General features: G+C 46.0%; 98 protein-coding genes, 1 riboswitch and 1 other annotated feature. Of the genes, 53 read left to right on the top strand and 45 right to left on the bottom strand.

Features of this window, described 5'->3' with window-relative positions; genetic code table 11:
- Nucleotides 1-213: 213 nt before the first annotated feature.
- Entirely contained in the window at nt 214-1,281 is a 1,068-nt protein-coding gene (gene queA, locus CUS_RS00580; protein ID WP_002846879.1) for a tRNA preQ1(34) S-adenosylmethionine ribosyltransferase-isomerase QueA, read from the bottom strand.
- 190 nt (nt 1,282-1,471) lie between these two features.
- Nucleotides 1,472-1,661, top strand: a riboswitch (Lysine riboswitch).
- 162 nt (nt 1,662-1,823) lie between these two features.
- Here queA and asd point away from each other — a divergent pair.
- From asd to CUS_RS00525, 11 genes are all read left to right on the top strand, one after another.
- Entirely contained in the window at nt 1,824-2,909 is a 1,086-nt protein-coding gene (gene asd / locus CUS_RS00575; RefSeq protein ID WP_002846771.1) for an aspartate-semialdehyde dehydrogenase, read from the top strand.
- Nucleotides 2,910-2,931: 22 nt separating this feature from the next.
- Nucleotides 2,932-3,504 carry a metallophosphoesterase gene (locus tag CUS_RS00570; protein WP_002846810.1) on the top strand — a complete coding sequence of 191 codons (573 nt, stop codon included), beginning with the start codon at nt 2,932-2,934 and terminating at the stop codon, nt 3,502-3,504.
- 2 nt (nt 3,505-3,506) lie between these two features.
- Nucleotides 3,507-4,403 (top strand): 4-hydroxy-tetrahydrodipicolinate synthase, encoded by an 897-nt coding sequence (gene dapA, locus CUS_RS00565; RefSeq protein ID WP_002846794.1) that lies wholly within the window; start codon nt 3,507-3,509, stop codon nt 4,401-4,403.
- A 75-nt stretch (nt 4,404-4,478) separates the two neighbouring features.
- Nucleotides 4,479-5,237 carry a 4-hydroxy-tetrahydrodipicolinate reductase gene (gene dapB, locus CUS_RS00560; RefSeq protein WP_037275839.1) on the top strand — a complete coding sequence of 253 codons (759 nt, stop codon included), beginning with the start codon at nt 4,479-4,481 and terminating at the stop codon, nt 5,235-5,237.
- A gap of 124 nt (nt 5,238-5,361) precedes the next feature.
- Complete coding sequence (locus tag CUS_RS00555) at nt 5,362-7,032, top strand: formate--tetrahydrofolate ligase (protein ID WP_037275823.1); 1,671 nt, start codon at nt 5,362-5,364, stop codon at nt 7,030-7,032.
- 21 nt (nt 7,033-7,053) lie between these two features.
- A complete protein-coding gene (locus CUS_RS00550; protein ID WP_002846821.1) occupies nt 7,054-8,250 on the top strand; it encodes a DUF3810 domain-containing protein in 1,197 nt (398 codons plus the stop codon).
- A gap of 15 nt (nt 8,251-8,265) precedes the next feature.
- The gene (gene tsaE, locus CUS_RS00545; RefSeq protein ID WP_002846803.1) at nt 8,266-8,727 is read left to right on the top strand and encodes a tRNA (adenosine(37)-N6)-threonylcarbamoyltransferase complex ATPase subunit type 1 TsaE; all 462 of its coding nucleotides are present in this window, start codon (nt 8,266-8,268) and stop codon (nt 8,725-8,727) included.
- Nucleotides 8,708-9,397, top strand: a complete 690-nt coding sequence (tsaB, locus tag CUS_RS00540; RefSeq protein ID WP_002846811.1) for a tRNA (adenosine(37)-N6)-threonylcarbamoyltransferase complex dimerization subunit type 1 TsaB — start codon at nt 8,708-8,710, stop codon at nt 9,395-9,397. The genes tsaE and tsaB overlap by 20 nt, the downstream gene beginning before the upstream one ends.
- Before the next feature lie 30 nt (nt 9,398-9,427).
- Nucleotides 9,428-9,868 carry a ribose 5-phosphate isomerase B gene (gene rpiB / locus CUS_RS00535; protein WP_002846852.1) on the top strand — a complete coding sequence of 147 codons (441 nt, stop codon included), beginning with the start codon at nt 9,428-9,430 and terminating at the stop codon, nt 9,866-9,868.
- A gap of 208 nt (nt 9,869-10,076) precedes the next feature.
- Nucleotides 10,077-12,317 (top strand): GH25 family lysozyme, encoded by a 2,241-nt coding sequence (locus tag CUS_RS00530; RefSeq protein ID WP_002846768.1) that lies wholly within the window; start codon nt 10,077-10,079, stop codon nt 12,315-12,317.
- A 199-nt stretch (nt 12,318-12,516) separates the two neighbouring features.
- Nucleotides 12,517-13,053 carry an HD domain-containing protein gene (locus tag CUS_RS00525; RefSeq protein WP_002846853.1) on the top strand — a complete coding sequence of 179 codons (537 nt, stop codon included), beginning with the start codon at nt 12,517-12,519 and terminating at the stop codon, nt 13,051-13,053.
- Between the two features lie 58 nt (nt 13,054-13,111).
- Here CUS_RS00525 and CUS_RS00520 read toward each other — a convergent pair whose 3' ends face one another.
- From CUS_RS00520 to CUS_RS00505, 4 genes are all read right to left on the bottom strand, one after another.
- Nucleotides 13,112-13,870 carry a YdcF family protein gene (locus CUS_RS00520; protein ID WP_002846782.1) on the bottom strand — a complete coding sequence of 253 codons (759 nt, stop codon included), beginning with the start codon at nt 13,868-13,870 and terminating at the stop codon, nt 13,112-13,114.
- A 17-nt stretch (nt 13,871-13,887) separates the two neighbouring features.
- On the bottom strand, nt 13,888-14,403 hold the full coding sequence (locus CUS_RS00515) for a hypothetical protein (RefSeq protein WP_002846876.1): 516 nt from the start codon (nt 14,401-14,403) through the stop codon (nt 13,888-13,890).
- A 140-nt stretch (nt 14,404-14,543) separates the two neighbouring features.
- Complete coding sequence (locus CUS_RS20590; protein ID WP_278244425.1) at nt 14,544-14,948, bottom strand: CPBP family intramembrane glutamic endopeptidase; 405 nt, start codon at nt 14,946-14,948, stop codon at nt 14,544-14,546.
- A gap of 532 nt (nt 14,949-15,480) precedes the next feature.
- Nucleotides 15,481-15,711 (bottom strand): HPr family phosphocarrier protein, encoded by a 231-nt coding sequence (locus tag CUS_RS00505; RefSeq protein ID WP_002846863.1) that lies wholly within the window; start codon nt 15,709-15,711, stop codon nt 15,481-15,483.
- Nucleotides 15,712-15,954: 243 nt separating this feature from the next.
- On the opposite strand from CUS_RS00505, the gene mtaB reads away from it, so the two are divergent.
- The 3 genes from mtaB to CUS_RS00490 all read left to right on the top strand — a co-directional run bounded on the left by mtaB (nt 15,955) and on the right by CUS_RS00490 (nt 19,350).
- A complete protein-coding gene (mtaB, locus tag CUS_RS00500) occupies nt 15,955-17,259 on the top strand; it encodes a tRNA (N(6)-L-threonylcarbamoyladenosine(37)-C(2))-methylthiotransferase MtaB (RefSeq protein WP_002846769.1) in 1,305 nt (434 codons plus the stop codon).
- Between the two features lie 341 nt (nt 17,260-17,600).
- Entirely contained in the window at nt 17,601-18,710 is a 1,110-nt protein-coding gene (locus tag CUS_RS00495; protein ID WP_002846783.1) for an SGNH/GDSL hydrolase family protein, read from the top strand.
- A gap of 103 nt (nt 18,711-18,813) precedes the next feature.
- The gene (locus CUS_RS00490) at nt 18,814-19,350 is read left to right on the top strand and encodes a zinc-ribbon domain-containing protein (RefSeq protein WP_002846867.1); all 537 of its coding nucleotides are present in this window, start codon (nt 18,814-18,816) and stop codon (nt 19,348-19,350) included.
- A 137-nt stretch (nt 19,351-19,487) separates the two neighbouring features.
- On the opposite strand, the gene CUS_RS00485 is transcribed toward CUS_RS00490, so the two are convergent.
- Genes CUS_RS00485 through CUS_RS00475 form a run of 3 tightly spaced genes read right to left on the bottom strand, consistent with a single transcriptional unit; the run spans nt 19,488 to nt 23,358 of the window.
- On the bottom strand, nt 19,488-21,152 hold the full coding sequence (locus CUS_RS00485; RefSeq protein ID WP_002846846.1) for a 2-isopropylmalate synthase: 1,665 nt from the start codon (nt 21,150-21,152) through the stop codon (nt 19,488-19,490).
- A 41-nt stretch (nt 21,153-21,193) separates the two neighbouring features.
- On the bottom strand, nt 21,194-22,318 hold the full coding sequence (locus tag CUS_RS00480; protein WP_002846822.1) for a hypothetical protein: 1,125 nt from the start codon (nt 22,316-22,318) through the stop codon (nt 21,194-21,196).
- The gene (locus tag CUS_RS00475; protein WP_002846880.1) at nt 22,315-23,358 is read right to left on the bottom strand and encodes a S66 family peptidase; all 1,044 of its coding nucleotides are present in this window, start codon (nt 23,356-23,358) and stop codon (nt 22,315-22,317) included. The genes CUS_RS00480 and CUS_RS00475 overlap by 4 nt, the downstream gene beginning before the upstream one ends.
- A 172-nt stretch (nt 23,359-23,530) precedes the next feature.
- Nucleotides 23,531-23,777 (bottom strand) — a binding site (T-box leader).
- Between the two features lie 197 nt (nt 23,778-23,974).
- Between CUS_RS00475 and galT the strand changes: the two genes are divergently transcribed.
- Nucleotides 23,975-25,471, top strand: coding sequence for a UDP-glucose--hexose-1-phosphate uridylyltransferase (galT, locus tag CUS_RS00470; protein WP_002846870.1), 1,497 nt, complete (start codon nt 23,975-23,977; stop codon nt 25,469-25,471).
- Between the two features lie 49 nt (nt 25,472-25,520).
- Here the strand turns inward: galT and CUS_RS18390 are convergent, their stop codons facing one another.
- Together CUS_RS18390 and CUS_RS18385 are read right to left on the bottom strand one after the other, a co-directional pair.
- On the bottom strand, nt 25,521-25,826 hold the full coding sequence (locus tag CUS_RS18390) for a TetR-like C-terminal domain-containing protein (protein ID WP_002846875.1): 306 nt from the start codon (nt 25,824-25,826) through the stop codon (nt 25,521-25,523).
- A 15-nt stretch (nt 25,827-25,841) separates the two neighbouring features.
- Nucleotides 25,842-26,081 carry a TetR family transcriptional regulator gene (locus CUS_RS18385; RefSeq protein ID WP_002846865.1) on the bottom strand — a complete coding sequence of 80 codons (240 nt, stop codon included), beginning with the start codon at nt 26,079-26,081 and terminating at the stop codon, nt 25,842-25,844.
- Between the two features lie 103 nt (nt 26,082-26,184).
- On the opposite strand from CUS_RS18385, the gene glgB reads away from it, so the two are divergent.
- Nucleotides 26,185-27,963, top strand: coding sequence for a 1,4-alpha-glucan branching protein GlgB (gene glgB, locus CUS_RS00460; protein WP_002846789.1), 1,779 nt, complete (start codon nt 26,185-26,187; stop codon nt 27,961-27,963).
- A gap of 42 nt (nt 27,964-28,005) precedes the next feature.
- Here glgB and CUS_RS00455 read toward each other — a convergent pair whose 3' ends face one another.
- The 14 genes from CUS_RS00455 to CUS_RS00395 form a co-directional block, all read right to left on the bottom strand.
- Nucleotides 28,006-28,623 carry a hypothetical protein gene (locus CUS_RS00455; RefSeq protein WP_002846773.1) on the bottom strand — a complete coding sequence of 206 codons (618 nt, stop codon included), beginning with the start codon at nt 28,621-28,623 and terminating at the stop codon, nt 28,006-28,008.
- Nucleotides 28,624-28,698: 75 nt separating this feature from the next.
- Nucleotides 28,699-28,941 (bottom strand): hypothetical protein, encoded by a 243-nt coding sequence (locus CUS_RS00450; RefSeq protein WP_002846780.1) that lies wholly within the window; start codon nt 28,939-28,941, stop codon nt 28,699-28,701.
- A gap of 3 nt (nt 28,942-28,944) precedes the next feature.
- On the bottom strand, nt 28,945-30,114 hold the full coding sequence (locus tag CUS_RS00445; protein WP_002846849.1) for a phosphodiester glycosidase family protein: 1,170 nt from the start codon (nt 30,112-30,114) through the stop codon (nt 28,945-28,947).
- Nucleotides 30,104-31,147, bottom strand: coding sequence for a bifunctional glycosyltransferase family 2/GtrA family protein (locus CUS_RS00440; protein WP_002846774.1), 1,044 nt, complete (start codon nt 31,145-31,147; stop codon nt 30,104-30,106). The genes CUS_RS00445 and CUS_RS00440 overlap by 11 nt, the downstream gene beginning before the upstream one ends.
- 82 nt (nt 31,148-31,229) lie before the next feature.
- Complete coding sequence (locus tag CUS_RS20270) at nt 31,230-31,376, bottom strand: hypothetical protein (protein WP_002846831.1); 147 nt, start codon at nt 31,374-31,376, stop codon at nt 31,230-31,232.
- A gap of 8 nt (nt 31,377-31,384) precedes the next feature.
- On the bottom strand, nt 31,385-31,603 hold the full coding sequence (locus CUS_RS20265) for a hypothetical protein (protein ID WP_002846874.1): 219 nt from the start codon (nt 31,601-31,603) through the stop codon (nt 31,385-31,387).
- Nucleotides 31,600-33,279: a spermidine synthase gene (locus CUS_RS00430; RefSeq protein ID WP_002846832.1), complete on the bottom strand. Its 1,680-nt coding sequence runs from the start codon at nt 33,277-33,279 to the stop codon at nt 31,600-31,602. The genes CUS_RS20265 and CUS_RS00430 overlap by 4 nt, the downstream gene beginning before the upstream one ends.
- A 192-nt stretch (nt 33,280-33,471) precedes the next feature.
- Nucleotides 33,472-33,669 (bottom strand): DUF6472 family protein, encoded by a 198-nt coding sequence (locus CUS_RS00425; RefSeq protein ID WP_002846842.1) that lies wholly within the window; start codon nt 33,667-33,669, stop codon nt 33,472-33,474.
- Nucleotides 33,666-34,112, bottom strand: coding sequence for a MarR family transcriptional regulator (locus tag CUS_RS00420; RefSeq protein ID WP_002846804.1), 447 nt, complete (start codon nt 34,110-34,112; stop codon nt 33,666-33,668). The genes CUS_RS00425 and CUS_RS00420 overlap by 4 nt, the downstream gene beginning before the upstream one ends.
- Nucleotides 34,113-34,266: 154 nt before the next feature.
- On the bottom strand, nt 34,267-34,434 hold the full coding sequence (locus CUS_RS00415; RefSeq protein ID WP_002846797.1) for a hypothetical protein: 168 nt from the start codon (nt 34,432-34,434) through the stop codon (nt 34,267-34,269).
- Nucleotides 34,435-34,466: 32 nt separating this feature from the next.
- Nucleotides 34,467-36,116 (bottom strand): vWA domain-containing protein, encoded by a 1,650-nt coding sequence (locus tag CUS_RS00410; RefSeq protein WP_002846787.1) that lies wholly within the window; start codon nt 36,114-36,116, stop codon nt 34,467-34,469.
- A gap of 25 nt (nt 36,117-36,141) precedes the next feature.
- The gene (locus CUS_RS00405; protein WP_002846866.1) at nt 36,142-37,185 is read right to left on the bottom strand and encodes a hypothetical protein; all 1,044 of its coding nucleotides are present in this window, start codon (nt 37,183-37,185) and stop codon (nt 36,142-36,144) included.
- A gap of 17 nt (nt 37,186-37,202) precedes the next feature.
- Complete coding sequence (locus tag CUS_RS00400) at nt 37,203-38,153, bottom strand: hypothetical protein (RefSeq protein ID WP_002846856.1); 951 nt, start codon at nt 38,151-38,153, stop codon at nt 37,203-37,205.
- Nucleotides 38,146-38,709 carry an RNA polymerase sigma factor gene (locus CUS_RS00395; protein WP_037275814.1) on the bottom strand — a complete coding sequence of 188 codons (564 nt, stop codon included), beginning with the start codon at nt 38,707-38,709 and terminating at the stop codon, nt 38,146-38,148. Before CUS_RS00395 ends, CUS_RS00400 begins: the two co-directional genes overlap by 8 nt.
- A gap of 288 nt (nt 38,710-38,997) precedes the next feature.
- On the opposite strand from CUS_RS00395, the gene CUS_RS00390 reads away from it, so the two are divergent.
- The 8 genes from CUS_RS00390 to CUS_RS00355 all read left to right on the top strand — a co-directional run bounded on the left by CUS_RS00390 (nt 38,998) and on the right by CUS_RS00355 (nt 46,418).
- Entirely contained in the window at nt 38,998-39,816 is an 819-nt protein-coding gene (locus CUS_RS00390) for an Mrp/NBP35 family ATP-binding protein (RefSeq protein ID WP_002846770.1), read from the top strand.
- 218 nt (nt 39,817-40,034) lie between these two features.
- A complete protein-coding gene (gene rpmE, locus CUS_RS00385) occupies nt 40,035-40,235 on the top strand; it encodes a 50S ribosomal protein L31 (protein ID WP_002846767.1) in 201 nt (66 codons plus the stop codon).
- A 67-nt stretch (nt 40,236-40,302) separates the two neighbouring features.
- Nucleotides 40,303-40,923 (top strand): YigZ family protein, encoded by a 621-nt coding sequence (locus tag CUS_RS00380; RefSeq protein WP_002846815.1) that lies wholly within the window; start codon nt 40,303-40,305, stop codon nt 40,921-40,923.
- A gap of 119 nt (nt 40,924-41,042) precedes the next feature.
- Nucleotides 41,043-42,068 (top strand): deoxyguanosinetriphosphate triphosphohydrolase, encoded by a 1,026-nt coding sequence (locus CUS_RS00375; protein ID WP_002846784.1) that lies wholly within the window; start codon nt 41,043-41,045, stop codon nt 42,066-42,068.
- A 15-nt stretch (nt 42,069-42,083) separates the two neighbouring features.
- Complete coding sequence (dnaG, locus tag CUS_RS00370; RefSeq protein WP_002846826.1) at nt 42,084-43,883, top strand: DNA primase; 1,800 nt, start codon at nt 42,084-42,086, stop codon at nt 43,881-43,883.
- A gap of 38 nt (nt 43,884-43,921) precedes the next feature.
- Nucleotides 43,922-45,022 (top strand): RNA polymerase sigma factor RpoD, encoded by a 1,101-nt coding sequence (gene rpoD / locus CUS_RS00365; RefSeq protein WP_002846775.1) that lies wholly within the window; start codon nt 43,922-43,924, stop codon nt 45,020-45,022.
- A gap of 12 nt (nt 45,023-45,034) precedes the next feature.
- On the top strand, nt 45,035-45,472 hold the full coding sequence (locus tag CUS_RS00360; RefSeq protein WP_002846833.1) for an RrF2 family transcriptional regulator: 438 nt from the start codon (nt 45,035-45,037) through the stop codon (nt 45,470-45,472).
- Nucleotides 45,447-46,418, top strand: a complete 972-nt coding sequence (locus CUS_RS00355; protein WP_002846840.1) for a glycoside hydrolase family 25 protein — start codon at nt 45,447-45,449, stop codon at nt 46,416-46,418. Before CUS_RS00360 ends, CUS_RS00355 begins: the two co-directional genes overlap by 26 nt.
- Before the next feature lie 92 nt (nt 46,419-46,510).
- On the opposite strand, the gene CUS_RS00350 is transcribed toward CUS_RS00355, so the two are convergent.
- Nucleotides 46,511-46,756, bottom strand: coding sequence for an AbrB/MazE/SpoVT family DNA-binding domain-containing protein (locus CUS_RS00350; protein WP_002846805.1), 246 nt, complete (start codon nt 46,754-46,756; stop codon nt 46,511-46,513).
- 295 nt (nt 46,757-47,051) lie between these two features.
- On the opposite strand from CUS_RS00350, the gene CUS_RS00345 reads away from it, so the two are divergent.
- Both CUS_RS00345 and CUS_RS00340 read left to right on the top strand, forming a co-directional pair.
- A complete protein-coding gene (locus tag CUS_RS00345; protein WP_002846799.1) occupies nt 47,052-47,627 on the top strand; it encodes a nucleoside recognition domain-containing protein in 576 nt (191 codons plus the stop codon).
- Complete coding sequence (locus CUS_RS00340) at nt 47,614-48,135, top strand: nucleoside recognition domain-containing protein (RefSeq protein WP_002846861.1); 522 nt, start codon at nt 47,614-47,616, stop codon at nt 48,133-48,135. The genes CUS_RS00345 and CUS_RS00340 overlap by 14 nt, the downstream gene beginning before the upstream one ends.
- Here CUS_RS00340 and CUS_RS00335 read toward each other — a convergent pair.
- Genes CUS_RS00335 through CUS_RS00325 form a run of 3 tightly spaced genes read right to left on the bottom strand, consistent with a single transcriptional unit; the run spans nt 48,122 to nt 52,608 of the window.
- Entirely contained in the window at nt 48,122-50,905 is a 2,784-nt protein-coding gene (locus CUS_RS00335) for an AAA family ATPase (RefSeq protein WP_002846798.1), read from the bottom strand. The two genes, CUS_RS00340 and CUS_RS00335, sit on opposite strands and share 14 nt — an antisense overlap.
- Nucleotides 50,902-52,035, bottom strand: coding sequence for an exonuclease SbcCD subunit D (locus tag CUS_RS00330; protein WP_002846802.1), 1,134 nt, complete (start codon nt 52,033-52,035; stop codon nt 50,902-50,904). Before CUS_RS00330 ends, CUS_RS00335 begins: the two co-directional genes overlap by 4 nt.
- A gap of 27 nt (nt 52,036-52,062) precedes the next feature.
- Nucleotides 52,063-52,608, bottom strand: a complete 546-nt coding sequence (locus CUS_RS00325) for a hypothetical protein (protein WP_002846843.1) — start codon at nt 52,606-52,608, stop codon at nt 52,063-52,065.
- Nucleotides 52,609-52,801: 193 nt separating this feature from the next.
- On the opposite strand from CUS_RS00325, the gene CUS_RS19680 reads away from it, so the two are divergent.
- The gene (locus CUS_RS19680; RefSeq protein WP_002846855.1) at nt 52,802-52,951 is read left to right on the top strand and encodes a hypothetical protein; all 150 of its coding nucleotides are present in this window, start codon (nt 52,802-52,804) and stop codon (nt 52,949-52,951) included.
- Nucleotides 52,952-53,041: 90 nt separating this feature from the next.
- Nucleotides 53,042-53,782 carry an elongation factor P 5-aminopentanone reductase gene (gene ymfI / locus CUS_RS00320; protein ID WP_037275811.1) on the top strand — a complete coding sequence of 247 codons (741 nt, stop codon included), beginning with the start codon at nt 53,042-53,044 and terminating at the stop codon, nt 53,780-53,782.
- On the opposite strand, the gene sfsA is transcribed toward ymfI, so the two are convergent.
- Nucleotides 53,779-54,465, bottom strand: coding sequence for a DNA/RNA nuclease SfsA (sfsA, locus tag CUS_RS00315; protein WP_002846785.1), 687 nt, complete (start codon nt 54,463-54,465; stop codon nt 53,779-53,781). The two genes, ymfI and sfsA, sit on opposite strands and share 4 nt — an antisense overlap.
- 161 nt (nt 54,466-54,626) lie before the next feature.
- On the opposite strand from sfsA, the gene CUS_RS00310 reads away from it, so the two are divergent.
- Together CUS_RS00310 and CUS_RS00305 are read left to right on the top strand one after the other, a co-directional pair.
- Nucleotides 54,627-55,685: a GGDEF domain-containing protein gene (locus CUS_RS00310; RefSeq protein ID WP_002846848.1), complete on the top strand. Its 1,059-nt coding sequence runs from the start codon at nt 54,627-54,629 to the stop codon at nt 55,683-55,685.
- A 224-nt stretch (nt 55,686-55,909) separates the two neighbouring features.
- Entirely contained in the window at nt 55,910-56,746 is an 837-nt protein-coding gene (locus CUS_RS00305; protein WP_002846841.1) for a hypothetical protein, read from the top strand.
- 103 nt (nt 56,747-56,849) lie between these two features.
- On the opposite strand, the gene CUS_RS00300 is transcribed toward CUS_RS00305, so the two are convergent.
- Genes CUS_RS00300 through CUS_RS00285 form a run of 4 tightly spaced genes read right to left on the bottom strand, consistent with a single transcriptional unit; the run spans nt 56,850 to nt 59,792 of the window.
- Nucleotides 56,850-58,460: a DUF4153 domain-containing protein gene (locus CUS_RS00300; protein WP_002846781.1), complete on the bottom strand. Its 1,611-nt coding sequence runs from the start codon at nt 58,458-58,460 to the stop codon at nt 56,850-56,852.
- Nucleotides 58,447-59,136, bottom strand: a complete 690-nt coding sequence (locus CUS_RS00295; protein ID WP_157769476.1) for a hypothetical protein — start codon at nt 59,134-59,136, stop codon at nt 58,447-58,449. Before CUS_RS00295 ends, CUS_RS00300 begins: the two co-directional genes overlap by 14 nt.
- Complete coding sequence (locus CUS_RS00290) at nt 59,103-59,303, bottom strand: helix-turn-helix domain-containing protein (protein ID WP_002846791.1); 201 nt, start codon at nt 59,301-59,303, stop codon at nt 59,103-59,105. Before CUS_RS00290 ends, CUS_RS00295 begins: the two co-directional genes overlap by 34 nt.
- Nucleotides 59,304-59,315: 12 nt before the next feature.
- Nucleotides 59,316-59,792 (bottom strand): DUF2975 domain-containing protein, encoded by a 477-nt coding sequence (locus CUS_RS00285; protein WP_002846808.1) that lies wholly within the window; start codon nt 59,790-59,792, stop codon nt 59,316-59,318.
- Nucleotides 59,793-60,209: 417 nt separating this feature from the next.
- Between CUS_RS00285 and CUS_RS00280 the strand changes: the two genes are divergently transcribed.
- The 6 genes from CUS_RS00280 to CUS_RS18375 all read left to right on the top strand — a co-directional run bounded on the left by CUS_RS00280 (nt 60,210) and on the right by CUS_RS18375 (nt 66,418).
- The gene (locus tag CUS_RS00280) at nt 60,210-62,012 is read left to right on the top strand and encodes an L-fucose isomerase (protein ID WP_002846851.1); all 1,803 of its coding nucleotides are present in this window, start codon (nt 60,210-60,212) and stop codon (nt 62,010-62,012) included.
- Between the two features lie 94 nt (nt 62,013-62,106).
- A complete protein-coding gene (locus CUS_RS00275; RefSeq protein ID WP_002846819.1) occupies nt 62,107-63,579 on the top strand; it encodes a rhamnulokinase in 1,473 nt (490 codons plus the stop codon).
- Nucleotides 63,579-64,013, top strand: coding sequence for an RbsD/FucU family protein (locus tag CUS_RS00270; protein WP_002846837.1), 435 nt, complete (start codon nt 63,579-63,581; stop codon nt 64,011-64,013). Before CUS_RS00275 ends, CUS_RS00270 begins: the two co-directional genes overlap by 1 nt.
- A 26-nt stretch (nt 64,014-64,039) precedes the next feature.
- Nucleotides 64,040-64,603, top strand: a complete 564-nt coding sequence (locus CUS_RS00265; protein ID WP_002846792.1) for an RNA 2'-phosphotransferase — start codon at nt 64,040-64,042, stop codon at nt 64,601-64,603.
- A 33-nt stretch (nt 64,604-64,636) separates the two neighbouring features.
- Entirely contained in the window at nt 64,637-65,326 is a 690-nt protein-coding gene (locus tag CUS_RS00260; RefSeq protein ID WP_037275807.1) for a class II aldolase/adducin family protein, read from the top strand.
- 291 nt (nt 65,327-65,617) lie between these two features.
- On the top strand, nt 65,618-66,418 hold the full coding sequence (locus tag CUS_RS18375) for a CPBP family intramembrane glutamic endopeptidase (RefSeq protein WP_157769475.1): 801 nt from the start codon (nt 65,618-65,620) through the stop codon (nt 66,416-66,418).
- A gap of 403 nt (nt 66,419-66,821) precedes the next feature.
- Here the strand turns inward: CUS_RS18375 and CUS_RS00250 are convergent, their stop codons facing one another.
- Nucleotides 66,822-68,159 (bottom strand): MATE family efflux transporter, encoded by a 1,338-nt coding sequence (locus CUS_RS00250; protein WP_002846793.1) that lies wholly within the window; start codon nt 68,157-68,159, stop codon nt 66,822-66,824.
- A gap of 558 nt (nt 68,160-68,717) precedes the next feature.
- On the opposite strand from CUS_RS00250, the gene CUS_RS00245 reads away from it, so the two are divergent.
- The 3 genes from CUS_RS00245 to CUS_RS00240 all read left to right on the top strand — a co-directional run bounded on the left by CUS_RS00245 (nt 68,718) and on the right by CUS_RS00240 (nt 70,753).
- A complete protein-coding gene (locus tag CUS_RS00245) occupies nt 68,718-69,722 on the top strand; it encodes a hypothetical protein (protein WP_002846812.1) in 1,005 nt (334 codons plus the stop codon).
- Between the two features lie 254 nt (nt 69,723-69,976).
- The gene (locus CUS_RS19675) at nt 69,977-70,141 is read left to right on the top strand and encodes a hypothetical protein (protein WP_157769474.1); all 165 of its coding nucleotides are present in this window, start codon (nt 69,977-69,979) and stop codon (nt 70,139-70,141) included.
- A 69-nt stretch (nt 70,142-70,210) separates the two neighbouring features.
- Nucleotides 70,211-70,753, top strand: coding sequence for an NAD(P)H-dependent oxidoreductase (locus tag CUS_RS00240; protein WP_002846868.1), 543 nt, complete (start codon nt 70,211-70,213; stop codon nt 70,751-70,753).
- A gap of 289 nt (nt 70,754-71,042) precedes the next feature.
- Here the strand turns inward: CUS_RS00240 and CUS_RS00235 are convergent, their stop codons facing one another.
- The 7 genes from CUS_RS00235 to CUS_RS00205 all read right to left on the bottom strand — a co-directional run bounded on the left by CUS_RS00235 (nt 71,043) and on the right by CUS_RS00205 (nt 80,162).
- Nucleotides 71,043-71,903: a carbohydrate ABC transporter permease gene (locus CUS_RS00235; protein WP_002846836.1), complete on the bottom strand. Its 861-nt coding sequence runs from the start codon at nt 71,901-71,903 to the stop codon at nt 71,043-71,045.
- Nucleotides 71,900-72,865 (bottom strand): carbohydrate ABC transporter permease, encoded by a 966-nt coding sequence (locus CUS_RS00230; protein WP_002846820.1) that lies wholly within the window; start codon nt 72,863-72,865, stop codon nt 71,900-71,902. Before CUS_RS00230 ends, CUS_RS00235 begins: the two co-directional genes overlap by 4 nt.
- Before the next feature lie 80 nt (nt 72,866-72,945).
- Entirely contained in the window at nt 72,946-74,286 is a 1,341-nt protein-coding gene (locus tag CUS_RS00225; protein ID WP_002846871.1) for an ABC transporter substrate-binding protein, read from the bottom strand.
- Between the two features lie 265 nt (nt 74,287-74,551).
- Nucleotides 74,552-75,565: a LacI family DNA-binding transcriptional regulator gene (locus CUS_RS00220; protein ID WP_002846786.1), complete on the bottom strand. Its 1,014-nt coding sequence runs from the start codon at nt 75,563-75,565 to the stop codon at nt 74,552-74,554.
- Nucleotides 75,566-75,745: 180 nt separating this feature from the next.
- Complete coding sequence (locus CUS_RS00215) at nt 75,746-77,221, bottom strand: cellulase family glycosylhydrolase (protein ID WP_002846860.1); 1,476 nt, start codon at nt 77,219-77,221, stop codon at nt 75,746-75,748.
- A gap of 284 nt (nt 77,222-77,505) precedes the next feature.
- Complete coding sequence (locus CUS_RS00210; protein WP_002846872.1) at nt 77,506-78,615, bottom strand: helix-turn-helix domain-containing protein; 1,110 nt, start codon at nt 78,613-78,615, stop codon at nt 77,506-77,508.
- A gap of 188 nt (nt 78,616-78,803) precedes the next feature.
- Nucleotides 78,804-80,162 carry an MATE family efflux transporter gene (locus CUS_RS00205; RefSeq protein ID WP_002846825.1) on the bottom strand — a complete coding sequence of 453 codons (1,359 nt, stop codon included), beginning with the start codon at nt 80,160-80,162 and terminating at the stop codon, nt 78,804-78,806.
- 429 nt (nt 80,163-80,591) lie between these two features.
- Here CUS_RS00205 and CUS_RS00200 point away from each other — a divergent pair, with 429 nt between their 5' ends.
- The 9 genes from CUS_RS00200 (at nt 80,592) to CUS_RS00160 (ending at nt 95,558) form a co-directional block, all read left to right on the top strand.
- Complete coding sequence (locus CUS_RS00200) at nt 80,592-81,158, top strand: flavodoxin family protein (RefSeq protein WP_002846858.1); 567 nt, start codon at nt 80,592-80,594, stop codon at nt 81,156-81,158.
- Nucleotides 81,159-81,553: 395 nt separating this feature from the next.
- Nucleotides 81,554-85,249 carry a non-ribosomal peptide synthetase gene (locus tag CUS_RS00195; RefSeq protein ID WP_002846809.1) on the top strand — a complete coding sequence of 1,232 codons (3,696 nt, stop codon included), beginning with the start codon at nt 81,554-81,556 and terminating at the stop codon, nt 85,247-85,249.
- A gap of 29 nt (nt 85,250-85,278) precedes the next feature.
- On the top strand, nt 85,279-85,836 hold the full coding sequence (locus CUS_RS20260; protein WP_037275799.1) for a hypothetical protein: 558 nt from the start codon (nt 85,279-85,281) through the stop codon (nt 85,834-85,836).
- A 664-nt stretch (nt 85,837-86,500) separates the two neighbouring features.
- Nucleotides 86,501-89,500 (top strand): glycoside hydrolase family 9 protein, encoded by a 3,000-nt coding sequence (locus tag CUS_RS00185; protein WP_002846823.1) that lies wholly within the window; start codon nt 86,501-86,503, stop codon nt 89,498-89,500.
- 248 nt (nt 89,501-89,748) lie between these two features.
- Nucleotides 89,749-90,051, top strand: a complete 303-nt coding sequence (locus CUS_RS00180) for a hypothetical protein (RefSeq protein ID WP_037275797.1) — start codon at nt 89,749-89,751, stop codon at nt 90,049-90,051.
- A 595-nt stretch (nt 90,052-90,646) separates the two neighbouring features.
- On the top strand, nt 90,647-91,711 hold the full coding sequence (locus CUS_RS00175; protein WP_002846776.1) for an ABC transporter substrate-binding protein: 1,065 nt from the start codon (nt 90,647-90,649) through the stop codon (nt 91,709-91,711).
- A gap of 203 nt (nt 91,712-91,914) precedes the next feature.
- On the top strand, nt 91,915-92,628 hold the full coding sequence (locus CUS_RS00170) for an ABC transporter permease (protein WP_227945222.1): 714 nt from the start codon (nt 91,915-91,917) through the stop codon (nt 92,626-92,628).
- 24 nt (nt 92,629-92,652) lie between these two features.
- Nucleotides 92,653-94,221, top strand: a complete 1,569-nt coding sequence (locus CUS_RS00165; protein WP_002846864.1) for a nitrogenase component 1 — start codon at nt 92,653-92,655, stop codon at nt 94,219-94,221.
- Nucleotides 94,221-95,558 carry a nitrogenase component 1 gene (locus CUS_RS00160; protein ID WP_002846877.1) on the top strand — a complete coding sequence of 446 codons (1,338 nt, stop codon included), beginning with the start codon at nt 94,221-94,223 and terminating at the stop codon, nt 95,556-95,558. The genes CUS_RS00165 and CUS_RS00160 overlap by 1 nt, the downstream gene beginning before the upstream one ends.
- Nucleotides 95,559-95,613: 55 nt before the next feature.
- Here the strand turns inward: CUS_RS00160 and CUS_RS00155 are convergent, their stop codons facing one another.
- On the bottom strand, nt 95,614-96,534 hold the full coding sequence (locus CUS_RS00155; RefSeq protein ID WP_037275793.1) for a LysR family transcriptional regulator: 921 nt from the start codon (nt 96,532-96,534) through the stop codon (nt 95,614-95,616).
- Between the two features lie 111 nt (nt 96,535-96,645).
- The gene (locus tag CUS_RS00150) at nt 96,646-96,837 is read right to left on the bottom strand and encodes a hypothetical protein (RefSeq protein ID WP_037275791.1); all 192 of its coding nucleotides are present in this window, start codon (nt 96,835-96,837) and stop codon (nt 96,646-96,648) included.
- 42 nt (nt 96,838-96,879) lie between these two features.
- Here CUS_RS00150 and sigK point away from each other — a divergent pair, with 42 nt between their 5' ends.
- A complete protein-coding gene (gene sigK, locus CUS_RS00145) occupies nt 96,880-97,575 on the top strand; it encodes an RNA polymerase sporulation sigma factor SigK (protein WP_002846838.1) in 696 nt (231 codons plus the stop codon).
- A 238-nt stretch (nt 97,576-97,813) separates the two neighbouring features.
- Complete coding sequence (locus tag CUS_RS20255) at nt 97,814-99,754, top strand: ubiquitin-like protein (protein ID WP_002846857.1); 1,941 nt, start codon at nt 97,814-97,816, stop codon at nt 99,752-99,754.
- Nucleotides 99,755-99,842: 88 nt separating this feature from the next.
- Here the strand turns inward: CUS_RS20255 and CUS_RS00135 are convergent, their stop codons facing one another.
- On the bottom strand, nt 99,843-101,231 hold the full coding sequence (locus CUS_RS00135) for an MATE family efflux transporter (RefSeq protein ID WP_002846873.1): 1,389 nt from the start codon (nt 101,229-101,231) through the stop codon (nt 99,843-99,845).
- A 714-nt stretch (nt 101,232-101,945) separates the two neighbouring features.
- Between CUS_RS00135 and CUS_RS00125 the strand changes: the two genes are divergently transcribed.
- The 3 genes from CUS_RS00125 to CUS_RS00115 all read left to right on the top strand — a co-directional run bounded on the left by CUS_RS00125 (nt 101,946) and on the right by CUS_RS00115 (nt 104,551).
- On the top strand, nt 101,946-102,491 hold the full coding sequence (locus CUS_RS00125; protein WP_002846835.1) for an RNA polymerase sigma factor: 546 nt from the start codon (nt 101,946-101,948) through the stop codon (nt 102,489-102,491).
- Nucleotides 102,454-104,232 carry a hypothetical protein gene (locus tag CUS_RS00120; RefSeq protein ID WP_002846859.1) on the top strand — a complete coding sequence of 593 codons (1,779 nt, stop codon included), beginning with the start codon at nt 102,454-102,456 and terminating at the stop codon, nt 104,230-104,232. The genes CUS_RS00125 and CUS_RS00120 overlap by 38 nt, the downstream gene beginning before the upstream one ends.
- A 91-nt stretch (nt 104,233-104,323) precedes the next feature.
- Nucleotides 104,324-104,551, top strand: a complete 228-nt coding sequence (locus CUS_RS00115; protein ID WP_037275785.1) for a hypothetical protein — start codon at nt 104,324-104,326, stop codon at nt 104,549-104,551.
- A gap of 64 nt (nt 104,552-104,615) precedes the next feature.
- On the opposite strand, the gene sleB is transcribed toward CUS_RS00115, so the two are convergent.
- Entirely contained in the window at nt 104,616-105,293 is a 678-nt protein-coding gene (sleB, locus tag CUS_RS00110; RefSeq protein WP_002846845.1) for a spore cortex-lytic enzyme, read from the bottom strand.
- Between the last annotated feature and the right edge of the window lie 530 nt (nt 105,294-105,823).

The following is a 105,823-nucleotide window of genomic DNA, read 5'->3' as shown; positions in this document are numbered from 1 at the left end:
ACTTTGCCTGCACACTTTTTATTTATTATTTCTGTCCCGCTGACATGCCGCGCTGTATAGCTTTTCAGCGTGCGTTGACAATAGTTTGCAGTAAAATTTTTCGTGGTTATCCCGCTGACACACCACAAAAACGGCGGTTTTACAGAACTTAAGGTGGTTGGCGTATATCTTTCCCCCGCCACAGGCGGGAGAGTGACACGACCTTATCGGAATCTATTTTTTGTTTGCATCAGGTGCTATGAACATGGAGTCACCGAAAGAGAAAAACCTGTATTTTTCTTCAACGGCGATCTTGTAGGCGTTCATCGTGTTGTCGTAGCCCGCAAATGCCGAAACAAGCATTATCAGCGTGCTTTCGGGCAGATGGAAATTAGTTATAAGACCGTCCAGCACCTTGAACTCAAATCCCGGATAAATGAATATCTCGGTAAAGCCATCGCATGGGCGAATGTCACCGTAAAGCGCCGCCACGCTCTCCAATGTGCGGCAGGAGGTCGTTCCCACTGCGATGACGCGCCCGCCCTCAGATTTTGTCTTGTTGATGAGTTCGGCTGTTCTTGCGGGAAGTTCATAATGCTCACGGTGCATCTTGTGGTCAAGCACCCTGTCCTCCTTGACGGGTCGGAAAGTCCCCAGACCCACATGCAGTGTAACGTATGCGATATTGACACCCATAGCTTCGATGTCAGCCAGCTGTTCTTTTGTAAAGTGCAGACCCGCAGTTGGCGCGGCAGAAGAACCTATCTCGTTGGAGTAGACTGTCTGATAGCGCTCTTTGTCTTTGAGTTTTTCGGTGATGTACGGCGGCAGCGGCATCTGACCTATCTCGTCCAGCGCCGCAAAGAGATTTGTGCTGTCATCACACTCAAATCTTGCGATGCGGTTGCCGTCTTCCAGCACTTCGGTTATCTCGGCTCTCAAAAGACCGCCCCCGAATACAAAGCGCCTGCCCACACGCGCCTTTTTGCCCGGTCTGCAAAGTATCTCCCATTCAAGGTTGCCCCTCTGTTCCACCAGCAGGAACTCAATGAACGAGTGTGTGTCCTCAGTTTCACCGTAGATACGCGCAGGCAGAACACGCGAGTCGTTCAGCACCAGCAGGTCACCTTTTCTGAGGTGGTCGCATAGATTGTAGAAGTGGTCATGTCCCACCTCTCCCGTGTACCTGTCAAGGCACAGCATGCGCGAAGCGTTGCGCGGCTCGATGGGGGTCTGTGCGATAAGTTCCTGCGGCAGGTCGTAGTAAAAGTCTGACTTCTTCATGTCGTTGATGTCCAGCATTTCAATTCTCCTTAATGATTTAAACTTTTTACCCTAATTTTCAGATGTTCCCGCAAGACGGTCAGATGTCCGCAAAGGGCGGAAAACTCAGGTTTTGCAGGCGGTAATTTACAAAAAATTCATAAAAATATCGCTTTGTAGCGTGATATGTCTATTGACAAGCAGGCGAAAGTGTGTTATCCTATGGTTTAGAACAGATAGAGGTGCAGTTGAAAAGAGTAACACGGTCTGACCCCGAAAGGTCAAAGCAGCCCATGCCTACAGACCGATGTGAAAGGTAAAACTGCCGAAGCCTGCGGCGCGGGAACCCGCTTGCTGACTGATGGTTCAACAGATCATCGGTTGTCATCATGACTTTATGATGGAGTGCTATCGGCGGAAAGTTATCTTGCCAACATTCTAATTATATTGTATGATGCGCCGGTTTTCAACCGGTTTTTTTATTATTCTACAATTTTTTATGTTTTGCGCAAAAATATCGCATATACTGTTTGTCTGTTTGGTTGATATGACGAGTGCGCAAGAGAAAAGGAGTTTTTGTTATGGAAAAGAAGTTCAAGGTAGGTATCATCGGTGCAACAGGTATGGTTGGTCAGAGATTTTCTCTGATACTCGACAAGCACCCATGGTTCGATGTTGTTTGTCTGGCAGCTTCCCCAAGAAGTGCAGGCAAGACTTATAAGGAAGCAGCAGGCAGCAAGTGGAAGCTGGCTGACCCGATGCCTAAGTCTATGGAAGATATGGTAATAATGAACGCAGAGGAAGATGTTGAGAAGATAGCTTCTATGGTAGATTTCGTTTTCTGCGCTGTTGATATGAAGAAGGACGAGATCAGAGCACTGGAAGAGAAGTACGCTAAGGCTGAGTGCCCTGTAGTTTCCAACAACTCCGCTCACAGACATACTGATGATGTTCCTATGGTCATCCCTGAGATCAACCCCGATCACATCGAGATCATCGCTTCCCAGAGAAAAAGACTGGGCACCAAGCGCGGCTTCATCGCAGTTAAGTCCAACTGCTCACTGCAGAGCTATGTTCCCGCTCTGGCACCTCTGCACACCAAGTACAAGGTAACTAAGGCTCTGGCTTGCACCTATCAGGCAATTTCCGGCGCAGGCAGAACTTTTGAAACATGGCCTGAGATACTCGACAATGTTATCCCTTACATCGGCGGCGAGGAAGAGAAGAGTGAGCAGGAGCCTATGAAGATCTGGGGTCACATCGAAGGTGACAAGATCGTTGACGCTACTGAGCCCGCTATCACAGCACAGTGCCTGAGAGTTCCTGTTTCTGACGGTCACACCGCTGCTGTATTTGTCAGCTTCGAGAAGAAGCCTACTAAGGAAGAGATCCTTCAGGCTTGGAAGGAATTTGCAGGCGTTCCTCAGGAAATGCAGCTGCCTTCCGCTCCCAAGCAGTTCCTTAACTACTTCGAGGAGAACGACAGACCTCAGGCTAAGCTGGACAGAAACCTTGAGGGCGGCATGGCTGTTTCCATCGGCAGACTGAGAGAAGATACTCAGTATGATTACAAGTTCGTTTGCCTGTCCCACAACACCCTGAGAGGTGCAGCAGGCGGCGCTGTTCTGCTGGCTGAACTGCTGGCTGCAAAAGGCTATTTTGACTGATCTGTTAACTAGATAAAGCAGCATGGACTACTTTATTTCAGATATGCACTTTGGTCATGAGGACAGAGTGAAGTGGGACGCCAGACCTTTCAAAGACGCAGCCGAGATGTTCTCGGTCATGCGTGAAAGGTGGAACGCAAGGGTCAGGGAAGATGACGATGTGTGGATAGTCGGTGACTTTACTTATTACGGTGAGACCGATGATGAGAACATACGTCATTATGCGCTGAACCTTAACGGCAGGAAGCACCTTATATACGGCAATCATGATGACCGTATAAAAAATTCTCCCGCACTTCAGCATCTGTTCTGTGAATGTGTATACGAGAAATATATCGAGCGTGACGGCAGGAAGTTTTTCCTTGCACACTACCCGATGGTAGAATGGTATCGCAGACCTCAGGGCTGTGTGCTTATCTACGGTCATATCCATGGCAGCTGTGATGACGGCTATGATTTCATGGCAGCGCACCGTAAAGATGAGGCATTCAATGCGGGCTGCATGATAAACGGCTATGTTCCCGTAACTTTTGAAGAACTAGCTCTGAACAACGAGTCATTCCGTCAACAATATATATCCGATAAGGAGAAATGATCATGAAGAAGACTATTTTTACAGGCGCAGGCGTGGCTATCGTCACACCTATGAACGCCGACGGTTCTATTAATTTCGATAAGCTGGGCGAACTGATCGACTGGCAGATCGCAGAGGGCACAGATGCTATAATCATCTGCGGTACAACAGGCGAAAGCTCTACCATGACTGATGAAGAGCATATCGATACCATCAAGTTCGCTGTTGACAGGGTAAACCACAGGATCCCCGTTATCGCAGGCACAGGTTCCAACCACACCGATTATGCGGTGGGTCTTTCAAAGAAGGCTGAGGAAGTCGGTGCTGACGCTATCCTGCTGGTAACACCTTACTATAACAAGACCTCTCAGAAGGGTCTGATAGTTCATTATACAACTATCGCTAATGCTGTGAATATCCCGATAATCCTGTATAATGTTCCATCAAGAACAGGCGTGAACATCACCCCTGAAACTCTTAAGGAACTGTCTAAGGTGAAGAATATCGCGGCTGTCAAGGAAGCAAGCGGCAACATCTCGCAGATAGCAAGAGTTGCGGCACTCTGCGGTGATGACTTGGATATCTATTCGGGCAACGATGACCAGATCGTTCCTATAATGGCTATAGGCGGCAAGGGCGTTATCTCGGTGCTGTCAAACGTTATGCCTAAGGAAACTCACGAGATCACACAGCTGTGTCTTGAAAACAAGTATCCTGAGGCTCAGACTAAGATGAACAAGGTGCTGGAATTTGCAAATTCCAACGGTCTGTTCTGCGATGTCAATCCAATTCCTGTCAAGGAAGCCCTCAACCTGATGGGCTGGGAGGTAGGCGAGTGCCGTCTGCCGCTGGTAAAGATGGAAGAGGCTAAGATCGAAAAGCTGAGAGCTAAGATGGCTGAGCTGGATCTTGTAAAGTAAAAAGTAAACTGCGAGGGCGGAGCGGTGAACGCTCTGCCCTTATGTTTTAACGTAAAAATGAAAGGACTGATAAAAATGACAAACATAGTTATCTGCGGCGCTAACGGTCATATGGGCAGAGTTATCGCTGATGTTATAAGCGGACGTGAAGACTGTAAAGTCATTGCGGGTATCGACAAGTTCACCACCGCGTATGCTGATTTTCCCATAGTTGCATCAGCAGGTGAGCTGACTGAAAAGCCCGATGTCATCATCGACTTTTCTCACCCCTCTACCCTCGATGAGCTGCTGAATTACTGCCTGTCCAACGGCACAGCACTGGTCATCGGCTCAACAGGCTATAACGAGGAGCAGACTGCTAAGATCAAAAAGGCGGCTGAACAGATCCCGCTGTTCTTCACATTCAATATGTCGCTGGGCATCAACCTGCTGGCTGACCTCGCTAAAAGGGCTACAAAAATACTGGGCGACCAGTTCGATATCGAGATAGTCGAAAAGCACCATAACCAGAAGTTAGACGCTCCTTCGGGCACAGCTATCATGCTGGCAAATGCTATCAATGAAGAACTTGACAACAGGTGCAGCTATACCTATGACAGACATTCTGTCCGCGCAAAGAGGACAAAGAACGAGATCGGTATGCACTCGATACGCGGCGGCACGATAGTCGGTGAGCATGAGATAATCTTTGCAGGCCGTGACGAAGTCGTAAGCCTTAAGCACGAAGCCCACTCGAAGTCGGTATTCGGCGTAGGCGCTGTTAATGCGGCTGTTTTCCTCAGCGGCAAACCTGCGGGTCTGTACGCTATGGGCGATATGCTGAAAGAAGCATAATAAATGATCGGGCGGTCATCGGCTGCCCGATTTTTTTGTAAGTGTAAATTTACCTATTGCAATTTGCGGCGCTGTGTGTTATAATTAAAATGTATTATTTTTGAGCAGAAAGGAACTGAAAAATATGCTTTCAGATATTGAGATAGCCAAGCAGGCTAAAATGCTGAAGATCTCCGAGATCGCAAAGAAACTGGGTATTTCCGAGGAGGAGTATGAGCCATACGGTCACTATAAGGCTAAACTCTCCGAGAGTCTTTATGAGAAGACTAAGGATAAGCCTGATGGCAAGCTGATACTCGTCACAGCTATCAACCCCACCCCCGCAGGTGAGGGCAAGACCACTATTTCGGTAGGTCTGCATGAAGCGATGCACGTTATCGGCAAAAACTCCATTCTCGCCCTGAGAGAGCCTTCTCTCGGACCTGTTTTCGGTATCAAGGGCGGCGCAGCAGGCGGCGGATACGCACAGGTAGTCCCGATGGAGGACATAAATCTCCATTTTACAGGCGACATGCACGCTATAACTGCGGCGAACAACCTGCTCTGTGCGCTTATCGACAACAGCATGCAGCAGGGCAATCCCCTGCACATCGACCAGCGCCGTATAATGTTCAAGCGCTGCCTTGATATGAACGACCGCGCACTGAGAGATATCGTAATCGGTCTGGGTTCAAAGGTCAACGGCATACCCCGTGAGGACTCTTTCCAGATAACTGTTGCTTCCGAGATAATGGCGATACTCTGTCTGGCGGCTGATCTTGATGACCTGAAAAAGCGCATCGAGCGTATTCTGGTAGCTTACACCACCGACGGCAAGCCTGTTTTTGCTAAGGATATCGGCGGCTGCGGCGCTATGGTCGCTCTGCTCAAAGATGCTCTTAAGCCAAACCTTGTGCAGACATTGGAGAATAACCCCGCTCTTATTCACGGCGGTCCTTTCGCAAATATTGCACATGGCTGCAACTCGGTACGTGCAACAAAGCTTGCGCTGAAACTGGCTGACTATACCATCACAGAGGCAGGCTTCGGCTCAGATCTGGGCGCTGAAAAATTCTTTGATATCAAGTGCCGCTTTGCAGGACTCAAGCCCAGCTGCGTAGTTCTGGTGGCAACTATCCGCGCACTGAAATACAACGGCGGCGTGCCGCGTGCAGAACTCACCGAAGAGAATGTTCCCGCACTTGAAAAGGGCATCGTGAACCTTAAGACACATATCGAGAATATGCGCAAATTCGGCGTTCCTGTCGTTGTTGCCATCAATCGTTTCGGCACCGATACCGATGCAGAGATAGAGGTCATCAAGAAGACCTGTGCTGAAATGGGCGTTGAAGTTTCGCTGGCTGAGATCTTCGCTAAGGGCGGCGCAGGCGGAACTGATCTGGCGCAAAAAGTGGTCAGCACTATAGACAACTATAAGAGCGATTTCAAGCCTATCTATGATGAAAAGCTGCCTATCAAGGAAAAGCTGAACATCATCGCTAAGGAGATCTACCGCGCTGACGGCGTTATTTTCACCGCACAGGCTGAAAAGGCGCTGAAAGAGATCAACGAACTGGGCTACGGCGACATTCCGGTCTGCGTTGCAAAGACCCAGTATTCGCTGTCTGATGATCCTACCAAGCTGGGCAAGCCCGAAAACTTCGAGATAACCGTCCGTGACCTGAGAGTTTCGGCAGGTGCAGGCTTCGTTGTAGCTTATACAGGCGATATAATGACCATGCCGGGTCTGCCTAAGGTTCCTGCTGCTAATAACATCGACTGCGACAATCAGGGTAATATTTACGGGCTGTTCTGATAAACTGAACTGAGGTGCAAAATGAAAACCAAAGCCATGCCCGCAAGGGCGACAGCTGAGGATATTGACACAAACCGGTCTGTTAAAACGGACAAAAGGCATAAAAATAAACAATTGAAATGGCTGATCGGCAGTACGGTGTTTTTCCTGCTGCTGAACGGCATTTCGCTGATCAGCACACCTTTTTGCGACTTCTACCAGCATTGGGTATACCCCGTCTGGGGGCAGACCTACGGGCGGCTGACTTCGCTGCTGCCGTTCTCTTTCGGTGAATTGCTGATCGCAGCGGCAGTATTCGGCATACCGCTCTCGCTGATCGTGATGGCGGTGCTGCTGATCTTCAAAAAAAGCAGCCGCAGGAAGACAGCTAGGATATTCGGCTTTGTTTACAGCTGGATAGCTGTGTTCATACTTGGTACAGAAACGCTGAACTGCTTTGTGCTGTACCACACTTCAACATTTGAACAGCAGAATTCCATCAGCACATCGCAGCATACCGATAATGAACTAGAAGCGCTTGCGTTCAGATTAGTCGAACAGATAAACGTTCTTGCAAAAGAAGTAGAGCGCGATGATAAAGGAAAATTTCTGCTTACATCGGATGTCACTGAGGTATCGCGTAAGGCTGTCGCGGATCTTGATGATGAGTTCAAGAACTTTGGCGGATATTACGTGCGTCCGAAAAGCATCTATTGCTCTTTTTTCATGAGCCAGATGGATCTGATGGGAATTTATTTTCCCTTTTCGATGGAAGCAAACTACAACAACGAAATGTATAAGGCGAAGCTGCCATGTACTGCTTGTCACGAACTTGCCCACACTAAGGGCTTCATGCGCGAAGAAGAAGCTAATTTCATAGCTTTTGTCGCATGTGACAGGTGCAGCAATGTTGAGTTCAGATATTCTGGATATCTTTCTGCACTGACTTATGTGCGCAATAAGATATTCGAGTATGCTGACGAGAACACAAAGATAAAACTTGACAGCGCCATATGTGACGAAGTCTGGACTGATATAGACGCTAACCGTGAGTTCTGGAGATCGGTCGAAGAAGCCGAAGATACTGTGTTTGACAGCAGGACAGTCAGCGAAGTGAGCGACAAGGCTATGGAAGCATCGCTGCACGCAAATGGTGTCAAAGACGGTAAAAAAAGTTACGGCAGAATGGTCGATCTTATGTTGAATTACTACGGCGAGCACAGCTTTTACAGCGAATAGAATGGTTGTGATAAATTGAACTTTACATATAAAACCAACTCGGCAGAGGAAACTATCGTGCTTGGCCGTGAGATAGGCAGAAGGCTTCGCGGCGGTGAGATCATTGCATATCGCGGGGGACTCGGTGCAGGAAAAACTACGATCACTCGCGGAATCTCAGAGGGAATGGGGCTTGGTGACGAGGTCACCTCACCTACCTTTGCTTTGGTCAATGAGTACCGAAAAAAGGATAGCAAACTGAGTCTTATCCACTTCGACATGTATCGCATTACATCTGGTCAAGACCTGGAAACTACGGGCTTCTTTGACTATATGGACGATGATTCGGTGCTTGCGGTCGAGTGGTCTGAGAACATCGATGATGATCTTCCCGATGACTGCATAAAAATTACTATCAACAGGCTTTCAGATGACGAGCGTGAAGTTGTCATCGAAACCTGTGACGGAGATGATAGATTTGAAAATATTGGCAATTGATACCAGCGGTAAGATAGCTTCGGTGGCTGTAAGCGATGGTAAACTTCTTTGGGAGAAGACGGTTTTTACAAAACTTACCCACTCGCAGGTGATCCTACCGATGGTAACACAGGCACTTGAAGAAACAGGGTTTGATTATTCTGAACTTGACTGCATCGCTGTAGCCAACGGACCCGGTTCCTATACGGGGCTTCGCATCGGTATAGGGGCGGTCAAAGGCATCTGTCTGGGGGCGACGAATATCAAGGCGGCAGGTGTTTCGACTCTGCTTGCGCTGGCGTACAACTGCCGCTCTTTTGAGGGCAGGATAGCCGCTGTGATGCGGGCGCGTCCCAAGATAATATATGGTGCGGTATTTGAGTGTTCATGCGGTGAGATCACTCGTGTCACTGAGGATAAGGTCTGCGGTGAGGACGAATTTTTTGCTCTTTTTGACCCATGTGACAACATTATGTTGGTGGGTGACTGCGCTGAAGAAATGAAAATGTCCCGATTTGCGGACAGCAATAATGTCAGATGTGCGCCGGAAAACTGCGTTTTGCAGAGGGCTTCTTCCATCTGTGAAGCCGTTGAAGATGATCCTTCGCTCTTGTGCAGTGCTGATGATCTTGCAGTTTCATATTTGCAGGCAACTAAGGCTGAGAAAGACAAGGCTCACCGTGACAATTAAGAAAAACTGAATTTTATGGAGGGTATTTAAATGAAGATAGCTATAGGCTGTGACCACGCAGGTCCCGAACTTAAGGCTGAGGTGCTTCAGTATCTCGATGAAAAGGGCATAGAATATGTTGATCTGGGCGTTCAGAAAGGCGAAAAATGCGACTATCCCGATAAGGCAAAGGAAGTCTGCGAAAAGGTAACGAGCGGCGAGTGTGACTGCGCTGTGCTTTTCTGCGGTACAGGCATCGGTATGTCGATGGCAGCTAATAAGGTCAAGGGCATCAGGGCTGCCTGCTGTTCGGACTATTTTTCTGCTAAGTTCACCCGTGCACACAATGATGCGAATGTGCTGTGTATCGGCGCAAGGGTCGTAGGCGCAGGACTTGCCTGTGAACTGATACAGGTGTTCCTTGATACTCCTTTCGAGGGTGGCAGACACCAGCGCAGGGTCGATAAGATACACGATATCGAAAATAACTGATGTACAAATTTGATTAAATATTACATTAACTTTTGTGTAAAATGATAATAAAACTCTCCGAAAAAGGCTGTTTTCTTCTTGAAATTGTCTTTTCAGAGAGTTTTTTCATTTTTTGGTAAATTGTTTCTATTGACAATTTGATGAAAATCTTGTATAATAAACAAGATAAAATGTAACCTTTGTGTAATATTTTATGGAGGGTATAAAAATGAATTTTATTAAAGCGGCAGCAAGCGCTGCAATTGCGGCGGTAATTTGTTCGTGTGCAGCAATTTCGGCAACGGCTGACACTTTCGGTGAGATCATCGGTACTGATGGTCAGGGCTTTGAGTTCACCACCGTTGATGCTTCTCAGGACGCCGAATATCTTAAATACAGACATGAGCTTTTCCTGCAGGCAGCATCAAGCAATTCGCCCGCAGGCAGGATCAAGTCGGATTTCCCCGAACTCTGCGCATATGGAAGTTACCTCACCCATGACAGTCGTTTTGACGGCATGGACAGGGATTTCTGCATCGATGTTTCCCAGTGGCAGTCTTACATAGACTGGAAAGCGGTCAAGGCTTCGGGCATCGATAACTGCATAATCAGACTGGGCGTGCGCGGCTACGGCTCGGCAGGCACACTGATGATCGATGACCGATATTTTGAGAATATCAGGAATGCTAAGGCGGCAGGTATGAATGTGGGTGTTTATTTCTACACTCAGGCTATCAGCGAGGCTGAGGCGCGTGAAGAAGCTGACTACTGTGCGGCTGCCCTGAAAGACTATTCGCTGGAACTGCCCGTTTACTACGATATCGAAAGCGTTGACTATGATTACGGCAGACTTGACCATGCAGGGCTCAGCTATAAACAGAAAACTGCACTTTGCAGCGCTTTCTGTGACAGGATAGAGTCATACGGCTACCAATCGGGCGTTTATGCAAACCTCTACTGGCTCACCAGCCTTATAGATGGTCCGTCGCTGGGCATGAATTACAAGACATGGGTCGCTGCATATCTGTCATCTATCAACTACGGCGGCATTTATGATATGTGGCAGTATTCCAGTCAGGCATCTATTGATGGTATCTACGGCAATGTTGATATCAGTGTTATGTACGATGTTGACTACTCGCCCACGACTGCGCTTAAAGCCGAACTTGACGGCAAAAAACTCAGCTGGAACAAAGCGAACGGCGCTGACGGCTATACTGTTTACGGCAGCAATGACGGCAGCAGCTTTACAGCGGCAGGTGACGCTGAGGGCTGCAGCTTTGATATCACAGGCAGCAATTACAGTTTCTATCGTGTAGCGGCGTACAACTATTTTGCAGGTAAAAGACATTATGGTCACAATTCCAATAATGTTGCTGTTAAGACCTATTCTGAGATGACTGAGGGGCTTTCAGTAAAGCGTTCGGGCATCGACAGGGTAATGCTGAGTTGGCAGCCGACTGACGGCGCGGCAAGCTATGAAGTATACACTACCGATGGCAGCAGCACAAATCTTGTGGGCAATACCGCTGAAACATCTTTTGAGATAAGCGGCAAAAACTTGCAGGAATTCAGGGCTTATGTCAGACCATATAACGCTGACGGCATCGGCGGCAAGGTGTCTGAGGAGATAGAACTTCCTGCCAATACACCTTCAGGTATCCCAAGTCTTGAACGTGTGGGCACAAAACTTGTATGGACTAATGTAGAAGATGCTGACGGCTACATCGTTACTTTCAGCGGCATATCAGGTGTCGGAGAAACCCGCGTTGACGGCAACAGCTTCTATATGGACGAAGAACGCGACGGCACATACTACGTGCAGGCATATATCATGCTTGAAGGCAGAAAATTCCGCTCAGAGGCTTCCAACACTATCGAATTCAAGGGCATCAGCTATCCGCCAAAGGGCGAATTAGTTCTCGATGCAGGTGACGGTGAACTTGTGTGGAACAAGATAGATGATGCACAGGGCTATGTGGTATACGAGATCTCCGCCGATGGTGAAGAGATAGCGGTCGCTGTAGTGAATGGGTGCCGTTACGCCACCGATAAGCTGACAGGTACAGTTTATTCCGTAAGGGCGTATAACTCAAAGGACGGTAAGGATTTCTACACCGAAATGTCCAACAAAGTAGTTGTATCTCTGCCTGAGGTCACCGAAGCAAAGCTGGAAAGTTTCTCAGGTGATACCGCAATAATATCGTGGGACGGTATCGAAGATTGCGATGAGTACAGAGTATATGTCGATCTCGGCAAGGGATATAAGCTGTACACTTCCGTCAAGGGTACAATGGCAGTCATTGCAGGTCTTAAGGACGCAGAATTTGCCAGCGTAAGAGTAAAGGGCTACTCCTGCAAAGATGATGTGGTAAGTTATGGTGCATTTTCCAACCAGCTTTACATGATCGGCACAGAGGACAGCAGACCTCAGCAGGAAGTTTTCAGTTTTGAAGATCTTTTGAAGTAAAATTTGTAAATTAAGCAGTCCTGCACAGCGCAGGGCTGCTTTTTTTGAAAAAATGTGTGGAAAATTAATCGATTTGTAATAGCTAACCCTTGACAAACAGATAGAAATGCTGTATAATGACAATAGGAACTATGAATTGGTTCCTTTCACAAAACAAACATATAACTGTCATTTTTGTATAAGAAAAGAGGTCATGCCAATGTCTAAAGCAATGGGTTCAAGATACTCTGTTGAAAGTTCTAAGGAGAGCAGAGAGTATTTTGAGTTCGTCAAGGATCTCCTCGAACATGAGGTGGTTTCCGAGATGAAAAAATACAGGCACCATTACAGCACTACCTGTTATCAGCATTGTCTGAACGTTTCTTACTATAACTACATCGTCTGCAAAAAGCTGGGCTTGAATGCAAAGGCTGCCGCGAGAGCAGGCATGCTCCACGACCTGTTTCTGTATGACTGGCGGGACGAGCCCCGTAAAAAAGGTGAGCTTCCTCACGGTTTCACTCACCCGAAGATAGCCCTTGAAAATGCCAAAGAGCATTTTGAACTGGACAAGCTGGAGGAAGACATAATCGTCAAGCACATGTGGCCGCTTACCATAAAGCTGCCGCGCTATGCCGAAAGCTACGTTATAGTTATGATAGATAAGTATGCCGCTATGCTGGAGTTCGGTGTACACTGCAAAAACAAGCTGTCACACACCGTACATTCCATGCACAGGCACAAAAAGTCAGCGTAAGACGAAACTGATAAGCAAGACCTCCTGCGGCTCATTCCCGCAGGAGGTCTTTTTGATGTTATTTACCGAATATCCAAAAATATGTCAGTCCCAGCCATTCACGCACCCAGAAAGTCAGCAAATAGCGCGGCTCGGTGTGCGCGGAGTATGCGGTTATCCTGCCCGCACCCTCCTGCTTTGCTATGAGGCTGGCGCGGTATTGGTGAAAGCCGTCAGTCACTATGGTGATGTCCCGCCCATAGCCCAGCTTGTCAGTCATCTCAAAGGTGAATTTTATGTTCTCAAAAGTCGAGGTGGACTTGTCCTCCATCAATATGCGGCTCTCATCAGCACCCTTGCTGATAAGATAGTCGTGCATCGCCTTTGCTTCCGATATCTTCTCGCCGTACCCCTGACCGCCCGATACCACACAGACTGCATCGGGGTGCTTCTCCATCGCTTCAAGCGCCACATCAAGCCTGCGCCTCAGCATTCTCGATGGTCTTGTGCCTTTGACCTGACAGCCCAGCACTACTATCAGTTCGGTATCATCAGGGACATTCTCCTGCGCCCGATACATCTTGAAAGAAAGTATGCCCGCATAGATGAATCCCGCCGCCAGAAACACCGCCGCAGTGATCACAAGCACCCGCGTGGGTACTTTCCCCCACAGTTTGCTGATAAGCCTGCAAAATGATCCAAACTTGGCAGTGACAGCTATCAACAGTGCGCATAAGACAATTCCTGCCGAATTTCCCTCGTTGATAATGGGTATAGGTATTATGAACAACAGCAGAAAAAATATCTCCACCGCCAGTATTACATGTCTTATGGTCATTTTAGCTTTCCTCTCGCTCAGTTCATACCGAATGAAACACCGTTGTTTTCGTCGTTCAGCGGTTTCTCGGCAGATATGTCGTCCTTGTGCCTGAAACCCATCTCGTCAATATAGGTGTACCAGCCGCTGTAGTTTACCACATTCTTCTCAGTGTCAGCATCTATGTCTATCTCAAATTCAGTGACGTTCCACCAGTTGGGCTGAAAGCATCTTACGCCCACAGTTTTTTCGTTCAGCTGACCCGAAGTTATGCTGAATTTGTAAGCGCCGTAATTCCCGCCGTGTATGGCGATATCAGCGCTGCCGTCATCGTTTGGGGTGACAGCCGCTTCTTTGGTGAAATCGATGTTCTTGCGTGATATGATGTTGTCATCATTCAGCGCACAGCTTTCACCATTGACATTAAGTACGACCCTGCCTGTTATCCTGTCCATCGGGTAGTTTCTGAACCATACCACCCGCCCCGCAGGAATAAGCACCATAGCCGCGCAAAGCGAAGTTACTGAAACTATGATCTTCTTTTTCTTTGTCATATTTAGTTCCTCCCGTTTAATATCTTTTGTATCTGACAATATTATAACATATTTGAGAGGAACCGTCAACTTAAAAATTCCTTAGTTTTTGCTTAATGAAAAAAAGTATTTTACATAAGATTTTTGTAACCTGAAATCTTTCAAGCAAACACAAAACACAGAATATCCCAGTACGCATGTAAAATGACAGGTACAACAATACACCGACTTCTGGCAAATGTGCAGCTAAAGATCAGACTCAGCACCATTACCTGTATGAATGAAAAAACGGTCATATATGTCGCAAATACGCCCTCACGCAGCCATATAGGGAAATGTATCATAAGAAACATAAGTGCATTGCCAAAAAATGCTATGCGGCGGTCGTGTTCTTTCATGGCTGTATTCAGAAGCATACCGCGAAACACCATTTCTTCTGTTATGCCTGCAAATACAGCTGTCAGTATATATTCTGTGCGAAAAGATGGACTTAAAACTATCTTGCCGCTGCGATAAAGATCGGGTATAAGATGAAAAGCCGAAAACAGCAGTATAAAAACATACATCGGAATAAATGAAAAAGCTTTTTTCGCATTTCCCAAGATCTCGCTTTTATCTATAAACATATGATCACCGTACTTCCTTATGATAAAAAAAGCAGGAACAGACCACAACAGTATTTTTAATACTACCTCCTTAATGATCTCCAATGAAGCGGAAGATATACTCGCACCAAGCTGAGGTACGATCACACATTCTAAGACTGCCCACAAAATATACAGCACAATGTAATAGGTCAGGGTAATGATGCGTATTTTTTGTTATTCTCAATTTCTAAGTCCTCCTGAATGATAATGTACAATATGATCTTTCTTTTATACATAATGAAAAAAGCCGCTATAACGGCAAAAAATTACGGCGTTCAGCGAGAAAACACGCCGCGTGCTGCTTATCAAATGTCAACTATGAAATATCAATAGAAAACGCCATAGTACTTCTGACCTTGCATCAAAAATACTATGGCGTAAAGCTTCTATATCAGTGCAGCATTTATGGACTGCCGCATGTGTTATTCACCTGATAAAAAGTTCACACAAATTATTCAACGATGAACTTCTTTATCTCACTGAAGAACTTGTCAGCATCATCAGTGTGTGCTGTCAGCTGGATAGGGTTGGACAGGTCAAGGCTGAAAATACCCATGATGGACTTTGCATCAACAGCATATCTGCCGCTGGTCAGGTCAACATCAAAATCATACATCATAACGATGCTTACGAAGTCCTTAACTGCCTGAATGGAATCTAAAGATATCTTTACCTTTTTCATATAAATTTCCTCCTAACAAAATTCTCACTTATAAATTGCTTTCTCTCTTGCAGCATTCTCTATGCTACAATTATAATTATAAACGATTTTTTGGAAATGTCAAGGCATATTTGCAAAAAAAAATAAAATATGGTACAATAGTCAATAGCAAAGGTGAACTTGAACTTGTTTTGTGTGCATTTCACAATAGCGAAGCACATATTTTGTGTATATCCAACATATTTCGAGGTGCTAACTGAAATTATGAAAATATATTATTATACATTCGGCTGTAAGGTCAACCAGTATGAAACTGAGCATATCCGCGAGCGTTTCACTGAAAACGGTCACGAAACTGTGCGCGACTTTTCTGTGGCAGATGTCTGTGTCATAAACACCTGCACTGTCACCGAACAGGCAGACTCAAAGTGCATGCAGATGCTAAGGCGTGTTCGCAAAGCCGCTCCGCAGTCTGTCATCGTGCTGGCAGGCTGTTTTCCTCAGGCTTTTCAGAGCCGCGCCGAATCCCTTGCCGAGTGCGATATAATAGTCGGTACAGAGGGAAAGGGAAGTATCCCCGAACTGGTGGACTGCTTTATGAAGTCTGGTGAGCGGATAGTCGCCGTAAAGCCCCACGCAAGGGGCGAAGCCTTTGACCGCATGACCAACAAAGGCGACTCCGACAAGACCCGCGCCTACATAAAGATACAGGACGGCTGTGACTGCTACTGTACCTACTGCATAATCCCTTTTGCGCGTGGTCATCTGCGTTCAAAGCCCATCGGAGATATACTTACCGAAGCAAGAGATGCCGTTTCAACAGGTCATAAAGAACTTATCCTCACAGGCATCAATCTCTGCTTTTACGGCAGGGGACTTTCCGAACAGCTGACTCTTACCGATGTTGTGGAACGCATCTGCGCCATTGAAGGCGATTTCCGTGTGCGGCTGGGTTCGATCGAGCCTGAGATGATGCTTGAAGATGATATAAGACGACTGGCGGCGCTGGATAAGCTGTGTCCGCATTTTCATCTTTCTCTGCAAAGCGGCAGTGCATCTACCCTGAAACTTATGAATCGCCGCTACACACCCGCCGAGTATGAAAAACTCTGCCATGACCTGCGTGAATACTTCCCCGATTGTGCCATAACCACCGATATAATGGTGGGCTTCTCGCACGAGGGCGAGGCTGAGTTTGCTGAGTCGCTTGCATTTGCCGAAAGGATAGCTTTTGCGGAAGCGCATATATTCCCATATTCACGCCGCAAGGGTACTAAGGCAGATACTTTTGACGGTCAGGTCGATGGTCACACCAAGCATCTGCGCGCTGCAAAAATGGCAGAGGTCTGTAAAAAAACTAAGGCGGAATATCTTGCTTCCTGCGTTGGCAAGACTTTCAAGGTGCTGTTTGAGCGTGAAAGTGAGCAGGACTGGCACAACGGTCATGCGCCAAACTATGTCACTGTAAAAGTACCCCGCCCATCACCCGATGTCAGTCTGCGCAGACAGTTCAGGCAGGTGAAGATAACATCGGCAAATGAAGAGCATTGCTTTGGTGAGCTGATATGAGTTCAATTTATCATATTTACTTTTGGATGAAATTGTGATAAAATAAACAGGTAGTTTTATAATTAAATATGGCTATCCCTATAAGAAACTACTAAGAATAAAGGTATAACATAGAACTTTTATTGAGATGTTTTCTTTCCAACGCCGCAGGCAGGGAAAAGAAAACCGCTAATTTATTGTTATAGTAAACTAAAATGTGGTTATCCCGCTGACACACCACAAAAACAGCGGCTATACAGAACTTAAGGTGGCTGGCGTATGGTGCTCAATTATCCTTTTGTTTACCGCATTTTTAGTTGGTGTGCTAAAGGGATAGTCATAAACTAAAATGGAGGATAAATATGGATAAGAGCATTTCGATAGTCAATAAGGGCAGCTTAAGTTTCCTGGGAAACGCATTCAAAAAAGCCGAAACAGATGGCAGACTCAGCGTGGTATATCTGGGCGGGTCGATAACACAGGGCTGTAACGCCTCAACTGAGGATAAGCGATATGTTGACCTGTCATTTCAGTGGTGGAAAGAGAAATTCCCTGCGGCTGACATTACCATGTTCAACGCAGGTATAGGCGCAACTACTTCGCAGTACGGCGCAGCCCGCGCAGAAGAACATGTGCTTTCCCGCAAGCCTGATGTGGTATTCGTTGAGTTTTCTGTCAATGATGATGATACCGACTTCTTCAAAGAAACTTACGAGAGCCTTGTTCGCAGACTTCTCGCCGCTGAAAGCGTAAAAGCAGTGGTGCTGATAAACAACCTCTTCTACGATGACGGCAGGAACGCCCAGCGTGTCCATAACGAGATAGGTCTGCATTATGACCTGCCCATCGTCAGCGTGAAAAACTATGCGTGGCAGCTGGTGCAGTGCGGCGAGATAGACCCGAAAGTCTACACCGATGACAATTTGCACCCCACCGATATAGGTCATAAGATGATAGCTGACCTGATAAAAGGTCTGCTGGAAGAGAATTACAGCGCTTATAAAAACGGCGATGTTTTCGGCGCAAAGCCCGCCCTTGCCGAGAAGATAACTCCATGCAGATACGAGGACGCAGTCATTTACCGCAACACCAACTGCACCCCCATACTTGACGGCTTTTCCGCTGACACCCACAAGGCAGACCGCTTCTGTGACCCGTTCAAAGACGGCTGGACAGGTTCGGCTAAGGGTTCTTCTGTTACATTTGAGGCTGAGGGCAGCATACTTATGTTACAGTGGCGGCGCACTGTCAAACAGCCCGCACCCATCGCTTATGCCACCATTGACGGCGACATCGCAAACAGGGTAAAGCTGGACGCAAATTTCGATGAAACATGGGGCGACCTCTGCTGCCTTACCACCCTCACCGAAAGCGCCGCAAAGGGTGTAAAACACACGATAAGGGTCGAAATTGCCGAAGAGGGCAGTGCAAATGACTTTATGGTCATCTCTCTTATCGCAGCTGACAATTAAAACAGTAAATTTTTTAATAATTTTTGTGCTTTTGCTATTGACAAAACCGTGAATAATATGTATAATATGGTTATTATATATTTAATTTTTGGAGGTATAGAACATGAACGGAATCAATAACTTCATGAACGGCAAGTATAAGATCATCGGACCCGCAGTTTCAGCACTTTTTGCACTTTTCGCAACTATCGGCGTAAACTTAGGCTTCCAGGCTTACAAGGCAAACAAAGATGTCTATGCTATTTTGGGTGGTTCGCTCGATATGGCTATGGAAGGATTAGGTCTGAAAGCATCTACTACAAAGACTTCTTCAAGCGGCACAGGCTTTGTAACATTTCTCCAGATCCTTTTCTGGATAATCGCTATCGTATACATCGGTTTCAAGGTACTTGAGGTAATGAAGGCTATCAGCGATAATCCTCAGATAGCACAGTCCTTGAAGCCCGCTCCTGCACCTGCACAGAACTATGCACAGCCTCAGCAGTTCGCACAGCCTCAGCAGAACTTTGCTCAGCCTCAGCAGATCCCTGCACCGATCCCTACTCCTGCGGCAGCAGGCGAAAAATTCTGCACACAGTGCGGCGCTAAGGTACCGGCAGGCAACGCATTCTGCACAGGCTGCGGTGCTAAACTGAACTGATCTTTGAATAATAGCAAAAACAAACGGCGTTTCAGATGAAACGCCGTTTTTATTATCCAATGATCCTGCCTGTCACTGAATAAATACCACGAAAAACAGCCCGCAGATACTTTCTGCGGGCTGTGAGCGTTTGTATATTACTTCTTCATGGCATTGTTGATGGCAGATACCAGCGCCTTTACAGATGAAACGATGATATCCGAGTGTCTGCCGACACCCCAGAAGATGCTGCCGCCGACATTTATGCCTACGTAAGAGCAAGCCTCAGAGGTGGTCTTCCTCTCCAGTGCGTGCTCGGTGTAGGTGTCAACGTTTATCTCCATGCCTATCTCGGTGGTCAGGGCGTTTGCTACAGCATCAAGTCTGCCGTTGCCGTCTGCACTGCACTCAACTTCTTTTCCGTTGATGACAGCCTTTACCTTAGCGCCGATAAGTTCATCAGCCTTCTGTGTGTAGTGGGCTTCAACTATGTCAACAGGCGAGGTTATGTTCAGGTAAGTATCCTTGAATATCTGGTGTACCTCACTCCTGCTCAATTCCTTGTGAGCCTTGTCGGATATATCCTTTACCTTGTAGCCGAAATTCTCTCTCATAGCCTTAGGCATGTCGTAACCGTACTGCTGTTCCATTATGAAGCCGATGCCGCCCTTGCCCGACTGCGAGTTAATGCGTATAACATCACCCTCATACTCTCTGCCGACATCGTGCGGGTCAATTGGCAGATAAGGACAAGTCCAGTGCTGGTCGTGCTTTTCATCACGCCACTTCATGCCCTTAGCGATAGCGTCCTGATGTGAGCCTGAGAATGCCGCATATACCAGCGCACCCGAGTAAGGCTGTCTGTCATATACCTTCATTCTGGTGACTCTCTCATAAAGTTCGATCAACGAGGGGAGATCGGTGAAGTCGAGGTTAGGCTCAACGCCGTGAGTGTACATGTTAAGTGCCAGTGTTACAACATCAACATTGCCTGTTCTCTCGCCGTTGCCGAAGCATGTGCCTTCAACTCTGTCACCGCCTGCCAGCAAACCGAGTTCGGTATCAGCAATGCCTGTACCGCGGTCGTTGTGCGGGTGGAGCGAGATTATAACATTCTCCCTGTTGTGGAGAGTTTCGCACATGTACTCTACCTGCTGTGCGTAAACGTGCGGCAGAGACATCTCAACAGTTACAGGCAGGTTGATGATGACCTTGTTGTCAGCATCAGGCTCCCATATATCTATGACAGCGTTGCATATCTCAGCTGCAAACTCAGGCTCGGTCCCTGTAAAACTCTCAGGCGAATACTCAAATGTGATGTGACCGTTGGCTTTCTTCTTGTACTCCTTGCAGAGTTCAGCACCTGTGGTCGCTATCTTGATTATCTCTTCCTTAGACTTGCGGAACACCTGCTCTCTCTGTGCAACAGATGTGGAGTTGTACAGATGAACGACAGCGTGCTTAGCGCCGTCTATCGCCTCAAAGGTCTTCTTGATTATGTGCTCTCTCGACTGTGTCAACACCTGTATGGTGACATCATCTGGGATAAGGTTCTTTTCGATCAGTGTACGGCAGAACTCATACTCAGTCTCCGACGCAGCAGGGAAGCCTATCTCGATCTCTTTGAAACCGATGTCTACCAGCTTCTGGAAAAACTCCAGCTTTTCTTCGAGGCTCATGGGTATTATAAGTGCCTGGTTGCCATCTCTCAGGTCTACCGAGCACCATATGGGCGCGTGGTCGATATAGTCCTTCTCAGCCCATTTCATACATTTCTTGGGAGGCATGTAATATCCTCTTGCGTATTTTTCAGCGTTTTTCATCTAAAATTCCTCCTTGGTAGAATGATTGTACTATATTTATATCAGAGCATTTCATGCTTGTTTCTGCTCATAAGAAATACCGTATAGAAAGCCCCTGACAGCATCGTCCCTAAAGCTGCAAGCCCGATACCGAACTTTGTCCGCCTGTCAGTGGCAGTGGGGTCGATCACATCGAGATAATAGTCATCGACTATCTCAACATCATCGTTTATGTGGTCTTTCGTCTTTTTAGCGGGTCTCAGCGGGTCTTTGGCATCATACTTTTTTACCTCAGCGGTGAAACGTATCGGTTTATCGTTGATCTCGTATCTGCCGTTTTCGACAGCTTCCGCCTCAGCTTCGGTGACTGTACCGCCGGCATAGTACAGCTTGCGGAAATCAGCCTGCGATCTTTCATCGTAAACATTGACATTAACACACTGACCGTCCAGCCTGCACCAATAAGTGCAGACAGCACCCACACCGGTCTGACAGTATATCTTGTCAGTCATCTGTGTGACTGTTCTGCCGACGGTATCCGGGGTTATCTCAAACGTTTTTGCCCGCCTGAGATCGCTTTTTATCTCATTTGCCGAGAAAAGCATTCCCGCACCGACAGCCAGCGCCAGTATGCCGACAGGCTTCATACAGCGCATCACAGTCGGCATCATCGCTTCGGTCATTGACGAATTTACCGAATTTTCACGCGAAACTCTGTTGTAGCTGTCAAGCACGGTCTTGGCAAAGTTTTCGTCGCTTTTCAGTTCATTTGCCAGCAGGAAGCCGTTGAAACCTGGCGCACCATACAGCACACGTACTTTTTCGTCTGCCGAACAAGGTGCTATCCTGAAAATATGCACCGCCAATATCAGCACCGCCAGACTGCCTGTCGCCGTGTCCAGTGCTTTCACAGCCGCCAGCAGCGGCAGATACACCGCGCTTATCGCCAGTCCCGTGAAATTGCCTTTTTTGCCTTTCAGCAGTAATACAGCCGCCATCTTGACAAGTATCAGCAGTATAGGCAGTGTGGGCAGAAAACTTCTGCCAAACATAAGCCCTGTCCCAAACGATATTACCATAAGCCCGTCCAGTACGTACTGCAATATCATGTACAGCCTGTTTGTGCCGTGTATTTTCTTGAACGCGATGCACCTTTCCTGTAATACTCTCTCTTTTTCCGATGTCATTTTGCATGCTCCCGATCTGAGAACCTTATGCACTGCTTTTCGGCATCAACAACAGCATCTATGCCAAAGGGCATTATACATCTTGGGTTTGCATGACCTATATTAAGATCATAAAGTATCGGCAGTTCGGGACGGTCGATAACGCTTACCAGCAGCTTTTTGTATTCCTCCGAATAGGCTTCATCCATTGGTTTTCCCACCAGAACGCCCGATACAGCATCGAAAACGCCCTCCGCCTTGAGATGATCCAGTGACTTGCGGTATTTTTCGGGTGAGGGCTTTTCCTCGCTTGACTCCAGCAGAAGTATACGCCCTTTCCATTCGTCCTTATCGGGAAAGATACCGTACTTTTTACAAAGCTGCGGCATATCCTCATTACGTTCGCTGTCAAACATATCATACATCGAACAGATACAGCCGCCCAGTATCCTGCCCGAGAAAACAGGGCTGCCCTGCAACAGTTCAAAACCGCTGCATTTATGCTCTTTCAGCGGCACGCCCACCTGACTTTCATCAAAGGCTGTTCTTTCCTCATACCACACCTCAGCGGGTGTTATCTCACTGATAGTCCCTGTGGTGATAAGTTCTTCAAAATACTTCTTCGTATAGGGAAGCATCTCGCTGCTGCGCTCACATATATCCGTGAGAAAAGCCTGACCGTAAAAGGTGTTCAGCCCCAGCTTGTGCAGCATGAAATGATTTATGGTCGTATCTGAAAAACCAAGAAAGATCTTGTCACTCACTGCATTTTTCAGTTCATCATTGTCAAACAGGTAAGGCAGCAAACGGTAGGTATCATCTCCGCCAATGGCACATAATATCATGTCGGTATCAGGGTCTTTGAATGCCTGCAACAGATCATCAGCCCGCTTTTCAGGGTGATCATTCAGGTATTCGATGCCTTTCAGGGCATTCGGCATGAACTTAACGTTCATTCCGTACTTTTCCAGCCTTTTAAGCCCTATATCCAGTGCGAACTTTTCATATTCTTCGCCTGCAAGCCCGCTTGAAAGGCTGACGATAGCCACATTTTTTACCATTTGTATACCTCCCTGCCGCATTATAGCGATCCGCCTTAAAATTCAGACAAAATCCAGTCACAAAATCCATAAATCAGAGCTTTTGCGACTGGATTTTGTGAATTTAAATAGTTGGATTGCTATAGATGTTGTCAAGAAAGCCCGACAACTAAAATACGCCCGTCCCTATAAAAATAGAGACGAGCGAAATACCCGTGTTACCACTCTCATTCATGCACAGCTCACGCTGTACACCTCTGCCGCATCGAACAATGCGTATCTCTGTAACGGGAGAACCCGAACACAGCTACTGCCCGCCAAGCGGATTTCACCGTATCAGCTCAAGGACGAGTTATCGCGCAGTCGGAATGCTGCCTCGCACCATGCGGCAGCTCTCTGAAAGTTCCGTAAAGCGTTTTTGTTCCTCTCAACGCCGTTCAAATATTTACAGTCATTATTATATTACATTTTCAGCCCCTTGTCAAGGGATAGACTGCTCATTTAACACATTGTTAATATCTGTTTCCGCGACATGACATAAGTTCATAAAAAGATGTTGACTTTAGGTCAGTTTTATTATATAATAAAATTATCCGAATGAACAGTTATTCTGAAAGCTGAAACAGGGGTGTCTTGAATGATATTTGAAAGTATAAAAAAGTTAGTCTGCTATGGTCTTGAAACAGGGCTTATCGCACCTGCCGACAAGGTGTGGGCAACAAACCGCATACTTGAAGCGCTGGGTCTTGAAGAGTATGAAGAACCATCCGCTGATTATAAGAATATTGACCTCGAAGCGACCCTCGCAGAACTGCTTGACTATGCCTGCGAAAAAGGTCTGTGCGAAAATTCTGTGGTCTACCGCGACCTTTTTGACACAAAGCTGATGGGTCTGCTGACTCCGCGCCCGTCGGAAGTTGAGCGCACTTTTGCCGAAAAAAAAGCGGTATCTGCCGAATATGCCACCGATTATTTCTACAAGCTGTCGCAGGATACCGACTATATCAGAAGATACCGTATCTGTAAAGATGTCAGGTGGAAGACAATGACCCAGTACGGTGAGATCGATATCACCATCAATCTCTCCAAGCCCGAAAAAGACCCCAAAGCCATCGCTGCCGCAAAGCTGGCGAAGCAGTCGGGCTACCCCAAGTGCCTGCTGTGCTATGAGAATGTGGGCTACGCAGGCAGGGTCAATTCTCCCGCAAGGCAGAACCACCGCATCATCGGTGTCACCATTGACGGCGCAGACTGGGGCTTGCAGTATTCACCTTATGTTTATTATAACGAACACTGCATACTTTTCAACAAGACCCATACCCCGATGGTCATAAACAAGTCGGCTTTCAACAAGCTGTTTGATTTTGTTGAGCAGTACCCGCACTATTTTGTCGGCTCGAATGCCGACCTGCCCATAGTCGGCGGCTCTATCCTCTCGCATGAGCATTTTCAGGGCGGTCATTACGAATTTGCTATGGCTAAGGCTGAGGTCGAGCGCAAGCTGGTGTTCAGTGGGTTTGAAAATGTCGAAGCAGGCATCGTCAAGTGGCCGATGTCTGTCATAAGGCTGAACAGCAGTGACAGAAATGCTCTTGTCGATCTGGCTGACAAGATACTCACTCTCTGGCGCGGTTACACCGATGAAGCGGCATTCATTTTTGCCGAAACTGACGGCGAGCCGCACAACACCATCACCCCCATAGCACGTATGCGCGGCGGCAGGTATGAGATGGATCTGGTGCTGAGGAACAACATAACTACCGATGAACACCCGTTGGGCGTTTACCACCCCCATGCCGAACTGCACCACATAAAGAAAGAGAATATCGGTCTTATCGAGGTGATGGGTCTGGCAGTACTGCCATCGCGCTTAAAGGGCGAGATGGAACTGCTTGCAAAAGCGCTGGTAAGCGGCGATGACATTCGCGCCGATGAAGTCCTATCAAAGCATGCAGATTGGGCAGACGAACTAAAAAAACAGTACACATTCACCACCGAGAATGTCGATGGTATTCTCAAAGACGAGATAGGCAAGGTCTTCTCAAAGGTGCTTGAACATGCAGGAGTTTACAAGCGCACCGATGAGGGCAAAGCCGCATTTGACAGATTTGCCGCATACGTAAACGAAAACTGAGCACAGAAAAAAATAATCACGGCAGAGCACTCTGCCGTGATTTGTGATATCATAGATTTTCAATGAAGCCCTTGCCGATGATGACATTCTCAAATGCCAGTTCTTTCATCTGCAACATTACCATGTGCGGCGATATCTTCATACCTTGTTTAGCCCAGTCGATTATCATGCCGCAGAAACCGTGTGAGTAGAAATCCGCGAAGAATTTCGCCTTGTCACTGCGCTTTCGGGTGTTTGCTACCGCGTGGTAGAAAAACCTCAGGAACAAGCGGTGCATGCTCTGGTAAAGGTATTTCTCAAAGGTCTTTTCGTTGCTCCTGAGGGTGTTTGAGTAGAACCTGCGGTCTTTCTGCATGTTCTCAAGAAAACCCTAAAGACGCTCATACCAGTTATCGTAGTTGACACCTCTGGTGATGTTCTTGAAAAGCTCATTGTAATATATGTACGACAAAAGCTCCTCCTTATCCTGAAAATGATAATAGAAGGACTGTCTGTTCATTCCGCAGAAACCCGTTATCTCAGATATCGAGATCTTTTCGTAATCCTTTTGCGCGCAAAGCTCTTTAAGAGCTTTGCAGAGTGCTGACTTGGTTATAGTTGATGTTGACATCTGTTTTTCCTTTCATTACGGCATAATACCATATATAATTATAACACAATCAAAAAAAAATTCAAGTGATTTTAGTAAATTATTTTTAAGGACGTGAACAAATATGATAATTAACGAATTCCTGCAAGGGCAGAGCATGCGTGCTTATGACTATTTCGGCGCACATTTTGTCGATGGGGGAGTGCGCTTTGCCACATACGCACCCAACGCCCGCGATGTAAAGCTGATGCTAAACGGTGCTGAGTTTGATATGGAGCGTCTTGAAAGCGGTGTCTGGGAAACTGTCCGCCCTGCCGCAAAGGGTGATATCTACCAGTTTCTAATAACGACACAGTCTTTGCAGAAGCACTATCGCTCTGACCCGTTTGCTTTTTACAGCGAGGTCAGACCCAAAAACGCTTCCATTGTTTACGATATCGACTGCCATGACTGGCAGGACGGTGAATGGCTGGCAAAGCGCGATAAATGTTACGATAAGCCCATGAATATCTACGAAGTACACTTCGGTTCGTGGCGCACTAAATTTGACAGCGAAGAGGACGACCGCCTTTACAGCTACGATGAGATGATCGACCTGCTGATACCTTATGTCAAGGAGATGAACTATACTCACATCGAACTTCTGCCGCTGACAGAGTACCCATTTGACGGTTCATGGGGCTATCAGGTGACAGGCTATTTCTCAGCGACCTCGCGCTACGGCGAACCTGCGGGGCTTATGCGCTTTATTGATGCCTGCCACCGCGAAGGTATCGGCGTTATCCTCGATTTCGTGCCTGTACACTTTGTTACCGATTTTTATGCACTTCATATATATGACGGCAGCTTCCTCTTTGAGTCTGACCGTGAGGAAGAGCGCTTTTCGGAGTGGGGTACTGCACTGTTTGACTACAGCAAGCCCCATGTGCTGAGTTTTGTGAAGTCTGCCGTGAATTTCTGGATAGAGAAATTCCACGTTGACGGTCTGCGCTATGACGCTGTGGCTAACCTTATATTCCATCACGGCAGGCGTGACGAGCGTTTGAATGACACGGGTATATGGTTCCTCAAAAACACCAACTACGCCATTCAGAAAGCCCACCCCGATGTTATCCTCTTTGCTGAGGATTCCACCGACTACACCAAAGTCACTGCCCCTGTGGAATTCGGCGGGCTGGGCTTTGACTACAAGTGGGACTTGGGCTATATGCACGATACCATCAACTATGTGAAGACACCCCCATACGAGCGCCGCGCACATCATAACAAAATGACTTTCTCCATGAGTTATTTCTATAATGACCTATTCATACTGCCGTACTCCCACGATGAAGTGGTACACGGCAAGCAGACCATGCTTGACAAATGCTTCGGCAAGCACGAGGAGAAGATAGCTACCATCAAGTGCCTGTACGCATTCCAGTTCGGTCATCCCGGCAAAAAGCTGAATTTCATGGGCAACGAGATAGCTGAGTATATGGAATGGCGTTCCAACAAGGAACTTGGCTGGAACTTGCTGACCTATCCCGCCCATGACTCGGTACACCACTATGTCAAAGAACTCCACCGCATCTACCTGAATGAACCTGCACTTTACGCAAATGACTACAATTCAGGGTATTTCCGCTGGGTCGATGCCAACAACAGCAACCAGTCGATATACGCTTTTGTCAGAAAAGAAGAAAGCGGCAAGGGTATATACTTCGTGTTCAATTTTTCGGGACTTCCCCAAAAATACGGGCTGAAAGTCGAGCAAAACGGCGATTATGAAGAACTCCTCAACTCCGATAAAGACATCTACGCAGGCACAAACTGCCTTAACCGTGACTTGCGCTCATATAATTATAATCTGAACATACAGCTTGCCCCGTTGAGTTGTACCATAATTAAACAGAGATACTGATAAAAATCCCCTGAGCGCTTAAAAACGTTCAGGGGATCTATATTATCTGAGATCAAGAAGCTGTCTGTATTCGTGTTCGGGCTGTTTTTGGAAAAACATTTTTTCTCTGCATTCGGTAATATCACAGCTGATGATATTGTAGATATGCCAGCCGTAATGCCAGTGCTGATTGTCGGGATCAACGTATCGGTTGTTGTATATTATCCTGCCATATCCGCCTTTATCAAGAACGAATGCCGTTTCGTTCAGCATATCCCTGTGATAATATATGGAGTTCGTATCGCAGAATGCTTCATTGTGTCCCCGACGCTTTGTAGGGCACCACTCAACGTTTTCATCGCAGAACATTATCCTGTATCTGTCATCTTCCTTGAAAATGCGTATGAATTGCATCAGGTCGTTGAAATTCTTGTATCTGTCCCTTGTGCCTTCGGTAAAAATACTTTTGCCGTATTTCCTGTATGTTTCACTGTACGGTTCTGCCTGCGAAACTCCACTGCGGATATCATATCTCATGCTTATCAGCTGTGCGAACACTTCACACTCACCGATCTTGCTTACATCTATCCTGCGGAACAGATCACCTGTCCTCAGCCGCGCATATTCAGATGATCGTCCATGTTTTTCGTAATAAGTATTCAATGATTGTATAAAAAGCATATTTCCTGTGCCACATCTTTCGTTCTGTAAGACCGCTGTTTCTGCGGTGTGTCAGCCGGGTGCCCCAACTTAAGATCACCGACCTTTATCAGAACTTTCCTCGCTGAGTTTTTTCAGCCTGTCACACTTTCTCTCATGGTAGATGTCCATAATGGCAGTCACCATCGAAAGCACCAGCATTATTATCATCAGCTTGTTTGAAACCTTGCGGTTTATGAAATTCATTGTCGGGTTCATTATATCCAGCACCCAGAAGAATATGAACATGCCCACCATAACTATTGTTGCGTGGGGAAGTATCCTTGCCAGTCTTTTCATGCCTTACCCTCCGATATAGATAATGTCACTTATCTCGCGTCCTCTGTCGGGAATGTTCACAAGTTCTCCGTCATATACCATCATTGCCGAACAGCCGCCGTCAAGATTATACGCGGTCATACAGCCCTCATCCGACATTATCGCCGCCAGTTCACTGAGGGTGACACCCTTTGAGTAACCGGGGTCACGACCGTCAACAGTTATTATCTTGTAATGACCTGGTGCGATATAGCCTATCGCTGAACGTGGATTTTCGCTGTTGAGGTAGGTCGTGGTGTTGAACGTTTCCAGAACTCCGCCGTTCCCGTCCAGAAGCATCGGTCCGAAACACCATGCCTGCCATACGCCTTGTGCCAGTACCGCATCAGTGTCAAATTCTTCATAGGTGTAGGTCTTCATCTCGCCGTTTGTGAACAGCACGCATATGTCCACATCGTTGAGATTGTCGCGGTATTTCACGCCGTTGCGCACCACTATGCCTTCTTCCGAATTGCCATAGAAATCGCCGTTCACTGCGAATACAGCACCATGTTCGGCAGCCATGTTGAATATCGAGTCCTTGATATTCTTGCCGTAAGTGTCCTCTGCCAGCGCCGTTTTCAGCACATCCACACTGCTGACATATATGTCAGCCGCGTAGTAAGTGACCTTGTCATCACCCTCACCGAACCATTTCTTTTCAATGGTTATCACAGCGTCATCGCTCTCATAATACTGCACCTGTTCCGCCTGAACATCTGCATTAAGCACCGACTGCACCAACGTATCATCAGCAGTGTATTCATCAGTGCCTGTATTGTCGTACCAGTTTTCAGAAGTGTGTTCGCGACGCTCTTTCTTCCTTGAACTTGATCTGTTCTCGTTCTTTTCGGCAGAACTTTCCGCTTTTTCGGCTGCCGAACTTTCTGCCTCAGCCTTACTTTCTGCCGAGCTTTCATTGTCAGCTTCACTGCTGATGCTCTTTTCGATGTCCTCTTCGGCTTCCTTGTTGCCCGATGTCGGCAGAACGAAACTGTTCTTTGTATCGCTGTCTACCTGCGCCACCACAGTACCTTGTTCGCCTGAACTGTGCGGCATTACATAGTCAAACAGCATAAAAGTCCCCACAGCCGCGCATATCAGCAGTGTATCGGTGACTGCCATCGCCCATACAGGCATTCGCTTATTTTTCATCTTTTGTCAGACCTTTCTTCTTAAAAACAAAACATCTCTGCATAGTCCAGCTGAACATGAACAGCAGGACTTCGACTATTATCTTTGCTATGTAGGCGTTTTTTACAGCATACCTCGCCAGCAGTTCAAGCAGCAGAGTGTTTACCGCCAGTATCACCGCCGCCAGTGAAAAATATTTAAGCGCTGACTTTGCAAGATTTTCCTTGTTTCCAAACACCAGTTTCTTGTTCAGCATGAAGTTGAATATCGAACTGAATACCCTTGCTGTCAGGTTAGAGACAGTCTTGCTGCCGCTCAATGAGAATATCACCGAAAACAGCAGATAGTCCACCAGAAAACTCAGCAGGGAAGAGCAGGAGAATTTTATTATGTCCCTGTATATCCTCAGCGAATCGCGCACAGGTTTGAAATGTGAACTTTTGTTGTCATTGATGTACACCGTTTCGATGGGCACTTCAAAGAAAGCAATGCCCTCTCTTGCCGCTTCCAGCAGCATGTTCATCTCAAATTCGTACCGCTCGCCCGAAAGCCCCAGCATGAAGTTTGTCAGGCTTCCCGAAAAACCTCTCAGACCGGTCTGCGTGTCACTTACACCGACACCTGCCGCAAATCTGAAAACAGCCCGTGTCATATTGTTTCCAAAACGGCTCCGAAAAGGTATATCGCCCGTGAATTTCCGACACCCCATGATAAGCCTGTCGGGGTGCGCCTCCAGTGCATCGGCTATGCGCATTATGTCGGCAGTCTTGTGCTGACCGTCAGCATCAGCCGTTATCACGCCATAACTGCCCGATACATTCTCCTTTATATAGGCAAAAGCCGTTTTCAGTGCCGCACCCTTGCCGCGATTGTGTTCATGCTCCAGCAGTACGGCTCTGCCTTTGATGCTTTCAAAGACAGCCCGCTTGTCCTCACCGCTGCCGTCATTCACTACTATAAGTTTGCAGTCTGTTTCATTGTACAGTTCTTCAACCACAGCAGTCAGCTTTTCATCAGGCTCGTAGGCAGGTATCACGATATAGATATTGTCCATTTCTATCGTCCCTTTTGTTTTTATTTGCTTTCAGTATATGATGCTTCCCTTAAAATAGGTTTAAATTTTCCTTAAATCAAGTTTAAATCATCAGCTTGATAAGAAATTCTTCGGTGTCATCGACCGCTTTTCTTTTCTGTGTCAGTTTAAAGCCGTATCTTTGGTAGAATTTTATCGCTCGCACATTCTTTTCAAGCGCGGACAGATGGTCAGCGCCAACATTTTCCACCGCATATCTCAGCAGAGTTTCACCACACCATCATCATAAACGAAGGTCTGTGCTGTCAGCGCGGGTGTGTTTTCATATTCTTTTATCATGTCAGCGGCGTTCAGTTCACCGAAGTAATATCCGTCATCTTTGAATATCGGGTAGAAATTCAGCCTGTAATTGAACAGTTCGATCTCAGCCAGCCTTGAAAAGCCACGCGGTTCAGCCTGCCTGATGTTTGTTTTCATTCTATAAGTCCCTTTATGCCCTCTTCTTTGAAGGCTTTCTTGTAGTATTTCAATTCTTCAGAGATAAGGTCGTCAATGACATTCATGCCCAGCAGTTCAACAGGTGCCTTGTCATCGGTGAGTATCAGTTCGCCGCCCTCATATCGTTCCATTCTCTCGTATATATCGAACATGATCGTTCTAAGGTCATTATCTTCCAGCCTTTCAGCACGCTTGTAAAGTCTGTCAGGCATGCCGCCCATGTCAGATGCGAAAAGTTCGCGGTTGGTAGTGCCGTTGACCTTAACGGTATATACATTGTCAAATACCGATGCTATGGTGTCGCTGAGGTACTCGTTGATACTGCCTTCTTTGTCGGAGTGCATGTTCATGTTTACCACCATAACACCGCCCTCTTTCAGCGATTGTTTCACCAGCGTGAAAAATTCCACCGTTGACATCTGAAAAGGTATGGTTATATCCTGATAAGCGTCCACCATTATGACATCATACTTGAGGTCACCGATGTTTGTGTCGATCATACCTGCGGCACTGTTGACTTTGCTTCTCTGCGCACTCAGCGCCTGCAAGTAAGCCCTGCCATCGTAAGTGGTCACGGGTATATCTTTGTCAAGTTCAAAATATTTGCGGGCGAGATCGGTTATCTTATCGTCTATCTCAACGCCCCGTGTGCTTATTCCGGGAAAGAACTCTCTGCACTGTTTTGCATAAGTGCCTGTACCCATGCCAAGCACCAGTATGTTTTTGTCGGAGATGTCATCTCCCTCGCCCATTAGCGGCGCTGCCATAGCCACATCATAATATAGCCCCGACAGTCCGTCGTCTTTCATATATATCGACTGTATGCCGAACAGCACGTTGGTCGAGAGAGCCACCTTCTTTTCGTCCTCCTTGACCTGCAAGTAGTTGTACACCGACTCACCCTCATACTTCAGCGAATTTTCCCAGAAAGCAAAACCCAGCAGAGTGCTGACCACACAGCAGACTATGAACAGAACTGTGCATACAGCCACCCGCAGATAACCCCTCTTGCAGGAAACGAAGTAGACTATGCCCAGCGCCAGCAGAATACCCGAAAATATCAGAAATGTCACCGAAGTGCCGACTGTGGGTATGGTGATGAATGTTGGGGCAAATGTGCCGATGATGCTGCCCACCGTGTTGAAAGCCCCCAGTGTGCCGACCGTCCTGCCGTTGTCATCAAGGCTGTCAGTTGTGTATTTTACCAGTGACGGAGTGACTGTACCCAGCAGGAACAGCGGGAACACGAAGACTATCATACAAGCCAGAAACGCCGCCCATATCAGGAAATTCGTGCTGACCGTGACTACCAGCAGTGCCGAAACTCCAAGTATGACCATCTTGCCGAAAAAGGGTATAGCCGCTATCCATACCGCCGAAAACAGCACCCGCTTGTACAGCTTATCGGGGTCTGGGTCTTTGTCAGCGCTTTTTCCTCCGAAGTAGTTGCCCAGCGCCATAGCTATCATTATTGTGCCGATGATTATAGTCCAGACTATCTGTGAAGAACTGAAATATGGCGCTAACAGTCTGCTTGCACCCAGTTCCACCGCCATCACCGACATGCCCGCGAAGAATTCTGTCAGGTACAGATACAGCTTACTGCCAAGTACGCCCTTTTCGGCGGCTTTTTCGTTAGTATTTTTCGTTTTCATATAATTACGCTCCGTCTGTAAAGGATATCGGTCTTTATAGGCAGAAACCTCATTACTGCCCTAAAAATCACACCCTATATTTTACCACATTTTCGCCTTTGAGTCAATCACATATACACTTGTTCGCGTGTTTTCAGTTTTTTGTCACAAAAAAAGCAGGTCTGCCGTTTCAGCAGACCTGTCACCAATTTCTCAGTTTTGCTTTCTTACCACCGCATACTCGTCATCGAGCCTGTAATATGGACATGCGTAGTGCGGTTCATTGAACAGCCTGTACATCTCGTCTTCATCAAGACAGACCTCGCAGGTGTAGCACTCCATTTCCTCGTCAAAGACATTGTTTACACAGCTGTCGCATGATGTGAAAGCCTTTCTCTTCTTTTTATTCATATATCCGTCACCTGTTTCAGCACTGAACTTACCTGCACCAGCGCGTCATATAGCTTCTCCATATCCTCATCGGAAACATTCGCAAATCTTTTCAGCAGGTCATCGCGTATCTCCGCTTTCATTTTTTTCATAAAGTCCTCAGCTTCGGGTGTCAGCGAGATTATTACCACGCGCCTGTTGCCGGTCTGATGCTCACGCCTGATGAAACCCATGTCAGCCAGCTGTGCCGCCGCGCGTGTAGCCTGCTCGTTTGAAGTGTTTATCCTCGCGGCAAGCTGTGTCATGTTCATCTGTCCGCTCACCGAAAGCGCCAGCAGCACTATCTGCTGAGTGCGCGTCACATGGTATTTCTTCTGGTCAAAAGTATCAAAGACCAGCTTGCGGCTGAGCGGGTATATCTCGTAGAATTCCATTATGCAGCGTGTTCTGGTATCATTATCCATAATGTTCTCCCCCTGAAACAAACGAATAAACGACCTTATTTTAATTAATTATATCACGAAACCCCAAAAAGTCAATATACCATATTTATCAATATTTGACATTATCAAGCGCTGATTTTTGTTCACAATTATTTAATCAATGTCGATATTTTACTTATATTACCACTAAAAATACCACCACAAGTGCTATCGGCAGCAAAAGCACCGCCGCCGAGATGATGTTCAGCTTTTTTTGCTTGCTGTCACAGTCTTTGACGCGGGCACGCCTGATATTTTCAAGCACGCCCGCCGCCATTATGACTGTGGATAATATTATTATCATTTTTACCCCGATCCCCGCGAGGTCTTCACCGCTCACTGCTTGTTCTCGTAATTTGTTTCATAGTCGCTTATCAGCTTTAACAGTTCTTCTGCGTTAAGTTCAAGACCCATTGCCTGTTCGCGTATCTCAGCCATAGTGAACTTGTCTTCGGAGTTGCCCAGCGTTTTTGCGAACATTGCCGCCGCACTTGCCAGTTTCATATTATCGCTCATTTCGTCTTTGCTGACATAGCTTGCCAGCATCACGGGCTTATCCACCAGCTTGCTGTCGTTCTCGTCCTTTTCCTTGTACCTTACCGATACCGTCAGCAGTTCACGGTCGAGGTCGCCTTCCTCAGCTTTTTCAGGCTCAGGGTAAGCCACATCGTCCTGATATTTCAGTGTGCGTGTGTTTTCTTCGGCTTTTGCTTCGGTCGGGATTATCTCATAGAGCGCTGTCACCTGCTGACCCGCACCGACATCGCCCGCGTCCTTAGTATCGTCCTCGAAATCCCTGTCATCAAGGAGCCTGTTCTCATAGCCCACCAGCCTGTAATAGGAAACATTAGCAGGGTTGAACTCCACCTGCACCTTTGCGTCCTTAGCAACCGTGAACATCGTGCCGTTCATTTCGGTGACCAGCACTCTCTCAGCTTCGTCGATGCTGTCTATGTAAGCGTAGTTGCCGTTGCCGTTGTCTGCCAGAGCTTCCAGCCTGCTGTCCTTATAATTGCCCATGCCGAAGCCCAGCACTGACAGGAAAATGCCCATATCTCTCTTCTCTTCGATAAGCGCAGTCAGTTCTTCCTGCGAGGAAAGACCCACATTCAGGTCACCGTCAGTCGCGAGTATCACGCGGTTGTTGCCGCCCTCGATGAAATATTTCTGCGCCAGTTCGTAAGCTGTGTTTATGCCTGCTGCACCTGCGGTAGAACCGCCTGCTGTCAGTCCTGCAAGAGTTTCGGCTATCTTCGAGTAGTTAGCGCCGCTCTCGCCCTCCAGTTCGACAGTATCTCTGCCCGCGTAGGTTACTATCGATATGCGGTCGTTCTGACCGAGATTTTCAGCCAGCATCGCGAAAGCCTGCGCCACCAGCGGCAGTTTGTTAGCGTCACCCATCGAACCGCTGACATCTATCAGGAAAACTATGTTTGAGTCGATGTCCTGAACGTCGATGTCCTTAGCCTGCAAGCCAACCAGCATCAGCTTTGATTCATCGTTCCACGGGCAGTCTGAAAGTTCGGTGGTTATGCCTATCTTGTCATCATTGTCGGGCTGAGGGTAGTCATACTTGAAGTAGTTTATGAACTCCTCAGTCCTTACCGCATCCGCAAAGATATCCTGCCTGTTCTCTATCATTCTTCTCACATTGGTGAAAGAAGCCGTGTCAACATCGGTCGAGAATGTGGAGAGCGGGTGTTCAGCCACACTCTGGAAAGAGTTTTCTGCATAATGGTTGTATTCTTCGGTATTTATCTCAGGAATGGCTTCTTCGGTATAATAATTGAATTCGCCGCCGTCGGTTTCAGCATCCGCCGTGATATTTTCAGGGCTTTTTCCGCCTTTTACATCATTGTTGGTGATATTGGTGTCGTTCTCGGCTTTATATGTGCTGTCAGATGCGCTGCCGCATGATGCGAACATCGTCACGGTCATCATTATAGCTGCTGCCATCGCAAAAATTCTCTTTGTATTCTCTTTCATAGTTATCATCCTTTCTTAAAAGGTATTAACGATTAAGACCCTCATGGATAAGTCTTTCAGCGTAGTCGGAAGAAAGTTCCATCTCGCTGCCGTTGTTTACTGCTATGCTGTATTTGCCGTCTTTGCCGCATATCTGTATTATCTGTGAACTTACAGAAGATGCGTCGAATGTATTGATGTCATTCAGACCGTCAAGCCCTGTTGTCAGTATTATCTCGATATCAAGACCGCTCTCGATGCACTCCATAGTCCATTCCTCACTTATCATCTGATCAAGTGTGTGTGCCTGAGTTTCGGGGTCGTTCAGTGCTTCCAAAGCTATCTCGACTATCTTTTTGGAATCCATGTCTTTTATGGGGTACTCGCCGTTGTAAGCAGCTGTCACCAGTTCATCGCCCTCAGCAGATACCTCAACACTGCCTGTGACATACTCAGGTTCAGCGGCAGTGCTGTTCATTACCTCTGTCATTCTGTCCTTGTAGCTTTCATCAAATGTGTAGTAAGGTGAACTTACCAATTCACCATTCTCGTCAAAGTACTCTACCCAGAAGAAATACTCTCCGTCCTCGCCCGCAGCTGCAAGCGTATTGCCCTCAATGATCGTGTCGCCCACGATGAAAGGCTTTGCATCTTCAAACTTGATGTGCGTCATAAATCCGCTTGTTTCAAAACCGTTGAACTGCTCGATACTGTACTCGGTATCGACCGTATCATCGGCACTGGCGTTTGCCGCTGCTTCCAGAAGTATCGGCGCAGCTTCCATTCTGTGCTCCCAGCAGTCAGCGATGTGACCGTCATCATACATCTCAAAACCGAACTCGCCCCCACCCAGTATCTCGTTTACATATTCCTCACAGAAACCGTTCTCATCAGAAGTTGTCACCTCTTCTTCTGCGGTAGTTTCTTCATCTGTGGGGTATTCGCTGGTGCATGCGTTGACTGTTACCTCTCTGTTCATTTCATTATCGGGCTTTGCGGCAGGTTCGTTCTTCTCTTCCACCTTGCCGCAGCCTGTCATCATCATCATAAGTGCTATTGCCATTACTGAATATCTCTTTGTCATTTTCATTTTACTGCCTCCGTTTGTTATGCGTTTTTCCATTCGGTTATCAGCTGTTCAATATCGAACTGCGGTGCGTACTTCATTCTGTCAAAGTAAAAGTCGTTAACATTCAGGCTTTCCTTTTCCAGCGAGAGCGCATTGCTGCCAAGCGAACTCCAGCCATTCTGGAATACTGCGCCGCCGTCGAGGGTGATCTCTATCTGCGGTGCGTTCTCGAAAACTATGCCGTAATCGCCGCTGCTGTTTACTTTTAGCGGTATCAGATACTCACGGTTCTGCTGGAGTATATAAGGCGTGCTGCTCCTGAGCGTGATATTTTCGCCCGTGACTTCTCCGTCTTTGTCGTACATCGCCACGACATCAAGCGTGTATACCGCACTTGAATCTGCTTCAAACTCAACATCGTCCACTATTACATCTGCAAAAATGTCCGTCTGTTCCAGTACGTTCTTCTCGACGAAGTATTCATCGCCGTTCGGCACGTAGTCAGCCATGAACGATACAGTGTCCGTTTCGCTCAGATCCAGCTGATCGTATTTTACGACCAGTTCGTAGTTTTTCTGTCCCGATATGTCCGCTGTGCCTTCCACAGACTGTATGGCTTCATCTTCGGCGGCTGCTTCAGCGTTGTTGTCTTCTGTGTTGTCCTCAGCAGTCGCGGCGTTATCCGTTTTATCTGATGCGCCTGCTTTCTCTGCCCTGCTTGTGGGAATGCTGTTCATTATGTTTTTGGACTTATTTGATTCGTTGATGATATTGATGCCCGCAAATATCACAATGAATGCTGCGGCTGCGGCAACTATCTTCATGTACCCGCCCGAACGCTTTATCTGTTCACGCTCAGTGTTTGTTGTTTCTGTTTCTTTGGTGTTCTCTTTCTTGTCTATCTCCTCAGAGATCCTGTCCCACAGCTTATCCATGTCGGGTGCAGTATTACGGATATGCTGTGTATATTCATTTCTTAAGTCAGCCATAAATACTGCCCTCCTTTACTGTTTTTTTCAGCTTGTTCAAAGCCTGTCTGTATCTCCATGCAACAGTGCCGAGAGGTATACCCAGCGCTTCGCTTATTTCCTTGAAGGTCATATCGAAGCCTACGCGAAGGTTGATGATCTCTTTTTCCGCGTCGTTCAGTGTTTCCAGCGCCTGACTGAAAGCCATGCCGCTTTCCACCTGAACATCTGTAGGTGCTTCGGGGTCTGCCTGTTCCTCAGTGTAAACATTTTCATCGTCGATCGTATATTCCACATGTTTCGTCTTTCTGAGAAAATCGATTGCCATGTTTCTTGCCATCACCGTTATGTAGCGCTTGTGTCCCGTTCCGGAACGGTACTGCGCCGCTGTCTCCCATAGTCTTAAAAACAGATCGCTCGTCAGATCCTCAGCGTCCTGAGGACTTTTGACCACTGCCAGCATTTGCCGGTATACCAGCGTGCCGTAGCAGGTGTAAATGTCTTTAAGACCGTTTTTGTCTTTCCCGAGTATCTTTTGTATACACAGGTCAAACTCCTTATCGGTCAAATTTATCATCACCCTTCGACATAATATATACGTTTGGTAATTTGGATTTTTATGGTGTGAAACTGTACAAACTTCATGTTACAATTTTGTCCACATTCAACAAAGCTGAGCGGATCTTCTGACGTGTCAGCCTTAAAGATGCTCTTCCATGCTGTTTGCAGTGACACACTTTGAAAATAATTCGTTGATAATTATACCATAATAAATTAGTAAATGCAACCCTTTTAAGGCGGGGTTGATTTTTATGGTGCACTGTGATATAATAAATGTATCTTAACGTAGAAAGGAACGTTTCAAATGAGTGAAGAATGTACACACGACTGTAGTTCTTGCGGGGCTGACTGCTCTTCGAGAGAAAACGGTATAGAAAAAGCACAGCCTCACTATATGTCCAATGTGAAGAAGGTCATCGCTGTTGTCAGCGGCAAGGGCGGTGTCGGCAAATCGCTGGTCACATCTCTGCTTGCTGTCGATCATGCGAGAAAAGGCTTTAAGACAGCTGTTCTCGATGCTGATATCACAGGTCCTTCGATACCAAAGATATTCGGTATAAACGAGCGTCCTGTCACCACAGAAGATGCGCTCTTCCCTTGTGAGAGCGAGTTCGGCACTAAGGTCATGTCGATAAATCTGCTGATGGAGAATACCAATGACCCCGTTATCTGGCGCGGTCCTGTCATTGCAGGCGCTGTTACTCAGTTCTGGACTGATGTGGCGTGGGGCGATGTCGATTATATGTTCGTCGATATGCCTCCCGGAACAGGTGATGTTCCGCTGACTGTATTCCAGTCATTGCCTGTTGACGGCATTGTTATCGTGACCTCACCTCAGTCGCTGGTGTCGCTGGTGGTGGAGAAATCCGTGAGAATGGCAAAGATGATGAATGTGCCTATCTTAGGTCTTATTGAGAACATGAGTTATATCAAGTGTCCCGACTGCGGCAAGGAGATAAAGCTGTTCGGTGACAGCCATGTGGACGAGATAGCCGCTCAGTATGACCTCAAAGTTCTGGCAAAACTGCCCATTGACCCGCTGGTAGCTTCACTTTGCGACAGCGGCAAGCTGGAGATAATCGAGAATGATGTTATCGCCGCTTTTAAGGATATCAAACTCTGATATTTGTTGAAGGTGCTTTCACACATCAGCTGAGTCTGTCGATGATTTGTGAAAAATGATAAATTTTCACTATGGCGGTTGACAAAGACCTGATGGTGTGATATAATTATCTAGTCTGAATAGGACATTATAATGAATGCTGCATAGAACTACTGTCTGAACTAAGGATGATGGGCTTCTATGAGCCATAATTTTTAGTTTGGAAGGAGGTCACTGAAATGAGAGAAGGTATTCACCCCAAGTATGTAGAAACTACTATCACTTGCGCTTGCGGCAACGTTATCAACACCCGTTCTACTAAGGAGAACATCAAGGTTGAAATTTGCTCGAAATGCCACCCTTTCTTCACCGGTAAGCAGAAGCTGGTTGACAGCGGCGGACGTGTTGACAGGTTCAAGAAGAGATTCAACCTCGACTAATTTTTGTGAAGCTAAAGAGCGGAATGTTTTCCGCTCTTTTTTTCACCCCGAAAAGAGGTAAACGACTATGAGCTACACAACTGTATATGAGTATGCCAGCGACAGCTTCACCGAAAAGAAGAGCGAGTTTATCGGGCATATCTGCCCGGTAAAGACCGCTGAGGAAGCTGTGGCTTTCATCGAACATATAAAATCACAGAACCGCAAGGCGCGGCATAACGTTTATGCTTATGTTCTGCGTGACGGAAACGCTTCGCGCTATTCTGATGACGGTGAGCCTCAGGGGACGGGCGGTGTGCCTGTGCTTGATGTTATAAACAAAGCAGGGCTGACAGATGTGTGCGTGGTGGTAACAAGATACTTCGGCGGAGTCCTGCTGGGCGCCAGCGGACTTGTGCGCGCATATTCGCAGGCTTGTTCACTGGCTGTGGCGGCGGCAAGAAAGATGGAGATGTGCGAATGTTCGCGCGTCAGCTTTTCCTGTGACTATACGCTGTACGGTCGGGTAAGCTATCTTCTGCCTGAGTTCGGGGTCATCACTGAAAAGGAAGACTTTGCTGATACGGTGAACCTTTCGGTGCTGTGCAAATCCGAACTGGTGGAAGAACTGAAACGCAAACTGACTGATGTTTCAAATGGTCAGCTGGAATTGTCAGAAGATACAGAACTGTGGGCAGACTTTGCTTGATAAATTGTGAAAGTATACAAAGAATTGATGCCTTTATGTAAAAATAAAGGCATTTTTAAGACTTCGGCACTATATATGGTTGTAGGGTATTTCCAAAAACTGATGAAAGGGTGAACGCCATGCTTCCAAGAGAACAGTCGGAGAGTTTTGAGCATACTTTTTTGTGCGAAAAAGCTGCTTTTGCTGACGCGACAACGGGTCGTGAACGGCAGGAGGACAAGTGCGGACTGCGCACCGAGTTCCAGCGGGACAGGGACAGGATACTGCACTGCAACTCTTTCAGAAGACTTAAGCATAAAACTCAGGTGTTCCTTTCACCTGCGGGCGACCATTACCGTACTCGCCTTACCCACACTCTTGAAGTAAGCCAGATAGCGCGGACGATAGCGCGGGCGCTGAGGCTCAATGAAGACCTCACCGAAGCTATAGCACTGGGGCATGATCTGGGTCATACACCTTTCGGGCATGCAGGTGAACGTATGCTCAATGAACTTAGCCCGTATGGTTTCCATCACTATGAGCAAAGTCTGCGGGTGGTGGATATCCTCGAAAAGGACGGCGCAGGTCTGAACCTGACAAGAGAGGTCAGGGACGGGATACTGAAACACACGAATCAGGTCGCCAATACCTATGAGGGCTACGCGGTGCGCTTTGCAGATGTTATAGCCTATATAAACCATGATATCGATGACTCCATAAGGGCTGGTATCCTTAAGGAAGAGGATATCCCCTCTGCGATAACGAATGTGCTGGGGCACTCAAAGTCAGCAAGGATAACCACATTGGTCTGCTCGCTTATCGAAAACGGTCTGCATGACCGTGACGAGGCGGAGGGCGATGAGGGCATTCTGAGAATGTCCGCTGAGGTGGAAAAGGCTTATAAACAGCTTCACAGATTTATGTTCGACAGCGTTTATACCAACCCCGCCTGCAAGTCGGAAGAACGTAAGGCGCAGGATATGATAGCCTTTCTCTACAAATATTACACCGACCACATTGAAGCACTGCCCGCCATGTATATGAACCTTGCCTATCATTATGGTGTGGATATGGCTGTCTGTGATTACATTTCGGGCATGACAGATGTGTTCGCGGTGGAAACTTTCAAAGAACTTTTTATACCTGCCGCGTGGATGGTCAAGTAAGACAGGGGGATCACATTGGATCAGGATTTTCTTGAAAAACTCAAATTTGAGAACCCGATAAACGAAGTCATGCGCGAGAATGGCGTTGAACTTAAAACGACAGGCCGCGGGGCTTTCATGTGCAATTGTCCGTTCCATGCCGACAGTTCGCCTTCATGCAGTGTCGTGCCCGATAAGGGATTTTTTCACTGCTTCGGCTGCGGTGTCAGCGGTGATGTCATAGCTTTTGTGAGAAAGTATAAAAATCTCGGCTTTATGGACGCGATAAACTACCTTGCACAGCGCGCGGGCATGACTGTGCCGTCTTTCAGTACCGAGAGCGATAAAAGCTATAAACGCAGAATGCGCATTTACGAAATGAACAAGGCTGCCGCGAAATTTTTCCGCGCACAGCTAAAAACGCCTGACGGTGTAAGGTGTCTGAATTACTTGATGAAGCAGAGAAAACTGGACGCTGCCACCATAAACAAGTACGGCATGGGCTGCGCACCCAACAGCTTCACGGCGCTGAAAAGTCATATGATGAATTTGGGCTATGGTGAAGATGAACTTGTGTCGGCATCGCTGCTGGGGCGGTCTTATAAAACGGGGCGCACCTACGATTTCTTTATGGACAGGGCAATGTTCCCGTTTATAGATGTTGCAGGCAATATTGTCGGTTTCGGCGGCAGGACGCTGGGCGATGACAAGCGAAAATACCTCAATACAGGTGATACGACTTCCGAAGCGTTCAGAAGCACCAATGATGAAAGACTGCTGGACGGATACTCGAAGTCGAGGTTTGTTTTTTCGCTCAACTATGCTAAAGACGATGCGGTCAAGTCAAAAAAACTGCTGCTCTGTGAGGGCAATCTCGATGTCATATCGCTTTATCAGCATGGCTTCCACAATGCAGTGGCTTCATGCGGTACTGCGCTGACTAAGGAACAGGTCAGGGCGATGAAGACCTACGCTGACGAAGTGGTCATCTGCTACGATGCAGATGCTCCGGGTCAGAAAGCCGCGCTGAGGGCTGTGAGCATGCTGCGTGAAGGCGGCATGGGCAGCAGCGTTATCCATATGGAGGGCGCGAAAGACCCCGACGAATATATCAATAAGTTCGGTGAAGAGCATTTCAGATACCTGATAAACAATGCTGCTGATGGTTTTGATTTTGAACTGGGCATCTTTGCGCAGGGACTTGACCTAAGTAAGCGGGTGGACAGGAACAACTTTCTGAAAAAGGCATACCACGCTATGGCTCTTGAACCTGACGAAACTGTCCGCGATATGATGGAACATGAGGTCGCTGATAAGTATGATGTGACTTTTGATGTGGTCAGGGCATCTGTCAACGAAGTCCGTATGAAACTCAAAGAGTATGAGGCAAACACCGAAAGACGCGAAGAGTACAGGCAGATGGTGCTCGCCGAAGAAAATGTGCCGAATAACAAGGCTTTCAAGGCTGAGCGCGGGCTTATATATTATATATATTATAATGGCGATAATGCTGCCGAAATGTGCAAGGGTATATCACCCGACGAATTTACCGATGATTTTAACCGAAGAGTATTCGTGAGCATAATGGGCAAGCTGACTGTGGGCGAAATTATCACGCCTGAGTCGTTCCTCGATGAATTCTCCCATGAGGAGGTCGAGCGTATCAGACAATTTTTGAGCAAATACGCTGAGTACAATGTCAACGGGGAAGTGGCGCGGCAGTATATTCAGTCCATAAAGGATTATAATAAGAAAAAAGAAGTGAAGAATGCAGAACCGACCAGTAGGGAAGAGTTTATGCAGAAAGTAGCTGAGCTGCAAAGGAAAAAGACCTGAGCAGCGGGAAGTCAAAAACCTGAAGAGGAGAGTAAATTATGATCGATAAGAGCAAGATACTTGAAAACCTGCTTGAACACGGTAAGCAGACAGGCAAGCTGACCACTAAGGAAATAACCGATGCACTGGAAAAGCTGAATTTCGATGTTGACCAGATGGACGGTGTTTATGAAAAGTGCAGCGAACTGAATATCGAGATCATCGACGATGTTGTAGTTGACGATACTCTGGATTTCAATAATCCTGAGGACGACCTCGAACAGGAAGATGTTGATATCTCCCTTTCTACTGACGGCATCGCCATTGACGACCCTGTGAAGATCTATCTCAAAGAGATAGGCAGAGTACCGCTGCTGACCTCTGAGGAAGAGATACAGCTTGCCGAGATGATGTCGGGCGATAACGACAGAGATGCAAGCAAGGCAAGAAAAAGACTCGCTGAGGCTAACCTGCGTCTGGTTGTATCCATCGCCAAAAGGTATGTGGGCAGAGGCATGAGTTTCCTTGACCTGATACAGGAAGGCAACATGGGTCTTATCAAGGCAGTTGAGAAGTTCGACTACAAGAAGGGCTTCAAGTTCTCGACATATGCAACTTGGTGGATAAGACAGGCTATCACAAGGGCTATCGCAGATCAGGCGAGAACCATACGTATACCTGTGCATATGGTGGAAACTATTACTAAGGTGAAGAAGGCTTCCTCGCAGCTGCTCCATAAGAACGGTCATGACCCGTCGCCGGAGGAGATAGCTGAGGATCTTGATATGAGCGTCGAGAAGGTCAGGGAGATCATGCGTATCGCGCAGGATCCTGTTTCGCTGGAAACACCTATCGGTGAAGAGGAAGATTCGCATCTTGGCGACTTCATCCCCGATGATGACGCTCCCGCACCTGCTGAGGCTGCTTCGCTGGTGCTGCTGAAAGAGCAGATCGATCAGGTACTCTCAACACTGACCGAACGTGAAGAAAAAGTGCTCAGACTGCGTTTCGGTCTTGAAGACGGCAGATCGAGAACGCTGGAAGAGGTAGGTCAGGAGTTCAAGGTGACCCGTGAGCGTATACGTCAGATCGAGGCTAAGGCGCTGAGAAAACTCCGTCACCCCAACCGCAGCAATAAGGTAAGGGATTATCTCGACTAAAGGAGGGCTTCCATGTACATAACTCTGGAAGCAGATTATGCAGTCAGGATAACTGCCGAACTGTGTAAGGCTGATGGCAGGCTCGATGCCAAAACGCTGTCTGACAAGACCTGTGTCACGCTGCGGTTTTCGCTCAAGATACTGCGCAAGTTGGTATCAGCAGGTCTGGTCAAGTCTTTTAAGGGTACACAGGGCGGCTACATGATCGCCAAATCCCCGAAAGACATAACCCTGCGTATGGTCATTGAAGCGATAGAGGGTACATACTGCTTTTCGCGATGTTTGCAGCCCGATGCTGACTGTAGTCGGGGGGCGTCAGGAAACTGCCCGTTTCAGGACGCATTCTGTGATATCACCAAGATGGTCAGCGAAAAGCTGGAAACCTATAATTTCGCACAGCTGAACGATGCGGGTGAGGTAACTGATGAAAAGGAAACCCTGGAAAAATAACAAAGAAAACAGCTCTCGCCTCAGCGATGAGGAGAGAGCTGATATTTATGACGATCCTGAAGATATTGACGAGGAAGATGCTGACGAAGAGTTCGGCTATGAAGAAGATCTCGACGAAGATTTTGGTGAAGACACCGAAACAGATGACTGCGATGATCCTGATGATGAAGAGGAAGAGTCCGAAGATGAACAGGATGAGGTCATTGTAAAGCCCAAAAAGCATATTTTGCTGAAAATGGCTCTGGTGCTGTGTGCATTGTGTCTGCTTGTCATTCTGGCTGATGTGGTGATACTGTTTTTTACAGGCGAACTGTGGTTCAACCGCCCCGACAGGCACACCTATCCCGAAAGAGGTGTGGTTATAACCGAAAAAGCGGGTGTAGTGGACTGGAAGAATTTTGCGCGGCAGGATATACAGTTCTGCTATATACGCGCCACAAAAGGCGAAAAATACGCCGATAAGAATTTCAAGAAGAATCTTTCGGGTGCTTCCAAGACTGAACTGCCTGTGGGACTTATTCACCAGTTTGACCCGTCGGTAAGCGGCGAAAAACAGGCGAAGCATTTTATTTCCGAGTGCGGAAAACTTAAAGGCAGACTGTGCCCGGTGGTTGATTGTCAGCTGGGATTGTTCCGAAAGATATTCCGCCCAAACAAGGAAAAGATGTCAAAGAAGCTGAGAGAGTTATGTGACTGCATCTCGGAAGAGTATGGCTGCATGCCGATCATAAAGTGCAGTTCGGGTTTTTATGAAAGAGTCGAACTGGAAGAAAATTTTGCCGACTGTCCTGTGTGGATAGTCAGCGAGTTCGGTTCGCCCGATGAAGGCGTAGAATGGGATATATGGACATATTCGCCCCGCGCGAGGTTCAACCATTACGACAAGCATAATTACCTTGAGATAGCCCTGCTTGACAAGGATTTCAAATTGAATAAGATAAAATAAAAAGGTCTGTCCCTCTGGACAGACCTTTTTTGCAGCCATGTACTGTTCTTTTGGTGTGAGCAGCTGCATATGATCCAATATGGCGTGTCAGATCACTTAGCGCCCTTTATCTCTGTTGCACAGTCAGCACAGATGGATTTGCCCTTGTAATCAACAAGGTTCTCGGTCTTACCGCAGAAAACACAGCTTCTCTGGAACTTTTTGAGTATTATCATATCGTCCTCGGTGTAGATCTCGATAGCATCCTTGACAGCAAGATCATAGCTTCTTCTGAGTTCGATGGGTAATACGATCCTTCCCAGCTCGTCAACCTTTCTAACTATTCCGGTAGATTTCATGAGATGATCAATTCCTTTCTCCTATTAATTTCGACCGACTATCGGTCAACATCATCATGTTAATATTATACCAATTTAGTTATCATTTGTCAAGCGTTACTAACGAAAATGTCAAATATATTGCATGAATTACCAAATTTCGGCACAATGCACATCTGAATATTACCTGTCTGAATAATTCCTGACATAATTTGGGTATTGAATATTACTAATTTTGGTATTTATTCTAATTAATAAATGTAAAATATTAGTTAACGAATGGTTATTTACCAAAAGTACAGAAAAGAGGACTTATATGCTTTCATTTATCATTGTGGTCATGCTGCTGATATCTGTGACGGCGGGCTGCCTGAACGGGTCGTGGGAAGATATCTCAGCTTCGGCTGTCAGTGCGTGTACTGATGCAGTCGAACTGGGAGTTTTTCTGGGAGGTTCGATGGCTTTGTGGTGCGGTCTGATGCGTGTGGCAGAAAGATCCGGGCTTACTGCAAAGCTGTCAGCTGCGCTGTCACCTGTGGTAAGGCTGCTTTTTGGCAGACTCGATGACGATTCGCGCAAGGCAGTCAGTCTTAATCTGACAGCAAATCTGTTGGGTCTGGGCAATGCTGCCACTCCAACAGGCATCGCCGCAGTCAAAGCGCTTGGAAAAGGTTCGCGTCCCAAACGCAATACCGCTTTGCTGACGGTACTTAACACCGCCTCGATACAGCTCATACCCGTGACGATAGCCGCGCTGCGGGCAGAAAACGGTTCTGCCGCGCCATTTGAGATATTGCCTGCGGTGCTTGTCACTTCGCTTTCGGCGGCGGCAGTTGGCTGTGTTACGGCGGCGATACTATTTTCGGGGGTAGATAAAGATGCGCGTAACTGACATGATAGTTCCGCTGATGATAATGTTCATATTGTTGTACGGACTTGCCCGCCGCGTTGACCTCGCTGAGGAATTTTCAGCGGGCGCTAGGGAGGGTCTGCAAACTGCTTTCGGGCTGATACCCATGCTTGTTCTGCTTATGACAGCGGTGGGTATGTTCACATCTTCGGGTGCTGCCGAAATGCTTGCTGCGCTGTTATCACCTGTGACCGAATGGCTCGGCTTCCCGAAAGAATGCCTTGATCTTGCGTTTATTCGTCCTATATCGGGCAGCGGAGCGCTCGCTGCTGTCAGCCGACTTTTCAGCCGCGTCCACCCTGACAGCTTCGCAGGCAGAACGGCGAGCGTGCTTATGGCGTCCACCGAAACTACTTTTTATACCATTGCCGTTTATTCTGCCGCCCAAAGAAAAAAGCCCGACAGCCGCATTTTTATTGCGGCTGCCGCAGCTGATCTCACTGGGTTCATATTGTCGTCATTGACAGTTCGGCTGCTTATTCAAGGCTGATGCGCACCTGACTGCCCTTACCCTTTTCTTTTGTGACTATTATCTTCTTGTCAAGCCTGTCGTTCAGTTCGTGTACATGTGAGATTATTCCCACAAGGCGCGAGTTTTCAGCCAGACCTGTCAGAGTTTTCACCGCCTTATCCAACGATTGTTCGTCAAGGCTGCCAAAACCCTCATCCACGAACATCGAATCTATCTGCACGCCGCCGGTCGAACGCTGTATCTCGTCCGAGAAGCCCAGAGCCAGTGCCAGCGATGCCATGAAACTCTCTCCGCCTGACAGCGATTTCACGCTTCTGTCGCTGCTGCCGAAATGGTCTTTTACATCAAGTTCAAGACCTGATTTCGACCTGCCTTTTGAATTGCTGCTGCGTATCAGTTCGTACTGCTTGTCAGACATTTGCAGCAGTCTTACGTTGGCGTTTGCCAGTATCTTGTCGAAAAACTCCATCTGCACGTAGGTTTCCAGCGGAACTTTCTGTTTGCCCGAAAGTGAGCCGTTTGCAGTATCGCTGACCGACTTTTTCATCACATAGTCATCATTCAGCTGCCTGTTGCGGATAAGTTCATCGTGCAGCCTTTTGACCAGCTGTTCTGCCGAATTGTGTCTGTGTTTTGCATGGTCGCGCTTGTCGAGAGCATCTGCCACACTTATCTCGGCTTCTTTCAGAGCCTTTTCCAGCGCCGTTAAGTCGGGCTTTTCCTTGTCAGCAGTCTGTTCTTTCAGCGCTTTAAGTTTTCCGTTAAGTTCAGTGCTGAGTTTTTCAAGTTCAGCCAGTTTTTGCTCTGCCGAGTCCATAGCCTTTGTCAGAGCATCACAGTTCTTTTCCATCTCAGCTATTTTCGCGAGGGCTTCGCGCCTATTTGGATATTGCAGGTCTGCAAGCTGTTTTTCGCCCTGTCTGCGCTTTTCTTCGGCAGTGGCGTTCATGGCATTAAGATTGCTGCTGCCCTCACTGAGTTTCTGCTCGTTCTGCTTTACACGGGCTTCCAGTTCGGTAAGTTCACGCTCTGCCTGATCTTTCTTCCCCCGTTTTTGTGTCAGTTCGATACTGAGTTTTTTAGCCTCTGTCAATGCCTTGTTTATGACCTTGTATTGCTCGCGTGTGTTTTGAAGCGCCTGTTCCGGTGTAAGACCCTCGCCGTACTTGCCTGCGCGTGAGATGGCGTTTTCAAGAGCCGTCCTGTGCGCTGCCTGTGCAGCTGCGTACCTGCGGGAAGCATTTTCTGTTTCATTCATAGCCTTGTCAAGTACAGCCTTTGCTCTGTCCACAGCCTGTTTGTCGGGGGCTTTTTCAGATCTGTGCGCCTTGTTCGGGTGATGGGTCGAACCGCATACGGGGCAGGGAACGCCCTCTTCCAGTTCTTCCGCCAGCAGACCCGCCTGTTCGGAAATGTAAAGGTTGAAAAGGCGGATATGCTCGGAGTTGGCATTGTTACTTTCTTCTTTTTTGTAATTAAATTCTTCCAGCGCCGACTGCACTTCCGCACCTAGTTTTTCTGCTTCCGAAAGGTCTTTTCCTACAGCTGTTACTTCTTCAAGTTCTTTCGTTCGGTTCTCTATCTCGTTCTTTGTATTTGCAAGCTGTGCGCCGATATCTCCCAGACTATCGATAAACTGCTTCAGCACCTCGCGGCGCTCGTTGTCGCTCTTGATGCTGCTGCCCAGTATGTCGAGGTCGTTTTTCAGCTTTGCCGCGTTTCTTTGCAGTGTCACTGAATCTGTCAGCAGCCTTTCAGCTTCGTCATATAGCGGCAGCTGTTTTTTCTCAGCGGCTGTCCTGCCGATAAGTTCTGTCAGTTCGGGCTTGCGTTTACGGAGTTCTTCCGCATTTGATGCCGCCGCTGTCAGTTCCGGCGAAAGTTTTTCAAGCCCTTTCTGCACATCTGTCAGTTTGTCGAAGAGTTCACCCAGTTTTCTGCCGTTTTCAAGTTCAAGGGCGGCAGACTTGTGTGCCTTTTCGGCGGCGGCATGGGCTTGTGATGCTTCCTTGCTTCTCTCTTCCTCAAAGTCACGCGCCCTTACACAGCAGTCTTCGATGTATTTTTCAGCCGCTTTCACGCTGTCTGCACTTTCAGCCGCCGAGCGTATCATATCATATTCGGGGTCATCATCGCTAAGTTCGACACCTTTCAGCAGTTGCAGCATATGGTCGCAGGAACGGTCATAGCTGTCCTTTGCTTCGTTGGTGTTCACCCTCAGCTTTTCCTGTAACTGCGCATATTTTCCTGTCTGGAAGATAGCACCCAGTATCTTTGTCCTGTCTTCGGTAGATGCGTTCAGCAGTTCTGCGAAACTGCCCTGCGCTATCATGGCAACATTGTGGTATTGCTCATAATTAAGTCCCAGTATCTCCTTTATCGCCTTGTTGACCTTTTCTTCACCCGATGCAACAGGTGTCAGCTGACCTTCAGCGAACAGTTCGTTTACAGTTGCGAGGTCTGTCACACCGCTTCCTTTCTTTTTCAGCGTCTTCTGCTTAGGTTCGCGGTGTACCTTGTAGGTCTTTCCTCCATAACGAAATTCGAGTTCTACATATGTTTTAACATCATCGCCCACATATTCGCTCCTGAACATGTCGTTCGTCCTGCTGAAACCGCTGGCTCTGCCAAACAGACCGTAGCATACGCCGTCAAATATCGTTGTCTTGCCTGCACCTGTGTCGCCCGTTACGAGGTAAAGCCCCTGTCCGCCCAGCTTGGTGAAATCTATGGTGGTCTTTTCAGCATAAGGACCAAATGCCTGCATGGTAAGTGTCAGCGGCTTCATTCTTCATTCCCCCATATCTCTTCAATAAGGTTTCTGACATATTCGCTCTGTGCTTCGTCCATCTCTCTGCCCATCTGCTGGGTGAACAGTGATGAGAACAGTTCCAGCGGCGATTTTGTTTCGGTGCTCACTTCACCTGTTATGACTGTTTCTGTCCTTGTGCGGATATTGTCGTAATTCAGCGAAACGATATTTTTGTAGACAGTCCTCAGCTTGTTTAGCACATAAGGTATCTCGTCTTCGTCAGTCAGTGTGATGCTGTAGAATGCGTCAAGGTCGAGATCCTTGTAGAATTCCTGTGACATCAGCGCATCATACCTGCCTTTGAGTGGTATCATATCTCTCAGCGGTGTCAGCGGAACGGTGGATATCTCCACCTCGCCCTTGCCCTTTAATTCGACTATCGTCACCGATTTTTTGTGTGCTATCTCAGATACCGAGTATTTCAGCGGAGTGCCGCTGTAGCGCGCATTCTTACCAACATTCTGCGGACTGTGCAGATGCCCCAGCGCCACATAGTCAAAGCCTTCAAACACCGATGCGTCGATGTTGTCAAGCGTTCCCACCGCCGCATATTCCGAGTCACAGGTAGATGACCCTGTAATGAACTGGTGGCAGACCATCACGCATCGCCTGTCAAGATCTATCCCGCTCTCCTTGATGACAGTGCGCATCATATCGGTGTAGCTTTCGATCTCGGCATCGGGGTGGTAAGCCCTTACCGTCGAGGGCTTTACAAACGGCATCAGACATATGTCCAGTTCGCCGTATCCATCACTGACAGTGACTATATCAGGCTTGCCGTTATATTCGGCACAGATGTGTATATCTGCTTTTTTCAGCATCTCGCTGGCGTAATCCACACGTTCGGGGCTGTCGTGGTTGCCGCTTATTATGTAGACCGAAAGGTCGGTCTTGCTGAGTTTTGTAAGAAAATCGTTGAACAGCCTCACAGCTTCCGCTGAGGGCATGCTCTTGTCGTAAACATCGCCCGCTATCAGTATCCCGTCACAGTACTCTTTCAGCGCTATGTCAATGATCTGTGTGAGTATATGCTGCTGATCTTCATAAAGCGAGAAATTATCAAGCCTTTTGCCGAGATGCAGGTCAGCGATATGTGCAAGTTTCATGTATCTGCTCCTTTCGGTAATAAGCGGTCACTTCTTTTTGTAGACGATCATATCCTTCAGATCAACTTTGTTGTAGCCCCACTTGAAGCCGATATAGGTCGATATCGGAAAAAGTGCCAGATAGGGGACTATCAGCGCGAAGACTCCAAGCCTGAAGTCCTTGATATCAGGCGAATGCGCGAAGATATCCAGCAGCGGGAAAAGACAAGCGTTAGCTAACTTGTAAATTGCCAGAAAATCAAATCCGCCGCTGAGTTTTGATATCATTAGCAAGGCAGCGGTCACCGCAAATGGCATCATTGCTATCAGCCCCAGCTGCCAGCCGAATTTACTGCCCACATCGTCATCATGCAGCTTGTCTGCCGAAGCTGCTGAACTGCCCTGTTTCAGCCCATAGTCAGCCAGAATGCAGACCACGCACATCAGTCCCGTGAAGCCGAACATCAGGTTTGCGAACAGCCCCATCGCTTTTGCCACTGCCCAGAAAAAAAGCATGACAAAAATGCCGAAAAACTCAGCCTGTAACCCTTTCAGAAGCGCGTAGATGCGGGCGCTCTTCTTATCGTATTTCATTTTTTACACTCCTTGCAAGTTCGTGATAGGTATATTATAACACATATTTTTTCACAATACAATAGATTTTGAAAGCCATAATTTTACTGTACGATAGAATGTACTTAAACGCCAAAAACTGGAAATGGCATGCGGGAATATCTCGCAGAGATCGGCGCAAACTAAATCTATAATTATAGAAAGGAGTACAGCCATGAACGAACCCAAAGAACTACCTCCTCCTGTTGACCCCATAGACGGCACAAAGGTCTATAAGCCTCTTGATAAGCGCTTTTCTGTCGGTGAAGAACTTGGTGCAGTCAGCTTCGATGACCTCCGAAACCATGATGCAAGTGCTGAATAGCGCAGACTGCCTCCGCCGATGCGGGGGCAGTTTTTACACCTTGCAAAGGTCGCATTAATGTGTTATAATAATACCGAAAGGACTGATATTATGGGAAGGATAAAAAAAGCCGCACTGGTCACAGGCGGTTCGGGCGGTATAGGCAGTGTTGTATGCCGCAGACTGGCAGAGGCGGGCTATCTTACCGCGATAGGCTATTCTTCGGGAAAAAAGCAGGCGGAGGTTCTGGCGGAAGAACTCACCGCACAAGGTCTGACAGCTTCTGCGGTGCATATCGACATAACCGCTCCCGACAGCATAATGCGCTGTCTTGAAGAAACAGAACAAAAATTCGGACAGTTGGAATTGCTGGTCAACAATGCGGGAACAGCAGATATAGGGCTTTTCACCGACCTTACAGATGATAGACTGTGCGAACTTATGAATATCAACCTGCTGGGTCATATGCGCCTGACAAAGGCAGTACTTCCGCAAATGCTTGCGCGGCATGAGGGCAGTGTCATAAATATATCTTCGGTATGGGGCGAAGTAGGCGCTTCCTGTGAGGTGGCGTATTCAGCGGCAAAAGCCGGAATGATCGGCTTTACACGGGCGCTGGCAAAAGAATGCGCACCGAGCGGGGTGAGGGTCAATTGTGTCAGCTGTGGGCTTATCGATACCAAGATGAATGCCGAACTTTCTGCCGAAGACTTGCAGGCAGTGGTTGACGAGATACCCCTCAGCCGCATTGGTACACCCGATGATGTCGCAGCGGCAGTAAAATTTTTGGCAGACGATGCTTCTGCCTACATAACGGGGCAGGTAATTCGCGTTGATGGTGCGTGGCTCTAAAGTCTTATCTCCACAGGCTTGCCGACAGTCAGGCTATCAGGCGTGACGATGCTGTCATAGCACATCAGCCGAACACCGCACCGCTGTGCCTCCTTCATGACCTCACCGAACTCGCGGTGGGTTTCGTAATTTGGAGAAAAGTACGAAATATCGGACATCTGCACGAGTACGAACAGTGCCGCTCCATTGCCGTTCCTGCGGCATTCTGCAAGTTCCCGCAGATGTTTCACCCCGCGCTCCGTTGGCGCATCAGGGAATAGTGCTATTCCGTCACGTTCAAGGGTGCACCCCTTGACTTCGATGTATATTCGTTTGTCCGTTTTATCGGACTTCAACATAATATCGAACCGTGAACCGCCGTAAGTCTGTTCACGTAACAGCTTCAATTCAGCCCCAAAGGGCTTCTCACGTTCGAGCCATTCGGCAACAGCTTTGTTAGGCGCCTGACTGTCAATGTTGATAAGTCGGTCGCCTTTTTTGACAGCTATCAGGTCGTAAGCGGTCTTGCGGGCAGGATCACTGCATTTTTCCACCCAGACTTCTGCACCTGCAACAAGAAGTTCCTTGCATCTGCCGGTATTTTTTACATGGCAGACTTGTTGCTGTCCGTTTATCAGTACATTTGCGATAAATCTGTTTGGGCGTGAGATGAATTCGCCGCGTATAATGTTTTGATATGTCATTTCTATCACCGTTAAAAGTATAACATATCTGTTCATAATTTGCAATAGTTATAGTATATTTAAAGAAAATTTTGTAAATAATATTCTATTAAATATATTGACGTGAGTTTAAAATTGTGATATAATTAGTTATAACAATTTTCGGCAGGAGATGATGCTACTTGCTTGAAAGGGTAAAAAAATACGCTCTGTATGGTGATACCGACCGTGAGAGTTACAATTTGATAAAAGAAAAAATCGAAGAGTACAACCGTTTGATGGCTTTCGTATTTGCATCTGTGGCGACTGTGCTGATCTTTATAATGTTCCTGTTATCGTTCAGCCAGACGGGGTTCAAATCATCACAGCCTGTTTACATTTTTGGCATGATCTTTTCGTTGGTGCAGGTGGCAGTGTCGCTTATATCGCGGCGCATTCGGGTGCTGACATATGTGTCGGTGTACATGGCGATATCGGTCTTTCTGATCTACGGCATCGCCATAGCTACGTATACTCGTCCCGAAGAACAGACAGTTACATTCATGGTCATGCTTATATTCGTGCCGCTGATCTTTGTTGACAGACCGATCCGCATGGCATTCTGGCTGATCTTTTACATAGTTGCTTTTATTTTGATCGCCAAGCGTACAAAAATAGACCCTGTTTTGTCGGTGGATGTGACTGATGCCATCATTTTCGGACTGCTTTCCATAGTGTCGGAAACGGTGGTCTACCGCGCAAAAATACGCGGATATGTGCTTGAAAATAAGCTGCATGTCATGAGTGAAACAGATCAGCTGACGGGGCTGAATAACCGAAATTGCTATGAATGGCGGCTCAGAAAATACCCGCTGTTGTACAAGCGTTCCATAAGTTGTATTTACATCGATGTGAACGGTCTGCACGAACTGAATAACACAAAAGGTCACAAGGCTGGTGACGACATGCTGCGTTTCGTGGCTGATGCGGTAAAAAAACAGTTCGGTAAAACGGACACTTATCGTATCGGCGGTGATGAGTATGTGGCGTTCGCGATGGATATTTCTCATGAAGATGCGCGTTTCAAAATCAAGAATATGTGCAGTGAGATATCGGGCAAGGGATATCATGCAGCTGTCGGATTTGATGTTCATGAGGGCAAAAATGTGGACATGAATTCACTCATCGTCACAGCAGAGTCGAAAATGTATAATGATAAATTAGAGTATTACAAGACCCATGACAGGCGTGCAAGAGTCTGATATATAAGAATATTGTCTGCAAAAGTTGTCTTTTGCAGACATTTTTTAGGTCGTAAACATGTATTTTGTCTGAAATTGTAAATTGTTGATTTAAAAAAGAAGTTTGAACATATAGCGTGGTTTTTCAGCATTTATGTGTAATAAATTGGTCAAATATGCTATTGACGAGATGTCCTGAAATGTGTTACAATTTACTGAGATATTAATGCGAAAGGAAAAGTAAAATGAAAAAATTGATTGCTGTTATATGTGCTGTTGCACTCTGCTGCGGCGGACTTGCCGGCTGCGGCGATAAGAAGTCTGAAAAAGCGGACTCAACTGCTGAAAAGATCACTTCTTCTGCTGCTGATGAGAGTGTCACAAATGCTGAAAGTGAAACGACCGAAACCGAAGAGCTGACAATGGCTGAGGCCTACACAAAGTCGATAGAAAACGCTAATTTCAGGACTTTGATGGTCACATCGTCCGATTTTACGGACGATACTACAACAATGGTCGAGGTCAGCGGAGATGACTATCATATGAGTGTCGGTGACGGTGAGAATCAGACGGAACTGTATGTTATCGGTGGTGTGATGTATATGCTCAGCCACGCAGAAAAGAGTTATATTAAAGATGAAACTCCTGATGAAATGTACTTAAATATGGACACTTCTAACTATACAATGGGTGTTGATGACAGCTATATATTTATTGACAGCGTTATTGCAGAGGGTGACCTGATCTGTGAAACCTACCATGCTCCCGATCTTATCTCCGGTGAGATGCCATCCGGTGATGAAGACGGTGAAGTGACAGTTTATAAGTACTACTTTGAGAAGGACGGCAAAACTCCTGTCAAGATCGAGATGTCAGCTTACGGTTTAGAGCAGACAACTACTTTCAAAGAGTTTTCTTTTGATATCGACAGTATCGTTATCCCTGATCTCAGCGATTGGACTGACGACACTGAAAGTTCCGGTTTTGGTTTAGATACTGATGTTGAATCGGAAGAGCTTGATGAGTCTGAATTTGATGCCGATATTGATGTAGAAAAGGCAGACGCGGCTGAAACTGAGTGATTAAATCAATAAGCCTTACCCATGCGGTAAGGCTTATTTTTATGTAGATCTATCCGTTTTGTACATAATGATTGTAGAGGATATCATTCGACAAGGATTTCTGTCAATCAATAAATTTCTTTAACTTGATGGCAGAAAAATTGTACTCGTTATAATCGCTTTTTGAAAGGTCATATCTGGCTTTTCTGACCAATTCAACGTACCCTTGATCGAACATCATCTCACTGTCAGACCAGTCATGAGAATTTTTGAATTTGTCGTTTATGATCTGACGATATTTGGGTTCCAGTATAACAGCCGCAGAGTCAGCCGAGAGTTCAGACATTTTTCTTATATCATAATATGAAAGATGTTCTGTGCAATTTTCCATATTGTAGCGTGCGATCATCGCATCAGGTCGAGAGAAGCAGAGTATACCGAAGAAAATTGTAAATACAACTGCTGCCGAACGCATAAAAGGAAAGCCTGATCTGAACTGTCTTATTATAACAAAAATGAACATTATTGCAGTCAGCAGCATGAACCATGTGGTGTAAACTCGAAGCTGTGTCAGTCCGAAATTTTGGATATATAAAAACATCTTGCTTACGGCTGTTGCAGTTATAAGCAGCGTGAAAATCGATATTACAACGCTGTATATCTTGAGTGCTGCGGTTTTTTCATCACCCGATCTTTTTGAGCAAAAGTTCATAAACAAGATCACAAGTGCGTTTATCACTTCGATCGCAAATAGTTCAAAAAAGCCTTTTCGCGCATATTCGGAATAGCTGAAATTTTCAGGCAGCCTGCCCATAAAAGCGGACAGAAAATAATTTGTCTGCGAGATGAAGAACATCACATAAAGCACGCATATGGGCGTTACAGCGGAGTAAACAGCCATATTTGCCGCGATTTTCAACTTTGACATAGACTGCTTGCAGCGCTCTTCATCAAGTGGTTTTGTAATTTCGGGATGTGTGTGTGAATAAATAAGTCCGAACAAATAGCCTGAAACTGGGATCGATACAGCAAACTGAGGTATGAATGTAAATACGTTTTCCATCATGATTGTTGCAGCCAAAGAATTCAGCATTTTTTCGACACCTTCATCAGCCGAGATCAGCAGAGCAGCCACAATGACGGTCAGCGGAAGTGCCAGAACAAGTCCACAGATGATGGCTTTAATATCTGTACCTCTTTTTGTACTTTTGACTGCGCTATTGACTGCCGAATATTCTTTCCCAAAATGTGATAGTGGATTACTGATGATGCTTTTGAGCATCTCAAAGACCGCAAATCTGCCGAACATAGGAGTTTTTGATGTCACCGAATAGATAAGATACGCTATACCGAGATGCAGGAATACAGAGTCAAGCTGCTTTACAAAATCATTGGCAGTGATAGAGAATACTAAAGAAAAGCTGTACATTAAAACAGACCATACTTTATGTGAGGTCAAAAATTCGTACTCGATTTTCTTTAAATATGTCAGCGAAACTGTCAGCGCAGTCAGATAAAATGCAGTGGTAAAGAAGCCTTTCGAGTTCCAGAGAACAAAATGTACGAACAAAAATGAAAGCACTGCTATAACAATTGACAATACTTTTTCTCTGCCCGTGAAAGTTGGCTTAGGTTTTGTTTGATATTGCGGGATAGTATTGCCATATGGCGGTAAAAAACTCTGTTGCTGCTGATATGGCATCGCATTTACGAAGTTTTCGTTATTTTCGTTCATGTTGATCGGCTCCTTTCAAAGTTGACGGAGAATTGTCTAATATTTTGTACTTATCTATGTATGACAGTAATTCTTCCCACCCTTTTTTATCCGAAGAATCGGGCACTCTGCTCAAAAACCCTGTTTCAATGACTTTTCTTGCAATGACTTTATCGTCATCATAAATTCTAGCTTTTTTTAGATCTGCTTTTGTATGATCCAGAATTATCACACCTTCTCTGATCTCTTCATTGCTGTAAACTATATATTCAGTATTGTCATTGTAGGTTGTCCATACAAAAAATTCATCGTCGTTTATCTTTTCTGAATAATAGTCACAGGGCAGAGAACTTTCATCGTTATTCTTTATTGCATAAATGGTGTAGATACCTTTTTCGTCCTCTAAAGTCATCGAACCCTTGCAAAGAAAGTGTTCTGCCACGCTTATTTCTGCCTTAACTATTTCCCCGTTTGACGATGTGAAACTCCCTTTATACAGCGTTTCCTCGCTGTCAAAAATTGTTGCCAGCACAAACAGGATATATGGGAAGAATATCAGAAAAAGTCCTAAAGCGAGAATTATTATAATAATTATGATAAATAATTTTATACTTGATCTAACATCTTTTTTGCTGTCCATCTTTTTGTCCTTTTTAATATCTTTTACACATGTTCTAGAATATCTCCCGGCTGACATTCAAGCACCTCGCAGATCTTATCGAGGGTGGAAAATCGTACAGCTTTGGCTTTGCCGGTCTTTAGTATAGACAAATTTGCCGCTGTGATACCGATTTTTTCTGCCAGTTCATTTGAAGATATTTTCCGCTTTGCCATCATTACATCGAGGTTAACGATTATTGCCATAAGAACGCCCCCTTATATCGTGAAGTCGTTCTCTGACTTCAATTCTACTGCCTTCTCAAAAACGTTCTTCAGCACACGCATAACAAGCCCCAGAAACATCGCAAAAAAGGCGGCAAACATGAACTCGAATCTCCACAGACTGAATATGATGAAAGTTATTCCCGCGAATACTATGCACCATGAAATGATTCTCAGGCATCGTGAATTCTGTGCGGTAAAGACCTCATTTTTCGCAATATTTGATAGTAGCTTGTGCAGGTGATAGACCGCAATAATTGCAAATATGTCGCAAATATAGATCATCGCCGTGACTGCTGCTACAAGTCCTCCCCTGATAAGTCCTTTTCCGACCGATATTATACCGAACCATTCAGCGATTATGTGCGCTGTGAACAGTATGACGATAAGCAGGAAAAATAACCCTATCACCAGAAATCGCGATAATTTCAACGATTTCATCTCCGACCAGCCTGTTAACTCATTAACCATTTTTTGTTCCTCCTGATAAAATATTGTCGACAATAAGACTTCGGCATCACCCTCAGCCTGAATGTATTATAGCACATGTTTTTTCGTTTGTCAATAGTAAAATATCGAAAAACGATAAAAATTATTTGACATTCAAAAAAATGATATTGTTTTTCATTATATAGATATATTAATATTTGTTGCTTGAAAACGAATAACAACGTTTCATATATTTATATTACGTTTGACCTAAATCTTTTTTTGTTTGATCAAATTGACTTCACAGCACAATTTATACATATTACAGAATATTATTTCATGCAAAATAAATAAAAATACTACTAGAAATTCTATATAACTAATACAGACAAAAAGCGAAAAATATGTTATAATTCTTGTATACGGATTATAAAGACCTTATATAAGGAGGATAATATTATGGCAAAAAACAGATATCTCGGTGATTATCCCGTTATCGGCATTCGTCCTACTATTGACGGCAGACGCGGTGCTCTGGGCGTTCGTGAATCGCTTGAAGAACAGACTATGAATATGGCAAAGTCCGCAGCTAAGCTGTTTGAGGAAAATTTGCGCTATTCCAACGGCGAACCTGTCAAGGTCGTTATCGCTGATACGACCATCGGTCGCGTCGCTGAGGCTGCTGCCTGCGAGGCTAAATTCAAAAAATGCGGCGTTGATATAACCCTGACAGTCACCCCATGCTGGTGCTATGGCGCTGAAACTATGGATATGGATAAAAATACCATTAAAGCAGTCTGGGGATTTAATGGCACTGAGCGTCCAGGCGCGGTATATCTGGCATCTGTTCTGGCAACTCATGCTCAGAAAGGTCTGCCTGCTTTTGGAATATATGGACGAAACGTATGTGAAGCTGATGATTCTGAGATACCCGAAGATGTAAAGGAAAAGCTGCTTCGCTTCGGCAGAGCTGCTGTTGCAGTTGCGACTATGCGAGGTAAGAGCTATTTGCAGATAGGCTCTATCTGCATGGGTATAGGCGGTTCCATAATTGATCCCGCTTTTATTGAAGACTATCTCGGCATGCGTGTCGAATCGGTCGATGAGGTCGAAATAATCCGCCGAATGACCGAAGAGATATATGACAAGGACGAATATGAAAAGGCTCTTTCATGGACAAAAGCGAACTGTAAGGAGGGCTTCGACAAGAATCCCGACTTCCTGCAAAAGTCCCCCGAAGAAAAGGAGAAAGATTGGGAATTCGTTGTCAAGATGATGTGCATCATCAAAGACCTGATGAACGGAAATGACAAGCTGCCGAAGGGTCGTGAAGAGGAAATGGTCGGTCATAACGCGATAGCTGCGGGCTTTCAGGGGCAGCGCCAGTGGACGGATTTCTACCCGAACTGCGACTTTCCTGAGGCTCTTCTCAACACAACTTTCGACTGGAACGGCGCTCGTGAGCCGTATGTTCTTGCAACTGAGAACGATGTGCTCAACGGTCTGGGCATGCTGTTCATGAAGCTGCTGACAAATCGCGCACAGATATTCGCAGATGTACGTACATATTGGTCGCCTGAAGCACTTAAAAAGGCTGCAAACTATGAACTGACAGGTCATGCAAAGGATGCTGGCGGATTTATCCACCTTATAAATTCCGGTGCTGCCTGCCTTGATGCCTGCGGACTTGCAACCGATGAGAACGGCAATGCTGTCATGAAAGAGTGGTTCAATGTCACAGAAGAAGATCAGAAGAAGATCCTTGCGGCGACCACATGGAACTACGCAGACTGCGGCTATTTCCGTGGCGGCGGTTTTTCTTCAAGGTATGTCACCGATGCTGAGATGCCCGTTACAATGATAAGATTGAACCTTGTTAAAGGACTTGGACCCATGCTCCAGATCGCTGAGGGATGGACTGTCAAGCTGCCTGAAGAGGTCAACGATATCCTCTGGAAGCGCACAGACTACACATGGCCCTGCACATGGTTCACCCCCCGCGTGACCGACGCTGCACCATTTAAATCTGCCTATGATGTTATGAATAACTGGGGTGCTAATCACGGCGCTATAAGTTATGGACATATCGGTGCTGACATTATCACGCTTGCATCTATTCTGCGCATACCTGTTGCGATGCACAACGTTCCCGAAGAGAAGATATTCCGACCTGCTTCATGGAATGCTTTCGGTATGGACAAGGAGGGTGCAGACTACAGGGCATGCGCTAACTACGGTCCTATGTATCGCGGAATGAGGTAATATATAACTTTTTTGAAAGCCCACAGCTGTCCGTTTAACGGGATTTTTTCTGTGCTGACTGACTGTGTGCATATCTTAAAATGTGAGGTGCTATATGGACAAAAAAGTTCTTGCGATCGACTTCGGTGCATCTAGCGGAAGGGCTGTCATCGGACACTTTGACGGTGAACGAATCACGCTGGAGGAAATACATCGCTTCTCCAACGACCCCGTGAATTTGGGCGGTACATTGTACTGGGACTTTCTGCGGCTATTCCATGAGGTCAAGCAAAGCCTTTTAAAGTCGAAACAGTACGGTCAAGTGGACAGCTTAGGTGTAGATACATGGGGCGTTGATTTCGGGCTGATCGACAAGAACGGTCGGCTGATCGAAAATCCCGTCCACTACCGCGACAGCCGTACCAAAGGCATGATGGAAGATGCCTTTGCTCTGATCCCGAAAGACAGCTTTTACGCAGCAACAGGTAACCAGTTCATGGAGATCAACACGGCTTTTCAACTGATGTCTGTACAAAAAAACAGACCCGAACTTCTGGAACAGGCGGACAAACTGTTGATGATGCCCGATCTTTTCAACTTCTTTCTGACAGGCGAAAAGGTCACTGAGCAGTCCATTGCCTCGACCACCCAGCTTTACGATCAGTCGGGCAGATGTTGGGCTTACCGCGTGGCAGAACGACTCGGTATTCGTGAGAGCCTTTTCACCAATATTGTTCCTGCGGGTACAAAAATCGGTACACTTAGTCATGATATAAGAAAAGAGCTTGATGTTCGGGATATGGATGTAATAGCAGTCTGCGGACATGACACGCAGTCTGCGATGGCGGCTGTTCCTGCGCCGAATGGTGATTTTGCATTCCTTAGCTGCGGTACATGGAGCTTGCTGGGTACTGAACTCGATGAACCATTGACAGACGAAAATGCCCGAATAAACGGGCTTACAAATGAGGTCGGTTTTGGCGGTAAGATCTCTTTCCTGAAAAACATTATCGGTCTTTGGCTTTTGCAGGAGAGCCGCCGACAGTGGTCGCGTGAGGGCAGGGAAGTCACTTTTGCTGATATGGAGAAAATGGCTGCCGAAGCTGAACCATTCCGCAGCTATATCGACCCTGATGATCCGCGTTTTGTATCTGCGGGTGATATTCCCGAAAGGGTTCGGGATTTCTGCGCTGACAGCGGTCAGCCTGTGCCTGAAACTGATGGTCAGCTGCTTCGCTGTATTTACCAGAGCCTTGCTCTGAAATATCGTCAGGCGGTGGAGGGTCTTGAAAGCTGCACAGGCAGGCGTTTCAACGCCATTTACATGATAGGCGGCGGCATCCGCGACAAACTGCTTTGCAAACTGACTGCAAATGCCTGCAAACGCCGTGTTATCGCAGGTCCTGTTGAGGCTACTGCGCTGGGGAATATTGCAGTACAACTTATAGCGAGCGGTGATATTGCAGATATTTCGCAGGCTCGTCAAATAATTACTGCGTCTGAAAATGTCGAGGTCTACGAGCCTGACAGCCCCATGCAGTGGGAGAAAGCATATGAAGATTTTAAACTGATAATAGGAGGCAAATGATGCTTAAAAACATACCGCCCATACTCTCACCTGAGTTGCTCAAAACACTCTGCGAGATGGGGCATTCTGACAGGATAGTTATTGCGGACGGAAATTTTCCCGCCGAGAGTATGGGCAAAAACTGTAAGGTGATTCGCGCTGATGGTCATGGTGTGCCTGAACTTCTCGACGCTATCTTAACTTTGCTGCCGCTTGATACCTACGTAGATAAGCCTGTTTCGCTGATGCAGGTGATGGCTGGCGACGATGCCGAAACACCCATCTGGGAGGAATACAAGCGAATCATCACCAAGCACGACCCGCGCGGCGCGTCAGCCATCGGTGAGATAGAGCGCTTTGCTTTCTATGAGGAGGCAAAGACCGCTTACGCCATCATCGCAACGGGCGAAAAGGCAGTATATGCCAATGTGATGCTCCAGAAAGGTGTAGTATGATATAAATATATGAAAGCAAGATAACAATGAGTAACAAGATAAAGAATGACGATGTTTCACTGGGAAGATTTATCAGCCTTGTTCTTCGCCATCAGCCTCAGACCATCGGTCTGACTCTTGACGAACATGGCTGGGCTGACACGAAAGCTCTTATCAAAGGCGTTTGCGCCACAGGCAGAAAGCTGGATATCGAAACGCTTGAGAGGATAGTTCGAGAAAACAACAAACAGCGATATTCTTTCAATGCTGACAAGTCGAAGATACGTGCAAATCAAGGTCACAGCATAGCGGTCGATGTTGAGATGAATATTGCCGAACCGCCATCGGTGCTTTATCATGGTACTGCCGCTGACTGCCTTGATTCTATCCGTGAGAAAGGCATTCTGAAAATGAGCCGCAACTATGTTCACCTGTCCAAAGATGTGGACACTGCTGTCAAGGTAGGCTCTCGTCACGGAAAGCCTGTAATTCTCGTTATCGACACCGCAAAAATGTCAGCTGACGGTTTCGTGTTCCGCATATCGGAAAATGGTGTATGGCAGAGCGAAGATATTCCGTGGAAATATGTCACTGAAATTAAATATCCGTAAAATTGGACATCTATTTTGAAAGGAACTAAGGATATGTACGAGGATATAAAGGATAAAATTGTGGAAGTTTGTCACAAAATGTGGCAGAAAGGCTGGGTGGCTGCCAATGATGGAAATGTCACCGTAAAAGTAGGCGATAACCGATTTCTCGCCACCAGAACAGGTATCTCAAAAGCCGAGATAACCCGCGATCACATCGGTCTTATCGACAAGGATTTCAACATAATCGAGAAGCCTACCGATGACTGGCGTCCGTCATCTGAGGTCAAAATGCACATCAAGTGCTATAATGACCGCCCTGATGTCGGTGCTGTCGTGCATGCGCATCCGCCTGTATCTACGGGCTTTGCCTGCGCTCATATCCCGCTGGACGACTACTGCATGATAGAAACTGTCATCGCAGTCGGTTCAGTCCCGCTGACCCCATACGGTACGCCCTCTACCTTTGAAGTGCCTGAAGCTATCGAACCTTATTTGCAGGAACATGATGTTATGCTTCTGACAAATCACGGCGCACTGACAGTCGGCGCAGACCTGACGACTGCTTACTACCGCATGGAAACTCTCGAATTACAGGCGCAGATATCGCTTGTAGCCAGACTTCTGGGCGGTGTCAAGGACATCGACCGTGAGAACATCGATCGTTTGATCGGCATGCGCCCTCAGTATGGTGTTACAGGCAAGCATCCCGGCTATAAAAAGTATTCGGGTGATGATAAATAAGCAAAACTGTTCAATATAATGGACTGTTTCCCGCCTCTCGACGCAGCTGCAACGAGAGGCGGTATCTTTATATGGAATGTGTGTGTTGGCTGATTAAATTTTATTTTGTAATTTATTGATATTTTGTGACTTGCTTCTTTTCACGACAAAAGAACGCCCGCTCGCGACTTTTTTTTCGCAGAATTTCTTGTTTGTGATATAATTAACATACTTAAAAACTATGCAAAAGAAAGGGATAACTAAATGGCAGACACAAAATTAATTGATATGCGTGAAACGGGGCAGAATAAAATGAGTCCAAAAAAACAGTCAATATTGCTTGTTATCGGCATGATGGCGGTTTTTCTTGTGATGACAGTCATTATGTCGCTGGTGAAAGACCATCTGACTATTGCAGATGAAACTCTTAAGGCTGATATCGCCCACCTTTTGGCAGAGATCGCGACCGCCCTGACCTCAGTCTTTGCCGTCATAATTGCCCGAAAAACGTCGGGCTGTGAACTGAAATCGGCTTTCAAGTTCAAGGGATTTGACTGGTCTGTGCCGATCATGCTGACTTTATTTGTCTGGTCAGCCTGCGAAACGACCACAGCCATTGACGGCGCGATACTCAGCAGATCCATGTCTGTGCGCCCCGGTTCCGAAAACAGTATAACAGTCATTTCGGTGATATGTTCCTGCCTGCTTGCACCTTTTTTTGAAGAACTGATATTCCGTTTCAGCTTTATGGGTGTGATGAAAAAGAGTTTCGGCAAACGCATGACAATATTTTTACCTGTAGTCATATTTTCGTCTATCCACCTATACAATATTCAGGGTTTTTTTGATGTGCTTGTCGGTGCGCTTGTGGCGGCGACTATCTACTATTATACCGAAAATATCATCTATGTCATCATCGAACATGTAGCGCACAACAGCCTGTGTCTTTTCGACTTTAACAAAGTTGACCTCTTCGGTTCGTCGGTCTACAGCCGGCGCAACGGCTTTGTGATAATGAATACCGGTTATATGATCATCAACATGATTTTGCTTGCGGGCTGTCTTGTGTGGTTCTTCAAATATTTCAAACCTAAATACAGCATGAAAGCATAACATGTGCTTCTATAGATCCAACTATTTAATTCACATAATCGGATCTATTGGTTTTGTGACAGGATCTTGTCTGAATTTTAAGGTGGATTGCTATAATTTCCTCTAAGCCGCCGCTGTAAAAGCGGTGGCTGTTTTGCTTTTATCCGTACATGACCCAGCGCATTTTTGCATGATATGATGAGTATAGTCTAAAAAATTACCCTCGCGAAACTGCATCGTCTGGCAGTTTTGCGAAGGTATTTGATATTATTATGTTTTGTGGTTATCCTGATGACACGCCACAAAAACAGCGGGTATACAGAACTTAAGGTTCTTGGCGTATGGCGCTCAATTATCCTTTTGTTTACCGCATTTTTAGTTGGTGTGCTAAAGGGATAGCCATATTATGTTTTCTTATGTTCTTTCATGCGGCAGACTTGTTTTGGCTGAAACGTCTGTACACCGCAAAGCAGAGGATTATCTGCAAAACAGTTGAGCATGGTGTAGCAAGTCCGATGTGGAACAGCGAACCTCCTCCCACGCGCTGCATTATCAGCGCAACGGGTATCCTCACCATAAATGCACCGCAGATGCCCTGTATCATAACGAAAGTTGTGCGCTGTATGCCATTGTAGTAGCCGATGAAGCAAAACAGGAAGCAGGTCAGCAGGCAGTCGATGGCGTATGCTTTCAGATAGTCCCATGCGTTGGCGACTGCTTCGCTGTCATTCGAGAAAATACCTGCCAGCAGGTCGCCGCGAAAGAATGTCAGCAGGAACATGATAACGCCAAATACGAATGATACCGCGATTCCCGTTTTCAGCGCCTTTGAAGCCCTGTCATATTTGCCCGCGCCGTAATTCTGCGCCATAAAAGCCGACATCGACTGCATGAACGCCGCAGGTACCAGCATTATAAACGCACAGACTTTCTCAGCCACACCCACACCTGCCGAAGCTGTAAGGCTGATATCGTTGACGATAGCAAGCATCACAAGAAAAGATATCCCCACCAGCAGATCTTGTAAAGCAATAGGCGTGCCGATGCGGAAGATAGACACGGCACAGGGCTTGTCGAATTTTATGTGCGATTTTCTGAATTCAAAGGGCAGTTCAGTCCGCCTGATTATGACCAGTGAGATAAGTACGCTGATTAGCTGTGCCAGTACCGTAGCCAGCGCCGCACCCGATGCACCCATATGTAGTTTCTTCACAAAGAAAATGTCACCGATTATGTTGAAGATGCAGGCTATCCCCACCGCTGTCAGCGGTGTTCGTGAATCGCCCAGTCCCCTGAAAATGCTTCCCAGCAGATTGTAAGCCGTTATTATCAGAAATCCCGAACCGCATATCCTTATGTAGCTTGATGTGACTTTAAATGCCTCAGCGGGAGCGTTCATTATCTTTGCCAGCATCTCAGCACCCACAAGGCACAGTATCGTCAGCATGATCCCCACAACAGCGAATATCAGAAGCCCTGTGCCGATGGTCTTTGCGGCATCTTCGGGACGTTTCTGACCTATCTTCTGCCCCACCGAAACAGTTATGCCCATTGAAAAGCTGACAAGAATGTTCGTCAGTGTAAGTACTATCTGCGAACCTGTTGAAACTGCCGAAACTGCCGAGTTATCACTGAAACGCCCTACTACCAGCAAATCGACCGCACCGTACAGCGATTGCAAAAACATTGCAAATAGTACGGGCAGCATGAATTTCAGCAGCTTAGGCAGAATGGCACCGCTTGTAAAATCATTGTCTTTCATAGTTACCTCCATCAAAAAAGCCGGATAAAACAGCAGACATCTCAGCCTGCGGTCTTATCCGGCATTACATTTCTGTCGAATGTGTTGCCCTCCGAACCAGCGATAATATTATACCATAGATCAAAAAAAGTGTCAAGCGCATCTGTGTGTTCAAAGTCACAGAACCAATGTTAAGTCAGAATGCACAAATTTAAATGGTCAAATTCATTAACACTTTTTGACTCCTACTGAGCATTTTGCTGTGCTTTCGTTTTTGATAATATGCTATAATGTGAAAAATCACCTCATATTTGATGATGACCGTTGTGATGCACAAAAAGCTGTTTAAAACTTTGTGCAAGTTTAAGTTCATAGAAACCGTCAAATTGCTTAATTATTCTTGCACCGATGGAGTTGTTGTGTTATAATATATGGGAAGAGCATGTCCTGTAGTAAAGATATAGATCTCAGAACATTCATCGCTGACAGCTGCCAAAAACATAGCGTCTGCGAGCGATGAATGCAGAAATAAGTATGTCGTTTACTATTTAACCGATATCAAGATAAGGAGAGGTAAAAATGAAAAAAACGATAGCAATGGCGGCTGCACTTGTCATGTGTCTTGGCATGACAGCATGCGGCGATAAGGAAAAGTCGAGCAATTCAAAGGCAGAAAATTCCTCTGCGGCAGAAGCGTCATCGGCTGACGAGATCACATCCGGGTCGGAAGAAACCGCAGATAATACAGAGATCACCACTGAAAACGAGGGCGAAGCAGTCGTTTTCGGGCAGACTGTAGAGGCGCCCGCTGGTGTCAAGGAATATCAGATAGTCGGCAGTGGTCTGATAGGCGAGAAATACTCGGTCGATCTTATACTTGATGATGATTACGGCACATTCTATTCGCTTGAAATGGACAAGGAATTTGGCGATGTGCTTTTCAAATTCAGTTCAAATTACCTTTTAAAGACAGATGCGTCAAGCGGCAAACTGGGCGATTACGAACTTATCAGCACATTGACAGGCGAAAGCTACGGTGCGCTGTCGGGCGAAGAGATAGCTGAAAAGTTTGACCCCACGATCGGCAAGGATATAGTTGAATGGAGTTATGACGGCGAGGTCAAACTCTCTGAATTTGAAGAGGGCAAACTCTACAAAGCAGAAAGCAAAGAGGAAATGCCTGTATTCGTCAACGATACCGATACTGACCTTGTCGTGCATGTCATGAACGACTGGGATTACATGACCTCTACTTATACATACCCGATCAAGGAGATAGAGGATATCGGCAGGGAAGAACAATACATATTCTCGGCAGGAGAGAATTTCTATGTCAGCGTCGAGAAACTCACCACTGATATGCTGAGTCCCGATGACCTTGAGATACCTACAGTTTTCGTCAATGGTGTCGAAAAGGGCGAGAAGATCGATGTCGGTATAAGCGGATTGCTTACCAACGCAGGAGATACCGATGTCGATATCAAGCTGGTCCTCAGCGCGGGCGACCCGATCGAGATGACAGTGCCGTCAGGTGAGATATATTCCATAGACTGGATGAAGATAGACCATATAGAGATAAAGTAAATTGTGACCGCCCGCCGAACTGCTGTTTCAGACGGTCGGAAAAAATAACATGGCTATCTCTTTAGCACACCATTTGAAAATGCGGTGAACGAAATGTCGGTTTAATGTTGTATATCTTTACCTCGCCTGAGTCGGGGATAAGATGTACATAAACCGCCTTTTCTTGTGGTGCGTCAGCGGAATAACCACGAAAAATAATATAGTTGTCCCTTAAAAAATAACACCTGGAATGACAGCATTTCAAAGAACTTTTATTGATAAGTTTTCTTGCCCGTGATTTCGGCGCGTGGAAAGATAACGGATATTCAGCCGCATGCGGAAAGATCGGGAATGCAGACAGCTATCTCGGCATATCGGGCACAGGATATCCGCCATATGCCGCTGTGAACGCATATCGGCGGCTGACGGTGGGAAGATAACAGAAAAGTGCGTCTGGAAAGAACTGACGAATATGATAAACATAGTTCGGTAGACAAGGGGGAGTCTGAATGGTACTTTATATCAATTGCTGTATAAGACGGGGTTCACGTACTGAACGTCTGGCGCAGGCTGTGCTGAAAAAAATGGGTGAATACAATGAGGTATTTCTGCCTGCTGAGGACATAAAGCCGCTGAACGAAAAAAAGCTGTGCAAACGCACCGAACTGCTCAACGCGGGAGAACTGGAGAACTCAATGTTCGACCGCGCACATCAGTTTGCAAATGCAGATAAGATAGTCATAGCCGCGCCATTCTGGGACGGTTCTTTTCCATCATTGCTGAAAGTCTACATCGAGAACATTTATGCGGTAGGCATAGTTTCGCACTATTCTTCGGACGGCACGCCTGTAGGCATGTGCAGTGCAGATGAACTGGTCTATGTGACCACTGCGGGCGGCAAATATATCCCCGATTTCAGCTATGATTATATCAAGGCACTGGCACAGGGCTGTTTCGGCATAAAGAATACAAGGCTTGTTGTGGCGGAGATGCTTGATATTGCAGGCATGGACTCCGAGAAGATACTCCGTGATGCGATGGAGAATGCCTGAAAACTTTGGTTTGTACAGGTATAAGATGATCGTGGGTATCCCGCTGACACACCACAAAAACATTTTTTACAGAATTTAAGGTGGCTGGCGTATATCTAAAGATATGGGCGCTCGATTATCCTTTTGTTTACCGCATTTTCAGCCGATGTTCTAAAGGGAAAGCCATAATAAGAATGATATACAACAGCAAAAAAAGCCGTCCTCGGGTAAAAAGGACGGCTTTTTTCAGGTATATGCGGTATGGGTGTACCGCTTGGGGAAGGAAAGATATGATATCTTTTGTGGAAGTCTATTCTTTTACTGCACCCGATACCAGACCGCTGTAGATGTATTTCTGCAAGAACAGGAATATCAGCAGTGTGGGTATTATGCAGAGTATTATGCCGGAGAACACCACTTCCCACTGTATTTTGGTGGAACTGATGTACTTGTACAGAACTGTCGATACTACCAGAAGGCTTTCGTCCTGCATGTACAGCTGTGGGGTGTAGAAGTCGTTGTAAATGCTGACGAATTTGATTATCAGCACCGTTGCGATCGCAGGTTTCAGGTTGGGCAGAATTATCGAGAAATAAATCCTCGGATAGCTTGCACCGTCCATGATACCGCTTTCGTCCAGCGATACGGGTATCTGGCTGAGAAACTGCATAAAAATGTATATCGAGATTATGTCTGTTCCCACATATAGGATTATCGGGGCAGCCATTGTGTTATAAAGCCCCATCTTGCTGATTATCTGGAAAACAGTTACCTGCATAGAGATATTCGGCAAAAGTGTCGCCAGCAGGAAAGCGCCTTTTATCAGGCGGGTCATCTTGCTGTCAAAGCGCTGTATTATGAAAGCTGTCATGGTACCTGTAAGTATGGTGCCAAAGCAGGAGATGACGATGATGATGAATGTGTTGAAGAGTCCGCGCATCACCTTGCCCTCGAAGAATGCAGTCTTGAAATTGTCAAAAGCAAAGGACTTTGGCATTTCAAACACGCCTGAGTTGGCAAACTCCTTGCTGTCCTTAAAAGCACCCAGCAGTATCACGACTATCGGTATCAGCACCATAAGACACCCGCAGATGAGAACTGCATATGAAAGTATCTTAATGACTATCTGTGAGATGTAGACAGGCTTTTTCTGTGCTTCGCTGTTCATCATGCCGCCTCCTTTTTGGTGGACTTTGCAGGCTTGTCATCGCCCTCGCGGAAGAAGTACTTCTGTATCAGCGTCACCACGATGATTATTACCAGCAGTACTACCGCCATAGCGCAGGCAAGTCCCACCTGCTTTTTCTTGAATGCAGTTTCGATCGTTTTTATGACGAATGTCGAACTGCCGTAATTTCCGCCTGTGATGATGTATGGTATCTCGAACACCGATATCGCGCCCTTGACTGCCAGTATCAGCTGAAGCGAAACTATAGGCTTTATGCTGGGAAATACGATGTAGCGGAATTGCTGGAATGGGTTTGCGCCGTCAAGGTTAGATGCCTCGTAAAGGTCGGGGCTGATGGACTGTATCGCGCCGATGTACATGATTATATCGAAGCCGATATATCTCCATATGGACACGAACACCAGACAGCAATTCACAAGAAAGGTGTTTGCGGGGTCGAACCAGCGAACAGGTTCAGCGCCGAACAGCGCCAGCACACTGTTCAGTGTGCCTTCCTGCGTCAGCGGGGGATTGCCCTTTGTAAAAAATCGCAGGAAGATTATGCTGACAGCTACGCCGTTCATAAGATACGGAAAGAACAGCACGCCCTTGAAAAAGCCTTTCGCCCTTATTTTCGAGCAGAGTATAGATGCCACCAGCAGTGCTACTATCTGCTGTACGAACGAACCTGCCAGATAGTACAGGCTGTTCTTGAAAGTTATGAAATAGTCGGGGTTTGTGAAAATGGTCTTGTAGTTTTCAAATCCCACAAATTTCGGGTCTACCCCGAACTGGTCGCGTTCCTGAAAGCTGTATCCCACCATATTCACGGCAGGAACAAAGGTGAACAGCACAAGCAGCGCCAGCGGTATCAATAAAAATAAAATAGAAACGTACAGCTTCTGACCCTCATATGTCCTGAGCCACTGCCCGAAGCCGACATTTCTGCCGTTTTTGGTCTTCATAGATAACTCCTTTGCAAAACAGCAGCGGACGGTCTGACCGTCCGCTTATTAGGGTAAAAAATAGGAAAATAAGTGGAAATTTAACCCAGTATCTCATCTCTTGCGGCTGCCCACTTCTCGTTCTCGGCAGCGATTATCGCTTTGAACTCGTCTTCGCCCTTGCCTGCAAATGCTGCCTCTGCGAGCTTTATCTTGAAGTTGTCGGTATCACCGTTGTAAACGCCAACGCCCGACTTGGTGTCGATCTCGTTGAATTTGCCCACCAGTTCTTCGGGGGTGGCAGCCTTTTCAAAGAACTCTGCGTTCTCAAATTCTGAAAGGTTGTCAGGCAGTGCGGAATCTTTCTTTGCAGGTATCATGCCCTCTTTCTCAGCGAAGCCCGACTCGCCTGTGAACCACTCGACATACTTCTTTGCAAGTTCCTTGTTGTCAGCGTGTTTGCTAACGCCAACGCAGTAATCGGGAGCGGTCTCGGCGTACTGCTTGCCGTCGGCGGCAGTTATCGGCACAGGCATGTAGCCGATGTCATCGGGGTTCTCAGCCTGCTCACGGAACTGTGCTATCGCCCACGAACCCATCATCATAGTGCCTATCTTGCCCTCGCCCATCCAGACTTTTGAGGACTCCCATTCGGTGGTCATGTGGTCTTCTTCTATTACCGAAGGTGTGGAGAACAGGTCGAACATCAGCTTATAAACAGGGTAGTAACCGCCGTCTTCTGCAAAGAGGTCAAGTTTGTCGGTAAGCAGCTTGTTCTCGTACTCAGGGTCGCCAGTTGCGGAAAGTACAAGGCTCTGCCACTGGGTGATAGTCCAGCTTGCATCGGCGTACTGTGTGTAGTAGGGGATAGCATCTGTCTTGTCAGCGATAAGCTGCAAGTCAGCCAGAAATTCATCAGGGGTCTTGGGCAAATCGGTTATGCCTGCATCGCTCCAGACTTTCTTGTTATAAAGCACACCGACAGCGTTGCCGCCGTAAGCTATGCCGTACACATTCTTATCAGCGTCCATTTTTCTGTCTGCCCAGCGGTAGGTAGCGCTCATCTCATCGTAAGTGCCGAGAGGTTCAAAGAAATTGCCCAAGTCTTTAAGTTCAACATCATCGGGTATCATAAGTACATCGCCGTAATCATCAGTACCCATTCTTGTTGCTATGGTGCCTGTGTAATCCTGATATGCTACATACTGCACATCACAGTTGTTTTCTTCCTCGAAAGCCTTAGTCATTTCATCAAGGCTGCCGTCATCTACACGGTCGGTGCGGTGTGTCAGCACTTCCAGCACTGCTTTGCCGTCCTCAGATTTTTTTGCAGACTTGCCGCTGCTGCCCTCGCTGCTGCTGTCGCAGCCCGAAAGTGCCGCTGCAGCGCTCATAGAAACAACACATGCCAGCATCGCTGAAATTATCCTCTTCTTGTTCATAGTGATATCCTCCATTTATGTTGGTTAAAAATTAATCTCTTGCTGAGATTTAATTATCTTGAAACAAAGTATATCACTTAGCTAACGATTAGTCAATAGTTTGAATAAAATTATCTTATTTAACAATTAAATTTTGTTGCAAAGGATAATTAATTTGTATTATCGTTGTGCATATTCCACAAACAATGTATTCGTTTACAGTCAATTTATCCAAATAAAGACAAAAGGAGCACCGCCGCAGCGATGCCCCTTGCATATCAGTATCTTAAATTTTTCTCGCGCTGTCTTTAATGATAAGTTCACCGCTTATCTTGACATTTATCTTGTCGCTGTCAGGAAATTCTATCCTGTTGAGCAGTATCCTGACAGTTTCGGCAGCCATCTTCACAGAATTAACGTTTATTGTCGTTATGGACGGTTTTGATATCTCTGATATCAGGTAGTTGTCATAACCTACCACCGAAATATCCTCAGGTACACGCAGACCTCGCTCTTCCAGCTGACGAATGGTGTGGAACGCGGCTTCATCGCAGTTGCAGACAAATGCTGTCGGCAATTCGTCGGGGAATGCTATCTTTATGAAATCGCGGTAGTCACGGTCATCGAGCGTCCATTCGTTTCGCACTTCAAGACCGTTGTCTATCATGGCTTTCATGTAACCCATGTACCTGTCGAAAATGCTGCTGGTCGCTTTGACAGTGCCGATATAGCCGATATTTCTGTGACCGAGTTCGCAGAGATATGAAGTCAGTTCATACCCGCCGCCGTAACCGTCTGTGGTCACCGAATCAAGTTCAAGTCCGTGGATGTAGTAGTCCAGCAACACCAGATTTGGCATATTACGCACCAGTTCTGCCGCATATTCACGACTCAGCTGACCCAGCGACACGACCGATGACGCGGTGCCGTCCATGACCAATTTCGGCATGACCAGCTTGTCCTCGTCCTCCTGCGATATCTGTTCTATCAGGCAGTAATACCCCTCTGCACTGAACTGCTTGACAAGGTCGTTATAGAGCGCCCAGTAGAATGAACCGTTGGGGTTCATGAATTTTTCGGGTATCACAACGCCGACAATGTGGTTGTTCTTTATATTTGCCGCCCTCGATGAAACATAGCCCATCTCTTCGGCGGTCGCTTTTATCTTTCTGCGAAGTTCATCACTGACACCTTTTTTATCTGTCAGTGCCTTTGAAACGGTCACGATACTGGTGTCGCAAGCCTTTGCGATATCCCCAAGTGTTACGCCTTTAGCCGTAGCTATCACCCCTGCTGACATAGTTATCAGCTGTACCGTCTGTTATAGGATTATGCTTCGGCACAGCTTATTATTTTTATTATAACATGTTGATTACAAATAGTCAATATTTAGATTTGAATAAATATTATCAAACCTCTGTGTCAGCAACGGTTTTTTCTGCATAAAAAAGCGGCTCTTTACAGAACCGCTCTGATAAGGTCAATTCGGATAGCAGTAGCATACCGAGTATACTGTGGTGGTGTTCTTCATGCAGCCTACATGTATCTGATCGAGGTAGCTGCTGAAATTGCTTGTACCGAAAGCATTCACACAGTCATTGTAAGAGAACTTGGCATAGCTGTGACCGTTCGCGCTGCCGAATTCATAAGCCTGTACTTTTGCCCATCCGCTGCCGCCGCTCCAGCTTTGCAGTATAAGTTCTATCTGATTACGGTTGCTGTTGGTGTATTCAACGTAGAAGTAGCCGTTTTTCTTGATATTGGCTGCATCAAAGCTGCCGCCGTTCTTCGTGGTCATGACGGATACAGGCTGACCCCATGCGCCGGCTGAACTTTGTCCCCAGAACAGCGAAACATAAGGGTCGCCGCTGCTTGATGATGAACTGCTGCTTGATGACGAGGCGTTTCCCGATGATGAACTGTTCGATGAAGAACTGCTTGAAGAACTGCTTCCGGTGAATACCGAGCATTTCTTTGAGGTCTTCTTTATGCCGTTGCTGCCGTTTATCAGGGTGTTGCCCCATGAGGTAAGTGAAGTGCCTGACCAGTCGTTTGCGATATCAAGATATGAAAGGTCGGAGCCATTGCCTTTCCATGACCAGCCGAGATAGCCGACATTTTTCTGTGTGCAGTAACTCATGATAGTCGCTTCATCTACATCGCCGTTGGTGTGCTGTCCGCCGAATTCACCTATCACGACAGGCACGCCTATACCCAGTGCATTGTCGATATTCTTTTTGACAGTGCTTGAATTACCTCCGGCGTACTCGTACATGTGTATTGAGAACACTGTATTTTTCTTCGAGTCGGCATTGAACACAGATTTGCCGTAGTCCTTGATGGAATCGGGGTACTGTCCCCAGCCTGCACAATCGACCATTATCATGTTGTTGATGCCTGCATTTCTTATGCTTTTCACCGCAGACTTATTGCCCTCAGCCCATGAATAGCCATTCCAGCTGCCGTACCACTCGTTGGCTATGTTGAGTATAACATACTTCTCGTTGCCCTGAAGTACGCTTTTGTTCTCTATCCAGTAATTAACGGCTGCATTGAGGTCTGATGTGTTGTCGCTGCCTGTGGCATCGTGAACTTCCAGTATGCACACAAGGTCGTTCTTTTTGCATTCGTTTACTATGTTTTGCAGGTCGCTCTTTGAAGTTTTTGACCACTTCTTGCCGTCGGCAACTACTACCCTGACGGTGTTTGCGCCGTTGTCAGCTGCGCCTTTAATAGAGGTCGAAGTGTATGAACTGTACCATGCGTGGGCGATATTTACGCCGCGCATAACGAAGTCATTTCCGTTAGCATCTTTGATGCTTGTACCGCTGACATAAAACCCGTTCGATGCCGCATCTGCGGGGACTGCGGGCATGGATAATGCCAGCAGCATCGCTGACAGCATTGCTGCTGCTGTGCGCTTTACAGCCTTGATATTCGTCTGCATATTGACCATTGTTTTCGCTTCCTTTCGGTTTTGTCGATCTATCGTTTGCTTGTGGTTCTGAAACGTTTCATTAAATTTAATCTAACACATGATTAAATTTAAGTCAATGGACTTTTTAAATGTAAACGTATACACGCTTTGAGTTTTGTAGGCATAAACAAATCATAGCATGATAATTTGTCGGTTGGTACAAAGATTTTCGGAAATGTGACTATCTTACACCGATTAGTTTATTCTTCATCGGGTAAAAGATAATGCGGCATACCCGCACAAAGCAGGTATGACGCAGTCTGTTATTTGCTTATCTTTTCTTTCAGCTTTTCCACAAGCAGCTCAAAGCGTTCGTTGCCGGCAAGTGTTTCGCAGAATTTGTTGTCGGGCTTTGTGATTATCTCATATATGGTATCAAAAATCGTTTTAGGTTCCATTTTGAGGACTTTTATCTGATCGTCGTCCATCTCGCTAAGCCAGCAGGGAGAATATTTTGCTCCGGCGAAACGGTTCTCGTAGCTATCGGCATGGTGGTATGAAGACCAAAGCATATCGAGAGCTTTTTCTTTATCACCAAGCTTTAAGTATAGCTCTGCCTGCGTTGCTGCATTGACCGATAGCTTGCCGTGGAAAAAGTTTGGCTTTCCGCCTGTTATCAGCTCTGTCAACGCATCATCTGCCTTTAGTATCTCAATTTTCTGTTCATAGGTGTAGAGATCATCACGGGATATTTCCCAAAACAGACGGTGCATCATCTGTGTCATGCTCCAAAGCAAAGCCGACTGCCTGCGTGCAAGGGCTTCCTTTCCCTCGTAAAGATCGGCTAAAAACCTTTCTCTCGTGCAATATACATTGGGCAGCGACATGACCAGCTTTTCACCCTTTTCCTTATCGTGCAGATAATATACGTATTGCCCGATAAGCACCTGTTTTGTGAAGTTATTGTCATCGGTAGGCTTGTAGTATTTAAGCGCCCTTTCGCATAGGGCTATTATTTCGTCCGACTTTTCTTTTTTTAGCTCCTCTGTGTCTGCCTTTCCCTGATGAAAATAAAAAGTCTGCAAAGCAGATGCAAGGTTAGTAAGCAGATCTGGCTCGTTGGGATATGTTTTCAGCTGCTCCCTGAGATATTTAGCCGAAGCTTCATGATCGCCTTGCTCCTGAAAACCGTTTACCCGTTTTAGTATCTTACCAATTTCCTCTTCCTTGCGTGCTATATCCACCCCCAGCAAATGGTCTGTAGTCACATCAAAGAAATTGGCAAGTGCAGGGAGCTGGGAAATATCGGGTGCTGTTCTGTCTGTTTCCCACTGACTCACTGCCCGTGATGTTATGCCGAGGGCATCGGCAAGCTGCTCCTGTGTTATGTCCTGCTCCTGCCTGAGCTGTTTGATAGTTGCTCCGATTGTCATTATTATCACTCCTTGTCAAATTCAAAAGCGCTTTTGTTGATATTATTATAACGCATTTGTATCAGTTTGACAAGGAAGTATTTGTGGAGTTTGAGTATAGTGCTGCTTTGATTTGCAAAATCGGCATACCTGAACATGGCAGGTATGCCGATCGTTATGTTTTTTGCATGCAATGTTTTTTGTGTAGTTCAGGCTGATTTTCCCTCAAAGAAATCTTTCATCGTTACTCTGCGCAGTATAGTGTACGCTATGACCAGCGCCGCACAGGTCGCTGCCCAGCTGAGGGGGTAGGCTTTAAGAAGTGTGGCATATGTTTTGTGGTGAACGAACACTTTGTAGACCCATGTTATTCGCACACCGCAGATGCCTGCTGTGCATATCAGCGCAGGTATGAAAGAGCGTCCGTAACCGCGCATGCAACCTGACATTATCTCGATGATGACATTTATGCCCTCACTCAGCAGTACGTACTTCATTCGTATCATGCCGACAGATATTACTGCTTCATTCGAGTTAAAAATGTATAAGAGCGGTCTGCCTGCCAGCAGTATCAGCATTGACATCACCACTGTGATGACCATGTCCTGCGCCAGCGCTATCTTTGTAGCTTTTATGCACCTTTCGGGCTGTTTTGCACCGTAATTCTGCCCCACGAATGTCGTACACGCCTGCCCGAAGGAATTGAGTATGTAGTAGGCGAATATCTCGATGTTGAATGCCGCCGATGATGCCGCCATGACATCGCTGCCCAGCTTGTTTATCGAGGACTGTATTATTATGTTGGAAATGGCGAATACCATGCCCTGAATGCCCGCAGGCAGTCCGATGCTGATCATCATGCTGAGCTGCTTTTTGTCGATTCCGAGTTTTTTGAATGAGAAGTGTATCTCCGATTTTTCGCGCATGAGAAAGAATATCAGCAGCACCGAACTTATCAGGTTTGATATGACAGTTGCCAGCGCCACGCCGTTGACTGTCATTTTCAGCACCAGCACGAAAAACAGGTTCAGCAGAACGTTTATTACACCCGATGTCAGCAGACATATCAGCGGTGTGCGGGTGTTGCCGTGACTTCGGAATACCGCTGAGGCAAAGTCGTACAGCAGTATTACGGGCATGCCTGCCACATAAACGCGGAAGTATAGCAGTGCCATGCCGAATACTTCATCGGGTATCGACATGCGGCTGAGTATCTGCCGCGACAGAAGTTCACATATCAATGCGAATATCACACCGCCCACAAATGCGAACAGCAGTGCGGTGTGTACCGCCTTGTTGACTTTTTCGGGCTTGCGCTGACCGATAAGCGTTGATATGACGACATTCGCGCCTATCGAGATACCTGTGAAAAGGCTGAGTATCAGCGCTGTTACAGGGGTGTTGCTGCCCACAGCCGCCATCGCATTTTTGCCGACGCAGCGTCCTACCACTGCGATATCAGCAGCATTGAAAAGCTGCTGCAAAATACCTGTTGCAGCCAGCGGGAGTGCAAAGGTCATCAGCTTGTCACCGATGGTGCCATGAAGCATATCCATGTTCTTATTCATTTTAACATCTCCATACCATGAACAAGCTGCGGCTGATATCAACCGCAGCTTATCCGAATATTACTGCATTATTATACCATATTTTGCCCTATTTTTCAACGTTGAGCCATTTTCCTTGAACATATGATGATGGATCCGCATCAAGCCCTGAAAAATGGTCATTTTTTTGCAGATGTCAGGCTTCGTACAACGCTGATGTCATTCAATATAGCAAAAAAATTCAATTTTTGCACAATTAAAAATCCACCGATTTTTTTCCGAATATTTTGTGCATATTTTAATGTGGTCATTCCGCTGACAAACCGTACCAAACAGCCTTTCAGTGAGCATCAGCGATAGTTGGCGGCTTTATCGCTTGACATCGGGAGATAGTAGTTGTATAATCTGAACAGAGGACATCAACAGGATATATTAACGGGAGGTACAGTAATGTCAAATATTCTTGTTCTGAACGGTTCTGCAAGAGTAGATGCTTTCACGGCGGCGATGATAAAGTCATTTCGCAAAGGCGCTGAAAAAGGCGGGAATACCGTCCGCGTACTTGAACTTAGCAGACTTCATATCCATAGCTGCATCGGCTGTCTTAAAGGCGGTAAAGACAGGGCGCACCCCTGTGTACAGCGCGATGACATGGATATCGTCTATGAAGAATTTCGCAAGGCAGACACCATCGTTTTTGCGACTCCGCTGTTTTTCTGGGATTACAGCGGTCTGCTGAAAAATGTCATTGACAGGTTATGGGCACTGGCAGAGTATGAAAGAAGTGAACTGATAGGTAAAGGCAGGGGCGGCGCTCTGCTGGTAGCGGCGGGCGGAAGTCACCCTGAACTTATTTACGGGCATTTTGATTATATGATGAAGCGTCTTGCATGGAAAAATCTTGGTAAAGCTGCCATGCTGCACACTGACGACATGGACATGAAAGATATCCCCGAATGCGAGGAGGCACGCGCTCTCGGTGAAGCTGTCTGTCAAACGGACAGCGTGCAGTACTGATATACTGAACAGAGCGGGAGGGTCGAAAGCATCGGCAATGCTCAAGATGAGCCAGCACACTGAAATAGTCTTATCACTGTGACATGGGATAAGGCTTTTTTATCGTAAGTTGCCGTTTGCTGACGGCGTGAGAAATCTCAACGCACCTGAGAAGTGTCGATTGACATATATCGGTGATGGTGGTATAATTAAAAAACGTGGTTATCCCGCTGACACACCACAAAAACGGCGGTTTTACAGAACTTAAGGTGGTTGGCGTATATCTTTCCCCCGCCACAGGCGGGGGAAAGATATGGGGCGCTCAATTATCCTTTTGTTTACAGCATTTTCAGCTGGTGTGCTAAAGGGATAGTCATATTAAAAAAACGCTATACGGCGTATCAAGGAGCGCAAAAATGACAGCTGAGAACTATAGGTCATATCCCCTTACCCCTGCTCAGAAAAATATCGCTGAGATGCAGGTCTTTTACAGCGAGAGCAGTATATCAACGCTTTGCGGTGCGATAATATTCGGTGAGAAGCTTGAAAGAGATACACTATTTACAGCACTGAAAAAACTTGTCTGTCGGCAGGAGGCTATGCGTTTGCGGTTTTGTGCTGACGGCGGCAGCATCAGGCAGTTTGTCAGTGATGAAGAGTGCGTGACAGGCTTTGAATGTTTCTCCTCAGTGGAGGAGATGCGCACATTCTGCCGCGCTGAAGCACGCAGACGATTTGACACTGACGGCGGTAGAATGTACAGGCTGACTGTCTTTGAACTTCCGCAGCAGAGCGGTATAGTGCTCTGCTGTTCTCACCTCATCGCTGATGCCATGAGTTACAATATACTGGCGCACGATGTTTACAGGATATATGAGCAGATACACAAGGGCGAAGCTGTGAGCGATGATGTGTACAGCTATATGCGCAGTGCAGAAAGGTACTGCGCATATATGCAGTCACAAAAGCATGATGCTGACATAAGCTACTGGAAGAAAAAGTATGCCGACAGCATCAAGTCAGCGCCGATAAGAGCCTGCCGCAGTAATGATGCGGGCATATCTGCCGAAAGATATATCACTTATCTTTCAGCGGAGAAGTATTCGGCGGCAGAGAGATTTTGTGCTGAGAACAAGGTATCTCCTGCGGCGCTTTTTGAGAGCGCTGTGCTGTTATATCTTGCAAGGATAAATTCGGCAGAAGTTGTCACCATCGGTGTACCTGTTCTGGGCAGAAGCACCGCCGATGAAAAAAAGACCGCAGGCATGTATATCATGACACTTCCGCTGACTGTCATGGTTAGAGAGGACGACAGCGCTGCTGACCTCTGCAAAAGAATTTTTGCCGCGCACCATGAGATATATCGCCGCAGAAAACTGCCCTACAAGGAGATAAAGTCGGCGGCAGGTGTAACAGGGCGGCTTTTTGATGTGATAGTCAGCTTTCAGAATACCCGCACTGATGTGCCTGCGAGAACAGAGTGGTTCTCAAACGGCTGTTCCGAACTGCCGCTGGCACTGCATATAGATGACCGTGACAGCAATGGCAGCTGTACCCTCACTTTTGACTATCAGACGGAAGTTTTCCGCGACAGCCGCGAGATAAGTCTGCTGGCAGAGCGGATAAAGCACATCATATCGCAGATGGTGAAAGGGGATAAAGCGGTCGGTGAGATATCTGTTCTGCCGAAGAGTGAGCACGAACTGCTTGTAAATACTTTCAATGCGACCGATGCCGAATACAATAGGGACAAGTGCGTACATTCTGCATTTGCGGAAACAGCGAAGTCGCTTCCCGACAAGACAGCGCTTGTATTTCACGGCAAGGGGTACACATATAGAGAACTTGATGAAATGTCAGATCGGCTGGCGGCATATCTTAAAGAAAAGGGCATCGGGCGTGGAGATATCATGCCGATAACAGCCCGCAGAGATCCGCATATCATAGCGGCAATGCTGGCGGTGCTGAAGACAGGCGCGGCATATATGCCCATATCTCCCGAACTGCCTGCTGACAGGGTCAGGTTTATGACCGAGAGCGTGGGTGCAAAGTTCATGCTGAACTTCGGTGTTGAAAACGCTGAGGGTATTGCACTTGATAGTTTCGATTACAGCCGCAAAACTGCCTTTACGCAGTATGAAAACAGCGCTGACGATCTCTGTTATGTGATATTCACATCGGGTTCGACAGGCAAGCCAAAAGCGACTGCGGTCACACACCGCAATGTGATGAACTACTGCGCAAAGAACAGATACAACCTCTGCGGCAGAGTGATAAAGAACGAAAAAAGCATAGTTTCTGTGACTGACTTCGTGTTCGACATATTTGTGACAGAGAGCATAATGGCACTGCTTAACGGCATCACTGTTATTCTTGCAGATGATGAACAGGCTGTGTCACAGCGTCAGCTGAGCAAATTGGTCTGTGATGCCCGCCCTGAGATATTGCAGACTACCCCGACAAAAATGCGTGGGTTCATGCTGGATAAAAAAGAACTTGGCTATCTCAGGAGTTTTAACAAGATAATACTGGGCGGCGAAGAATTGCCTTCTTCGCTGGTGGACGAACTGAAACAGCACACAAATGCTGATATATATAACATCTACGGTCCTGCCGAAACAACGGTATGGTCTTCGCTTACTAAAGCAGATATGCGTGATATCACCATCGGCAGACCGATAGCCAATACTAAGATCTACATTCTCGATGTTGAATGCCGGCTTATGCCTGTGGGGGCAGTGGGAGAGATATGTATTGCGGGCGATGGGGTCAGCAGAGGATATCTGACTGATGAGCAGCTGACCAAAGAGCGCTTCATCGATGACCCTTTCAGCGGCGGGCGAATGTACCGAACAGGCGATATGGGGCTTATGCGGGCAGATGGTTCGGTCGAGTTCTTCGGCAGGCGTGATTTTCAGATAAAACTGCGGGGACTTCGTATAGAACTTGGTGAGATAGAGTGCGCCATCTGCTCATTTGAGGGGATAGGTCTGGCGGCGGTAAACTGCAAAAACGAACAGCTGGCAGGCTTTTACACTTCTGAAAAAGCAGTGGACGAACGGGCGCTGCGCAAGTATCTTCATACAAAGCTGCCGCCTTATATGGTGCCGAATCACTTTATGCGGCTTGAAAAAATGCCCATGACAAACAGCGGCAAGCTGGACAGAAAAGCACTGCCCGATATCTCACCCAAAATGCCGATACAAAAATACTCCGCACCGAAAAACGAAGCGGAGCGGCAGCTGTGCTCCATAATGGCTGAAGTGCTGAAAGTTCCAAAGGTGGGGGCTGATGACGACTTCTTTGACTTGGGCGGTGACAGTTTCGGTGCTATGGAAATGGCATCACTTGCAGAGGAAAGAGGGATATATTTCTCGGTAAGGAGCGTGTATGAACGCAGAACAGTAAGGCGGCTGTGTGAGGCGGCGGATAAAGAGAAAGGTCTTGCGGCAGCTGAGCAGCAGCTTAAGGAGAAGTACAGACTTTTCCCGCAGCAGCGAAGAGTGCGTGAACTTATGTTTTTTGATGCTTTTGCACAGCTGACGAAAGCGCTCTACCGATTTGAGGTAAAGGGTCTTGAAAACCTCTCTGACGGCGGGCGGTATATCATCTGCCCGAACCACGAGAGCGACCTTGACTGCATGTGGGTGCTGTCGGCACTGCGAGGAAAATTTCACCTTTGCGAGAGTTGTGCGCTGATAACGCAGGAACATCTTGATGACAAGCTGAAAAGTTTTATCTTCCGTGTCACAGGCGGCATCCCCATCGACCGAAAGGGCGATTTTGCGCCTGCACTGGCGCGGGCGGCTGCTGTGCTGAAAAAGCGCAGGCTGCTTCTGATACACCCTGAGGGGACACGCACACGCAGCGGCAGGCTTGGCAGACTAAGGCATGGCGCGGCGCTTATCTCAAAAAAGACAGGCGTGAAGACGGTGCCTGTAAAGATAGTCGGCGCGGGTCAGATATTTCCCGTGAACAGGCAGTATCCGCATATTTTTGATAAAGAAAAGCTGTGCCGATATTCGCTGAGCATATCTTTCGGCAAGCCCATAGACCCAAGTGACAAGAGTGCGGAGGATATAATGGAAGAAATAAGAAAATGGCTTGAGTGAACAGCTTTCTGCTGACGAAATAAAAGGAGATGATACATGTGGAGCGGGATATCTGCCTGAATATACACTATTCGGCACCCGAAGAGGTATGGAAAATAATAGATGAGGTCTATCGCTCGATGGGTTATTGGTACGGCATTGAAAACGGATGTCCCACATGGAAAGGCGATGGTACAGAACTCTGTGCTTCGGTCGAGCCAAGTGGTATACAGATAAGCGGTGAGATGCCCGATGATATGTGGAAAAAGTGGTACGGCGAACTGACTTCAAAGCTGACCGAAAAGTTGGGCTATCCAATCGGTGAACCTGAGGACGGATATAAATTCAAATACTGGGAACCTTTTAAAAAGAACTATGCGGACATCAAGACAATTGACAGCAAAATGATAGTTTTCAAAGACTATGCGACTTTCTTTTTTGAAGACTTTACTGAGTTCAAAAGTGAGTTTTCTGCCGAATGTCCGCGATTTGTATTAAGTTCCGAACTGATGGAACTGCGAATTTATTTCGTAAGTGAAAATTCAAATAAAGATATGCAGGACTTCTGCTGTGAACTTAAGCGGCTTGGGCTGACTATCACCGAATGATGATACCTGAAATATGAAAATATGACTATCCCTTTAGCATACCTGCTGAAAATGCGGTGAATAAAAGGATATATACGCCAACCACCTTAAGTTCTGTACTCCCAGTTTTAATGTGTATTGCTGATGATACAAAATGGCTGTTCTTTCGTATTGTTCCCCCGCCTTAGGCGGGGGAACAATACACAACCAAATTGGGATGTTCTGTAAAACCTCTGTTTTTACGGCGTGTCAGCGGGATGACCACGTATGAAAAAGCTGTGTGACCAAAGCGGTCGCACAGCTTTTTTTGTGAATAGTACAAGCATTTGTACACATATATTATATCAGCATTAAGGAAAGGCGATGATATGATGTTCACACAGATATTTCAGCTTTAAGTTTCATACCATATACATCTGCGAATTGTTTTTATATACTGCGGAAATCTGATGCGGCAAAGGTTTGGAATTAAAAAATATTGAAATATTATTATTGAAATCATTGCAATTTGAAAAGTAATGTGATATAATATATATCGGACATAACAGCGTAATGCTTGTGATGTGAAATGTCCATCCCAATTATAATATGGCTATGACTGTTTCAGGTATATATTTCGTTTACTGTAAGTTACAGCCGTATCAGATTTAAGTTCTTTTATTTTCATAAGGAGGTTCAAGAGATTATGCACAAGACAATGAAACGGATCGCCGCAGGGCTTGTGGCGATTACCGCCAGTTTATCGGCAGCAGCCGCATCTGCACCTATGAGTGTGTTTGCAGAAGACGAACAGATACTTATCCGGTCTGACTTTGAAGCAGGCATGGGTCTTCCCTGGCACACATTAGAGAATGCACCGGCACGGCAGGACTTCGATATTTCAGACGGCACTTACAATATAACGATACTGAATAACGATGGTCCCGAGTCAAGATGGGATCTTCAGTTACGTTGCAGAAATTTAGTGATACAAAAAGGTCATACTTACAAGGTACACTGGAAGGTCAATTCTTCCGAAGAGGGTGAGCTGTACACCAAGATCGCTAACTACGGCGGAAATGTTGAAGTTTGGCACAACAACTGCGGCAATGATAATTACAATCAGACGTGGGAATGCGTAAAGATCGCTAAAGGCGACAACACCTTCGATGCTGAGTTTACAGCTAAAGAAGATATTGAGGTTGCTGAATGGGTATTCGAGTACGGCGGACAGGGTATGTATCAGCCGGTAGATTGTTTCCCCGACGGTACGATCCTCAAATTCGATGATCTGTCTCTGATCGACACTACTCCCGGGGGCTGTATAATCGAATTCAATCCTAACGAGTGTGGCGTTGTAAGACCCGAAAGTAACGTTCGTCTGAATCAGATCGGTTACTATCCTCAGCTGGAAAAGAAGGCTTCTTATGTTACCGATGCTTCTTCACCTCTGCAGTTTGAGATCAGAGATAAGGACGGCAACGTTAAGTACAAGGGCACAACAAAGGTATTCGGTGATGACCCTGATTCAGGTACAGGCAAGACTAATTCTTTTCAGATCGGTTTTAATACAGTTACCAGACTCAAGGACAGCGGTTCTTATGTACATATCATTGATTTCTCTGATTTCAGAACTGTGGGCGAGTACACGATATTCGTTAAGGATACAGTCGGCGTAAGCGGCACTCAGGTGATGAATTCCAAGGGTGCAAACGATACAAAGCTCAGCGGTGATAAGCTTTTGTGGACAAATCCCGTAACTCTGAAAACTTATACGATGAACGAGAGCAGTCCTTTCAGGATAGACAGACAGATCTATGATGATCAGCTGCTGAGGGATTCCATGAACTACTTCTATCAGAACCGCTCAGGAGTACCGATAGAGTCTGAGTACATCACATCAGGTGATAAGAGCAAGCTGGCTCACGATAAGTATGGTCATAATCCTGATACTGCTTACGTTCAGAGCAAGTGGGTTAAGACTTACGAAAAAGACTTCTCTAATGGCGAGAAGGATAATAAGATCGACGTTACAGGCGGATGGTACGCCGCAAACGACCATGGAAAGTACGTTGTCGAAGGCGGTTTCTCCGTATGGACACTTCAGAACGCTTATGAGTTCTCCAGGAGGAGCGGCAATACATACAAGTGGACTGACGGCACGATAGCTGTCCCCGAAAATAAGGATAATGCTCCCGATATACTTGATGAAGCAAGGGTAGAGCTGGAGTGGATGTTCAAAATGATAAATGAGGACGGCTTTGTATATCATTCAGTGCAGGATCATAAGTGGGTAGGTCCTCTGCTCACACCCTGGAAGGATGACACACAGCAGGGCTTTGAACCTGTCCGTATCGTCAGACCCCCTACGTATGCAGCCACATTCAACATGATCGCTTGTGCTGCACAGGCTTCACGTCTGTGGAAGGGCATAGATGATGATTTCGCAAAAGAGTGTCTGCAAAATGCACAGAACAGCTGGAAGGCTATCATGGCTAAGCAGTCTGATTGGAACGTTACAAGTGGCTATTACTATGATGATCCTTACTTTGCTCCTTCTGAATTCGGCGGAAACAACATTTTCGGTGACACCTATGTAGTTGACGATGCTTACTGGGCAGCTTGTGAGCTTTATGCAACAACAGGTGACTCGGCTTACTATGATTTCTTAAAGGACTATAATAATTATAATGATCCGTCAGGTCAGGATAAAGCATTCAGCCTGACTTCCTGCCTGAGCGGCGGCGAGAACAACGGTTCGTTCGGTTCCTTCAATTGGGGCAATACTGCGGGTCTGGGCACCCTTTCGCTCTACCTAAGCGACAATACATCTTCTGCTGACAGGAAGATCATTACCAAGTCTATCCAAAATATTGCTGACCGATATATTGCTCAGATGAGGAATCAAGGCATGGGCATACCTTACAAGAGTGTGACTATCGGGGACTATATCGGCAGTGATAGAGAAGTGTACAAAGGTTATGAATACGGCTCCAACTCCTTTGTTATCAACAACGCTATGGTCCTTGCCTATGCTTATGATACTGATGACAGCAAATTTATTTATCGGAACGGTGCTGCCGAAGCACTTGATTACCTCTTCGGACGCAACGGTCTGGGCTTCTCTTATGTATCAGGCTACGGCGATAAGGCAATGAGTTCGCCACACCACAGATACTGGGCAAACAGTATCGATCCGTCCTTCCCGGCGGCACCCTCAGGTGTTCTTGCAGGCGGTCCCTGCTCAGGTATGTATCGTGATAACTACCTTCGTGGTCTCGGCTATAAAAAAGGCACTTTAGCTGATCAGAAGTACTATGTTGACAGTGCAGAGGCATGGTCTGTAAATGATGTTTCCGGCAGCTGGAATGCTCCTCTGGTCTGGATGTCATCATTCATGAACGATCGTTTCGGCGGTTCGAATCCTGTCCCTTATCCTACCAACATTAAGGTCGATTACAGTGAGGAGTATCATCAGGTAAGATTTACCTGGAACAAGGTGGAAAACGCTGACAGATACGGCATAGCAGTTTATCTGGCAGGCAAGTGGAGAGTTCAGAAGCAGGATATCACAGGCAATACCTACACTTCACCCAAAAATCTGACTCCCGGCGTAACCTATAAGGTAGCGATTGCCGCAAGAGTGAACGGCAGATGGGATACTGAAAATGCTATCAAACGTGCTTGTACTGTTACTATAAAGTGATAGACTAAATTGATATGATTTATTAAAAACAAAACGGATAATCGTCCTAAGCAGACGACTATCCGTTTTTTATTGTTTAACAAATAAAGAAAATGTATCTTCATTCAATACGTTCCAGCTGTACCTGTCTCCTATTTTTTTCCCTTTAAACATTATGATCAACTTGGTTGAATTGTATTCTCCTTCCAGATGGCAATATATATATCTATCTTTATACTTATCAATTATAATATTACCATAGAACCGCTATGCTCGGCTTATATCCCGACATTGACGATTTCGGCAGCTATTGGTATGATGACCCTGTCACGAAGACCAACGGCGAGTTTGACTGCGTGATACGGCGTGGGGAACTGTATGATTTCTACGAATGCAAATACTTCGAACGCCCCATGACCCATGAAGAATGCCGTCAGGAAAAGGAACAGCTTGACAGCATCAAGGGCATCACCGTGTCGGGCGTGGGCTTTGTCTGCACGGGTGGATTCGATTTTGAGGTTGCGGACAAATTTACACTCATTGACGGAAAGGTGTTTTACTTCAACGAATGAAAAAAGACTTGTGAACCACAAAAACCGCCGTTCAGGACGAACCTGAACGGCGGTTTTTGTTTTCTTGTCATCCGATTTTGTCATCCGTTCTCTTGGAAGATGTCTAAAAATTAGACAATAAAAAATCCTATCGTTTCATCCTACCTTCATTACATTTTTCCGTCATACTTCAAAATCAACCACCCACGAATACATTTCTCTAATACGCCGTTATTTTTCTGTATAAAAGAAAAGACCACGCATAACGCTGAACCATAGGAGGTTCTTTTGTCATTGTACGTTTTTACTGGCACGGTTCAAAAGATTGGTCGCTTTTGTTATGAAGCATTGAATCCATATTCAGAAGGAGATAAATTATCAAGGAAAAGTTCCGCTCCGCAAATCGGCAAACTTGCATTTTTTGTCATTTTACAGGTCTGATTAAGATCAACAATATCATGTTTTTTCAGTTCTTTACACGAGCAAAACTATTCGGATATCGGATTTTCCTAGAATCAATACTCAAAAAGAACAATTGGACAGATAAAGATTTATATGATAAAATAGAAAAACATGGTAAACTGATCTGAAAACAATGAAAGGACTGAATTGAAAAATGAAAAGATCAAAAGCATTACTGGCATCGCTGCTGTTAGTTTTTTCATTAACAGGCTGTGCGGGAAAAAATGAATCGGCAGTTAGTTCACAAGGAAATACTGATTCTTTGAAGATAGGCTATCTGCCGTCCCCTGGGCACCTCCTCTATTTTGTTGCACAGGAGGAGGGCTTATTCAAAGATGAAGGGCTGAACACAGAGCTTGTTATGTTTGGTGAGAACAACAGTGAACTTGCAGCTCTTGAATCGGGGAAGATAGACGTTGGTGCATTTGGTTCAAGTGAGCTTGTAACATATCTCGGTGACGGACATGAAATAACTGTGTTCGGCGGTGCTATGATAGCCGGTCACGGACTTATCGTCAAGCCTGAGTTAGTTGAGGGGATACCTGAGGAGGATTGGTCTCTTGATCTTCTTAAAGGGAAAAATATAGGTGTTGAGGGTGTTGACTCTGGATATATCGTTTATCGTTCGGCTGCAAAAAAACTGGGGCTTGAAAATTCAATAGATTTCAGTATATTTGCTGACGGAGCAGATGCTTACAATTCGCTGAAAAACGATGATATTGATGCGGCTATACTTTATGCGCCCTATCGAATACTTGCAGAGGACGAGGGCTATGTCATTCTTTCAAACAGCGGTACAGTATCGGGTTTTGAAGATCATGTCTGCTGCCGACAAGCTACACTTACATCTTCACTTGAGAAAGATCCGGATACTTATGAAGCCTTTCTTCGTGCGCTTATCCGTGCATATCATTTTTATAAAACAGAACCCGACAAGACTATCAAGGATGTTCAGAAATATGTAGATGTGGATGAAGGATCACTCAGAAAAGACACATATGATTATGACAGCCAGATAGCAAATCCCGATCCTGATATCACAGGTATGACGAATTTTTATGATGCGCTTGTAGATACCGGCTTTGTAAATGAGTTTGATATATCACATGGACTTTCCGCCGAGCTTTATGACAAGGCACTAAACGCTGTTGCTGCAGAAGATCCCGACGATGAGGTGTATAAATATCTTCTTGATTATCATAAGGAGAGAGACAAATGAAAAGGGTCAAACGACTGCTCTCAGTGACACATATTTTATTTCTTGCCGCATTATTTATACAATTTATGCCTTCACATACCAAAAAAATTGGAGATCCTAAATATTCTGCGGGATTGCTTTTGATACTGGAGATCGCTTATATCATACTTATCTTATTAAGGAGAAAGCAGGACAGAATTAAAACAACAAACGGTGTTTTTGGTGTGATATTTTCATTTATCGGGATATGGACACTTCTTACTGCGAAATTTGTGCTTATTCCGCAGGACATATTCAAGGCTCCCGATGTCGTGACCAAACAGTTTGTCAGCGATCTTCCTCGGTTAATGAATGATCTGGCTGTAAGTATGATAACGATAACAACAGGATACATACTTGCACTTATAACTGCGATACCGATAGGCTTATTCCTCGGCTGGAACGCACAGGTAGGTAAAGTAGGTGAGCAGATCGCTAATTTTCTCGGCTCCATCCCACCTATCGTGTTTATTCCCTATACACTGGCTCTTCTGCCCACATTCAAAAGCTGCTCTATATTTGTTATTTTTATTACAGCTTTCTTTCCAATATTATCAGGAACGATGAGTGGAGTACAGAACATAAACAAAACTACTATTGAAAGTGCAAAGATATTCTGCCCGTCAAAGCCGTATATGCTTTACAGTGTTCTGCTGCCTGCTTCTTTGCCGCAGATATTTGACGGCTGTAATATGGGATTGCTCCTGTCTTTTATCCTTCTCACTTCGGCAGAAATGATAGGCGGAAACAGTGGTATCGGATTCTATATCCAGTACTACACCAATTTCGGCAATTTTACAAGAATAATGGTCGGTATCGTTTTTCTCGGAACGATCGTAACTTTAGTCACTAATCTGGTAAAAGCAATTGAAGCGCGTTTTCTGCGCTGGAAAAATTAGTGATATTCAAAGGGAGGAAAAACTATGGCTAAAAATATACAACTTGATCTTGAAACAGTTCAGAATCGTGAAATGCGTCTTGGTTCGATAATATCATGGGACGGAAAAGCATCTGAACTTGTTGAACTGTCTCGTTATGAGGAACGTGCGCTCAGACATAAGGGAGAATGTCCCGGTGCAGGAAAAAGCGGCGAAGGATGTCGTTTATGTGAACTTAATATGCCCTTTAACCAACAGAGTATGTGTGCAAACTCCATAGCAGCCTGTCAGGCAGGTAATATTCGTGACTGCGTACTTATTCAGCATTCACCTGTGGGCTGTACAGCCAGAAATCCGGAATTTAATCTGGCATTTCGCAATGGTCTGGAACGCCGCGGCATAGAACCTCGAAATATAAACATCATGACTACCAATCTCCTTGAAAATGACATGGTATTCGGTGCATCTGAAAAGCTCAAAAGAGCTGCAAGAGAAGCGTTTGAACGCTATGACCCAAAGGCTATATTCTTCTCTATGAGCTGTTCAACTGCGATAATTGGAGAAGACCTCAGCAGTATCGCAGCTGAGATGGAAGACGAACTTGGGATACCTGTTGCACCTATGCAGTGCGAAGGATTCCGTTCAAAGCACTGGTCAACAGGATTTGATATCTCACAGCACGCTGTCCTGAGACATATTGTAAATAAGAATCCGAAAAAGCAGCCAGATCTTATTAATATCGTCGCACTTTGGGGTACGGATTATTTTACCGATATGCTCAAACCACTTGGGCTGAGAGTAAACTATATCATGGATATAGCAAGTTTTGACGAGCTTGCACAGACATCTGAAGCGGCTTGTACTTCAACATTCTGTCATACTCTCGGTTCTTATTTTGCAACCGCTCTTGAAGAGGCTTATGGTGTACCACAGATAAGAGCTCCTCAGCCATACGGTTTTGCAGGTACAGATGCATGGCTTCGTGCTATCGCAAAGCAGGTAGGAAAAGAAAAAGAAGCAGAAGAGTATATCGCTGCCGAGCATGAACGTGTACGACCCAAAATAGAGGAACTGAAAGAAAAGCTTAAAGGTGTCAACGGTTTTGTGCTGACAGGTTCTTCTTATGCACATGGTCTTATATCTGTACTTCGTGATCTTGGTGTAACAGTTGATGGTTCTGTCGTATTCCATCATGATCCTGTATACGACGGAGGTTATGAAGAGCAGAACACACTGAAGACCCTTGTAGATAACTATGGTGATATACCTCACTTTACAGTCAGCAAATGTCAGCCCTTCCAGCTCCCTGCACTTCTCAGCCGTGTGAAAGCAGATTTCATTATCATTCGTCACAACGGACTTGCTCCAAACGCCGCAAGAATGGGAATACCCTCTTTTGCCATAGGTGATGAACATTTCCCCGTAGGATATGACGGTATGATACGTGTAGGTGAGGCAGTACTTGACGTTCTTGCACGTAAAAAGATGAATCAGGTACTAAAGAGACACGTTGGGCTGCCATACAGTGACTGGTGGCTAAGTCAGAAGGATCCGTTTATTCTTGCAAAGCACCCCGAGGTGCTCGATGAAACTACTAAGGAGGTGCAGGACTAATGGCTAAGAAAAAACATACAACGATCACTCATCCCCACTATGCGTGTGCCATTGGTGCGGCATATACAGTATCGGCTATCCCGGGGGCAGTTCCGGTGATCAACTGCGGTCCCGGATGCGTGGATCAGCAGTATTTTACAATGTCATTCTGCAACGGCTTTCAGGGTTCGGCAGGTGCAGGCGGAGGCGATATCCCGGGTACAAATTCGGGAGAAAGTGAGATTGTTTTCGGCGGTGCAAAGAAACTGGACGGAGTTATAAAGTCAGCTCTGAAGATCATGAAGGGCGATCTGTTCGTAGTTCTGTCAGGCTGTTCTCCACAGCTTGTGGGAGATGATGTCGCATCAGTGATAAAACCATACCGCGAACAAGGGTATCCCATAGTTCATGCAGAGGTTCCCGGATTTAAGGGAAATAACCTGTGGGCACACGAGGAAGTCATTATTGCGATAATAGACCAGTTTGTGGGAGAAGCAAAGGGTATACGCCGCCGCAAGAAGCTCATCAATCTCTGGATGGGAGCACCTTACTTCAATACATTCTGGCGTGGAGATATCATTGAGATAAAACGTATACTCGAAGCCGCAGGCTTTGAAGTTAATGTGTTCTTCGGCAGTGAAAGCGCAGGTGTTTCAGAGTGGAAGAGTATCCCGAAAGCAGCCTTTAATCTTGTGCTTTCTCCGTGGCTTGATCTGAAGGTAGCTAAACATCTTGAAAAAAAATACGATCAGCCTTATCTGCATATACCTGTTATCCCTGTTGGTGAGGAGGCAACAACTGCTTTTCTGCGTCAGGTTGTGGAATTTGCAGATATAGATAATACAAAGGCTGAGAAATTCATAGAAAAGGAAGCAAAAAGATACTATTACTTCTTGGACCATTTTGCAGACTTTTTCGCAGAATACTGGTTCGGATTTCCTTCAAAGTTTGCTATTGTCGGAGATGCGGCATATAATATTGCACTTTCTAAATTCCTTGCAGACCAGTTGGGACTGATACCTGTAGGACAGATAATTTCAGATAATACTCCGGTCAAATACCGAGAAGATGTTGCTGCTCTTTATAACGAGCTTTCCGAAGGTGTATACGGAAACGTTGAGTTTATTGAAGACGGTTATCTCATAGAGAAGAAATTATCTGAATTTGATTTCGGAAACAGTACACCGCTTATCCTCGGTTCTTCATGGGAACAGGATGTTGCAAAGGAAAAGAATGCCGTGCTGGTGGAAGTTGGTACAATAGCTACAGAGGAAGTAGTTCTGAATCGTACATATATCGGATATACTGGAGCACTTCAATTCATTGAAAAAGTTTATTCCGCAGCGGTCAGCGGTTAAATCGCAGATAACAATAAAGCCTGAAAGCAGATAAAAACGCTTTCAGGCTTTACTATTATTCTCGTAATTCAAGCTCTTTTCTTACTTCATCAAGAAATCTTTTTCCCATACTGCTAAGATCGTTGTTTTTCTTGGTGATATATCCTATATTCATACTGCTCTGGATATTATCATCATCCTTGAAAGGTATCACAATGAACTGATCTCCACAGAGTTTTTCGGAGTATATGCTCGAACACAATGTATATCCGTTCAGTCCTTCCATCAGATTCATCATTGTCGCACGGTCTGTAGCCTTGATTGTTTTCTGATATGCGTGTTCGATAAGTATCTCCTCGGCAAAATATATCTCGTCCTCGTTACCCTGTTCAAATGACAGACAAGGATACGGGTCAAGCTGTTCAAAACCAAGCTCTTTTTCCTTTGCAAGCGGATGTGATCTTGCAAGATAAACACTTGCGGAACATACGATAAGTGAATGAAATTCTAGTTCGTTCTTTCGCAGCAACTTGTTTATCATACGCTGATTGGTTTCACAGGTATAGATTATGCCTATCTCGCTTTTCATTGTACTTACGTCTTTTATCACATTTGCAGTTGCGGTTTCTCTCAGTGCCAGGTCAAATTTGTTTGAGTCGTAATGTTTTGCCATTTCTATGAAAGCCTTGACTGCAAAGGAGTAGTGCTGCATCGAAACAGCAAAGCGACGTCGGATATTCGTTTCCTCGCCGTATTCTTCCATTACATCTTCATACTGTTGATATACACGTTTTATCTTTTGTAAAAATTCATCTCCCTCGGCTGTCGGAATAACACCTTTATGAGTACGGTGAAATATCTGTATTCCAAGCTCATTTTCCACATCCCGCACAGCTCCGGTAAGTGTGGGTTGAGCTATGAATAATTTTTCGGCAGCCTTGTTCATTGATCGTGATTCAGCTATGGTAAGAAGATAATTGATCTGTTGTAAAGTCATAAAATAAAGCACCTCGCAAAACAATCATAAGAATTAATTTTAATTGCATTTTCATGAGTATATTATAACGCAAAAAATATACTAATACAATATGATTAGTATGAATATATATTAAATTATGACTATCCCTTTAGCGCACCAGCTGAAAATGCTGTAAACAAAAGGATAATTGAGCGCCCATACGCCAACCACCTTAAGTTCTGTTAAACCGCCGTTTTTGTGGTGTGTCAGCGGGATAACCACGTATGAAAAAGCTGTGTGACCAAAGCGGTCGCACAGCTTTTTTGTGAATAGTACAAGCATTTGTACACATATATTATATCAGTATTAAGGAAAGGCGATGATATGATGTTCACACAGATATTTCAGCTTATGCAGAAACTCTGCGCGGCGGGGTTGTTTTTTGGACTGCATTTTGACGGGCACACCGTTTTCCCGCGACCGCTCGGCGCATCGGAAGAGCGTGACTGCTTTGAGAAGATGGCGCAGGGCGACAAATCGGCACGCGACAGGCTTATCAGCCATAATCTGAGGCTTGTGGCGCATATCATCAAAAAGTATTACGCCGCCGCATCAGACCAGGATGACCTTATATCAATCGGAACGATAGGGCTTATCAAGGCGGTGCAGACTTTTGACTACACAAAAGGCACAAGGTTCGCGACATACGGGAGCAGATGTGTCGAGAACGAGATACTCATGCACTTCAGGGCGCTGAAAAAGTCTGCATCAGATGTTTCCATTGAAGAACCTGCACAGTCTGACAAGGACGGCAACAGTCTTTGTCTGATGGACTTGCTGACAGACGGCGAAGATGTGGCTGACAGGATAGAACTTCTTATGCGTGCCGAACAACTCTATGGCATATTGGGTGACTGTCTTGATGACCGCGAGAGGGAAGTGGTGGTGATGCGCTACGGACTGTACGGCGGCAGTGCGCTGACACAGCGGGAAGTTTCCGAAAAGCTGTGCATATCGCGTTCATACGTTTCGCGTATAGAAAAGCGTGCGCTTGAAAAACTGCGCGAACGGCTTGAATAAGAAAACGATCGGCAATTGCAACAAAAATTATATATGTTAATTAAATAAAAAACTACAAAATCACTTGAAATTTATGTAGATATATGATATAATGCTAACAAACAATGACATTGCATAAAAAATTCACAATAATTAAAACAAAAAACAATGCAAATTCGTTCTGCCGAAAATGATGCGGTAAAACGAGCGTTCTGTGCGGGGCACTATAATAATAAAAAATGAACAGGAGGTTCAAATTATGAAAAATGCGTGGAAAAAGTCCATCACTTTTGCGCTGGCACTCACCCTTGTGACGGGAGTTGTGCCTGCGAATATGAGCGGCGGCGGTGTGTTGGGGGGCTTTATCCTTTCGGCATCTGCAATGCAGATATTCACAAAAACACTGACAGGCAAAACTATAACATTAGATGTTGAGCCATCGGACTCTATTGAAAATGTCAAGGCTAAAATTCAGGATAAAGAGGGGATACCGCCCGACCAACAGCGACTTATCTTTGCGGGCAAACAGCTTGAAGATAACCGCACACTTGCCGATTACAATATTCAGAAAGAGTCAACTCTTCATCTTGTACTAAGAAATGTCGCAACGCACGATTTTTACATTGCGGGCAACGGCGCAAGCGGAAATCCATGGGTGAACGGCGAATCGTGGAATGTCGCAAGTGCTGAAAACAAGATGACATACGCTGACGGTATTTACACTATAAGTTATCCCGCTGTTCCTGCGGGCGAGGGTTATGAGTTCAAATTTGCACAGGACGGCACATGGGACGTTTCTTACGGTTATCCTGCTACCAAGAAAGTACTGCTGAATGAATGGCTCGATATAGACGAGTCGGCGGGAAATGATTCAAATATCTCCTTTGACCTTGATAAGACTTCTGACATCACCATCAGCTTTGATTCGTTCAACAGCAGATTTATGATAGAGGCTGTCGCTGTTGACAATGTTTCTGATTACACTCTCACCATACCCGCAAGTTTTGACATTCAGAACGAGGGCTGGAACGAGATAGGCGATATCTCGGTGACAGGTCAGCTGGCTGACGGCAGGAAGCTGGTGGTGAATGCTGAGTCGGACGGTGAGTTTGCACTGGTAAATCAGTCGGACAACACACAGAAGATAGACTACACTTTGAAGAACAGCGCAGAGGGTGAAGAAAATACTTCGTGGGAATTTGAAGAACTCAGCGAAACGCCCGCTACTCAGAAGATAGGCGTTGATGTCGCACCGTTCAGGGGCATGCCCGCAGGCAGTTATACCGATACTGTTACTTTTACTGCATCTGTGGAAACATCGTATAATATCGTTGACCTTTCGGCACTGACAGCAAACTATGAAGCGCAGGACGGTGATGTTCTGACAGGCACGCTTGACGGCGAAACAAAGCCTTACAAGATAACCGTTGCTGACGGTGCAACTATAACACTGAAAAATGCAGTGATAAACGGTGCGAATAATAGCAATTACCCGTGGGCTGGCATAACACCGAACGGTGATGCCACTATCATACTTGAGGGTGAGAACTCGGTGAAAGGCTTCTATGAATATTATCCCGGTATATATGTGCCTGATGGCAAGACACTCACCATTAATGGCAACGGCTCGCTTGCTGCAGGTAGTCGTTACGGTGCAGGCATCGGCGGCGGTTATAATATATCTTGCGGTAATATAATTATTGAAAGCGGTACTATAACCGCAATAAACTACATGACTGCGGCGGGCATCGGAAGCGGTTATGGACGTTCATGCGGCAATATCACTATCAATGGCGGTACTGTAACCGCAACAAGCGGCGAGTCTGCGGCGGGCATCGGACTCGGTTCCCATGGTTCATGCGGTGATATCACTATCAATGGCGGTACTGTAACCGCAACAAGCGGCTATTATGGGGCTGGCATCGGCAATTGCATGGGTGGTTCATGCGGCAATATCACTATCAATGGCGGTACTGTAACCGCAACAGGCGGTAATTATGCGGCTGGCATCGGCTGTAGCACAAATGGTTCATGCGGTAATATCACTATTGCAAATACTGTAACAAAGGTAACTGCCACTAAGGGCACAAATGCACCCAACAGCATCGGTGTAGGAAGTGACGGTTATTGCGGCGATGTAATAATTGGCGGTGAAAAGAAAGGAAATATCAGTGAAAGCCCCTACACCTATCAGCCATAGATCGGTTACGAAGAACAAGATATAACAGTTTTCTGATCTGTAAATAAGACCGCAGCGACGGTATCAAAACTGTCGCTGCGGTCTTTGTTTATGTAGATATTTCCGACTGTTTTTTCATGTTGTTCATCTCTCTTACGATGAACACCATTACAAGCGCGAAAGCAGTGAGGTCTGAGATGGGGGCGGCAGCCATTATGCCTGTCAGCCCGAACACATATGAAAGTATCAGCACAAGCGGTATCAGGAACAATACCTGTCTTGTCAATGACAGCACCGCGCCTTTCAGCGGTTTGCCGATGGCGGCAAAGAAGTTCGATGAGATCATCTGAACGCCTGTCAGCGGCAGAAGCATCAGGAAAGTGCGCATGAACTTCACCGCAAAGTCAAAATAAAGCGTCTGGTCGACTTCGTCAGAACCGAATATCGAAAGCACCTGCTGAGGGAAAATCTGGAACACTGCGAAAGCCACAAGTGTAATGGCGAGTTCGCACTTTATCGCCAGCTTGTAGACCTCGCGCACGCGGTCATATTGTTTCGCACCGTAGTTGAAGCCGACTATCGGCTGCATGCCCTGTGTGATACCGATTATCACCGCCAGCACTATCGAGTTAACTTTCATTACTATGCCGCTTGCCGCCAGAGGTATCGCTGAGCCGTATTCGCTCAGTTCGCCGTACTTTACCAGCGAACGGTTCATAACTATCTGCACCAGTGTGATAGCTACCTGTGTCAGACCGTTGCTCATACCCATCGCGGCGGTGGTAAGCATTTCTTTAGGGGTGACACGCAGATGCTCACGCCTGAGAGTGATGCGCTTCAATCTCTTTATGTACATAAATGCGTACACACAAGAGATGACCTGTCCGATGACAGTCGCCAAAGCCGCACCTGCAACGCCCCATTTGAAGCCGAAAATGAATATGGGGTCGAGTATTGTGTTGATGACTGCACCTATTATCATGGTGGTCATCGAATAGGTGGGGCTGCCGTCAGCGCGGGCAAGATTGCTCATGCCGTTCATGATGACGATGAAAGGCATGCCGATGGCGGTTATCCGCGTGTATTCGACCGCGTAGGGCAGGACTTTATCTATTGCGCCGAAAGCCACTAACATCTGCTTTAAGTATATCTCGGTTATGACCGCATAAACAGTGCCGAAAAGCACCATCATGCAGATGCCGCAGCCAACGGTCTGTGCGGCGCGTTCTTCCTGCCCCTGACCGAGATACAGCGAATACCGCGAAGCGGTACCGATGCCGATGGTCAGCGTTATCGCCATGCAGATAGTAGTCAGCGGGAACGCCGCGTTGGTCGCCGCATTGCCCAGCATACCAACGCCTTGTCCGATGAATATCTGGTCAACCACATTATATAAGGAGCTGACAAGCATAGCAATGATACTGGGAACAGCAAATTTCCTCAGCAACGATGGTATGCGTTCATACCCAAGAGGATTTTTTTCTGTTATTGAACTCAACTTTCCTTACCTCTTTCATTTATTTCCTTATATTAAATAAACAACACATGGTATTATACTCCATTTTTCGGGATTTGTCAAACTCACTTTTGCACAAACGGCAATTTTTCCGACATTTATAGCGGAGTTTCGCCAATAATGCCCTGTCCGATGGAGTGCTGTCATATTATATTACAAAAAAAATTTTTGCGGATTGAAACTTTTCTTGAAAATCGACTGTCTATTAGGTCAGAATGGCAAGAAACAAGTTCCGAGAAAAAACTCAAAAAATTTTTTGAAGTGAAACTTTTTTTGAAAATCGACTGTCTATTAGGTCAGAATGGCAAAAAAATTCCGAGAAAAAACTCAAAAAAATTTTTTTGAAAGTGAAACTTTTTTTGAAAATCGACTGTCTATTAGGTCAGAATGGCAAAAAACAAGTTCCGAGAAAAAACTCAAAAAAATTTTTTTGAAGTGAAACTTTTTTTGAAAATCGACTGTCTATTAGGTCAGAATGGCAAAAAACAAGTTCCGAGAAAAAACTCAAAAAAATTTTTTTTGTAGTGAAACTTTTTTGAAACTTCAGCCGTCTATTAGGTTAGAGAGGCAAAAAACACCGTAAGACAAGACCATCATTTTCTCCAATAAATATGTGTAAAGTGAAATTATTTACCAAACGGAACGGTCTTGCGGTAAGAAAGGACAAAAGCCTTTCAGAAAGGAGGCGATAAAGCCATGAACGAAAAGGAAGTCAGAGAACGCTTTGAGCAGATATACAACAGCACCTATGACTACATATACAAATTCCTTATTATAAAATCCGACTCTCGGGAAACAGCCGAGGACATTCTGCAAAGTGTCTACCTTGCTTTTTATAAGCAAATGCTTTCGGGCGACAGGGTGCTCGACCCTAAGCATTATCTGCTTAGAATGGCAAAGCATGGTCTTGCTGACTACTACTCGCGCAGGAAAGACGCTGACAGTATCGACGGCGGCGTTGAGATAGTCGATGAAAGGGCGCTGAACATGCTTGAAAATGATGACAGCTTTACATACGAAGAGATACTCAGCTGTCTGAAAGATATGGACGAAACGACCTACAAGATATTCCTGCTGCATTTCGGACATGACTACACTATCGAAAAGACAGCAAACACGCTCGGGCTGGCGGAAAGTACGGTCAAGTCAAAATTGTACCGTACTTTGAAAAAGCTCAAAAAAGAGATAAAGGAGGGTGAGAGATATGCGTTTTTCAGACGGAATAAAAAAATACGGCAATGAGAACAGAAAGAGAATATTCGATGAGATAATCGCAGCTGCGGAGAAAGACAGTGCGGAAGATATCTCTCGCAGAGATGACAAGACACACGATAAAAAAGACAAACAGACAGATAAACGGGAGGACAAAACAATGATTATGAACAACACAGCAAGGATAAGAAGCAGCAAGGGCGGTCTGATAGCGGCGGCGTGTGCAGTACTGGTGGTAGGCGGCGGACTTTTAGCGGCAAACCACATGAGCGGCAAACCCGATATCTCTCCGAGATCGACAGGCGCATCAGTTGCTACAGATGCAGAAGACAGCACAGCTGAAAACATCACAGAAACAGATACAAAGACAACAGACGATCATGGTGTTGATGACAACGGAACAGATGACAGCAAGGCAGATAACAATAAGAAAGAAGACAAAAATAAAAAAGACAGCAAATCAGAGAGTAGCAAGGTCGATGAAAGCAAATCAGAGAGCAGCAAGGCTGCTGACAGCAAGTCGGTCGAAAGTCAGGCTGAGAAAAAAGCGGTCGAACTTACTAAGATCGCACCTATCGACGAACTTGACATTAACAGAAATCTATGGCTGGATGAAGCTAGTGCCGACGCTGTAAGACTGATAGATGGATCGGATTTTATCGGTGAAGCTATAGTTATGAGCAGTACCACCGAAGAAATAAATGGTCAGCTTTATAATGTTTACCTCTGCAATACTAAGGGCGACGGAAACGGAAACTGCCCTGTGTTCAAGAATACGCTCGGCGTGGCATTTGATGAAGTCAGGATAATGCGCCCTGTAACCGACAGTGCTAAAGCTATCAATGACGGAGATAAGATTTTCGTTTTGGCGAAAAACGGTGTTCAGAGTGAAACAGGGGAGTTCTCACTGGAACTTGTTGAACCTTCAACAGTATTTGAATGGGACAACAGGCTGAAAAGGTATGTTAATGCAGACCAGCCGGGGCATCCTGTGAATGAAGGCAATTATATACCGTATGCTGAATATGAGAACGGTCTGTATGAACACGATATCGATGACTATTTCAAGAGCGCACTGAGCAGCAGAAAAAATGCTAACGAACTGGATTTTGTAAAGAACTGGTGTGCGTACCATGATGTTGAACTGAGGATACATGAAGTTCCTAACTCAAGGGGAGAACTCTTTAAGAAAGGCGATCTGAAAGGCATGAGTTATTTCAATGGTGACACTGTTACCAACGATGACAGCTTTTATGGTCTGGTAGTTGAGGTATCCAATGGAGAAATTTCAAGCGAAGACGAATATAACGACGAATACTCACCTGAATATGAGTTGAAAGTAAGTGACAAAGGTCAGGTAATTGAGGGTTTTGAGGACTACAATATCGAACTTGTTTCACTGAGATATGACCCAGAATTTATTATATATACCGTTGAACTGGGCATTACCAAAAAAGACGGAAGTGAGTTTAAAAATATAAGCGATATAGAATTTGACCCGATAGATTATATGAACGTCGTATACGGAGATCTTGATCCGCTGATGAAAGCGACATCAGCAAGTGATGCAAATGTCGGAATGAGTTGGATAGACAATGATGACCCTACACGAATGAGAGTAACTTGTGGCTGTTACTGTGATATTGACCTCAGCGGTGTGGATGAAACGCCTGAGGCGACCCTTGAACTCAAGGAGATCGATTATCAGGGCAAGACAGAAACAGGTCTGTTCAGAGTAAACTTCAAGGTCGATGTAAACGACCGCGCATAAAGAAAGATAATAAAGACCTCCAATATACAGAAAACTCCCCGTACAGTGCGGGGAGCGGGGGAAAATCAGAAAGAAAACGGAGATGACCGAGATGGAGAAAAGAATGGATGAGAAAAAGGCAAGGAAACTAACAGCTGTGCTGGTGCTGACAGGGATAATGCTCCCGATAATCGCAATGTTCATAATGCTCAGCACAGAATTGATATGGGTGAGCGCACTGCTGGGTTCAGCTGAGGTGATATTAGGCGCACTCATAAGTGCAAAGTTCTATAACTGCGCTGACTTTACGGAAGATAATGACGGAGAGAGTTATCTGTGAGAAAATAATAATGAAAAAAAGCCTTGCGAAAACGCAGGGCTTTTTTGCGTAATGGTCGGCACTGTCACATGCAGAACCTGTGGTCACCAATGACGGTGACTGTCTGCCGTGACCACATGAATTTGTTGAAAGTTTTTTTGGGATTAAAATAGTATATGCAACCGCCTGTAGGATCCCAGCCGTTGAGTGCATCGCGGGCGGCATTGTAGGCAGAAGAGGAAACGGGCTGATCAAATTGTCCGTCTACTATTGCAGTAAATGCACCGTCCTGATATATGACACCCGCAAGGGTATCAGGAAAAGATGGGTGTTCTATGCGGTTGAGTATGACTGCGCCGACAGCGACCTGACCCGCATAAGGTTCGCCCCTTGCTTCAGCTGATATGATACGCGCCAGCAGATTTACATTAGCTTCAGTAGCGGCTGGCACTGAACCGATAGATATCCCCAAAGCCTTGAGCGTGACAGGTCCCGCAGTTCCCGTCTGAGAAATGCCCTGTTGTTTCTGAAAAGCGAGCACAGCATTTCGGGTGATCTCACCATAGTAACCTGTTACATTTGAGTTGAACAGACCGCGTTCTTTTAATTTCTCCTGTATGGCGCGCACTTCGGTACCGTAAGAACCTATAGAAGAAACGGTCTGCTGTTCGCGGGGGACTATTCTGCTGATAATAAAGGCAAACAGCAGGATAGTAAGGATAAGTGCGGTAAATTTCCAGATATATTTTGCGTCCGATCTCATATTTGACCTCCGATGATTTATATGGTGTTAGTATTAACCTCAAATGTGAAGATTATTCATGGTTAATTAAAAAGTATATAATGTGGTTAATTTGCATATAATTTTAATTGGATTGTTTAAATTCTTTTACTTGACAAAAGGGATATAACGTGCTATAATAATTAAGCTGTCAGCGAGGGGAACACCTCAAAGAAGCCCGAAGAAAGCGGAAAGAAGACCTCAGGCGAGAGTACAGAATTTTGCGGAAAGGGCAAAAAAGCGGACAGTAAAAAATATCACAAAAGGGCTTGACAAAAGCGACAAAATGTGATATACTAAAAAGTACCGCACGAAAGCGAAAACTTAGTAAGAAAAAATTCTTCAAAAAAGTTCTGAAAAGTACTTGACAAAATGAAGAAAATGTGGTATGATAGAAAATGCCGCACGAAAGCTAAGAAAGAGCTTCTGAAAAAAATCTCAAAAAAGTTTTGAAAAAAGACTTGACAAACGAGAAAAGATGTGGTATAATAAAGAAGTTGTCCGCCAAGAAC

Origin of the sequence: Hominimerdicola alba 8, from assembly GCF_000178155.2 — a bacterium.
Lineage (GTDB): Bacteria > Bacillota > Clostridia > Oscillospirales > Ruminococcaceae > Hominimerdicola > Hominimerdicola alba_C.
The sequence above is the reverse complement of the archived record's forward strand: the minus strand, read 5'-3'. Positions and strand labels throughout refer to the sequence as shown.

What these genes read in the sequence shown, in the direction of transcription:
- CUS_RS00260 (WP_037275807.1), top strand. Translation starts at nt 64,637, where the DNA reads ATGTACGAGGATATAAAGGATAAAATTGTGGAAGTTTGTCACAAAATG.
- CUS_RS00125 (WP_002846835.1), top strand. Translation starts at nt 101,946, where the DNA reads ATGAACGAAAAGGAAGTCAGAGAACGCTTTGAGCAGATATACAACAGC.
- CUS_RS00165 (WP_002846864.1), top strand. Translation starts at nt 92,653, where the DNA reads ATGGCTAAAAATATACAACTTGATCTTGAAACAGTTCAGAATCGTGAA.
- rpiB (WP_002846852.1), top strand. Translation starts at nt 9,428, where the DNA reads ATGAAGATAGCTATAGGCTGTGACCACGCAGGTCCCGAACTTAAGGCT.
- CUS_RS00400 (WP_002846856.1), bottom strand. Translation starts at nt 38,153, where the DNA reads ATGGCTGACTTAAGAAATGAATATACACAGCATATCCGTAATACTGCA.
- CUS_RS00530 (WP_002846768.1), top strand. Translation starts at nt 10,077, where the DNA reads ATGAATTTTATTAAAGCGGCAGCAAGCGCTGCAATTGCGGCGGTAATT.
- CUS_RS20265 (WP_002846874.1), bottom strand. Translation starts at nt 31,603, where the DNA reads ATGAAAACAAACATCAGGCAGGCTGAACCGCGTGGCTTTTCAAGGCTG.
- CUS_RS00480 (WP_002846822.1), bottom strand. Translation starts at nt 22,318, where the DNA reads ATGACATCGGAAAAAGAGAGAGTATTACAGGAAAGGTGCATCGCGTTC.
- CUS_RS00220 (WP_002846786.1), bottom strand. Translation starts at nt 75,565, where the DNA reads ATGTCAGCAGGGGTGATAGCTACGGCTAAAGGCGTAACACTTGGGGAT.
- CUS_RS00150 (WP_037275791.1), bottom strand. Translation starts at nt 96,837, where the DNA reads ATGCTTGTACTATTCACAAAAAAGCTGTGCGACCGCTTTGGTCACACA.
- CUS_RS00285 (WP_002846808.1), bottom strand. Translation starts at nt 59,792, where the DNA reads ATGGTTAATGAGTTAACAGGCTGGTCGGAGATGAAATCGTTGAAATTA.
- dapA (WP_002846794.1), top strand. Translation starts at nt 3,507, where the DNA reads ATGAAGAAGACTATTTTTACAGGCGCAGGCGTGGCTATCGTCACACCT.
- CUS_RS00205 (WP_002846825.1), bottom strand. Translation starts at nt 80,162, where the DNA reads ATGAATAAGAACATGGATATGCTTCATGGCACCATCGGTGACAAGCTG.
- CUS_RS18385 (WP_002846865.1), bottom strand. Translation starts at nt 26,081, where the DNA reads ATGTCAACATCAACTATAACCAAGTCAGCACTCTGCAAAGCTCTTAAA.
- CUS_RS00410 (WP_002846787.1), bottom strand. Translation starts at nt 36,116, where the DNA reads ATGAAAGAGAATACAAAGAGAATTTTTGCGATGGCAGCAGCTATAATG.
- CUS_RS00570 (WP_002846810.1), top strand. Translation starts at nt 2,932, where the DNA reads ATGGACTACTTTATTTCAGATATGCACTTTGGTCATGAGGACAGAGTG.
- queA (WP_002846879.1), bottom strand. Translation starts at nt 1,281, where the DNA reads ATGCTGGACATCAACGACATGAAGAAGTCAGACTTTTACTACGACCTG.
- CUS_RS20260 (WP_037275799.1), top strand. Translation starts at nt 85,279, where the DNA reads ATGATACATGTGGAGCGGGATATCTGCCTGAATATACACTATTCGGCA.
- asd (WP_002846771.1), top strand. Translation starts at nt 1,824, where the DNA reads ATGGAAAAGAAGTTCAAGGTAGGTATCATCGGTGCAACAGGTATGGTT.
- CUS_RS00525 (WP_002846853.1), top strand. Translation starts at nt 12,517, where the DNA reads ATGTCTAAAGCAATGGGTTCAAGATACTCTGTTGAAAGTTCTAAGGAG.
- CUS_RS18390 (WP_002846875.1), bottom strand. Translation starts at nt 25,826, where the DNA reads ATGCAGAAAGACCGCAGGTTCTACTCAAACACCCTCAGGAGCAACGAA.
- CUS_RS00450 (WP_002846780.1), bottom strand. Translation starts at nt 28,941, where the DNA reads ATGAAAAGACTGGCAAGGATACTTCCCCACGCAACAATAGTTATGGTG.
- galT (WP_002846870.1), top strand. Translation starts at nt 23,975, where the DNA reads ATGATATTTGAAAGTATAAAAAAGTTAGTCTGCTATGGTCTTGAAACA.
- CUS_RS00270 (WP_002846837.1), top strand. Translation starts at nt 63,579, where the DNA reads ATGCTTAAAAACATACCGCCCATACTCTCACCTGAGTTGCTCAAAACA.
- CUS_RS00275 (WP_002846819.1), top strand. Translation starts at nt 62,107, where the DNA reads ATGGACAAAAAAGTTCTTGCGATCGACTTCGGTGCATCTAGCGGAAGG.
- CUS_RS00375 (WP_002846784.1), top strand. Translation starts at nt 41,043, where the DNA reads ATGCTTCCAAGAGAACAGTCGGAGAGTTTTGAGCATACTTTTTTGTGC.
- CUS_RS00495 (WP_002846783.1), top strand. Translation starts at nt 17,601, where the DNA reads ATGGATAAGAGCATTTCGATAGTCAATAAGGGCAGCTTAAGTTTCCTG.
- CUS_RS00490 (WP_002846867.1), top strand. Translation starts at nt 18,814, where the DNA reads ATGAACGGAATCAATAACTTCATGAACGGCAAGTATAAGATCATCGGA.
- CUS_RS00120 (WP_002846859.1), top strand. Translation starts at nt 102,454, where the DNA reads ATGCGTTTTTCAGACGGAATAAAAAAATACGGCAATGAGAACAGAAAG.
- CUS_RS00250 (WP_002846793.1), bottom strand. Translation starts at nt 68,159, where the DNA reads ATGAAAGACAATGATTTTACAAGCGGTGCCATTCTGCCTAAGCTGCTG.
- CUS_RS00440 (WP_002846774.1), bottom strand. Translation starts at nt 31,147, where the DNA reads ATGGACAATATCTATATCGTGATACCTGCCTACGAGCCTGATGAAAAG.
- CUS_RS00390 (WP_002846770.1), top strand. Translation starts at nt 38,998, where the DNA reads ATGAGTGAAGAATGTACACACGACTGTAGTTCTTGCGGGGCTGACTGC.
- CUS_RS00455 (WP_002846773.1), bottom strand. Translation starts at nt 28,623, where the DNA reads ATGCTTTTTATACAATCATTGAATACTTATTACGAAAAACATGGACGA.
- CUS_RS00215 (WP_002846860.1), bottom strand. Translation starts at nt 77,221, where the DNA reads ATGGTCAATATGCAGACGAATATCAAGGCTGTAAAGCGCACAGCAGCA.
- sfsA (WP_002846785.1), bottom strand. Translation starts at nt 54,465, where the DNA reads ATGACATATCAAAACATTATACGCGGCGAATTCATCTCACGCCCAAAC.
- CUS_RS00505 (WP_002846863.1), bottom strand. Translation starts at nt 15,711, where the DNA reads ATGAAAAAGGTAAAGATATCTTTAGATTCCATTCAGGCAGTTAAGGAC.
- CUS_RS00290 (WP_002846791.1), bottom strand. Translation starts at nt 59,303, where the DNA reads ATGGCAATAATCGTTAACCTCGATGTAATGATGGCAAAGCGGAAAATA.
- CUS_RS00335 (WP_002846798.1), bottom strand. Translation starts at nt 50,905, where the DNA reads ATGAAGCCGCTGACACTTACCATGCAGGCATTTGGTCCTTATGCTGAA.
- sleB (WP_002846845.1), bottom strand. Translation starts at nt 105,293, where the DNA reads ATGAGATCGGACGCAAAATATATCTGGAAATTTACCGCACTTATCCTT.
- CUS_RS19680 (WP_002846855.1), top strand. Translation starts at nt 52,802, where the DNA reads ATGAACGAACCCAAAGAACTACCTCCTCCTGTTGACCCCATAGACGGC.
- CUS_RS00515 (WP_002846876.1), bottom strand. Translation starts at nt 14,403, where the DNA reads ATGACAAAGAAAAAGAAGATCATAGTTTCAGTAACTTCGCTTTGCGCG.
- CUS_RS00475 (WP_002846880.1), bottom strand. Translation starts at nt 23,358, where the DNA reads ATGGTAAAAAATGTGGCTATCGTCAGCCTTTCAAGCGGGCTTGCAGGC.
- CUS_RS00445 (WP_002846849.1), bottom strand. Translation starts at nt 30,114, where the DNA reads ATGAAAAATAAGCGAATGCCTGTATGGGCGATGGCAGTCACCGATACA.
- mtaB (WP_002846769.1), top strand. Translation starts at nt 15,955, where the DNA reads ATGAAAATATATTATTATACATTCGGCTGTAAGGTCAACCAGTATGAA.
- CUS_RS00200 (WP_002846858.1), top strand. Translation starts at nt 80,592, where the DNA reads ATGTCAAATATTCTTGTTCTGAACGGTTCTGCAAGAGTAGATGCTTTC.
- dapB (WP_037275839.1), top strand. Translation starts at nt 4,479, where the DNA reads ATGACAAACATAGTTATCTGCGGCGCTAACGGTCATATGGGCAGAGTT.
- CUS_RS00340 (WP_002846861.1), top strand. Translation starts at nt 47,614, where the DNA reads ATGCGCGTAACTGACATGATAGTTCCGCTGATGATAATGTTCATATTG.
- CUS_RS00280 (WP_002846851.1), top strand. Translation starts at nt 60,210, where the DNA reads ATGGCAAAAAACAGATATCTCGGTGATTATCCCGTTATCGGCATTCGT.
- CUS_RS00305 (WP_002846841.1), top strand. Translation starts at nt 55,910, where the DNA reads ATGAAAAAATTGATTGCTGTTATATGTGCTGTTGCACTCTGCTGCGGC.
- rpmE (WP_002846767.1), top strand. Translation starts at nt 40,035, where the DNA reads ATGAGAGAAGGTATTCACCCCAAGTATGTAGAAACTACTATCACTTGC.
- CUS_RS00230 (WP_002846820.1), bottom strand. Translation starts at nt 72,865, where the DNA reads ATGAAGACCAAAAACGGCAGAAATGTCGGCTTCGGGCAGTGGCTCAGG.
- CUS_RS00225 (WP_002846871.1), bottom strand. Translation starts at nt 74,286, where the DNA reads ATGAACAAGAAGAGGATAATTTCAGCGATGCTGGCATGTGTTGTTTCT.
- CUS_RS00430 (WP_002846832.1), bottom strand. Translation starts at nt 33,279, where the DNA reads ATGAAAACGAAAAATACTAACGAAAAAGCCGCCGAAAAGGGCGTACTT.
- CUS_RS00415 (WP_002846797.1), bottom strand. Translation starts at nt 34,434, where the DNA reads ATGATAATAATATTATCCACAGTCATAATGGCGGCGGGCGTGCTTGAA.
- CUS_RS00485 (WP_002846846.1), bottom strand. Translation starts at nt 21,152, where the DNA reads ATGAAAAACGCTGAAAAATACGCAAGAGGATATTACATGCCTCCCAAG.
- CUS_RS00425 (WP_002846842.1), bottom strand. Translation starts at nt 33,669, where the DNA reads ATGAATAAAAAGAAGAGAAAGGCTTTCACATCATGCGACAGCTGTGTA.
- CUS_RS00245 (WP_002846812.1), top strand. Translation starts at nt 68,718, where the DNA reads ATGAAAAAAACGATAGCAATGGCGGCTGCACTTGTCATGTGTCTTGGC.
- CUS_RS00195 (WP_002846809.1), top strand. Translation starts at nt 81,554, where the DNA reads ATGACAGCTGAGAACTATAGGTCATATCCCCTTACCCCTGCTCAGAAA.
- CUS_RS00240 (WP_002846868.1), top strand. Translation starts at nt 70,211, where the DNA reads ATGGTACTTTATATCAATTGCTGTATAAGACGGGGTTCACGTACTGAA.
- glgB (WP_002846789.1), top strand. Translation starts at nt 26,185, where the DNA reads ATGATAATTAACGAATTCCTGCAAGGGCAGAGCATGCGTGCTTATGAC.
- CUS_RS20255 (WP_002846857.1), top strand. Translation starts at nt 97,814, where the DNA reads ATGAAAAATGCGTGGAAAAAGTCCATCACTTTTGCGCTGGCACTCACC.
- CUS_RS00350 (WP_002846805.1), bottom strand. Translation starts at nt 46,756, where the DNA reads ATGAAATCTACCGGAATAGTTAGAAAGGTTGACGAGCTGGGAAGGATC.
- CUS_RS00175 (WP_002846776.1), top strand. Translation starts at nt 90,647, where the DNA reads ATGAAAAGATCAAAAGCATTACTGGCATCGCTGCTGTTAGTTTTTTCA.
- sigK (WP_002846838.1), top strand. Translation starts at nt 96,880, where the DNA reads ATGATGTTCACACAGATATTTCAGCTTATGCAGAAACTCTGCGCGGCG.
- CUS_RS00550 (WP_002846821.1), top strand. Translation starts at nt 7,054, where the DNA reads ATGAAAACCAAAGCCATGCCCGCAAGGGCGACAGCTGAGGATATTGAC.
- CUS_RS00265 (WP_002846792.1), top strand. Translation starts at nt 64,040, where the DNA reads ATGAGTAACAAGATAAAGAATGACGATGTTTCACTGGGAAGATTTATC.
- CUS_RS00295 (WP_157769476.1), bottom strand. Translation starts at nt 59,136, where the DNA reads ATGTCAGCCGGGAGATATTCTAGAACATGTGTAAAAGATATTAAAAAG.
- CUS_RS18375 (WP_157769475.1), top strand. Translation starts at nt 65,618, where the DNA reads ATGAGTCCAAAAAAACAGTCAATATTGCTTGTTATCGGCATGATGGCG.
- CUS_RS00380 (WP_002846815.1), top strand. Translation starts at nt 40,303, where the DNA reads ATGAGCTACACAACTGTATATGAGTATGCCAGCGACAGCTTCACCGAA.
- CUS_RS00115 (WP_037275785.1), top strand. Translation starts at nt 104,324, where the DNA reads ATGGAGAAAAGAATGGATGAGAAAAAGGCAAGGAAACTAACAGCTGTG.
- CUS_RS00330 (WP_002846802.1), bottom strand. Translation starts at nt 52,035, where the DNA reads ATGAAACTTGCACATATCGCTGACCTGCATCTCGGCAAAAGGCTTGAT.
- CUS_RS20590 (WP_278244425.1), bottom strand. Translation starts at nt 14,948, where the DNA reads ATGTATGTTTTTATACTGCTGTTTTCGGCTTTTCATCTTATACCCGAT.
- rpoD (WP_002846775.1), top strand. Translation starts at nt 43,922, where the DNA reads ATGATCGATAAGAGCAAGATACTTGAAAACCTGCTTGAACACGGTAAG.
- CUS_RS00160 (WP_002846877.1), top strand. Translation starts at nt 94,221, where the DNA reads ATGGCTAAGAAAAAACATACAACGATCACTCATCCCCACTATGCGTGT.
- CUS_RS00345 (WP_002846799.1), top strand. Translation starts at nt 47,052, where the DNA reads ATGCTTTCATTTATCATTGTGGTCATGCTGCTGATATCTGTGACGGCG.
- CUS_RS00420 (WP_002846804.1), bottom strand. Translation starts at nt 34,112, where the DNA reads ATGGATAATGATACCAGAACACGCTGCATAATGGAATTCTACGAGATA.
- CUS_RS00360 (WP_002846833.1), top strand. Translation starts at nt 45,035, where the DNA reads ATGTACATAACTCTGGAAGCAGATTATGCAGTCAGGATAACTGCCGAA.
- CUS_RS00355 (WP_002846840.1), top strand. Translation starts at nt 45,447, where the DNA reads ATGAAAAGGAAACCCTGGAAAAATAACAAAGAAAACAGCTCTCGCCTC.
- CUS_RS00395 (WP_037275814.1), bottom strand. Translation starts at nt 38,709, where the DNA reads ATGATAAATTTGACCGATAAGGAGTTTGACCTGTGTATACAAAAGATA.
- CUS_RS00555 (WP_037275823.1), top strand. Translation starts at nt 5,362, where the DNA reads ATGCTTTCAGATATTGAGATAGCCAAGCAGGCTAAAATGCTGAAGATC.
- CUS_RS00180 (WP_037275797.1), top strand. Translation starts at nt 89,749, where the DNA reads ATGCTCGGCTTATATCCCGACATTGACGATTTCGGCAGCTATTGGTAT.
- CUS_RS00185 (WP_002846823.1), top strand. Translation starts at nt 86,501, where the DNA reads ATGCACAAGACAATGAAACGGATCGCCGCAGGGCTTGTGGCGATTACC.
- CUS_RS00155 (WP_037275793.1), bottom strand. Translation starts at nt 96,534, where the DNA reads ATGACTTTACAACAGATCAATTATCTTCTTACCATAGCTGAATCACGA.
- CUS_RS00325 (WP_002846843.1), bottom strand. Translation starts at nt 52,608, where the DNA reads ATGAAATACGATAAGAAGAGCGCCCGCATCTACGCGCTTCTGAAAGGG.
- CUS_RS00405 (WP_002846866.1), bottom strand. Translation starts at nt 37,185, where the DNA reads ATGAAAATGACAAAGAGATATTCAGTAATGGCAATAGCACTTATGATG.
- ymfI (WP_037275811.1), top strand. Translation starts at nt 53,042, where the DNA reads ATGGGAAGGATAAAAAAAGCCGCACTGGTCACAGGCGGTTCGGGCGGT.
- CUS_RS00300 (WP_002846781.1), bottom strand. Translation starts at nt 58,460, where the DNA reads ATGAACGAAAATAACGAAAACTTCGTAAATGCGATGCCATATCAGCAG.
- CUS_RS00210 (WP_002846872.1), bottom strand. Translation starts at nt 78,615, where the DNA reads ATGACAATCGGAGCAACTATCAAACAGCTCAGGCAGGAGCAGGACATA.
- CUS_RS00520 (WP_002846782.1), bottom strand. Translation starts at nt 13,870, where the DNA reads ATGACCATAAGACATGTAATACTGGCGGTGGAGATATTTTTTCTGCTG.
- CUS_RS00235 (WP_002846836.1), bottom strand. Translation starts at nt 71,903, where the DNA reads ATGATGAACAGCGAAGCACAGAAAAAGCCTGTCTACATCTCACAGATA.